A 115,343-nucleotide genomic window follows, 5' to 3' on the forward strand; every position below is an offset into this window, starting at 1 on the left:
GAGCAAACGGGGTAGTGGTAGTAACTACTAAGGCTGGAAAAGCCGGGAAAACTCATTACTCATTTGAGACCAAATTCGGTTTCAGTGAGAGATTGAAGGACAACAACTACACCATGATGAACTCTAGGGAGCTAATGAACTTCCAGAATCAGTTGGGGTACCTTGGGTTTAAACCAAGATCTCAGCAGGAAATGGACAGACTTGCTGCCTATGATCACAATTGGCAAAAAGATCTGTTGAAGCCTTCAAGCATCCAGTCTTACTTATTCAGTGCTCAGGGTGGATCCAGAGAAAGTACTTTCTATTACTCATTAGGATATGATTCTGACAATGGGATTATCAGAGATATAGACGGACTTAAGAGATACACAGGGAACTTCGGGTTTACCAATAAGTTAAGTGAAAAACTGAACGTTGGAATCAATCTTGGATTTCAGTACCAGGTTACGCAGAATTTTAGAGATCGAAACAATACTCAGAACCCATTTGGAGCAATGTATAAATATGCTCCATATGAACCGATTTATAACGCTGACGGAAGTTATAATCAGACAATGAGAGCTGGATCTAACGTTGTTGAGCAGATCAATACTTATAGATTAGATGATCAGAGACTGAGAATTCCGGTAACTCTATTCGCTGAATATAAAATTATTGATGGACTGAAATTTAAAACTAATTTCAATGGTCTTTATGATTGGTACATGGGAACTCAGTGGTTGAAAAAAGGGTCAAACCTTGATATTACTGTTAACAAAGTTCCAACAGGTTCATTGAATAAAAATTCATTCTACACATTTAATTATACTTGGAATAACTCCATTAATTATAAAAAGTCATTCGGAAGCCACAACTTTGATTTCTTAGGATTTATCGAATATAACGATAACTACAACGAAACAATGAATGGTGGGGCTTACGGTTTGAAGTCTCCTGTAATAAATGTTCCATCTATCACGACACCATCTGACAGAAATACATTTACCGGGGTTAAAGTAAGAAATACTTTGTTCAGTTTAGCAGGTATGTTAAACTACGACTATGAAGGTAGATATTTGGTTACAGGATCACTGAGAAGAGATGCTTCGTCAAGATTTGGTGCGAATAACCAAAGTGGTGTTTTCTGGTCTGCAAGTGCAGCTTGGAATATCGCGAAGGAAGACTTCATGAAAGGTGGTTTTATTAATGATTTAAAGCTTAGAGGATCTTACGGTACAACAGGTAATGATGGTACTTTACCGGATTATTATAATGTTAATAATATCAGTTATGGATTATATGGTCCTAATGGTACTTCATACCCTGGAACATCTTCACTAGGTAATTATATTATTGGTAACAGTAATCTGAAATGGGAATCTAACGCAATTACCAACTTAGGGGTAGATTTCACAATGTGGAACAGAAGAGTTCGTGGATCCGTAGAAGTATATAAGAATAAGAGAAAAGATTTCGTACAGCTTGTGCCTTTGGATAAACAAGAAGGAGGATACTATCAGTATATCAATGCAGGAGATATGTCTCAGAAAGGTCTTGAGGTTGAACTTAGTGTAGATGTAATCAAGCAGAAAGATTTCCAGTGGAATTTACATGCTAATATCTCTTTCCAGAAATCAGTTCTTGATAAGTTAGCAGATGGTCAGACTGAAAGAAACTTAGGGGATACTTATTTAAAAGTAGGAGAATCTCCTTATGTGTTCTATAATGTTAGATTTGCTGGAGTAGATCCAAGTAACGGAAAAGCATTATATTATGATAAAGCAGGTAATGTTACTGATGTTTACAGTGCTTCAAATGCTGTTCCTTTAACAGATAAATCTCCTTTCCCGAAGAGCTTTGGTGGATTCGGAACTACAGTTCAATACAAAGGGCTTGATTTCAGTGCTGATTTCGCATTCAAGCTAGGTGGATATACTTATAACAACATGTATGCTGCAGCTGTTGATCCAACTTTGGCTGTTGCAGGTAGAAATATGGCTCAGTCTGCTGCGCAGGTTTGGCAAAATCCAGGAGACACAGGAGTATTCCAGAAAGTTGACTCCAATGGGATGCGTGATTCCGATCAGTGGATTGAAAAATCAGATTATTTAAGATTAAGATCACTTACATTAGGATATACATTTGATAAAGCATTCCTTGGAGAAGGATCACCTATCAATAAGCTTAGAGCATATGTACAGGGACAGAATTTATTTACAGTAACTAAATTCCACGGAGAACCTGAAGTTTCTGTAGGATCTGCTGATTCAACATCACTATTTGTTCCTGGATCATACAATCTTTATACTTACCCTGCTGTAAGAACAATCCTGGTAGGATTGCAATTAGAATTTTAATATTGAATAGCTTTATGAAAAAGAATATAATAAAAATAAGTTTAGCTGCGTTAACTGCCTTTGTTTCGTTAACGTCTTGCGACAGAAATTTAGATCAAATCTCATCAATCAATGAAGATCAGGAGCAGGCGATGACGAGACCTGAGACCTTCAGACAGGCTATGGATGGTGCCTATACAGCTCTTAAAGGAGGTGGTTACTATACTAGTGATACAGGAAACCAACTTATCATGGGTGATCTTACCACGGATAACCTTGTTCGTACAACTACGGGAAGAAATACTAATTTTGCTGCATCAAATTTCGAATTTTCATCAGATAATTCACAGACAACAGGACTTTACAGTGCTGCTTATCTTGTCATCAGCAGAACTAACTTTGTTTTGAAATATATCAATAACGGTGTGTTATCTGGAACAGAGAAAGCGAACATGGAAGCTGAGGCAAGAGCGCTTAGAGCAATCGCCCATTTTGATATCGTAAGAGCATATTCACAAATTCCAACTCAATCTGCAGAAGCTAAAAACTCTATAGGGATTTATTATTCAGAAACATATGCTCCTTTAAATAATACATCATCCCGAAACCTGACAGTTGATCAGGTATATGATAAAATTATAGCAGATCTATTATTTGCTGTTGATAATATCACTCAGAATGATGTTGATAAAGGAAGATTAAGCAAAGCTGCTATATATGGATTATTATCAAGAGTAAACCTATATAAAGGTGACTATGCTAATACTATCAAATATGGTGAATTGGCATTAGGAATTTCACCAAGTATTACTCAAAAATCTAATTTCTACAAGATCTGGAAAGAAAAAGAAGGAGATATTAATGATGGAGTTTTATTCCAGGTATCGAATTCTGCAGCTGAGCAAAATACTGTAGGAGTTGCTTACAATCAATCTGTTCCAGCATTAAGATCAGAATTTGTTGTAGATTACGATTTATATACTGCTTATACATCTGATGACGTTAGAAAAGGGGCTTACTTTACTACGGGTACGTATAGTGGGCAAAAATACAACCATGTTACAAAATATGCAGGTATTACTGGTTTGCCATCTAATATAGTCCCGGTAAGATATTTAAGAGGAGCTGAAGTATTGCTAAACGTTGCAGAAGCTTATTACAGATCAGGTAATGGTGCACAAGCTCTTGTTTTATTAAACAAATTAAGAGCAGAAAGATATTCTTCATTTACTCCTGGTACAGAAACAGGACAGGCACTTTTAGATGCTGTATTGAAAGAAAGAAGACTGGAACTTGCATTTGAAAATGACAGATGGTACACATTGAAGAGATTAAACCTTCCGGTTCAGAGATCAGGTAAAGGAGATCTTTTTGACGGTACAGGTACACCTTCTGTAGCACAGACTCTTCCTGCTGGAAATTTCAAATGGCAATGGCCAATTCCTATTACTGCTATTCAGGCAAACCCGAATATTAAGCAGAACGACAAATATTAAGATTAAATTCTAATATATTTTTTAAGAAGAGTCCCAGAAATGGGGCTCTTTTTTTATAGGTATTGCAAATGGATTATCTCAGAATCATTCTGTCCTGATAACTTTTCGGGGTTACTCCTTCTAATTGCTTAAATACTCTCGTGAAATAATTGGTATCTGAAAACCCGGTCTGAAAAGCTGTTTCTTTGATGCTGATCTGGCTGGCAAGCAGTTCTTTTGCCTTGTTGATCCTCTCCTGTAAAATAAAATCATTTGGAGAAGTCCCCAGTTCGTCTTTGAACATTTTAAAGAAATTAGACTTGCTTACATACGCCAGCTTGGCAATACTGTCAATGGATAGTTTCTGGTGTAGATTTCGTTTAATATAATCTACTACAAAGCCTATTCTGGATTTATTCTTAACAATATTCTTTTCCACCATACCTCTTGCCTGGGTCTGCATCAGCCTGATCAGAAGTTCTTTCAATGCAAAATCGGCCATGATATCCTTTTGCGAATTATCATCCATGGCAATTCTCATAATATTATTGGTAGCTGAGGCCAAAGCTTTATTATTAAACAGAAAATATTCATCTAACTGAATATTCCACTGCGAAGTCTCATCCACTTTGGGAAGGTTATAGTTGAGATAATTAAGAGAATCCTCTATAAAATCAGGATTAAGGCTTAAAGAAATACATTGGGTAGGAGTTTCATCAGCTTCAGGAAAATCAATAACCATTGTTTCCCCCGGAGCCACAAGAATACTTTCGCCCGGATAATAATCAAAATAACTGGTCTTATTATCTAGTTTCATATGTTTCTTACCTCTCAGCATTGCTGTAAATGCAATATTCTCGAAATGAAGTTTTACGTCAAAAGCAGCCTTATGGGTCTCATAAATGCTGAATTCGCAATTGTTTAGATTGAATTTCGTCTGGTGTTCAACAAGACTCAATAGCTGGCTTTCCTTACGTAATTCAGGAGTATTTAATAAAATCTTACTATTGTTATTCATTTCTAAATTTTTTTGAAAAGGAGGTAACTCAAATATAGAAAATTTGACAGTACGTTGCTGTTAATAAAATACTAAAATTGAACCCTTTGCACTATTTTACACTTTTTTTATAGGATTGTGCTATATTCTTTTGAGCTTCTCACTGTAATTTGGCTTTATCGAAAAATAAAAACAAGACTAATATGAGCACTATTACAGAACCAAGATCAGCGACACTTTTAGAGCGTCCGGAGTTCAAAAGCAGATATGATAACTATATTGACGGGAAATTTACTCCACCCGTTAAAGGACAGTATTTTGATGTAGTTTCTCCCGTGGATGGGAAGAACTTTACCCAGGTTGCCCATTCCTCCAAAGAAGATTTGGAATTGGCTGTAGATGCCGCAGAAAAAGCATTCCGTACCTGGAAAAACACCTCATCTACAGAAAGAAGTATCATCCTTAATAAAATTGCCGACAGAATAGAGCAGAATCTGGAATACCTTGCTACCGTAGAAACCATAGATAACGGAAAAGCAGTGAGAGAAACACTGGCAGCGGATTTACCTTTGGCGATTGACCATTTCAGGTATTTTGCTTCTGTTATCCGTGCAGACGAAGGATCTCATAACGAACTGGATAAAGACACTGTATCTCTTATCGTTCATGAACCCCTTGGAGTAATTGCACAAATCATCCCATGGAATTTCCCGATCCTCATGGCTGTCTGGAAACTGGCTCCGGCATTGGCAGCTGGAAACTGTGTTGTTTTGAAACCCGCAGAAAGTACCCCCGTTTCCATCATGGTTTTGATGGAACTGATCGGAGACCTTTTACCAGCTGGAGTTATCAATATTGTGAACGGATTTGGAGCAGAACTTGGAAGAGCTTTGGTGACCAATCCGAAAGTAGCCAAAGCCGCATTTACAGGTTCTACCGCTACAGGACGTATGGTGATGCAGTACGCAACTGAAAACATCATTCCTGTGACATTGGAATTAGGAGGAAAATCACCGAATGTTTTTTTCAACTCTGTAATGGACGCCGATGATGAATTTTTAGATAAAGCGATAGAAGGAGCTGTTCTTTTTGCCCTTAACCAGGGAGAAATTTGTACATGCCCTTCAAGATTACTCGTTCAAGAAGATATTGCAGATGCCTTTATTGAAAAGGTAGTCGAAAGAGTAAAAGCCATCAAAGTAGGAAATCCACTGGACAAAACCGTGATGATGGGAGCGCAGGCTTCAAAGATTCAGAAAGATAAAATCCTTTCCTATATCCAGTTGGGAATAGAAGAAGGAGCGGAAGTTTTGGTAGGAGGAGATGTTAACCACCTTGGAGAAGATCTGGAAGACGGATACTACATTCAGCCCACAATTTTCAAGGGAAACAACAGAATGAGAATCTTCCAGGAAGAAATTTTCGGTCCGGTGCTGGCATTTACCACATTCAAAGATGAAGAAGACGCAGTGAAAATTGCCAATGATACCATCTATGGGCTTGGTGCAGGCGTTTGGACAAGGGATGCACACCAGCTGTACAATATTCCCCGTCAGATAGAAGCCGGAAGAGTATGGGTAAACCAATATCACTCTTATCCTGCAGGAGCACCTTTCGGAGGTTACAAACAATCAGGAATAGGAAGAGAAAATCATAAAATGATGCTTGATCATTACCGTCAAACCAAAAACATGCTGATTTCTTATAACAAGAATAAGTTAGGTTTCTTTTAATATTATTTAGGACGTGCCCGATTGCCTTGGCTTTTTCCAGGGCAAAACGGTCGGGCTATGCAGGGCTGCACTTCGTTTCGGTGCTCCATTTTATTCCGCACCGGCTCGTTCCTCGCCGCCCTTACTATCCCTCACGCAGGGAAATATCAGTCTTTTGATCTACATATTCTACATTATTATTGACTTATAAAGACAGTACAAAAATTGAGAACTGTCAATTTACCTCTGGTGATAAAAACTAATAACCCAAAATAACTCTATCAAAAAAATAAAATATGATCCCAAAAACAATGAAAGCGGCGGTAGTCCAAGGCTATGGCCAGCCTCTGAAAATTGAAGAAGTACCCGTAAGAGCACCCGGAAGATACGAAGTTCTTGTCAAAGTAATAGCCTGCGGGGTTTGTCATACAGACCTACATGCTGTAGATGGTGACTGGCCTGCAAAACCCAAGATGCCTCTTATTCCCGGACATGAAGGAGTAGGTATTGTGGTAGCCTGCGGACCTGAATCTTTTGTAAAAGAAGGTGATGCCGTAGGAGTTCCGTGGCTGTACAGTGCATGTGGATGCTGCGATTATTGTATCACAGGATGGGAAACCCTTTGTGAGGCCCAGAAAAACGGAGGCTATAGTGTAGATGGAGGTTTTGCAGAATACGTTATCGCAGACTCAAGATACGTAGGACATTTGAAGTCTGACGTTAATTTTTTGGAGATTGCTCCTATTTTATGCGCCGGAGTAACAGTTTATAAAGGATTGAAGGAAACAGAAACAAAACCTGGAGAATGGGTTGCCATTTCAGGAATTGGCGGGCTGGGACATGTAGCGGTTCAGTATGCCAAAGCAATGGGAATGCATGTAGCAGCCATTGATGTAGCAGATGACAAGCTGGAATTGGCAAAAAAATTAGGGGCAGATCTTGTAGTCAATGCGAAAAATACAGATCCCGGAGAATATTTGCATAAAGAAGTTGGCGGAATGCACGGTGCATTGATTACAGCTGTTTCTCCTATTGCCTTCAAACAGGGAATAGATGTTTTAAGACGAAAAGGAACCATTGCTCTGAATGGTCTTCCTCCCGGCTCTTTTGAACTTCCAATTTTTGAAACGGTTTTAAAAAGGATCACCGTGCGAGGTTCTATCGTAGGAACCCGAAAAGACATGCAGGAAGCATTGGATTTTGCCAATGAAGGATTGGTAAAAGCAACCGTTACTGCCGCAAAACTTGAAGATATCAATGATGTATTCGATAAGATGAAAAAAGGACAGATTGACGGCAGAATCGTTCTGGATATTGCCGGCTCAAATTAATTGATGATGTGTTGCTGATCCCGGCTGAATTTACCTGCCGGGATTTTTTATAACAATAAGGTTTCTAATAAGCTAAAATAAAAATAATGGAAGCAAAAATATCCAGACTTTCCGCAACAGAACAGGCACTTGAAGTGATCCGAAAACTGGAAGAACAATATGGACCTTTAATGTTTTATCAGGCAGGAGGATGCTGCGAAGGCACACAGCCGCAATGTTTTGAAAAGGGAGGATTTTTTCCCCGGATGAATGATGCAATGATCGGAACGATCAATGGATATGAGTTCTGGATAGACCGTGACCTTTTTGAATACTGGAAATATTCACATTTTACATTAGATGTTACAGATGGGTTCGGACCTGGTGGTTTCTCTCTGGAAACTCCCTTGGGTAAGACGTTTAAAGTTCATTACAGACTTTTCACTCCCGATGAATATGAAAACCTGGAGCCTGTAAAACGCAGTGAATAAAACCTTGGGTCTGAGATTGGTTTAAGGCTTTTGAGCAATATAAATAAGCTCTCTTTCAAATTCATATTTGCCTCTCGAAATTCCTCTTTTTAGGATAAAATATTGAGTGATTGCTATTACCGAAGCAACTACCGCGAACATAACGTCTTGTTTATCACCTGTTATATTGGCATATGTTATCACAAAGCAAAAACACAGAATGAAAATCCAGTTCAAGATCTGAAATCCTGATGGAAAAAATTCTACGGATACGGATGATGTGCCATTTTTATCAGAAATAGTTCCACGTAATACAGGATTACTTCTGTTCATATCAAATAGCCTTCCTCTTCTTTTGATTGTAAAACTGTTGACATCGATCATTCCCCGGTATTCAAACCGTGTAGGAATTGTAGTATCTTTTTCCAATGATATGAAAGCTGTATTGGTTTTATAAGTTACTTTCATTAATCTCTTTGTAAGTTCTGAACTGTTGATATTGAGATCAATAGTGAGGCTGTTGTAGAGGCCAATGCTTTTGAAAAATGAGTTCATGGGTTAATAGAAAAATAGTTAAATGCAATCAGACTTTCACAAACCGGTTGACAAACATGGCTGCCACTATATCTCCTACAGCATTCAATACTGTGGCTAAAGGATCTACCAAAGTCCCGATAATCATTACCGCTGGTATTGCTTCCTGAGGCAGTTTGTAAACAGAAATCATCAGCATTTCACCAATATATCCGCCATTAGGAATACCACCAGCCACAATGCTGACAAATACAGTGATTCCCAAAGCCAAAAGCAGGTTGGAAGGATCAAAGAAATCTTTTCCAATAATCAGAAATGCCACATAGATCTTAATGATTGAAGACATTGAAGATCCGTTTTTATGTAGAGTAGTCCCGATAGGAATCACCAGATTGGCAATAGAGTTAGGAATTCCGATTTTTGATGCTGCCTGTAAATTGGCAGGCATGGTTGCAAAACTGCTGCAGGTACTTATTGCGGTAAGAGTAGGGTAGATTGCGTTGGTCCAGAAACTTTTGACTCCTTTCTGCCCATTTGCCATAAAAGCATAAATAGAAAAGAATACAAGAAAATAAATAACACCTGCAATATAATAAAGACCCAGTGGCTTTGCGTAAAATCCAAAAAGTTGAGGTCCTAAAGTCGCTACCTGATAAGCAAAGTAAGCACCCAAACCAATGGGAGCCAGTTTCATGACCAATAAAAGAAGTTCTTTCATCACTTCATACCCTGAAACAATAAAAACCCTGAATGGCTGCCCTTTTTCACCTGTTTTTCTGGCCGCAAATCCTGTTAGAAATGCAAATACGAGAAGAGCAAGCATATTTCTTCTTGAGAAAAGCTCAGTAAATTCCCCTACTGTAAAGAAACTTACAATTCTATTGCCCCATGTATCATCATTAGCTGCTTCAGAAATAATTTCAGAACTCCCTGATACTCCTGAAACCGGGAAAAGATAGACGGCACAGATCGTAAAAACAGCTGCCGTAAGAATAAAGAATAAAAAGGTAAGAGACATCACAAGGATGATCTTTCCAAATTTAGACTGCTGCTCCAAAGAAGAGATAGAATTGGATACAGCAAAAAATACCAAAGGAACTACACTCACAAAAAGAAGATTAAGGAAAATATCCCCCAGAGGTTTTATATATTCCACAAAACCGGGAGCAACAATTCCAATGATGCTTCCAATAGTGATTCCCAAAAGTAAAAATATGATTCCGGAGTAGTTTTTCAGTACCTCTTTCATGTGGTGCTTTTTATCAAAGATAGGTTTATTTTTAACATTTTGTTATACAATTTTCAGACCTAAATTTCATAAATTTGGGTAAACCTCATTTCTATGGCTTATATAGATTACTATAAAATTTTAGGCGTAGATAAAAACGCAACACAGGATGATATCAAAAAGGCCTACCGGAAACAGGCCAGGAAACTTCATCCCGATCTGAACCCTGATGATAAGGAAGCAGAAAGACAGTTCAAAGAATTGAATGAAGCCAATGAAGTACTCAGCAATCCGGAAAACAGATCCAAATACGACAAGTATGGAGAACACTGGAAACACGGTGAAGAATACGAAAAGGCGCAACAGCAGCAGCAAAGACAATATCAACAGCAAAATAATTATGGCGGCGGGTTCTCCGGTGCTGATTTTGGTGATGGGGAAGACTTTTCAGATTTCTTCCAGAATATGTTCGGGGGAGCAGGCGGCGGATTTGGTAAAAGCTCACGAGGAAGAGCTTCCGGAAAATTCAAAGGACAGGATATCAAAGCAGAATTGAATCTGAATCTGAGAGATGCCGCGAAAACCCATCCGCAAACTTTTGATATTAATGGAAAGAAAGTCAGAATCACAATTCCGGCAGGAGTATATGACGGACAGCAGATCAAACTGAAAGGACATGGAAATCCGGGGGTCAATGGAGGTCCAAGCGGAGATCTATATATTACTTTTAATATCCCAGCCGATCCGAATTTTGAAAGAATCGGGGATGACCTGAAAACCAAGGTAACGATTGATTTGTATACCGCCGTTTTAGGTGGAGAAGTGAATGTAAATACTCTGGAAGGAAGTGTAAAACTTAAAGTAAAACCGGAAACCCAAACGGGAATCACCGTAAGGTTGAAGGGAAAAGGTTTTCCTGTCTATAAAAGGGAAGGAGAACATGGAGATCTTTTTGTAACCTATGAAGTGAAACTGCCTACCAACCTTACCGAGAAGCAGAAAGAACTTTTTGAACAACTTAAAAATTCCTAAGCTATGAGTGAAAGAATATCACGGGAAGAACTCGTAAGAATCTATAATATAGAAATCACTTTTTTTGATGAGCTTGTAGACTATGGGCTGCTGAATATACAGATTGAAGACAATATCCATTATCTGATGTATGATGATCTGCCCGATCTGGAAAAATTTGCCAATTGGTATTATGATCTCGAAGTCAATCTTCCCGGTCTTGAAGTGATTCACAATATGCTGAAAAAACTGGATGCACTGAACCGCAGAAACAGGGAGCTGATGAATAAACTTTCGGCAATAAGTGATCAATATGAAGATATTTAGTTTAGTTTTGTAGCTTTTTAAAGCAACTCTATAATTATGAATGAAGAAAAGGTGATTACACTAAAACCGGACAGAAAGATTTTTGAAGATATTTATTTTAGCGGTAATCAGGGAAGTCTGCTTTTTTCATCTACAACGAAAAGTAAAACCATTGCCACTATTGCTGCTGCAGTGATTGTTTTCATCGTTTTTCTTTTGAAAGATTATCTGAGCAAAGAAAGTAAAGGTATTTTATATTTTTTGAGTTTTATATTTTTGCTTTGCGCTGTTTTTCTGTCAGTAAGTGTCAATAAAGTTTCGAGATGGAAAAAACAGGTGAATCATTATTTAAATGTTCTGGAAAAATGTAAAGTATATGAAATCAGATTTGATCAGAATTTTTTCACTGTGAATATTGATGGGGAAAAAGAAACGAGTGAGTGGAAAGATTTTGAATATTTTGACAGCAATAATGAATTTATTTCCCTTGAAGGAAAATACAGCTATATGTTTCCCAGAAAAGCAATGAGTGAGAAAGAATACAGCATTCTTAAAAGTAAATTAAAGGAAAACATCAAGCAATAAAAATAAAAAAACGGAACAAAATTTTGTTCCGTTTTTTTTATGATCTGTAAAGTGGTTTATTACCCTTCTTTATTTTCTTCCAGCCAGCCCATTTCTTTCATCCATTCGTCATTGTAGATTTTTCCTACATATCTTGAACCATGGTCATGAAGTAAAACGACGATCACATCATCTTTAGTGAACTGATCTTTCATCTGAATCAAAGAAGCAATAGCACTTCCTGCAGAATATCCACAGAAAATTCCTTCTTCTTTAGCCAGTTTTCTTGCGTAGATGGCACCATCTTTATCCGTTACTTTTTCAAAATGATCAATCACAGACATATCATAATTCTCAGGAATGATATCTTCCCCGATACCTTCTGTAATATAAGTATAAGCATGGTCGTAGTGCAGTTCTCCAGTTTCGTGGAATTCTTTCAGAATAGAACCGTATGTATCCACTCCGATTACTTTGATGTTCGGATTTTTTTCTTTGAAGAAAGTTCCGCATCCTGTGATAGTACCTCCTGTTCCGGCTCCTACCACAAAGTGAGTCAGGTTTCCTTCAGTCTGTTCCCAGATCTCAGGAGCTGTAGATTCATAATGAGCCGCTCTGTTGGATAAGTTGTCATATTGGTTCACATACCATCCGTTCTCCGTTTCTTTTGCCAGTCTTTTGGAAACTGAATAATAAGAACGCGGGTCAGTAGGTTTTACATCGGTAGGGCAGACAATTACTTCAGCACCTACGGCACGAAGGATGTCACACTTTTCTTTTGACTGCTTGGAATTGGTTACAAAAATACATTTGTAGCCTTTGATGATCGCTGCTAATGCCAGTCCCATTCCTGTATTTCCGGAAGTCCCTTCAATAATGGTTCCTCCTGGTTTTAATCTGCCGTCTTTTTCGGCATCTTCTATCATTTTAAGAGCCATTCTGTCCTTTACTGAGTTTCCAGGATTGAAGGTCTCTACTTTTGCTAATACCAATGCCGGGAAATCTTCACCTAATACTTTGTTAAGCTTTACCAGCGGCGTGTTACCTATAGTTTCAAGGATATTTTTTGCGTATTTCATAAATGTTTTATATGCAGCGCAAAGATAAGGCTTTTAAAATTATCTGCGCTGTGGATAACATGTGGATAAGTTGTGGATAAAGTCAAAAACCCTTGAAAGACAACGAATAACTTTCAATTATCAATTATCAATTATCAATTATCAATTATCAATTTAGTTATACTTAATAACCTTCACAGGTGAGATCTTACTGATCAGGTAGCTCGGAATAATTAAGGCTAATCCTGAAATAAGAAGAATTCCCAATGAGATAGAAATAATTGCGATAGGATTAAGGTCTACCGGAACCGTACTTACATAATAGTTTTCAGGGTTAAGCTTTATGACTCCAAAGAATTTCTGGATTAGAATAAGTCCCAATCCGATAGCGTTTCCATATAAAAGTCCCGGAATCATAATAATCAGGGTATAATTGATGAAGGTAGCTCTTATCTGTGAATTGCTTGCGCCTAATGTTTTAAGAAGGCCAATAGAATTTGTTCTTTCAATAATAAGGATCAGAAGAACCATGATGATATTGATAACCACTACAATCAGCATGATGATGATGATTAAAGCAATGTTGGTATCAAAAATACTGATCCAGTCCGTGATCTGCGGGAATTTCTCAGTCGCTTTTTCAGCGTAGTTTTTATAGCCGATCAACTTTTCAATGCCGGGAAAATCTTTGTCGATATCATTTACATCCTTCAGGAAGATATCTATTCCACCAATTTCATCAGGTTTCATATCCTGAATTTTTCTTGCATGATTAATACCGCCAATAACAAATTGTTCGTCAATGAGCTTGATATCAGTTCTGTAAATTCCGATCACTCTGAATTTACGGTAAAGTGGTTTTTGATCAGCTTTTAAGAATACCGTAACAATACTGTCATTTACTTTAAGGTGAAGGTCATTGGCTACTTTTTGCGAAATAGCAACGTCATTGTTGAAGCCTTTTTCAGTAACTTTTGGAGTAGTACCGGCGATAAGGAATTTTTTAAATCGTAAACTGTCAAAATCTTTTCCGATCCCCTTAAATATAATTCCCGCAAAATTGTGTTCATTACGCATAATTCCGGTAACCGTCACATACTTCTGAGTGCTTTCCACATCCGGAAGTTCTTTTATTTTTGCAATATTGAGTCCCTGATTATCAAGTACGGAAGTATTATAAGAAGAATTTGAGCGCGTTGATCTTACGGTAATATGTCCGCTGAAATCTGCCAGCCTCTCTTTGATAGCTTTTTTTGAACCAAAACCGGTGGCCACAGTAATTAAGGAAACAATAATCCCCAATGCTACGGAAAGCCTGCCAATGAAGATGATAACCCTTGAAAGGTTATTTTTGTTATCTTTGGAAAATGCTATTTTTCTAGAGAAATATAAAGGAAATTTCAAGCTTATGAATTTAGATTTCAAAATTAAAAATTTACTTCTGATTTGCCTAATTTTTTTAGGAGTATTCAATCAATATTATTCTCAGACTCAAGTTCAATCGGATTTTAAAACCGGGGCAGACCAGCCTGAAATGTATTTACCACTCTTAAAAGATAAGACGATAGGAGTAGTAACCAACCAGACGGGTTTGATGAGTGACAAAACTCATCTGGTAGATTTTCTGGTAAAAAACGGAATAAAGATCAAGTCAATTTTTGCTCCGGAACATGGTTTCAGAGGAGATGCTGATGCGGGTGCAAAAGTGAAAAATGGTGTAGACATAAAAACAGGAATCCCGATTGTTTCGCTATATGGAAATAATAAAAAGCCAAAGCCGGAGCAGCTGGCTGGAATTGATATTGTTGTATTTGATATCCAGGATGTTGGGGTGAGATTCTATACCTATATTTCCACTCTGTCTTATCTGATGGAAGCAGGTGCTGAAAATAATGTTGAGATCATGGTATTGGATCGTCCCAATCCGCATGATGGATATACTGACGGACCTGTATTGAGGAAAAAATGGGCAAGTTTTGTAGGAATGCATGAAGTTCCTGTGGTTTACGGGCTTACAATAGGAGAGTATGGAAAAATGGTAAATGGAGAAAAATGGCTGAAAAATGGTGTTCAGGCTAAATATACCCTTATTCAGATGAAGAATTATCATAAAAAGCAACGCTATCCGATGCTAGATAAACCTTCTCCGAATTTACCGAATGATAAAGCAATCAATTTATATCCAAGTCTGTGTTTTTTTGAAGGTACTCAGGTTTCTGTAGGAAGAGGAACAGATCTTCCTTTCCAGATTTATGGTTCTCCATGGACGGAAAATCTTCCTTACCAGTTTACACCAAAGCCAAGCTATGGTGCTAAAGATCCATTCCTGAACGGAAAACTGTGTTATGGCGAAAACCTTTCAGAATATCCTAAAGACTTAAGAGAACTCAATCTTGAATGGGTCATCAAAGCATATCAGAATTATAAAAATCCACAGCAGGATTTCTTCCTTAAAAATCTTTGGTTTGATACCCTGTCCGGAACTGATAATTTCAGAAAACAGATCATTGATGGAAAATCAATTCAGGAAATTAAAAATTCCTGGAAAACAGATCTGGAAAGTTTCGAAAAGATCAGAACCCGGTATGTAGTATATGAAGATTAATTAATCAAAATTTTGAGGCGGATTTTTATCATTTTTGCCCTTATTTAATATAAAGAGCCCGATCGTTAATCCAACAACTCCTGCAAAAGCAGTTAATAAAGCTCTTTGCAATTTGTCAGGCAGATCATTTCCGATATAATTCATTAAAAAAAGGATCACAAAAGTGATCACTAAAATGATAATATGATTTTTTCCGAATAGCTTCATGGTCTTATTTTAATTTATAAGAAATCATTACTCCTCCTCTGTATGGGATGATTTCACCGCTTTTATTGAATTTTTCTGCACGATCATAACGTCTTCCTGTGGTACGGTCATATCCCTTATAAAATCCTTGTGATGTTCCGACTGTTCCGTAAATGTCAAGGTTCCATCGTTCAGATAACTGGAATTGATATCCTGCTGTAACCCCCAGCATAACAGAGAATCCTCTTTGATACAGATTAGAGTTGCGGAGAGTTTCTCCATTCCAGTTTTCAAAAGTATCGTCATTCCAGTAATTCCATTTTGAAGCATTGTAGGCCGCAAAACCTATGTTGGCTCCTACATACCAGTGCTTAAATGCTTCATTAAAATAGTATCTTCCTTCTGCAGATACAGAATAAAACTGTAATTCATGTCCTGAGAAAGACTTCCATGGTGAAATGAAAACATCTCCCTGCAGGGTATATTTTGGGCTGATTTGTTTTTCTATTCCCAGGTTTAAAATTCCTATCGGAGCAAATAAAGCATTTCCTTTTATGTATAAACTTTTATCCTGTCCTCCTTGTTCCTGTTCCTGAGCACTCAATGTAGTTGCTGACAGGAAAGCTAAAATGCCTGCTGCTAATAATTTATATTTCATCCGGTATGTAATATTTTATTTTATTTGCTTTAATAATTCATCTGCTAATTGAGAATCCTTATTGCCTTGAACTGCTATATTTTTAGACATTTCAGCATAGTTTTTTGCCATCTCTTTATTTCCTGTAAGATTATAAAGTTTGGCAAGAATATAAGTGTTTTCTGAAGTTTCACTTCTCATGACAGATTTTTCTGCCCATTCAGTAGCTTTCTTTAATGAAGATGGGTTCTTCACATGATCTGCAAATACCCATGCGGCTCTTAAAAGTTCATTAGGATCAAATAAATCAGAATTTTTATAATAGTCTAAAGCCGCTTTTTCATATTCAGGGAAATTACTGTTCTGCTCATAATAGCTCAGTTTGGTCTGATTCAGTTTTTTAAGAGCAGCTTCTTTTCCTACCAATGGTTCAGCCGTCTTTAAAAAATAGTCATCGTTAATCTTTTTGTTTTTATCATCAATAGACTGTTCTACTATTTTTCCTAATTTCAGCTGAGCATCAAACTCGTTGTAGGTTTCTTCAGGAAGAAATTTAATGATCTCTGCTTTTCTGGATGCGAAAACAGTATAATTGGTGTCTTCTGATGACTTTACGAAATAGAGAAGAAAGCCGATTTCATCTTTTGTAAGTTCCTCAGTTTTCTTTTTATTCTGAAAATATCTTTCGGAAGCCTTTTTGGCAAAGTCATAATCTGTGTTGGCGTTCAGCTTCATAATATTGGTCAGGAATTCCGGATCCTTATCACCACTGGCAAAACGATCTTTCAGTGACCCTTTTTTATTTCCTGGTGAATTGATATCCTGAGCCATAGCCACAAACATGCTCTCTTCCATATAACCGGTATTTCTGGAAACAAGTTCTCCTTCGCCGTTCAGGAAAAGATAAGTAGGATAGGAACGTACGCCAAATTTAGAAGCGATGTCTCTGCCTTCTCCTTTTTCCATATCAAATCTTGCATTGATGAAATTGGTATTGTAATAATCACTCACAGATTTCTGGGTGAAAACATTTTTCTCCATCATTTTACATGGACCACACCATGAAGCATATGCGTCAATAAAAACCAATTTCTTTTCTTTCTTGGCTTTGGCAATAATATCTTTGAATGGCAGCTCCTGAAACTGGATAGCTTCCTGAGCAGAAATAGCGATGGCACAAAAAATAGATATCCCGGAGATGATCTTCTTCATTTTCAAATAAGATTTGTAGGCGAAGATAATTAATTTTAAAAATATAGCATGCTGAATCTGTGGTCTGAACAACGATATTAACTAACTTTAAGACTTACACCTGCTTTTCTGCATTTCGGTTTGTGTATAAAATAAGAGTTGTTCTTTAGGTTTTTTCTTTAAAAAAGTAGTGAGAATTTAGCTTATTTCTTCTTCACTTTTTTATGCTCGTTACCCCATACTTCCAGATGATCCAAAACCGGAATCAGTTTTTTACCAATTTCTGTAAGCTCATATTCTACTTTTATGGGCACTTCTGCATATACTTTCTTGGTAATGAGCTCTTCCTGCTCCATTTTTTTCAACTGCAGGGTAAGCATTCTTTCAGAAATATTGTGGATTTTATCTTTCAGTTCAAAAAATCTTAGTTTCCCATGTTTAAGGTGGTAACAGATGGAAAGAATCCAGCGGCCGCTGATGAGATTCACAGCATATATTTCAGAACAGCTGTATTCCAGTGTTTTCTTATTTTCATTATTGGTGGATGATTCTTTAATACTCATACTTACATTTTTGTTCGTTCCAGACAATCATTTGTACACTTGGAAAGGAGGATGTTGATAGGTTAAATTTACAAATAAAAACAGGAAATATCCTGTCGGAAAGTGGTTTTATCACTCATGTAGAATAAAATATTTAGGATGATATGAATTTTAATAGAATTAACAGTAATTTAAAAAATAGCATTGAAAATGTTCCTTATTCGTTGGAAATTGATGAAAATTTATTTTTGAGTGCTCCGGAAATTATTCAACAGGAAAGAAACGAATTTACGAAAGCCCATCCTTTCAAAAAACCGGATCATATTACTATACGGGATATTTTTATACCAAGTTCAGAAGATGGATACGAGATAAGACTTCATGTTTATCAACCTGAAGGTTTCAACCGGGAAAGGGTTCTCCTTTACTTTCATGGAGGAGGGTATGTTTTCGGATTACCGGAGCAGGTGGATGACCAGATGTTTGAAATTTCAGATAGACTGAAAGCAATCATTATTTCCGTTGATTACAGGCTGGCTCCTCAATATCGGTTTTCTATTCCTGTTTTAGATGGTTTTGATGCTTTACAATGGATTATAAGACACGGTGAGTCAGAGCTGGGGATTAATTCTGATCGTATTACTATTTTCGGGGCAAGTGCAGGTGGGCATCTGGCAGCATCTGTAACCCAAATGGCAGCAGACCATCATATTAAAAATATAGAACATCAGTTCTTACTATATCCTGTGATTCACAACAGGCTGAATACTCCTTCAATGGAAGAGTTTACGGATATTCCATTATGGAATAAAAACTATGCAGAGACAGCGTGGCTGCATTTTCTGGGCGAAGAAAATAAAGATAAAAGCATTCAATATTCGGATCTTACGTGTTTCAATAATTTTTCCGGGTTACCGCAAACTACCATTGTTGCCTGTGAGTTGGATCCTTTAAGAGATGAAGATGTAGAATATGCTCAGCTCTTATATAAAGCAGGAGTGAAAACAGAATTATGGGTAATTCCCGGTGCGCTGCATGTATTCGATCTCTTTGATTCTCCTATGAAAGATGAATATAATGAGTTTCTTATGAACAGACTTTTCAAATAATGATGTATAAAATAAAAACAGATGAAATTACGAGATAAAAAACCAGCATTGATTCTTATTGATGTTCAAAAAGGATTTCTTGATGAGAGCTATTGGGGAGGAAACAGAAATAATAAAGAAGCAGAAAAATTAAGCGGAGAAATACTGGAAGCATGGAGAAGCTTGAGTTTGCCAATATTTCACATCCGACACAGCTCAACAAATCTTCAATCTAAACTGCATGAGTCTGATCCTGGATTTGAATTCAATGACCATGTCTTGCCACAAAATAATGAATCTATTATTACAAAAAATGTAAACAGTGCTTTTATTGGAACTGATTTGAAAGAAAAATTAGATTTTCAGAAATTAGATACACTGGTGGTTCTGGGAATTACGACCAATCATTGTGTTTCCACTACAGCAAGAATGGCGGGAAATTTTGGATTTGAAACCTATGTGATTTCTGATGCTACGGCAGCTTTTGACAGAGTAGGGATACATGGAGAAAAGTATGAAGCAGAATTGGTTCATCTCATGGCATTAGCCAATCTGAGTGAAGAATTTGCCACGATTATGAATACTGAAGAATTATTAAGAAAGTTGTAGAAAAAAAATCAGAATCTGAATACATTGAAACTGCCATCTTTTTGGTAGTTTTTTTATGTTTTTGAAATAAATAGCTGAAAATACATGTTTGGGTTCCCAAATAAACTGGTCCATTACCAGTTTCAAAGATATAAATAATTCACTTTACGGTACTGGAATCTTTGTTATACCTTTGCAAACGAATAATTTATATGTAGGAGAACAACAATTTAGAGAAACTTGACTATTAATTTTAAACACGCATTATCCCAAAAATCCATTTACATCGCTGTTCTGTCTGCCTGCCTGATTGCAGTGGCAGCATTTGCAGTTTTGAGTCTTTTGATCACAGAAGACAGCCGTAAAAATACCGATGATTTTGCAAAGAAAACTTTCTTTCGTAAATATGAATCCATAGAGCATGAATTCAGGAATATTGAGGATTATCAATATCTGCTTCGTGCATTGATTCAGAAAGATGGACTGAAGAATTACAAAGATTATTCTTTGGTTTTAAATGATTTAAACAAAAAAAGAAATCTGCTGCCTTACAGCTGGTATTATTACGAAAATACAGCTTCCGGAAAAACAGAAAGTAATAATCCATTATCCGATATTTTCAAAAAAACAGGTCATCAAGAGAAAACTATTGTTTTAAAAAATAACGGGCCCGGGCATTTCAGGGATCTTTTGATCACTAAAAAAGACAGTATGTATTGGGTGAGCTATGATTCTCTGGTACTGCCTGATAAAAACAAGCTCTATTATGGCTCTACCGTAAGCCTTGATGATCTTCATCAATACTTTATCAATGTAGACAAAAGCTCCAATACCTACGCTTATGTTTTTACTAAAGAAGGAATTTGTATTACCCATCCTGAGAAGAAATACATCGGAAAGAATATTTTTGATTTTACAGATATTAAGCCTAAAGATACATTATCTGGTATAACTGAAGCGGGGTATACTAAAGGAACAGCTGTTTCGGAATATCTTGGGGTTGAGGTAACCCGTTTCATAAAGCCATTAAAAACAGATAATTTTGATGGATATACCGTGGTGAACCATGTTAATTTCATTATTGATGAAAATATCAGCAAGATAAAAACCTACACGGTCTATATTTTTCTCGCAGCTTTATTCCTTATTGTCACTGTTTTTATTTTATTTCAGCGATCTGCAAATCTGGCTTATCAGGAAAAAGAAAAAATACAGTCTGAAAAGAATTTACTGTTAGTAGAAAACGAAAAGATGCACAAAGCAGAAGTGATCAACCAGCTTCAGCAGCTTAAGAATAACATTAATCCACACTTTCTTTTTAATTCTCTGAACTCTCTTTATATGCTGATTGGTATCAATAAAGAAAATGCACAGAAGTTTACCATGAATCTGTCTAAGATTTACAGGTATCTTATAGTTCCTCCGAAAGAGAATATAGTTCCTGTTTCGCAGGAAATCAAATTTATACAGCAGTATATGGAACTTCTGAAAAGCAGGTTTGATGAAGAGATGAAGTTTGAACTGATTATTAATGCTCCGGAAAGTCTGGAAAAAAGAATTCCGTATTTATCCCTTCAGATTGTAACGGAAAATGCCACCAAACATAATATTGCAACGATAGATCAGCCTCTGGAAATTATCATTATTGTGGATGAGGAAGGTATCACTGTAAAGAATACCTGGCAGCCAAAAAGTGAACCGGTGCAGGGTGAGAAATTCGGAATTGATTATTTGAATCAAATTTATGAGTATTTTAAAAATAATCTTCTTCATATTTCTGTAGATGGTGAATATTTCATATGTTTTTTGCCTTTATTGAAGTGAAAATAAAAATCCATTCACTCCCGAAAAATCACCATTCACTCCCTAATATTATATATATGATTCGCGATACCTATAGCTTTGCTTACTGAAACTAAGATATTTACTATTTGGAATGAATCGGACTATTTTAATGAAGAATTACAGGCTGGCACTGTATCTTGGCCTTGCTATGGCTTCACCAATGGCAATAGCACAGAAAAAAGATAAAGATACGGTAAAGGTCAACAAAGAAAAAACGGATAAGACAGAAACTTCTTCCTCCAAGAAAACAAAAAAAATTGAAGATCTGATTAAAAAAGGAACCTATAAAAAAGGACTTTTTAATACGATTCAGGTAAAAACGGATATTTATTTTGAAATTCCTGACAGCTTGATGGGACGTCAGTTTTTGGTGGTGAACAAACTCTCTCAGGTACCCATGCAGGTGAATGAGGCAGGTTTGAACAAAGGAATGAATTATGAAAATAAGGTCATCTCTTTTCATCGTGATCCCGTAGCGAAAAAAGTATGGGTAAAAACGGTGGTTCCTAAAGTATCATCCCCAAAAAATGATGCCATTACAAAATCTGTGAAAGACAACTTTTCAGAATCTGTAATTGAAGTCTTTGATATTGAAGCACAAAACAGTGATTCTACAGCCGTAGCTATTAAAGTCAATAAAGTTTTTGATGGTAATCAAAAGAGCTTCAATGATGTTTTAGCGAATGTAGGATTGGGAGGATCTGTGAAATCAAGTCTTTCTTATATAGAAGGTGTGAAAACTTTTCCTAAGAACCTTGTGGTGAAGTCTCAATTGTCTACTTCTGTAAATGAAGGTGGGGTAGATCTGCCGGTAACTCTTGGTGTTACCACGAATCTTGTGCTTCTTTCTAAAATACCGATGAAACCGAGAGTTGCAGATTCAAGAGTAGGATTTTTCTCCGAAAAGCACTGGTCGTTTAATGACAACCAGCAGAAAATGGATGAAAAGTTTTTCATTACCAAATGGAATCTTGAACCCAAAGATGAAGATAAAGAAAAATATTTAAGAGGTGAGCTGGTAGAACCTAAGAAACCGATCGTTTATTATATCGATCCGGCTACCCCAAAACAATGGCGTGAGAAAATCATTGCCGGAGTACATGACTGGCAGGCGGCGTTTGAGCAGGCAGGATTCAAAAATGCAGTGATTGCGAAAATGCCGGATGAAAAAGATGAAGATTTTGATATTGATGATGTAAGATATTCTGTGATTACTTACGCCGCTTCGCCAAAGTCAAATGCAATGGGACCCTCTGTAGTAGATCCAAGAAGTGGAGAAATTATCGAGGCAGATATTATCTGGTGGCACAATGTAATGACTTCTCTTCATGATTGGATGAGAATTCAGACAGGGCCTATCGACCCGAAAGCGAGAGGAAATAAATTCAGTGATGAGCACATGGGTGAGGCAATACGTTTTGTTTCATCTCATGAGGTAGGGCACACTTTCGGACTGAAGCACAATATGGGAGCATCATTTGCCTTCCCTGTAGAGTCGCTTCGTTCAAAAGAATTTACAGACAAAATGGGTGGTACAGCACCTTCCATTATGGATTATGCACGTTACAATTATGTAGCTCAACCCGAAGATGGGGTTACAGCCATCACTCCGAAAATTGGTCTTTACGACAAATATGCTATAGATTGGGGTTACCGTTGGTATCCTGATGAATTTGTTGAGAAAAAAGCACTGAGAAACTTAATTGAAAAACATGAGGATGATCCGATGTATTTCTATGGTGAGCAGCAGAGCTACCTGGAAACTATCGATCCGCGTTCGCAGTCTGAAGATTTAGGAGATGATGCGATGAAAGCCAGCGAGTATGGGATGAAAAACCTGAAAGTGGTTGTCAACAATCTTTTAAAATGGACGTATGAAGATGGTAAAGAATATACGGATGCCGGGAAACTGTATATGGGAGCTATCGGACAATGGGATCTGTATACAGGTCATGTGATGGCAAATGTTGGAGGAATTTATCTGAATAATACGGTTTTTGGCAATAAAAAGAAAGCTTACGAAGCCGTTCCTGCTGAAATACAGACAAGAGCTGTTGATTATCTTGTTAAAAATGCGATCAACCTTCCGGAATGGTTATTCTTTAATCCGATTACAGAAAAAACATACCCGGTTAAAGATTCACCAATGGGGCCATTCGAGCAGACACCGTATACCATGGCAAGAGGAATGCAGTATGCGAATATCTATTCCCTGTTTATGGATGACCGATTGTTGAGGTTACTTGAAAATGAGCTGAAACATCAGATGTCTGGTTCAAAAGAAGAAATCTACACCGTTGAGAAATTATTTGATCAGGTAAGAACGGCCATTTTTAGCAAAAAAGGAAGCCTGACGATGCTTGAAAAAATGACTCAGAAAAACTATGTAGATGCCCTGATTGTTTCGGTGAATAAATTATTTGAAAAAACAGCGGTAAAAGGATTGAAAGTCGATGATAATCTGAACATCCCGACCATCTGTAATTTCCATGAAGATGATCATGGTCTTAGGAATATTAATTATTCATCCATGAAAAGAGTATCTGAAGTCACTACTTACAAAAGGGCGGAACTTCAGAAGGTTCTGGACTTACTGAACAGAACAAGATACAGAGGTGATGATGCTTCCAGAGCGCATTACACAGATTTAATCATTCGTATAGAAGAGGCTTTAAACAAATAAACGGCAATGAAAAAAACTCTAATACTTTTACCTCTTTTGGCTGCTAATATAGCAATGGCCCAGCAAAAGAAAACCATCACCGGAAAAATAGAAGACGGAAATACTTCTCAGGTTATTACCGGTGCATCTATAAAAATTGAGACGCAATCTGTCTCTACAAAAACGGAATTAGAAGGAATTATTGAAAGTGTATCAGTAGGTACAGTGACCGATAAGGACGGAAAATTTATATTGGAAATTCCTGCTGATACCAAATCTGTATCAGTAAGCTATCCGGGTTACGAATCCCGAGTAATTCAGTTGAATGAAGGGCAGACTAGCTATACAATAAGGCTGACTTCTGAAGTTACAGACAAAAATAAAATCCAGGAAGTAATCATCACCGGTTACCAGAAAATTGAAAAACGTAAGCAGACCTCAGCGGTTTCTACAGTGAAAATGGATAACATCACTCAGGCTGGTGTTGCCAGTGTAGACCAGATGCTGGCAGGGCAGATTGCAGGTGTGGCAGTAACTCCTGAAACCGGAGCTCCGGGGAGTCCTGCAAAGATTAGAATCAGAGGTACAGCTTCTCTTTCCGGTCCTCAGGATCCGCTATGGGTAATTGACGGCCTTCCATTAGAAGGAAATGATGTTCCCAATTTTACCGATAAGGACAATATTGACCAGCTTCAGAACTTCTCTATCGCAGGATTGAACCCTAACGATATTGAAGATATTACGATCCTTAAAGATGCAGCAGCAACCGCAATTTACGGGGCAAGAGCGGCAAATGGAGTAATTTCCATTACTACGAAAAAAGGTAAGAAAGGAAGTTTAAAACTGAACTTCTCAGCAGATACTTTCGTTACTTCACGTCCTGATTTTGGGAAACTAAATCTTTTAAACGCTTCCGAAAAAGTAGATCTGGAATTGATGCTTGCCAAGCGTGCAGATCTTACTTACCGTGCAGATAAAGGGGAAGTGATGAGAATTCTGACTCAGAACAGCCAGCTTGATGCTTTCAGAAACGGTGGTTTTGATGCGCTGAATTCATTCACACGCCAACAAATAAATAGTTTAAGAAACAACAATACAGATTGGGGTAAACTGTTATACAGAAATGCCATCAACAAACAATACGGATTAAGTGTTTCCGGAGGAAGTGACCGTGCAGATTACTATTTCTCCCTGGGATACTATGATGAAGAAGGAACAACTATCGGTACGGGTTTTAAGCGTTATAACCTTACTTTAAAAAACAATTACAAATTAAGCGATAAGTTAAATGCAGGAATCTCTATTTTCGGAACACAGAGTGAGCGTGAATCTTTTGTAACGGATGCTGATGCTTCCATCAACCCTGTTAATTATTCCAGAAACGCTAATCCTTACATGAAGCCTTTCAATGCAGACGGAAGCTATAATTACGATAAAGATATAGATGGTTTTGAGGATCGTTATATTCCTTTCAATTTCCTTGAAGAAAGAGAAAATACAAACTATTCTTTGAAAAATAACTCTTTGAAAGCGATTTTAGATTTAGAATATAAAGCTTCAAAAAGTTTAAGATTTACCTCTCAGTTAGGTCTTCAGTATGATACCAATAAAACAGAGAAATTTGCTGCGGAGAATACATACTTCACCAGAAAAATGAAAGAAAATACCCGTTATTATAAAGATGGTAAATACAATTACTTTCTACCGGCGGGTGCTGTAAAACAAAACTGGGATAACGATTTCTTTCAGTACAACTGGAAATTACAGGCTGCATATAGCACGAAAATCAATTCCAAGCACGAGATTGATTTGATGGCAGGAACGGAAATCCGTAAAACAGAAGATAATACTACTATTACCAGAGCTTTCGGATACGATCCAAAAACAAGAAGAGCCACGGCAATCGTTTTCCCGAATTCAGGTTTTGCAGCAGATAAAAGATATGAAACCTACCGTGAGGCAGCTCCTATAGAGAATGCTTATGCTTCTATGTTTGCTACAGCATCTTATACCTACGATCAGAAATATACATTCTTCGGAAGTGTGAGATATGACGGTACCAACCTTTTCGGGGTGAATAAAAAATATAAATACCTTCCAATATGGGCGGTTTCAGGATCATGGCTGGTGACGAAGGAAGACTTCATGAAAAATATTGCTGCGGTGTCTAACCTTAGACTAAGAGCATCTTATGGTCTTCAGGGAAATATCGACAGAAACACATCGCCATTCTTTATTGGTGAATACAATGATGCAACGATTCTTCCAGGTGTAAAAGAAGGAGTTATCAATGTTATCAGCCCTCCAAACGATAAATTGAGATGGGAAAAAACAACCAACAGCAACGTTGGTCTTGATTTAGGATTGTTCAACAACCGTGTAAGCCTTACCGCTGATGTTTACAGCAGAAAAGGAACGGATATGATCAGTATGAAAGAAACTCCTCTTGAAACAGGATTCGAATATACAATGATGAACTGGGGAAGTTTGACCAATAAAGGTTTTGAACTGGCATTGTCTACCAGAAACATTAATCATGATAATTTCAAGTGGACAACTACCATCAACTTTGCTCACAACAAGAGTAGAGTACTGAGTGAGCAGCCTCGTGACAATGCTTTCCTTCCTTCAAGAGAAGGTCTGCCTGTAAATGCTGTTTTTGCATTAAAAACCGCAGGAATGGACGAGCATGGAAACCCATTGTTTTGGAAAGGAGACCAAAAGATTTCAGCAGTAGAATTCTTTAAATTATATGATGTGTATGCAGATTTCCTTCCAGGGCAGCTTGTAGATACTAAACTTTCAAACGCTGAGCTTAGAAGCCTGTTTACCTATGTAGGAGACAGAGATCCGAAGTTTACCGGAGGGATTATCAATACATTTAAAGTAAGTAATTTTGACCTTACCATCTCTGCAACATTCAACCTGAAGCAGACGGTAATGAGAACGCCTTCTTACCGGGGGATGGATCTGGATAGAGGAAGAAATTATACAAGAGACATCTATGAAGCTGGAGGTTCGCTTCCGGGAATTACAAGTCCTGATATGGATGCTAATCCGGACGGATGGATGGCGAACAAGTGGTTTGCCGGAAACCGTTCAAGTGCATACAATTTACTTGATATATGGGCGAAAGAGATCAGCTACATAAGAATAAGCAGTATTCGTTTAGGGTATACACTGCCTAAAGAATTTACCAATCCTATGGGGATTTCCAGTCTGAGACTAAGCGTTGAAGGGCGTAACCTGTTTGTATTCAGCAACGGATATAACGGATATTTTGATCCGGAAACGTATGGTAATATTTATGCACAGCCTATCACCAAGTCGGTGACCGTAGGATTTAATGTTTCTTTTTAAAACTTGAGAAAAATGAGAAAAATTACAACAATCATAGCGCTTATAGCAATCAGTCTTATCAATATCGGATGCGACAGGTTTTTAGATATTCAGCCGGAAGGGAAAATTATTCCTGTTACCTCTGAAGATTATAGAAAAGTACTGACATCAGCCTATTCAAAATATCCCGTTCACAAATCATTGGTAGCCCTTCGTACTGACGAGACAAATCTTGATGACAATGGAGTAGATTTTATTTCTTATCGTGAAATTGCGATGTGGAAGGATTCAAACTATGATTCTACATCTGCAGAACTTCCTTGGTTAAGCTTTTATACCGTAAACTTCTATCTGAACCAGATCATCAACGAAGGAAGCAAAACAATGCAGGATTCTCCTGAAAAGAATCAGATTTTAGCAGAAGCGTATGCTTTGCGTGCTTACCTGTATTTTGATTTGGTGAATTTATATGGAAAACCTTACAACAGTGCAACAGCTTCTACAGACAAGGGAGTTCCTATCAATCTTGAAATTGATCTGGAAGAGGTATTGAAGCCATCTTCTGTACAAGAAGTTTACAACCAGGTTCATGCAGATATTAAAAAAGCTGAAGGTCTGATGGTAGAACAAACGCAGGCATTGGGAGTAAACTACAGATTCTCAAAGACAGCATTGCTGGCTTTTGAAGCAAGAACAGCTTTGTATGAAGGAGACTGGAATAAAGCTTTAAACTATGCAGATCAGGTACTGGCAGTAAAAGGTGATTTGAGCAATTTGAATACAGTAAATACTCCGCCTAATCATTATGCTTCCCCGGAATCTATCATGGCGCTGGACAATACCTGGGATAACTCTATAAAGGTCTTATCTTTTGCATCTCCGGAATTGATTTCTTCATACAATACTCCTGCCGATAAAAGGTTTGGCATGTATTTTGAAAAAAATGGTAGTAAGTATAAAGTTATTAAAGGAGGAAGCTTAGAGTTCAAAGTGTCTTTCAGAACAGCAGAGCAGTACTTTATAAAATCTGAAGCATTATTAAAGCTAAACAAACTGGCAGAGGCTAAAGAAACACTTCTGAAAGTATTAAAAAACAGATACACTCCGGATGGATATACTTCAGTTCAAAATGCAGTAAACTCAATGGATTCTACAGCATTTATGAACTTTATCCTGGATGAACGATTCAGAGAATTTGCTTTAGAAGGACAGAGATGGTTCGACTTAAGAAGAGCAAATCAGAAAAAAATAAGCCACACCATTAGTGGCAAGGAATATATTCTTCAGCAGAATGATCCGCGATATACCATTGAATATCCAATGAGCGCGAAGAAGAATAACCCTAATCTATAGAACTTCATATCAAATTCAATACAGATGAAACCGCTTGAACTTAATTGTTTCAGCGGTTTTTTTGTACTTTTGCATCGTTATGAAAATTGCCATTATAGAAGATGAACTGCTGGCTGTGAATTATCTGAAAAATCTTTTAGATGCACAGAGCATAGTCCCTGTTACAGAGACTGTTATTCTTCGTTCCAAAAAGCAGGCAATTGATTTTTTTGAGAAAGATTCGGCAGATCTTATCTTTATGGATATCCATCTTGGTGATGGAATGAGCCTTGAAATCTTCGAGCATGTAGAGCTTTTCACCCCGATTATCTTCATTACTGCATTTGATGAATATGCCATGAGAGTCTTCAGGCATTTTACTATTGATTACCTTCTGAAACCTTTTGAAGAAGAGGATTTGCATAATGCTTTACAAAAGTTTATTTCTATACGTAACAATTTTGATCCGGAACCGGTGCTTAAATCAATTTCCTCACTGCGCCAGGCAGAAGATGAGCTGATGAAACGTTTTATGGTGAGAGAAGGCAATAAGCTTAAATCAATTGACGAGCGTAACACTGCGTATTTTTTTGCTTCCGGTAAATACTTTTTCCTTACTACAAAAGATCATCAGACCTATATCTATGATGATACCATTAAAGATATTATTCAGAAGCTCAACCCGGATATTTTTTTTAAAATAAACCGCAAGTTTATCATTAACAAAGAGTCTGTTTCCGAAATTATCAAACATTCCAGTCAGAAAGTAGAACTTAGGCTTTCTCCGGAGCCGGAAGTGAATGCTGAGGTTTTTATCAGTAAAACACAGATTGCAGAATGTCTCAGCTGGCTGAACAGGTAAAACCGGATAGACGTATACTTAGGAGAATCAATGAATTGATTCCCATCTTTGCTTCCTTTAAAATTTAGCTTTAAAATAATAAGTCCTTTGTGTTAATTTTTCTTTTAACTGGTAAAGTATAATAACAAAAAAACCTCTAAAATAAATTAGAGGTTTTGAAGTGGTTTCTCCAGGAATTTATTTTTTTTAATTTCAATTATTTAAAATAGGAATATTGGGTTTACCTGTTATGGTAAAACCAATCATTTTTTTAATTAGAGATATTAAACGTGATTACTGTTTAGTAAAAATCAAATCTTTTGTCTCTGGTAGGTAAATGGTAGTATCCAAAGTAGAAGGACATTTACTTTCTGTGGTTGTAATATCATTTGGACGATATTCCCAGGAAAGTTGTGTAGTATTAACTTTTTTAAGTATTATTTTACCCCATCCAACATGACAGTTTGTACCAGCATAGTTAAATAATGCCTTAGTTCCATTTTCTGTAACCCATTGACTGTGAATTGTGTGTAATAAATCATCCTGAAATACTTTATTTTTAGTATCTTGGAGAATTACCCCCAATGAATTTTTAACAATGTAGCGTATGGTGAGAGCATCTATATAAATTTGTTTATCTCCAAAATCAAATAACTTATCATTTTCTTTAGAAATATAGAGAGTTATTTGATTTTCATTATATGAAGTTGAGTATGTGCCTGTAAAGGATTGAAATTCATTATTTGTATCTTTTAAGTGTGATAAATTAGGAATATCATCTATTGACGTTAATAATGGAAATATCTGTTGAGCTTTACAAGATATAATATTCAACATTGTTAGGACAAAAGCTATTTTATATATTGTTTTCATATTTCATCATTGGGAAAAAGACTGCCATTAAGACAGTCTCTATCATTATTGTTTTGTAAATATTAAATCTTTTGTCTCTGGTAGATATATGGTTGTATCCAAAGTGGAGGGACATTTACTTTCTGTTGTTGTAATATCATCAGGTCTATATTCCCAAGAAATTTGAGTAGAATTTATTTTTTTCAGATAAACATCTCCCCATCCAACATGACAATTTGTACCTGTATAAATAAACTCCAAGGCATTTTTTGCAGGTCTCATTTTAAAACTATAAAATTCAATGTCTGAGCTATTATTTTGTGTGTCTTGTAAAATTGTTCCTGAAGAATTTTTAACAACGTACTTTACTATTAAAGCGTCCATATAATAGTTTTTTTGAGTACTTTTCTCTAATTTATTTTCTTGTTTAGAAATAAACAATGTGATTTCTTTACCATCGAAACTGCCTTTGTAAGTGCCTATGTAAGGTGTTAATTCATTATTTATATCTTTTACATATGCCCCATTGGGAATGTTAGCGAATGGAGTATTTAAAGGGAGAGTTTGTGCGGAACATAATAATATGTTAATCATTAAACATATCATTAAAATTTTTAAATATATTGTTTTCATATTTCATCATTGTGAAAAAGACTGCCATTAAGACAGTCTCTATAATTATTGTTTTGTAAATATTAAATCTTTTGTTTCTGGAAGATAAATGGTAGTATCTAAAGTGGAAGGGCATTTGCTTTCTGTTGTTGTAATATCATTTGGGCGATATTCCCAAGAAATTTGAGTTACATTAACTTTTTTTAATATTATTTTACCCCATCCAACATGGCAGTTTGTACCAGAATAAACAAAAATTATTTCATTTTTAGTAGGTTTTGTTCCAATACTATACAATTCTATCTTAGATGAAGTATCATTTTGTGTGTCTTGTAAGATATTTCCAGATGAGTTTTTGACAATATATTTTACGATTAAAGCATCCATATAATAATTCTTTTGAGCACTCTGTTCTAGTTTGTCTTCCTGTTTTGTTATAAAAAGCATAATTTCTTTTCCATTAAAATTTGTCTTATAAGTTCCTACATAGGGAGTTAATTCATTGTTTAAATCTTTTAGATAAGAGTTTTGTGGAATTTCTTCATAATCTGAATTTAAAGGAAATGTTTGTTGTGCTTTGCAAGATATAAGACTTAAAAATAAGATTAGAATTACTGCTATTTTGTTATATATTGTTTTCATATTTAAATTTATATTTTGATTAGTATTAAGGACAAGGAGTTGTTATAATCGAACCAGAACTATCTTGTGTTACATTATATACTGTTCCGTTAGACTCTACACGTTGAAGGAGTACTTTGTTGTCAAGTCCCATATTTGTCAAAGTATCAAAAAACAATTTTTCTAATCCTTTTTCATTCAAATCACCTGAACTGTTACTGTAAGTATTTCCACTAATGCTTGTATTGGTTAATTTAGCCTCTTTTTTTTGATAATCTATTAAGAATTGCTTCATTTTCGTAGGTGAATATACAAAATTTCCTAATTCTGTCCCTGTTCCTGCATAGCGTATTACATAGTTTATATATTTTACACCATCAGGGCAAATAGTAGTAGGACAAGATTCTGCTGCTATCATCCCAAAATAAGCATTTCCCACACCATCATTTACACTTTGTGCTGCCGCAAATCCAAATAAGGTATCCACGATATCAGGAGGTGAAACCATATGTATTCCCGTAGCTGTATGATTATGGTATCCTCCATAGCCATCGGTTGTATCATTAAATACTACTTGATGCGCTGAGTTTACATCTGCTGGTACCACTGTTCCGTCTTTTTTCTCCTTAAAACCAATTTCTCCTGTGTTTGTATTGCTGAGAGTTTGCTGTGCCTGTGCTTTTACATTGGTAATGCCTTGTTGCACATTGGGTCTATTAAGCATTGTGCTGGTTTTTTCACATGGTGTTGCAAGATATTCATTATAAAAATCCTGCCATTTAATATCGGGGTTTAATACCAAATATTCAAAAGCCCAGTTCAGAAAGTATTGATTATTCATTTCAGAAGCTTCAGGATTGCTATTGGCTTTCACGTACCATGCATTTAATCCTGTTAGACGTTCTGTGATAAAAGATTTACTTTTTATAGTAATCCCTTTTTCTTTAAAATAAAAAAAAGAATAGTAAAATAAATCTGGATTAGTTACTCTTAATTGATTTAACGTATCTCCTAATGATTGAAAATAATTGGCTACATTGGTGTAGTGAACATAATTTGGGTCAAGCGGGTCTTCGGTTTCATAATACTGATACCCTAAAGAAACAAACGGAAGAGTGTTATAATACCCTCCTAAATCAATAACTCCGCCTGTTCCGATTTGTCCTAGTCCTCCGTCACCTGTTCCTCCGCCAGTACTACCACCACCTGTTTGCGAGCAGGTCTCTTCTATGGATAATATCATTGGAGCAGGTGCGCCACCTACTGTACAGGTATTGTCGCTTCCAGTTTGATGTATCCCTGCTGAACACCAGCCCGTTTCCCATGTGATTTTATAGCAACCTACAACATCGGTCTGAACTCTTGACGTAGTATTGATATTTAATTTGTCAATATCATAAATATATATCTTTGACTTGATATCTGTTATTTCTCCTGAAATGAATTTCTGTTGTTGTTCTTTGGTCAAATCATATTGTATCAAAACCCCAGAAAAAGTGTGGTCTGCATTTTCCTTAACAACCAGGTTTTCTGTTTTACGGCTAAGGTAGGTTCTGGATACAGGGAAAGTATAGGTTTTTACTCCGTTACTTTCAACTAATAAAGCCTGATTTGTTCCGATGATAGCTCCGTCTAAAATATCATTCTGAGCAGATTTCCCACCAATACCAACATTCGCTTTATATCTGAATTTAGATTTTACCTGTGAGAGCACCTTTAATAGTGGCTTTTCAGTGTTAATCTGCTCTTTGTTGAGGACGGAAACCTTGTATTTTTGTTCTCCTGCCTTTTCATCGTTTAGAAAATTTTCACTCCGACATGAATGTAAAAGGATTGTTAAGATTATCAGTAATGATAACCACGAGATAAATTTATTTTTCATTATTTGTATAATATTTAAAAGTTACTTAGTTTTTGGTGACAAAGATATAAAAATCATTAAATCACTCAATAATTCAAATGATTTGTTGTTTAATAATACAAATATATATTGTTAAAGCGACAGAACTTGTCGTTTTATTGTTAAGATTTAGCTGTCAATAGAACTTACGAAAAAGTAATTAATTTAATAATTTATATGCTTGTTAGATTTGAACTAGTAGCCCAAAAACTGAAAAAATATTTTAACAAAGAAACAGATTGGAGGTAATCTTTATAATATATAACAACAAAAAAACCTCTAAAATAAATTAGAGGTTTTGAAGTGGTTTCTCCAGGAATCGAACCAGGGACACATGGATTTTCAATCCATTGCTCTACCAACTGAGCTAAGAAACCATTTATGTTTTCGTTTATTACTTCGTTGTTTTAAAGTGATGCAAAAGTATAACATTTTATAATACCGCGCAAGTTTTTTGATTTATTTTTTTGAGGAAATCTTTTACTATAGCTCGTTTTAGGTTCCAATGCTTTGTTCATCAGTGGTTTTGTTCATCTTATTTTTTTCATTTTTTTATGATTTTTATTTTTTCATGTCCTTCTGTCCCTATTTTTTCAATTCTGAAATTGATTTTCTGTTCTAAAATTGCTGTTCTTCTTTACGATTTATCTGAAGATATTGTTTTGTTGATGAATTTAGAAATTTTAATCCCTGTTTTAAATATCTTAAACAAGCAAAAAAATACTGCGATTTTAAAGAGCTGTAAATGTCAAACAACTGATTTGTAGGATGTAATTTGCCTAACAAGTGTTAGTCGTATTATTACGACACTTTTTAAAATTTAATAATAAAACTTATTTACGTTTTGTAATTACATCTATATTTGGTGATATAGAAAAACAAATCATAAAATATTAACCATTAAAATTTACAAATCATGGCAGAAAGAAATTCAAGAGGAATTTTAAAATTCAACAACGGTGAAGGACAAAAGTTATTAAAGCTTAACTACAGCGTATCAAGATCTACAGACGTATCAGGACGTGTAGCATCAGATCCTTCCAATGCTCTTATTAAAATCACGGTAGAAGCTACTGAAAAATCAGACATTCTTGAAAGTTTATTGAACGGAAAATATAAGCCTACAGTAGGTGAGATCACTTTCAATAAATCTCACGAAGAAGGAACTTTAACAACACTGAAGTGGAATAACGGTTATGTAATTCAGCATGAAGTAGATTTCGATGCTGTAGATGAGAACAGTATGTACATCAGTTTTGTGGTAAGTGCAGAACAGATAGACCTTGGAACTTCTTCTTATTTCGGAGCTTGGCCTTCTTAATAGTATTCAGAATTTAAACGATCAGGCAGAATGGCACACCGGTTCAAGGGATGTTGTTCTGCCTTTTTTAACCTTATAGAACAGCTGTTTATTTTAAATAAAAAGTTCTGAAAAAAACACCTAATCACTATGAATAAAAATGCCTCGAATTCTGATAAGATTTCTGAGAATCATATTCCCGGAATCAACCGTGTGGTAAAGCTGGATATTGTGATTGAAGGCAAAATTATCAAACACTTCAAGCATTTCCGTTTACAGCAAAGTGTCAGAAGACATCACAATTTTGAACTTATTCTGGCCCATGATTCCCTTGGAGAAGCCCAAAACCATACCCTGGAACAAGCGCGCCAGTTTTTGGGAAAGAGGATTACGATTGTCTTTAAATACAAAGATTACGAAAGTGAAAGCCCTGAAAGAACTTTTGTAGGGGTCATTACCAAAGCCGCGTTCAGCCAGGAAAAAATGAGTTTGGGAAATATTGTACTCAGAGGTTATAGCCCAACCATTCTCATGGATGCTGCTCCCCATACTCAAAGTTTTGGAGGAGATCAGGCTGTTAATACAGGAATCATTGCCAATAAAATATGTAAAGAAGCACTGGGGTCAGAGAAATTTGATTTCAGAGTAGATACTCAGAATAAAAGCTATATCAATTATAGTGCACAATATAACGAAACCCATTACAATTATCTTGCAAGAACTGCAGAAGCGTATGGGGAACAGTTTTATTATGATGGTGAAGTCCTTCATTTCGGAAAACTTCCACCCTCAGAAAAACCGATTCGTCTCGTATACGGAAGCAATGCAAGCGATGTTCAGGTAGAACTGAATGCTGTACATACCAATCCTCAGTTTTTTGGATATAACAGCAGCAGCCATACTAAAATGGAAGGCTCTGAAAATAATATCAGACATTTAGGGGAAATACCTTCCAAAGCATATGAGCTGAACAACAATATCTTTAAAACCCGTTCACTCTCTCCGGCGCCCATCAATGCCAATATGTTTGTGGATGTGAGCGATTCTCAGAAAAGTGCTGCCGGAAGCGCCGCTGTAGAAGTATTTACTGTTTCAGGAAATACAACCGTTCCATTTTTATATCCTGGCTGTCTTGCAGATATAGAAATGCGGAAGCCGGATACCAGCCAGACTTCTTATTTTACAAAACTTACGATTACCGAAGTTTCTCACGAAGTAAATGCCCGGGGGTATTACACAGGAAGCTTTGAAGCTATTGCTGAAGGGACAGGCTTTATGCCAAAACCTGAATTTATAGAACCTAAAGCAGAACCACAGGTTGCCACCGTTATTTCCAATACAGACCCACTTAATCAGGGAAGAATACAGGTGAGATTTGACTGGCAGAAAAATCCTGATACAACTCATTTTATCAGAATGATGAGTCCGGATGCAGGTGGTACAGATGTTATTACTCAAAATAGGGGTTTTGTAGCAATACCCGAAGTAGGAGATCAGGTAATGGTAGGATTTGAATACCATCATCCCGATTTTCCGTTTGCGATGGGAGGGATGTTCCATGGGCAGGTTGCATTGGGAGGAAGCATCAATAACCATCTTAAATCTATTCAGACAAGGAGTGGTAATAAAGTGATCTTTAACGATCAGGAAGGAAGTATTTTCATTGAAGATCCAAGCGGAAATACTTATTTAATGGATGGAAAAGGAAATATTATCGTTAATGCTCCCAAAAATATAACCTTCACTGCCGGGGAAAATGTGCAGATTAATGCAGGTAAAAATATCATTGCTTCAGCGCAGAGAAATGTCAATATTATGGCCGGTGAAGATATCACGGAAACAGCCAATGATGATTACAATCTGACAGCAAGTAATATTATTGAAACGGCTGAAGCCGGCAGAAAATCTACAGCTAAAAATATTACGGAAAATATGGAAGCTGGCTCTTATATCAGTACAAAAGAGGCCATTAATGTAGAGAGCGCCAAAGAAGTGCTTATCAACAGTGGTAAACAGGTAAAAATGCAGTAATATGGCGGGCGAAGGCGGAAATATCGTAAGAAATGTCTTTGGGAAGTCCTACAAGGAAGCTGAACATATTATGAAAGATGCTTCCAAAGGAACTCTGGATTTTAAATCTCCTCAAGAAAACACTTTTTATGGGAAAAAAGGAGGGAAGAAATTTGACGAATATCAGGCGAAAAAAGACAATACATTACTGGTTGTAAAGGTAGAAGGCCCCTTAGATGATAACGGAGGGAAAATTGATAAACCTAAAGAAGGCGTAAAATATTGGTTCAAAGCAACCTTTAACAGATCTGCAACGAAAAGTGAGTATAAAAAGCTTCAATGGCAGGAGAAAATAAATGGAATTTCTATTCCTTTCTTTTTCGATTATTCTTCGATCACCGGAAATACGGAGACAATACAGGTGAAGCTTCCCTGTTATGATATGCGGGTTTACGCCTATTTTAAAACTCCAATTGACAAGGTGAGTGTGGAAGTCAAAATAACCAATCCATTACCTCTTTACATTGACAGGTTTAAAATTAAAGGAAAAGACAGGAAAGGAGTGAATATGGCGGATGATATGTGCTATGGTCTGGGTGTTTCCAATCAATACCCTTCAAGATATACGCTTCAGGATGTAGAAAGCAAAGGCGTTTGGATCAAGTCGGAGATAAGAGATAAGACTGATGAAGAACTATGGGCTGGGTTCAAGCTCATGGTAGGAACCCTTTTTTCAGTCGGCGAACTGGAAACTGTCGCTTTTGATATGATTGAAAAATTTAAAAGAAGCGAAGGTGGTGAATATACCAATCCTGTGCTTACAAAACATGTATTGCAGCATCCTTCAAACCAACGATTCTGCTTAAGCATGGAAGATGAAATTGCTGACAGAATTAAGAAAAACTATGGAAGTGTAGCCTCTATTGAAGATGATGAAATCCATTTTACAGATGATGAGATCGGAAAGTTTGGAAAAAGAGGATGGGGACATCCGCAGTTTTCAACGATGAAAGACACCTTCATGGGAGGTCTTACCATTTGTATGAATGATACATGGGCCTATGAGGTACAGCTTACAAAATTCAATAAATCAGGCAATGGCACTTACGATGCTACGTATAAAGTTGTTTTATATGACCACTTTGGATTGGATATGCCGGATATAGAAAAGAAATATTACTATCTGCTTGGTTTCAGATATTGGTTTATTCTGCAGCATATCAGAGGGTACAAACCTTTTATCACTAAAGTTGAATTTGAGAAAACCTTTAAAGAAAGTATTACAATTGGCAAAGCTGAACGCCAAAGTAAAAGAAGAGCTCAAAAAGAAAAAGAAGATCATCTTCGCAATATGGGAAGGAGAAGGCCGGGAGAATATTAAGAACGAATAACCATTACAACTACAGGTATTATTATACATATAAAAATGAAGTATTTACAATCTATAAGAATTATTGCCATTATATATTTTCTGTTGATAGCTATGAGCTGTGATAGGAAAAAGAATGACTTTATTCCTCTTGAACATATGACTTTTACCAATGCTTATTATAAAAATGCAGTCAAGATTTCATACTATATTCTCATAGATAATCCGGAACCTAACGAAAGTATACTGAAGAAAGATATTATAAGGTACGTAGAAAACAGATTGAAAAGTAATAAATCTCTTACACAACGCGAAATCTCTTCACTCAACTTTGTTTTTTATAGAAAAACGGATAATACCTCATATTTTATAACGAACAAGGAAAGTGCAGGTGAGTTGCTGGGTGAAGAAATATCTCATTACCAGCAAGATTATATAGCCAATTATCTGGTAAGTAAATGTGGGCGAGGTACAGTTGAGAAAATATACCTCTACAACCTGCCGGAAGAGATTATATCAGATAAAAACTGTGCAGAATAAGCTGCTTTATTTCATTAAATAACACTCAAAACCCGTATGGTAGAAACAAGAGTAAAACCTTTTCAGAAATATACTTCAGGAACCCATGATTATCACGTGGAGAATGCTCTTGAAATACAATTTGGAGAAGTAAAAGGGTTTTATTCATCTTTTAGAATTACACTTCAGGAGAAAGAGAATGAAGATCATACAAAAAACTGGATGATAAATAAGGTAGATGATTCTTCTTTTCCATCTGAAAATAAATTTATGGAAATCCTGTATATCCTGGAACAGAGCTCTTATCCGCTGGAAATAAAAGTGGATGAAAAAGGAAGTTTACTGGGCGCAGCAGACCATCAGAAAAATATAGAAAACTGGAAACTTAAAACGGCAGTGCTTCAGGGAAAATACCAGAATGCTGAGGTATTCAGAAACCAATACCTGTCTGCGTTGGAAGATGAAGCTGTCTTTTATAAAAACAAACTGAAAGAACCCTTCTGGAATCTATTGTTATTCGCCCCTTACTATGTAGATAACGGAGGTGAAAACCAAGAATCCATTGTATGGAATATCAAAGGAATTGGCGATATAGAATGTTCCGGAGTCATCAATGCAGAACAAAGAGACTATGGTTTTAATGCATTTTTTATTTCCGAAATCAAAGTTCCAAACAACATACAGGAAGAATTAGATAAGAAATACCTGTATCATGCGGGACAGTATCAGGTAAAATTAAGCATAGAAATGGAATACAACTCCCGTAAAAAACAGTATTCCAAAAAGAAAGCTGACTTTATATTGTCAGATGGAGAAAAAACAGTATACCGGGAAACGATCACAATGACTTAATCTTTATGAACAAATGACATGGCGGATAAAGGATACATCATTATAGAAGGAGCCACTGCGTACTGCAGCAGCTCGGTAACCAACAATTCCAATGGAACCGCCGTTCCGATGGAAGTAAAAAGCCAGAAAAAAAAACTGGGCAAAAACAAATATTTTGCACAGAATAAACCTGTAGCAACTTACCTTGATGATAAAGCCGACAGTTTTGGTGGTGGCAACGGATTTGGAAACTGCAAAGGTTCAGATGGAAAAACCTATCCTTGTAAAGGCAAATGCAGCATTAAATATAAAGACTATTATGAAAACGTAGAATTCAACAAGAGTATGAAAATACTTTTGGATGCATCTACCGGAAATTGTCCTGGGTATGGTGTTCCCGGAACTATTGCTTTTGCAACTACCGGCCAGGCTAATAATGTTTCCCAGATTGAAGTTAAAGAAGCGGATGAGTTTTCTGTAGCCAATACTTCACCACAATGGCCATCATCTGCTGCGTCTGAAGCAAGCATTTCAGTATCATCAATCTCGATGATAAGACCAATACCAGCAGATAAGCTTACCGAAAATTATTACTATATCAAAGGGATGAACGGACCTTTATTTCCTATAACAAATCCTTTTGGTGGTGATAATCTTGATTTGAAGGCGCAATTTAAAGGCGATGAGAAAAAAATTATCTGGGCCCTTTTCAAAGGAGAAGGAACCAAAGATAAAGTGAAGACATTTATCGGATTGGGGAGCAATTTCAGTCAATCTATGAGTAAAATATTTGACAGTCTTGCAGAAGGGAAGTACAGACTCGAAGCATATGGTAAAAAAGCTGGGGATGCTAAATGTTCTATTAATGTAGAAGTCGTTCAGGATTTTGTTAAAAAAATTGTCAGCCCCGGATCTTCAACCTTAATTAAAATCCCTCTACCTGTATCTATTGAACGAAAACTCAGCAGTGCAGCCGATCAGTCAAAAATACTGAACAGAGGTTTCTTTATGCCCGTGAATAGCGTTCAATGGACCGTGAAACAAGGAACTACAGTGCTCTATAGCAGTTATTCAGAAGTCTCTTCTCCCCATCTTGTGGATGTAACAGGGATTGGTGATCGTATATTTCTAACTTTTAAAAATGAAGGAAAATATACTGTAGAAGCATTTACAGACCCCACAGATCCCAAACCGCAGTCTATAGAAGTTAAAATAGAAAACAGCCTTGGGGTAATGGGAGTGAAAGGAGAGCGTGGTTTAGTAAGATTCAGTGATATCATCAAGGTACAGGCTTCCAAATTCAATGTCAATTATATGCCTTCCGGGACCTCAGTATATTGGTATCTTAAAAAAGAAGGAATTGGAAGAGTGGCTTTATTTGAAAACTCACCTTCTTTCAAGACAGGTGCCATCAGTAAAAAAGTAGCTGAATTGCTGTATAATGATGCAAAACTGGGCAGTGATCAGTATTTCGGAAAATATATACTGGAAGCCTATGCCAGTCCGGTTGGAGAAGGAAAGCAGCCCGGATTTTCCGGATCAGACTGTTTTAATTTTGAGGTGATCCAAAATGTAATTGATAAATTCACCCTTCCCGCCACCAATATTCCAAAAGGAACCAAAATAAAATATACAGCCACAGCAAGAATTGCAACACTGGCTGGCAATGAAGCTATAAAAATAGAAGTTCCGGATAAGGTGACCAATAACGGGGACGGAACCATTACATTTAATGATCTCGGAGAATATACCATTTCTGCCTATTTAACCGGAGATTATACCGATGGGAAGAAAATTGAAGCGAAAGTAAAAGTCTCAGAACCTACCATAAAAAGAGCGCTCTGGGCCTATGGAACAGGAGTGAAACGTACTGAAACTGGTTTTGGAGAGGAGACGTATGGCTTTCTTGAAATTGATGGCCTTCAGAACCAGGCTTTAAAAGTAAAAGTATGGGTAAAGGGTGAAGGAGATGATTTCTACAAAGAGAAAGATAAATATATGCTGGAGGAAAAAACCGTTACCCTTAACAATGAAGGTAAGGCTTCCTTCCTTATTACCACCAATGATGATTATAAGAAAAAACTGGCGGCAGCTATTCCAAAAACAACGGAAAATCCGAACCCATCTTACCGCCTGGTATTTACAATAGAACTTCAGGCAAGCTCATCTGCAGATATTGTTCTTCCCGGAAATATTACCATTTTGGGAACACGTCCAGTAGTTATAGACAATACTACTACCTACCTTGAAGTTCTGGATTCAAATGAAGAACTGATAATCACTTCCGAACAGAAAATTGTTTCTATCATGTTCTCCACAGAAAACGGTAAAGATATTCAGCGGGAACAGACTTTCTATGGTAAAACCCATAAACTTTGGGTACATACCGTCAATATGACAGAAGAAGTTCTGAAGATTGACGTTTTAAAGGAGATTCCTAAAGAAGGATTAAATGAAAAAGACCATATAACCTATACCCACGAGAGCAAACAAAGCTACAACGAAGAAAAAACAGGAAAAGACGGTTTGCTCGAAGTTTCTTTCACAGCCAAAGAAGAATGGAAAAATCCACCAAAAAACTTTGATTACTACATAGCACAGGTTTCCCGGCAAGTGCAAGATCCTACCGATCCTAAAAAGAAAGTCTGGAAAATAGAAAAAAGCCAGTTTACAATCAATAGTACGCTTCCTGCTGATCTGGTTCGGACGGAGGATATGGAAAAACTGGGGATTCATGCTAAAAAGAAAGATGGAACTGCGTTTATTCAACAGGAAATGCTGGAACTAAGGAAACAGTTTATTTTCTATGAAAACGGGTGTCTTAAAGTTTCTCAAAAGGAAACACCCGAAGCTATTGATAATGATGTAGTGCCCATAGTGGTTGAAATGGCAGAAGTGAGAAAACAGAAAACATGTTATTGTAATCGTGGTTTTACAGATAAAGAAATGGAAGACCTCATTAAAACAATGACAGGAGGCACGGAAATTTGGAAAGGAATAAAAGAAAGCTGTGATATTACTGATAAAACTATTAAGAGCTTAACTGCTGAGGTTAATGCTATGTTCGCCAGCAATGGAATTAATCGATGTATGCAGAAAATATCATTTCTGGCAAACGTATCAGAAGAAACCGGCTTTTTTGTACAGAGTAAGGAAGAAGAGAGTAAACATTTATCAAGTGTAAGTAAATATAAAGGACGTGGTATACTTCAGATTACAGGAACAGCTGATGAAAAGGGATACTATAGTAATCCGGGACCCTATAAGAATTATGGAAAAGATAAATATGCTGATGAAAATAAATTTTTGGGTGATAATGCTGATCTTATTTCCAAAGATCTTCATAATGCCGTTGATGTGGGAGGTTGGATTTTTAATTTTAAAAAAGTCCCTTTATGGGAGCTTGACCCCAAAAAAACATATTCTAAAGAATTGACAGAAACCTTTGCATGGAAACGTACATATTTTAGTAAAGGATTAGGAAAAAGTCTTACAGAACTTGGAACTCTAATGGAAGAAGAAGAGGAGAAATATTTTTTCTTACAAGGGAAAATTTTAAATGGATATTCTCCTGAACATAGATTAGAAAAGCCACCAATAGGATGGGAAGGTCGTAAAAAGGCTTTAGGGAAATTAAAAACATGGTTTAAATACGATAAGAAAGTCTGCGATGGAGAAGTGGTAATGCCAAACCTTGAAGGAAGAGCACCATGGATGGGCCTGGTTTGGAAAGAAGAAGCGAAGAATCTGGCTGAAACCGGAACCAATAAAGAAATCCAGAAGTTTTTTGATGGAACTCCTTATGAAAATGCAATGAAAAATGGTACAGAGAATGAAACAACTATTGCATGGTGTGCGGCTTTTGTCAACTGGATTATGAAACATTACGGGTACGAAGGAGTTACTACTGATAAAGGGTATGATGCAGTAAGGGCCTTAAAATGGGCAAAATGGGAAGAAGGAAAAGACCTGAAAAAACCTGTTTACGGAGCAATTGCTGTGAAAACAAGAACAGGAGGCGGGCATGTAGGATTTGTTGCTGGGAAAAAAGGAAATAAAGTCGTTATTTTAGGAGGTAATCAATCACAAAAATTGTATTGTGTAGCTTATGAAATTTCTGATTATTATGCCTATGTAGTCCCAACAAATTACGAAATTACAGACGCAGATTATAATTTACCGGAATATAAAGGAAATCCTGGTGCAAAAGGATCTGAACTTTAAATAAAAAAGAAAATGAAACATAGAATATTAATGAGTCTGCTTGTTATCTCTTCAGTTCTGGTGTCATGCCAGGATAAAAAAGGCGATAATCATAATGTTAATGTGATTGATGTTAAAGAAAGTTCGGCAGGTTTGCAGTTTAATCAAGATGTTAATACTATGCTAAAAAAACAGTTAGAATATGGAAAACCTTCTTTTGATAATCCATACCAGTATTCTGAAAAAGATTTGGAAGTAACAGCTCCTATATTAAGCCAGTTGCTCTTGGATAACGGTTATAAAACCATCGGCAATGAAGAATTTAATAACAAAGTAAAGCAGATATTTAACCGGATTATTGATAAAAACTCAGCCAGTAAATTTCTGTATATTAACTTTATTGATAAGTGTGATAAGGGATTAAACTACACTCCAAATAATGCAGAAAATAATGGAATGTTTGTTGTTAAAAACCAAAATTTTATTACTGATCTTTATCCGTTGCCCGCAATTATTGATTATCAGAAAGCATACACTGAGACGGCTCAGGAAGAAAATTCAGCTTCAAAAACCTATAAAGATGCAAACGGAAATGAAGTGAAGAAATATTTATGGAAAGATACTTCCAATCTGAAGGAGCAGAGAAAGAAAAATATACAAACATTAATTGCGCGCAACCTCTATCTGTTTAATGATAATAAAGCTCAATACAAATGGCTTACCCTTAATGATTCATATTTTATGGATGCTTTAGTAAAAACATTTGGATATACACAAGATCCTGATTTATTGAGATGGGTTGTTGAAAGATCAAAATTTGATAAAAAAGATCCGTCAGATTATGGTAAACTATTCTGGATTAAAGACTGTGACGAAAGTGTAAGACTTCATGCCAATACCTTTAAAGTATTGCAAAAACTCTATCTTCCTAATGATTCCTCTGAAAACAGATTTATTCTGGATAATATTAAATCTTATTTAGAATATCTGGAGAATAATGATAATCCTGAATCAAAAGTTTTGACAGAAACTGAAAAAGTAAAAATAATGGCTAATCTGGCTTATTTTGCTGAGCAATATAAGTACAATCCTTCTTATAATGACGGAACAAAAATGATGGGTAGATTGCGTTTCTTTTTGGGTAATAGCTCCAGAGATATTTTACAGAAAAATAATTATTTCAATCTTCCAAAATTTAAAGAATGGTGGGACAATGCAGACTATGATGAATATTTCGTAGAAGAATGTGAATACAATGGAACATGCGGTCCAGACAATCAACCTATGAATATTACAGAATGGAGAAAACAGCATCCTAAAAAATAATATTGAAAGCACAGTTAAATCTAACTGTGCTTTTATTTTAAAAACACAACAATGATAAAGAAGATTATAATTTCTCTGACTATCTTAATATTGAATGAATTGTATTCACAAAATACATCGTTGAATATAAAAAACTCTTTTCTGCCTGTTCTTAAGTCACAGCTTTCAGCTGGAGCAACTGAAAAAAATGATACGGATTACCCAACCTATAAGTTTACATTAAAAGATATAGAAGCTACTGAATCTATTATAGCAAAAGAATTAGAAGATAATGGATATAAGAAACCAGATGCAGAAGAATTCATCAAGAAAATTAATACAATCTTCAAAAGGGTAATTGATCCTAAATCAGAATCTAAGTACTTACATATCAATTTTGAAGATAAATGTTCGAAAGACTTGAAATTGTATAAAAATTCAAACAGTATTGATGTAAATCCATACAGCACTTATATTTTTAAGAATGGACTTTTCATTTCAGATTTATACAGTATTCCTGAAGTACTGGATTATACCAAAAGCTCTGAATTATCTAGATTTGAAAGTGATGCAGAGAATAATAATCGTATAAAAGATGTGAAAATATTTTATTGGAAAGATATGACTGGTTTAAAAGAACAAAGAAAAACAAATGTTCAGAGAATCATCGCCAGAAATATGTATTTGTTCAATGATAATAAGACATATATCATCTGGTTGGTAACTCATGATAAAAACTTTATAAAGTTATTGGTTAAAAATTTTGGTTATGATAGAGAGCCTAAGTTTAATGAAATGCTTATTAATGAATATATCCAACTTAAAGATCAATATAAAATAGGAGAGCTTATCTTCGCTAAAAACTGCAATAAAGAATTAGAAATACGGAATGGAATATTGCAGAGTTTGGCTGATAGCTATCAAAGGAGTTCAAATCCTAAAGATTTATTTGGATTAATGGAGTTCTGTTCAAAACTATTAGAGACAGATGAATACGATAATTATTCTGAAAAAGAGAAAATTAAAATGGTAGCTTATCTGGCAAATACCTATGATTTTCTCTTCAAAAAGAATCATAGGAATCAGGAGGGTTGGGATCCGCGATGGAATATTTTAGGAGCATATTTTGAAGATGATTCAAGAAGTAAAATTAAATGGTCCCAGCTAAAAGAAGAAATGCAAAAGAATAATTACTATAATTTATCTAATTTAAAAGAAGTCATGGCCTATGCCGAAGGATTTGATAGCGTAGGTGCCCCGGATTAATTTATAAAAATAAATGTGTCTTGACAATGGACAAAATAAAAAGCCAGTTCTTAAAGTATTTAGGAACTGGCTGATTATTTTAAATGATAATTTTAAGGAAGCGTTGAAAAATCGATATTAGGAGCTTGCGAAGGTGCTGTAACAGAAAACTGTGTGCCGGGTGCAACAGTTGTATTAAAAAATCCTCCATTTTGTAAAAAGAAAGCATTGCCGGCCGCTCCTCCCATTGCATCTATTCTTTGTTTTGCATTATAGGTGTTATCTACACTAAACTTTGCTCCCGAAACAGCAATCCAGCTTCCGTTTGAAGTTCTTACCCACTGATTTTTAAATTCTGCTTTTCTGCCCTGATATCCATTTTCAGGATTGAAATTTTCAACGAAGCTATAGAAGCTTTTAAGATAAGTACTGGTTTGAGGTCTTTTCCAGCTGGCGATCAGTTTCCATGTTGTTGTATCAGGTGATAAAAACCAGGCTGTAAAATCTGTTTTCCCGGTTCCGTCCGGTTCGCCTTTTAATAAGAATTTATAGGTTTGTCCTGCACTCCAGTTGTATTTATAATAGCTTTGTCCACCAGAACCCTCATTACCAAATTCTCCAATTGTTACTCCAGCACCTGCTCTGTTCAGAATAATTTTATGGTCAGGAGGAATATTATTCGGATCATCAGTATCAAATGGGCTCCACACAGAGAATAAAATTCTTCTTTCTGTGTCAGAATTCACCTGCATTCCAAAATAGCCTGCACTAAAACCATTAGCCATAAAATAAGAACCAATTTTATCTTCTCCTGCAGGAACTGTTACTTCGTTGTAATAATAGCTGACATTATTGGTAGTTGGAATTACATAGTTCAGGTGGCAGGAAGGTCCTCTGCGCGACCAATAATAGTAAGAAGGATCATTACTGTAAACATTGGTGCCTGTAGAAGCTGTACCGCTGAAAGTCACATCACTTACATCTGCAAAGTAACCACCGGTTTTAGAGACGCCCTGAAGATCAACTTTTACATAACCCGGCGTGGTAACGGTAAAATCTCCAACAGAGTAATCTTTATACCCTGATCCCGTTAAAGTAACATTTTTGGATGTGCTGCCTATGGTTATTTTTACAACGCTTGTACCCGAAGGAACAGAAGCTTTTAGCCCGATGTTTAATGTTCCTGTATTACTTACTCTGAAATAAGTGCTGATAACAGTTGAGGAGTTGGTCCAGTTACCTAAATTGGAGGAAGTGATCACTTCGCTGGCTCCCGAAGGTTTTACTGTAAAAAAAGAATTCCCGGCAACAGGTACATTGAAGGACAATGCGTTCTTTAATGCTGAGACATTTTTTTGTGCAGCAGCAGTGTCCTCTGTTACCATAGGTGTTTCTGCACAGGATTGAAAAACAAGCAGAGCGACACCCAGAAAAGTATCGGCAAATAATTTTATTCTCATAATAGTATTTGTAATTTGGTTTACAATACTAAATTAAGTTTTACCGATCAAATAAAAAATTAATTCCCATCTTTTTGATTAATTTTTATTTTTTTGAACAGATTCGTTGTCTAAAAGTATAATAGGTTTAAATCATCGTTTTTCAATATTCTTGGGAAATATTAGGAGGAAAAGAGAGGTATATAAAAACAAAAAAACCTCTAAACTGAATTAGAGGTTTTCAAGTGGTTTCTCCAGGAATCGAACCAGGGACACATGGATTTTCAATCCATTGCTCTACCAACTGAGCTAAGAAACCATTTATGTTTTTGTTTATTACTTCGTTGTTTTAAAGTGATGCAAAAGTAGTAAGTTTTAGTATACAAAGCAAGTATTCATCGTACTTTTTTTGAATAAAGTTAAAAACTTACTGATTATCAGCCGGATTATTTTCCTGCTCCTTTCTGATCTGCTCACTCATCTCTTCCAATACCGGTTTGATCGTGTTTTCCGGAAGATCACTGATTCGGATATACATCAATCCGTCTATCGCATCATTGAAGTTCGGATCTACGTTGAATGCAATTACTTTTGCATTTTGCTTGATGTATTTTTTGATCAGAACAGGCAGTCTCAATTCAGGCTCAAGATCATCAATAATTTTGTCCAGTTTATTAAGATCAGATTCCATTTCCTCAAAGAAAATATTTTTATCCCTGTCACGAAGCTTTACCTTATATTCATTCCTTGGAGTGATATATTGTGCTACTGCAGAATCAAAATAATTGGAACGCATAAATTCAATCATCAGAGATTTTGAAAATTCCGAAAATTTATTCGAAATACTCACACCGCCCATAAGGAATTTATGATCAGGATTTCTCAGGCATACATGTACAATCCCTCTCCATAAAAGGAAGAGTGGAAGCGGTTTTTGCTGATATTCCTGGCAGATATAAGCACGGCCCATTTCAATTACCTTTTTAAAGAAAGGGTGGATGTCCTGTTCAAACTCAAATAAAGAGCTTGTATAGAAGCCTTTGATGCCATATTTCTTCATGACCTCTCTACCTAATGCCATTCTGTAAGCACCCGCCAGTTTTTTCTCACCATTGTCCCAAAGGAAAAGATGATGGTAATGCTTATCATATTCATCAAGGTCAAACGGAAGATTACTTCCTTCACCTACCGCACGGAAAGTAAGCTCTCTCTGGCGTCCGATTTCCCTCATAATAGAAGGGATTTCCTCGTAAGTGGTAAAGTAGATTTCGTAATTTCCGTTACTGAACAGCATTTTATCAGTTCCTCTCAATTTATCAACATCTTTAATGATGTCTTCCAGAGGTGTTTCATCAATGATATTCTGAACAATATTTTCTTCTTTCAATAAAGGAAACTTCACAGATAAATTCTGAAGATTGATGCTTTGAGCAAGAGATTTTCTTTTTTCATAGTAAGATTTCATCATATAAACCTTACGTTTCAGAAACTCTCCCAATTCCTCAATTGTTTCCATGTCATCCATTGCCTTTACAGTGATTGGGCGCCCGATTCTGATTCTGATAGGTTTTTCTCTGTCATTCATCATTTCTGCGGGAAGCATCAAAGTCTGTAAATTCGGATGAAGCTTAGCCACCTGATAAAAAAGACGGCTGTTCTTAGCATGGAAATACATAGGAACTACCGGCACTTTAGCCATCCTTATAAGCTTAAGTGCCGTTTTTTCCCATTCCTTATCTAAAATTTCTCCGTAAGGATTGTTCTTGTTGGAAACTTCTCCTGCAGGGAAAATGCCTACACAGCCTCCGTTTTGTAAATGCTTGAGTGTTTCACGCATTCCTGAAGAGCTGCTGTAAGCTTCTTTTCTGTTTTCAAAAGGATTTACAGCGATTACAAACGGTTCCATTGGTTTGATCTTTTCCAAAAGGAAATTTCCCATTACCTTGAAATCCGGGCGAACCTCTGATAAGACCTTGCACATCAAAATTCCGTCAATTGCACCCAGCGGGTGGTTTGAAACCAGAATAAACGGTCCCGTTTTCGGAATCTTTGCCAGATCTTCTTCAAAAGCTACATAGCTTAGGTTTCTTTCTCTTACAAATGAGTCGAAAAAGTCTTTGCCTTCCTTATCTTTTAGTTTGTCGTATAATTTATTTACTTCGTTTATTTTAGCAATGCTCATCACAGCAGATGCTACCGGATTCTTGAGGAACCCAAGTTTACTTAAGCCGGAAGCTTTGATCAGATCGTTTTTCGAAATTAAACTCATGTGTGTTTAGTCGCAATTAATATTATTGTGTTACCATTTGAAGAGTATTCTTGGAAATTTGTTCCAATAATACATTTTTTTCATGGTAAAATTTATCAATGTGATCCATCTTCGCATTTCTTACTGTGAATAAAGATACATTTTTAATTGCTTCGGTTTTAAAAATTTTTTGAAGCTCCTGATTGAGTTCATCTATATGATTAAATTTATCTTCCAGGCACAATGCCAGTGAGATAGCAGAATTCTGCATCAGAGAAACCTTGATCTTATATTTAGACAGATATCCAAAAATTAAGCTCATATGGTCTTCTGCAATAAAAGAAAAATCTCTTGTTGATATTTTCAGAAGATCCTGATTTTCTTTTAGAATATAAGATTCTTCCTGTTGGTTTTTGTCGGAAGCACCTACTTTGGTTCCTTCTTTAGTAGGATCTACGAAAGATTTTACATAAAAAGGAATACTTTTTTGCTGTAATGGCTGTAATGTTTTCGGGTGAATAACGCTTGCTCCGTAATAAGCCATTTCAATCGCTTCTTCATAAGAGATGTTGGAAAGAAGAGAGACGTCATTGAATTTTCTTGGATCTCCTGTCATTACTCCCGGTACATCTTTCCAGATCGTCATCGCTTCAGCATTTAAGCAATAAGCAAAAATAGCAGCAGAATAGTCTGAACCTTCTCTTCCTAATGTTACCGTAAAATTGTTTTCGTCAGAACCAATGAATCCCTGGGTTACATAGCAGATCTCAGGATTCAGATTAGAAATAAATTCTTCAGTTCTCACCCAATCCACCGTACCTTCTCTATATGAATTATCCGTTTTCACATAATCTCTGGCATCAAGCCATTGATTGGTAAATTGAATTTCATTCAGATATTCACTCAGGATTTTCGTGGAAATCATTTCTCCGCAGCTTACTACCTGATCGTAAACAAAGTTGTAGTTGGGAGATTTATTTCTTCTTAAAAAAGAATCAATATCATCGAAAAAGAGATTGATTTCTGCAAAAACCGCATGATTTTCAGGAAAAAGACCTTCCGCAATCTCCATGTGTTTTCGTTTTATCTTTTCAATCTCAGTTTGATAGTTATCTTTTTTGAAATAAAGTTCTACAACTTTTTCCAACTCGTTTGTCGTCTTGCCCATTGCTGATATCACCAGCAAACATTTGGCAAATCCCTGGCTTTTTAGAACCATAGACACGTTTTTCACACTTTCGGCATCTTTTACAGATGCTCCACCAAACTTGAAAATTTTCATTAAATTGTTAAAAATAAAATTGTTAGATAAAAAATTACATGAGTTTTTTACGGACGTCAAAATTATAAATTTACAACGAGATATGAAATAGCCTGACCCGGAGATCGAATTAAGATTTCCTTAAAATCAACAATTAATGAAATAATTTGAATTTTTCCAGTCTCTGATATAACAAATCCGGAGACATTATTTTTAATAACCGCACTGTGTTGTGCTTGATTTTATTTGTATCATATTGGAATACAGTTAATAAGCTCTTTTGTAATTAAATTTTCTTAATGCGATAAATTTTCCGAAATTTGGGCAAAACGTAAAAAGAAAAATATGTCAAATCAACCATTACAGACTTTAGGAGAATTTCTTATAGATAAACAGGACGATTTTCAATATTCTACAGGTGAATTTTCTCGTCTTCTGAGCGCAATAAGATTGGCTTCGAAAGTGGTAAACAGAGAAGTAAATAAAGCCGGAATTGTAGATATTACAGGAGCTGCCGGAAAGCAGAATATTCAGGGTGAAGAACAGCAGAAATTGGATGTGATTGCGAATGAAATTTTTATTACGGCTTTGTCTCAAAGAGAGGTTGTTTGCGGTATTGCGTCTGAGGAAAATGATGATTTTATTGATATTAAATGTGGTGAAAATGGACATTTAAGTAAATATGTTGTATTGATTGATCCTTTAGACGGATCTTCCAATATTGATGTAAATGTTTCAGTAGGAACTATTTTCTCTATCTACAGAAGAGTTACTGAACCTGGAACTCCTGTACAGCTGGAAGACTTTTTACAGAAAGGAATCAATCAGATTGCAGCGGGATATGTTATTTACGGTTCTTCTACAATGATTGTTTATACAACAGGAAACGGAGTAAACGGATTTACGTTAGATCCTTCTCTAGGAACATATTATCTTTCTCATCCTAACATGACTTTCCCGAAAACAGGTAAAATTTATTCTATCAACGAAGGAAATTATATCAAATTTCCTCAGGGAGTAAAAAATTACCTTAAATATTGCCAGATGGAAGAAGGAGATCGTCCTTATACTTCAAGATATATCGGTTCTTTAGTAGCAGATTTTCATAGAAATATGCTGAAAGGAGGAATTTATATCTATCCTTCTTACTCACAGGCTCCAAATGGTAAATTAAGACTGTTATATGAATGTAATCCTATGGCATTCCTTGCAGAACAGGCAGGAGCAAAAGCAACTGACGGGTTTAGAAGAATTCTTGAAATAGAACCTACAGAACTTCACCAGAGAATTCCGTTCTTCTGTGGAAGTATAGACATGGTAGAGAAAGCAGAAGAATTCATGCGTATCGACAGTGTAAAATAAATGGACGCAAATTATTTACAATATTTATTACAATTTAAACGCCCGAGTGGAACATCTCGCGGCGTTTTGCTTGATAAGGAAACCTTCATCCTCACTATTTCGAAAAACGGAAGAAAAGGAGTAGGAGAATGTGCTATTTTCAGAGGACTGAGTTTTGATGACAGAGCCGACTATGAAGAAAAACTGAAATGGCTTTGCGAAAATATCAATCAGGATGCATCTTTTTTGGAAGAAGAACTGAAAGAGTTTCCATCCATCTGGTTTGGGTATGAACAGGCTGTCCAGAACCTGAAACATGGTGATAGTATATATTTTCCAAGCGAATTCACTGAAGGTAAATCAGCGATTACCATCAACGGCCTGATCTGGATGGGAGAAGTTGGGTACATGGAAGAACAGATTCAGGAGAAACTGGAAAAAGGATTTCATTGTATTAAATTAAAAATCGGGGTCGATTGGGAATCTGAGCATATTATTCTCCAGAAATTAAGAGAGAAATTTTCTAAAGATCAGCTGGAGCTTCGTGTGGATGCCAATGGAGGATTCAGCAAAGAAGAGGCCGTTACTGTTTTACAGCAATTGGCAGATCTTCATATTCATTCCATTGAACAGCCTATCAAAGCCGGAAACTGGGATGATATGGCAGAATTGTGTGCAAAAACTCCCACTCCGATAGCTTTGGACGAAGAACTGATTGGAATTATTGATCCTGAAAAAAAGAAAAAACTTTTAGAAAAAATACAGCCGCAATATATTATTTTGAAACCTGCATTGGTAGGAGGTTTTTCCGGTTCGGATGAATGGATTTCTCTTGCAGAGACTCTAAATATAGGTTGGTGGATCACTTCAGCTTTGGAAAGCAATATTGGATTGAATGCCATTGCCCAATATACATTTACCAAAAAAAATCCAATGCCTCAAGGTTTAGGCACTGGAGCTTTATTTGTAAATAATTTTGAATCCGATCTAGAACTCAGAAATGAGCTGCTATGGTTCAAAAAATATAACTGAAAAGTTAATTAACATAATGGTGGAGGTGAATCCGGGCATGTGGTCTGGCCGCAATAGTCAGGCCCCCATGATCTGCAGCACATCGCAACCGGATTCCAGCTGTTACATCCAAGTGGCGGTCTTCCTCCTTTGATCGTTTTTAATTCTCCTCTTTTGATTTTCTTTAGATTTTTCATGATATTAATTTTATTTGATTGATAAGTAAATGTCGAAAACTTTTTTCAATTATACAACAAGTGGGGAATTATTTAATAATATTTAACAATTCCTCTGAAATATTTGTATAGTATTGAATATGAATTGGATTGATTTCTGTTTTTCTACAAGTAATCCCTTCCTGTTCAGAATATTTAAAATGTTTTTAATCCGGTCTGTAGGAAAAACCTGGTAGTAGTGGATCGAATACTTTGTTGATTTAGAGGTTGTTACACAATTAAATCACATCTTTTACGAAAATAGCTTTCTTTATATAGTTTAATATATCAGAAAACCTTTTTTTAATCTGTCCCATAATTAAAAATTGTAATTCCCTAATGTATGAATTAGCAATCATTATGCCATACTGCTGCATCGGGCTAATTTTAACATAAAGTTCTTTTTTTAAGAATTATTTTAATTACTTATTAAGAAATAATTGTGAAAATGTTTTCGTTATCCCTAGTTCGGTTGGTGATAAGATTTCTGTCTATTCCGTTTAAAGTCTGAAAAATATCGGTCTGTACCTGCGAGCTGGAGAGGTATCCCCAGTGGTTTCCCACTTCATATTTGAAACTGTTCAGAAGGTCATCTTTTACAAATGTACAGTCGATAATAGAAACAATATCTTTGTAATCACTAATATCACTTGGTCCGTTTTTACCAAGTCTTGGGGTAAGAATATTTTTTGTAAACTGAGAAATTCCCAAAACCGCGTCCTGTCTGTTCAGGTAAATAGAAATTCGGTTGGCGAGTAATGGCAGTTTATTATAAGAATCTTCAGAATCTTCAAATACTTTATAGCTGACATCCGCATTCAGCAGTAAAACCTGATCGATAACACGGAGTATATTTTCCCTTTTAAGACTATATAACATGCTTTGAAGTACTCTGTTTCCCAGGGAATGAGCCATAAGATGAATTCTTTGATTGCAGGGTGCAAGATCCCGGTTGGAAAAGATGTCTTTTAAAAATTGGGTGTAGAAATAAAACAATCTCATCAGAGATGTCCCGGAATTGATACTGGAAGCCTTATCATCAAAATAACTCAATGGAATAATACTTCCTGAGGCGGGCCAGCTTACGAATAAAATATGCTCTACAGGAGATGCCGGATTATCAATGAATATTTTCTTAAGATCAAGAATAGCCTTTAATTCATCATCAAAATCATACAGATAACCGTGGATGAATATCAGGACATCACTTCTATCTTTAGTGGAAGACATGTTTTTGTACAGTTCATAGAACATTCTTTGAGTTCCACCGAGATTATTGGCTGTAAGAGGAGATTTTTTAATTCCTTTTTCACTCAGAAGAACATCCAAAACTTCTTCATAACCCTGTTTTTCAGGTTCGGAGAAAAACTTATAGTTTAAGATATTCCTGTTGGTGTAATCTTTTTTCTTTTTGGCTTGAGCTGTGGGTTCTTTGTAGTTGTCAAAATCACATTTGGCGATCCTGAAATTGGGAATTGAATATTCATCATTGGAAAAAGAATCTACTCTTTCACCTTTATGACGAACGATCTTCCGGTTACTTAAGATATAAACGGCCATGATTGTTAATTGGTTAAATGGTTTTAGCTTTCCGAAATTAATGAAAATTACTGAAATACAAAGGATAAGGCTTTTAAATTATCACTTTTACAAACGCTTATTTTTCCGTAACTTTGTGAAACTTTTTTTGCTAAAAAATAAAAGCTACTTTAATGGAAGAAGAAAAAAAATCACTCAATTTTATTGAGCAAATTATAGAAGATGATATGGCAAACGGTCTGAAAAGAGATCAGATCCGTTTCCGTTTTCCACCTGAACCCAATGGTTATCTGCATGTAGGGCACACAAAAGCTATCTGCATCAACTTCGGTTTGGGTGAAAAATACAATGCTCCTGTAAACCTTCGTTTTGACGATACGAACCCTGAGAAAGAAGAGCAGGAATTCGTAGATTCTATTATGAAAGACGTTGAATGGTTAGGTTTCAAATGGGATAAAGTTTTGTACGCATCTGATTACTTCCAGCAGCTTTACGATTGGGCAGTTCAGTTAATTAAAGAAGGAAAAGCTTATGTAGATGAGCAACCGTCTGAAGTGATTACTGAGCAAAGAAAAAATCCTTCAGAACCGGGAATTGAATCTCCATACAGAAACCGCCCCGTTGAAGAATCATTAGATTTATTCGAAAGGATGAAAAACGGAGAATTTGAAAGTGGTTCAATGTCTCTTCGTGCAAAAATCGATATGGTTTCGCCAAACATGAATATGCGTGACCCTGTGATGTACAGAATTTTGAACAAACCTCACCACAGAACAGGTACTGCATGGAAAATCTATCCGATGTACGACTGGGCTCATGGTGAATCCGATTATATTGAACAAATTTCACACTCGCTTTGTTCTTTGGAGTTTGAAAATCACAGACCTTTATACAACTGGTATTTAGATCAGGTTTATGAAGAAGGAAGGGTTAAAAACAAGCAGAGAGAATTTGCGAGAATGAACGTTTCCTATATGATTACTTCCAAAAGAAAGCTTCAGAGATTGGTAGCAGAAGGGGTGGTAACCGGATGGGATGATCCTAGAATGCCTACTATTTCAGGGATGAGAAGAAAAGGATTTACTCCAACTTCCATCAGAAACTTTATTGATAAAGTAGGGGTTGCGAAAAGAGAAAATCTTATCGAAATTCAATTGCTGGACTTCTGTGTACGTGAAGATCTTAATAAGGTCGCAAAACGTGTAATGGCTGTTGTGGATCCTGTAAAATTAGTGATCGAAAACTATCCTGAAGACAAAGAAGAATGGTTAGAGACTGAAAATAATCCAGAGCAGGAAAATGCGGGAACAAGAGAAGTTCCTTTCTCAAGAGAATTATATATTGAGCGTGAAGACTTCAAAGAAGAAGCTAACAATAAATTCTTCAGACTGAAATTAGGCGGAGAAGTTCGTTTGAAATCAGCTTATATCATCAAAGCTGAAAGAGTAGAGAAAGATGAGAATGGAGAGATCACGACCATCTATGCTACTTACGATGAAAAGAGTAAATCCGGAAGCGGAACAGAAGAAAGTTTAAGAAAAGTAAAAGGAACTCTACACTGGGTATCTGCTAAACATGCAATTCCTGTAGAAGTAAGAATCTACAATCAACTGTTTACAGTAGAACAACCTGATGCTGAGAAAGATGTTGATTTCCTAAACTTCATCAACCCTGAATCTATGGCTACCGTGAAAGGTTTTGTTGAGCCAAGCCTTAAAGATGTTGCTGTGGGTGAGCCTCTTCAGTTCCAGAGAATAGGATATTTTACAAAAGATCAGGATTCTACAGATGAAACTATGGTATTTAACCGTACAGTAACACTGAAAGATTCTTTTAAACCTTAATAATTGTAAGGAACAGATAATAAAAAGAGCAGGACTTAATCCAAGTCCTGCTCTTTTATTGGTACATAATATCATCACAAACTGAAGGAGCAGCAATCTTATGTTGGATTTTTGCTAGTTTATATTTTCTAACAAATTCACTATCCCTTCACCCCTTTGACCCATTCCTGGAATCTGCCTACCTGTTCCATGATGAAAGATTCGTGTTCTTCTTTCTCTTCAGGACGGTTGACCAGAATATGTTCAAAATAAGTTCCTTTTAATACTTTTCTTATAATACCTTCTCCTAAGAAAGGTTTGTAGTCATTTAGAGCCTGGGTAGCTTTCAGTAAATGTCGGATATCATACTGTAACGGATTGATGTCCGGAACCTGTTTGTTAAGATTCAGAAGTTTGTAAACGGCTATTCTTGCTGTTCTCACAGAACTTTCCATAGTGAATACAACATCATTATTGGTCTCTACAAACTGTCCTACAAGACCTAAGTTGGTACATCCTTCAGGAACTACTCTCGGACGGTCTCCCTGCGCTCTCGGCATAAACATAGAAGTGATATAAGGCATAAATGCTGTACGTACAATTGTATTTTCTAACACGTTATCCAGCTGATCTGTTATTCCTAAGTGATAACATAGCTCGGAAAGAATCTCATTTCCGGTACATTGAGGCATTGTTTTTTTGATATAATTACCTTCTTTATCCATCAGTAAGGCATATACCCATACCACCAATATATCATCCGGCTGGGTTGGGAAGTGAGGCTGTCTGTTGCAGGTAAAACTCATTACCCAGTTAGAGTCTGTAATCGTAATGATTCCTCCTGTAGCAGTTCTTCCGGAATAAGGATCATTCACACACATTTCTTTCAGTTTCTCGGTAAATGCGGAAGGACGGCACGTTAAAGTCGCAGATTCCCATGAAGATTTTTCAATGTGACTACAGAATTTTTCAGGTTTCCCGAAAACTTCAGATTTCGCAGCAAGATTTTTCCACAGTTTCCAGCCTGCGCTTTGTCCTGCACTGCTGTTGTCTATAGTAACTTCAGGAACGGTATTGTTGTCTCCGTAAAAAGTACTTTCTGTCATAGATCCGGTTGTCACAATAACATAATCATCTTTACCAATCGGTATTCTTACTTCCTCTCCGTTTTGTTCAGTAATAATTCCTTCTACTGTTTTTCCTTCTGTATTGATATGGATGTCAAGATCTTTTACCAAAGTATTAAACTGGATTTGCACTCCTTTTTCAACCAGGAAGTTTTTTAATGGAGTTACATAGGTATCATACTGGTTGTATTTAGGAAACACAAGACATGAAAAGTCTTTCATTCCGTCAATCGCATGAAGGAATCTGTGCATATAAAGTTTCAGTTCCAGTAAGCTGTGCCAGTTTTCAAAGGCAAACATAGAACGCCAGAAGAACCAGAAATTACTGTTCAGGAAGGATTCTGCAAAATAATCTTCAATCGTAAGATCATCAAGCTCTTCTTTTTTCTTCAACAGCAGTTTTACAATGGCCAGCTGATCCTTTTTCTCAAGTCCGAATTTGCTGAAATCCTTGATCTGTCCCTGGTTATGAATTAACCTTGCTTTAGAATAATTCGGGTCGTTGTCATTAATAAGACGGTATTCATCCAGTACACTGTAAGGTGCAGGCAATTCCAGAGCGGGAATATCCTGGAACATATCCCACAGATTTTCATAGGTCATGTCCATTTCCCTTCCCCCACGGATAATATAGCCGTCTTTTGCATTACCGGCGCCATCCAGAGATCCGCCTTCAACATTTAGCTGATCGAGGAAAATAATGTTTTTGCCCGGAACACGTCCGTCACGGATGAAATAGTAAGCTGCCGACATTCCGGCAATTCCGCTTCCTACAATATAGATTTTACTGTTTTCATAAGACTGTAAAGGAATTCCTTTATTACGTTGATAATTTCCGATCTGGTCGGAGAAAGGCATTGTTTTTTCAGGAGTGTTAATCTGAACTTCTTTACTTGAATCCGGTTCGTGGTTTACTTTTCCAAACTGGTCAGAGGCATTTAAAACGTTGTCGAATTTTGAATTGATCGTACTCATCTTTTATTGTTTTTAATTAACAGTATAAAGGTACCTCTATTCAAAAAGCGATATATATCCCCAATTTCAGAATTATTATCCCCAAATTCTCATGACTGAATATTTTCTTTATTTCTATACTCTGAAGGAGAGAGGGCAGTATGTTTTTTGAAAAAACGTCCGAACGCAGAAGCTGAATTAAACTGAAGTTCAAATGCGATCTCTGAAATTGTAATATCAGAATTCCCAAGCATGACGTAAGCTTCTTTCAGCAATGTTTCATCAATAACCTCATGAGGTGTTTTTCCACTTGATTTTTTAATAATTTCTATAAGATATTTATTAGAAACATGCAGCTGATCCGCATAAAACTGAACCGTTCTCTCCTGTCGGATATTTTCCCTGATCAGTTTACTGAATTTCAGATAAAGGTCTTTTTTTCCATCCTCTTTTCCCGGAGTTGAAGAATTCTCCTGTTCCATAATCTCAGCGGTTTCCAACAGCAGATTGAAAATAATGGTCCGGATAATCTCTTCTGTAAATTTACCCTGCTTCTTCGATTTTTTTTCAAGATAATCCAGAAGGTTCTGGAGTAATGAAGAATTTTTTGAAGTGGTTTTTATAATACTGTAAGACCCTTTGGAGAACAGATTCATTTTTTCAATGATAAAGGGATTGGAAATATTTTTAATCAGAAAATTTTTGTCAAAAAACAGCAGTTTCATAGTGAAGTCGTCACTGGTCTTTCCAAACTTTACAATAGTGGAAGGGGCAGCCATAAGAAAACTGTGTGCATCTACTTTATATTTCTGACGGTCTATCTCAATATTGATTTCTCCTGCAGTACAGATGCATAGCGCATAATAATCCATTCTGAAAGGAGCTTCAGGAAACTCAAAAATAGGTTTTCCGGAAGAAATATAGTAAGATTGCCGGCAGTCAATACTGTAAAAGGATAGCGTATCATGTAAATTTTCATAGGTTACCATTCTTACGTATTGGTTAAATTTTTATTGTGTTTTTAAGTGGTTTTAGTTTAAAACTTCTGTTGCTACTGCAATTTACGGTTTTTATAAAAGCTTTTAAGTTTTATGTAGTAAAAAAAACTTTTTTAGGATATGGCAGGTAGTCTGTTTTTATGGAGGTTATTTATAAAAAAAGGTCTAAATAAAGGCTTTTGGGTTATTTTTATCTAATTTTGCACTTTCAAATTTCCCCAAAATATTATTGTGAGACTAATTAACGTATATACAAGTTCTTTTAAAGGGCTCTCGCAGGAGAGTTGGATGCTGGCGTTGGTAATGCTCATCAACAGGGCTGGTTCTATGGTACTTCCGTTTCTGGGAGTTTACATGACTAATCATTTACATTTCAGTATTGAAAATTCAGGAATTGTACTGAGCTTTTTTGGAATTGGTTCGGTGATCGGATCATGGCTGGGAGGGATGATTACTGATAAAATAGGGGAATATAGGGTACAAAGTCTGAGCTTACTCCTCAGTGTTCCTTTATTTTGTTTAATTCCGCTTTTCACAACGGAAGCAGGATTGGCAGGAATTATTCTGGCTCAAAGTATTGTAAGTGAAACTTTTCGTCCGGCAAACTCAGTGGCGATTACCAAATATGCAAAACCTGAAAATATCACCAGAGCCTTTTCGCTGAACCGTATGGCTGTAAATCTTGGATTTTCTATTGGGCCCGCATTAGGAGGTATTTTATCTGCTATTTCATATGAATTTCTGTTTTTCAGTAATGCACTGGCTGCTTTGCTGGCAGGGCTGATGTATATCTGGTTTTTTAAAGACCGTGCAAGATTAGCTAAACAGCAGGCAAAAAAGGTAAAAGAAGCCATTGTTATTAAAAAAGAAAGTTCTCCATATCGGGATGGTAAATTTTTGATTTACTGTATATTCTGTATGCTATTTTCAATATGTTTTTTCCAGTTGTTCAGTACGCTGACCATATTTTATAAAGATACGGCACATATGAGTCAGCAAAATATCGGATATATTCTCGGATATAGCGGTTTTCTGATTGTATTGCTTGAAATGGGACTGGTACAGATTGCGGAGAAGTATTTTACTTTAGCTTTTACCATGCTTATCGGAACTTTCCTTTGTGGAATTTCTTATGTAATGCTGGCTTTCGATTATAGTATGATTACTCTTGTGCTCTCTATGACATTACTTTGTGTGGGAGAAATATGGACACTGCCTTTTATGTCAACCATTACAGCATTGCGTTCAGGAGAGAATAATAAAGGTGCTTATATGGGATTGAATGGAATGTCATTCTCCATTGCATTTATCGTTACTCCTTATATCGGAACACTGATTGCCGAGAAATTAGGATTTAATACATTATGGATTGGAACAGGAGTACTGGCAACGGCTATTGCTATCGGTTTTTACTTTATCATTCCATGGATGCTTGAGGATAAGAATAAAGCGGAAGGAGAAATGATGTAAGTATTGAGTCAGTTTAAAAAATAAAGCTTCGGGCAATTTCTACGAAATTGCCCGAAGCTTTTGTTATATATGAGTTGTTTACTATTTAGATCTCGAAAGAATAGTATTGACAATCATACTGGCATGAATTCTTGAGTTTTCAATAAACCAGAGATGAGTATCTTTTCCTCCACACACCACTCCTGCAAGATAAAGGTTCGGAACATTGGTTTCCATCGTTTCAGGATTATAGAATGGATTCAGGCAGTCTCCGTTGAGTTCAATACCTGAGTTTCTCAGAAAATTAAAATCAGGAAGATACCCCGTCATGGCCAGCACAAAATCATTATCAATTTCGTGAATTTCTCCTTTCTCATCTTTAAAAACAACCGTGTTTTCTTTAATCTCGATCATTTCAGCATTAAAATGAGCCTTAATACTGCCTTCTGCAATTCTGTTTTCTATATCCGGTTTTACCCAGTATTTTACACTTTTGGAAATTTCGGAATGAAGAACAATCATGGTTACTTCAGCTCCTTTTCTATAAGTTTCCAAAGCTGCATCTACCGCAGAATTACTTGATCCTACAACTACAATTTTCTGTTTTGCATAAGGATAAGGTTCGGTATAATAATGCTTGACCTTTGGAAGGTTTTCGCCGGGAATATTCATAAGGTTGGGGATATCATAAAATCCGGTAGCAATCACCAGGTTTTTGGCGAGATAAGTTGCTTTGCTTGTTTTTATCTCAAATAGCTCATTGTTTTTGGAAACACCCAGCACTTTTTCGTACAGATTAATGTTAAGATTTTTTTGTCTGGCAATTCCCTGATAATATTCCAGCGCTTCTTGTCTTCCCGGTTTGGGAGCAGTTGAAATAAATGGAATTTCGTCAATTTCCAGTTTTTCCGCAGTGGAGAAAAAACGCATATATAAAGGATAATTGTAAAGAGAGTTCACAATGGTTCCTTTTTCTATGATTAAATGGCTAAGATTATTTTTTTTTGCTTCAAGGGCACAGTTCAAACCGATGGGGCCGGCCCCGATAATGAGAATATCGAACATTTCCATCTAACAAATGTACGATGTAATTTTTAAAATGAGAAGCTATAACCTATCAACTCTCATAGTCTTTATCTCTTTATATCATTTACCGCTTGGCATCAGTTTTGGTGTTTTTAATGAATTGCAAAATTAAAGATATGAGAAAATTACTTATTCCATTGGTTGTTTTAAGTTTTGTTGTAGCCTGTAAGAAAGAGGCTGGAAAACCCGTTCCCAATATGATAGATTCCATCGCACAAAATAAAACAGACAGTGCGGGTACCGTTCAGAATATTGTGAATAAAGAAGCAGTTTTGAAGCAGACCAATGATGAAGTTTTGAAAGCTCTGAAAAATAAAGATTATACCAGTTTTGCATCCTTGATCCACCCTGAAAAAGGAATTCGTTTTTCGATGTATGCTTTTGTGGATATAAAAGGAGACAAGCATTTTTCTAAAGCAGATTTTGAAAAATATCAGCCTACCAAAACGTTGTTTACCTGGGGAGCACATGACGGCTCTGGAGATCCTTATAAGGCAACGGTTAATGATTATCTTGGTAAATGGGTTTTTTCTAAAGACTTTACCGCATCTCAATATTCACTGAATAAATTCATTGGCGGAGGTAATTCTCTGAATAATTTAAAGGAAATTTATCCTAAAGATGACTTCACCGAAAACTACATCAAAGGAACCGAAAAAAATGGCGAAATGGATTGGAAAACACTCCGTTTTGTATTTGAAGAATTTCAGGGGAAATATTATCTGATTGCTGTGGTAAATGACCAATGGACAATTTAAAAGTTAGAAGTTAGAAGTTGAAGTGGCATGTAAACTTCCAGCTTCCAGCCTCTAACTTCCTTTCTTTATATTATAAAATTTCAGTCAGTTGACGGGTTAGGTTTTTTCTTGAGAACTGTTCAATATGCTGAGTGTTTTCGAGAAGATTTCCGTTTTTCCAAAGGATAAATTTTTCAAGAATAAACTTCTTGACGGTTTCTGTATCCTGATAGCTGAAATGTTTTCCTGCCTGGGTTTCATCCAGAATTTTCGCTACATCAGCTTTATCCGGACCGAATGACAGAATCTGTTTTCCTGAAGCCAGATATTCAAATATTTTTCCGGGAATTATTCCTTTTGAAGATTCATTCGGGAAATTGGTAATGAGAAGCAAATCTGAGTTCTGCATTTCCTCCACAGCTTTTCCGTGTGCAAGATATCCAAGGTTCTGGATATGATTTTTCAGGCTTGAATTTTCGATAGACTGCAGGATTTTATCATCTATTCTTCCTACAAATTTCAATTTAAAATCAGTTGCAAATTCAATATTTTCCTTAACCAGTTCATCAAGTGCTTTCCAAAGATTTTCAGGATTTCTGAGTTGCTCCAAAACACCGATATAACTTAGAGTAAATGCACTGCTCATTTGCCCTGTTACACTTTTATCAGAATCACTTTCATCAAATCCGTTCGTAATGCAAACCGCATTGGCTCCTGCTTTCCGGAAGTTTTCTGCATCGGTATAACTTGTAGCCAGAGTGATATCCGCATTTTTAAATACAGCACCTTCAAGCTGACGGTGTTTTTTATCTGAACTTTTGGTTAGTTTCAGATGTTTGTAATAGGAAATTTCTGTCCATGGATCACGGAAATCGGCAATCCATTTCAGATCAGGTATTTTATTTTTAAGTCCTAAACCAATCAGATGAAGCGAGTGGGGTGGACCAGAGGTTACAATCGTATCTATTTTATTTTCTTTCAGGTATTTTTCCAGAAACTTAACGGAAGGTTTTACCCAAAAAACTCTGGCATCAGGAATAAAAAAGTTACCTCTTACCCAGATCGAAAGTTTGGATTTCCAGCTTTGATTTTTTCCTACATCAAACTGCCCTGCTTTAAATTTTTTATTGCTTTTATTCAGTTTTTCAGCCAATTGATAAGGTTCCCAGATCCTGGTTTTTACCATCTCAATATTTTCAGGAACATCTTTCATCAGCGTTTCGTCCAGCAAAGGATAGCTTGGATTTTCCGGAGTATAAATGATAGGTTTCCATCCGAAATCCGGCAGATATTTTGCAAACTTCAGCCATCTTTGAACACCAGGACCTCCCGCAGGAGGCCAGTAATAGGTGATAATCAATATTTTCTTCTGTTCCATTTTTTAATTTCTATGTCATTCTGAATGAAGCGGAGCGCAGTGAAGAATCTCACTCTATATCTTCATTGAGAAATTTCCAATCTGGATTGAATTCTTTAATTAAGTTTTCTTTCTTTTGTCTGGTCCAGCCTTTTATTTGTTTCTCTCTATTTATTGCTGTCTCAATGTCACCAAAATGTTCAAAATATATTAAATAAAAACATTTGTATTTTGAAGTGAAACTCTTTTCAATAGCTTCTGGATTTTTATGCCAGTATAATCTGTTCTTCAAATCGTTGGTAACTCCTGTATACAATACTGTCTTTATTTTATTAGTCAGTATATAGACATAGTAATTATGAGTACCTAACGTTTTCATTTGAGATTCTTCATTACGCTTCGCTTCATTCAGAATGACATTGTGCAATATTTTTTAAACTGTTTGTTCAGCCAAAATTTCTTTTTTCTTGTTTTTATTCATCCAGAAAATTCCAAATGCTGACAACAGGATGAATAAACCGAATGACAGCAGAGAAAGCCATTTTCCTTTTTCAATTACTTCAGGCTCAAATACCATTCTGATATGGTGGCTTCCTGCCGGTACATGCACTGCACGAAGCAAGTAATCTGCTTTCACATAAGGAACCTCTTTCTCATCTACCAGAACTTTCCATCCGTGAGGATAATAAACTTCGGAGAATACTGCTAATTGAGGCGTCTTCGACTGAGATTTAAATTCAAGTTCGTTCGGCTGGTATTTCGTAAGATTGATAAATGCTGTGGAGTCAGCCTGAACTAGTTTGTTATCAAAATATGATTTATCGGATGATGCAATAACTGCTGTTTTCTTGTTGTCAATAGTCCCGATGGATTTAATTTCCTGATTAGGAGTATTTACAAACTTTAAATCACTTACAAACCATGCATTTCCGTTGGCTTTTGGATTAGGAACAACCTGTGGCTGCTCAGGTCCTCCGAAAACCATATACTTGGCATTTAATAAGTTTAAAATATTAGGTGTTTTTACACTGTCTACATTATTGATGTATTCATTCAGAACATCATCATATCTTCTTAGTTTTACTGCGTGGTAACCACCAATTGATGCTTTAAAATAAGAGGTATTGGTTTCACTTGTCACACCCAGCGTCTGGTTGTAAATTCTGTAGTGTGTCTTGTCTTTTTCAGCAATTGTTTCCAATGTTTTGTTGATATTGACATTGGATAAAATGGATTCCAGATTGGGATTTCCCTGAACTTTTTCAGCCAGCAGATCTGAACTTTCTGTTTGGAAAGGATTTTCAGCAAAGATTTTATCTACGTAGTTTTCGTCATTCAGATAACGTTTGTTTACAGTCCACAGATCAAATAAACTTACAATTCCAATTATTACCAAAGCAATATTCTGATTAAGCTTTTTCTTTAAAGTTAAGAATAACGCTGCTGCAGTAATGGCTACATAAATGAACGCTTTTATAGCATCTATTCTGAACAGTTTATATCTTTCATCTACAAGATAATCCAGTAGGAAGGGAGGGAAGTAAGTCTTTTCGCCTTCTGTAGAAAAACCTAGTAATGATTTTCCGAAGATCAGAAGAATTAATAAAAATCCTAAAGTTCCACCTCCAACATACATAAGGATTTTCTGCTTATATTCTTCAGTAAGTTTTTCATCTGTGAAGAATCTGTATAATCCCAGAATGGCAATTAGAGGGAATAATAATTCCACTACAACCAAAATTGAAGAAGGTGCTCTGAATTTATTATAAAACGGAACATAATCGATAAAGAAGTCAGATAATGGCATAAAGTTGCTTCCCCAAGCCAGTAAAATAGTCAGGATAGAAGCGCCTAAGATCCAGTAACGGTATTTTTTTCCGGCAAAGAAGAATCCTAATAAAGCAAGGAAACATACAATGGCTCCCTGATAAGCAGGTCCTGAAGTCCCCGGCTGATCTCCCCAGTACGTCATTCCGCTGAAGCCTTTAGAGATTCTGTCCATTTCCGCCTGTGAACCTACATTTTCCTGAACCAGTTCCTGAACTCTGTTCATCATTTCTTTTCCTTCCGGTTCCTGACTTCCGCCACCCATCAATCTTGGAATGAAAAGGTTTAAAGTTTCAAGCTGTCCATAGCTCCACATCAGCATACTTTCTTTATCCATTCCGGATTTTCCTGAAGTATGGCTGTCGTTATCTAAGATCTGTTTTCCACGAACTGTTTCTTTTACATATTCAGAATTAGCCATGATTCTTTGTGAATTCATTCCAACTCCGATGATGCATGATGCTGCAATAATTCCTGATGAAATAAGGAAATGCTTCATCGGTGTTTTTTTCTGTATTGCTCTGATCAGTTCAGATAAGAATAAAAATCCTAGTGCAAGGAACAGATAATACGTCATCTGCGGGTGATTGGCTGCGATCTGAAGCCCCATAAAAAGGGTAGTAACAATGAATCCCCAGATGTATTGTTTTCTGATATAAACCAGTAAAATTCCGGCTAACAGCGGTGCAAAATACTCAATGGTGTTTACTTTACCATTGTGCCCGGCTGCAATAATGATATAAAAATAGGTGGAAAGTCCGAAGAAAGTAGCTCCTAAAAGCGCATACTTCCAGTTTCTGGCTACTACCATTCCCAAAAGGAAAAAACCTGCAAACAGAAGAAAAAGATAATTGACAGGTCTTGGCAGGAAATTCAGATTGCTGTCGATTTTCTTGATGATATCCCCTTTAAACTGGCTTCCCATCTGATAAGTCGGCATTCCTCCAAACATGGAGTCACTCCAATAGGTTTCATTTCCGGTATTCGCTCTATAGTCGAGCAGTTCTTTCGCTCCTCCTCTGTATTGCACAATATCGTGCTGGAAAAGTTGTTTTCCTGTTAATACAGGGGTGGAATATAAAAATGCTAAAACTATAAATACTACTAATGAAGCTGCAATATAAATGAAGTTTTTATTTTTTGCCATGCTGGTTATTATCTTTTATTTCTTGGAATGTTTACCTTTTGTCCTTACTCTCTTTTACCTCTTCATAGTCTACAGTTTCTGCATCCCATTTAAGGTTCTGTTTGTTATTCTTATTCGAGTTGTGTATGTCCTGCTGCCCGTTGTTTTGATTATTGTTATTAAAACGGTAACTATAAAATGTCTTAAAAAAAATCCTTTTCAGGATATTCCAGACAAAGAAAATAATAATGGCAGTGAGTACTAACTCAAGAATGTACTTCATAATGTTAAAATTTAAAGTTCAGGGTTTACTCTTTAAAGGGTAAACCCTGAATGCATTTAATTCAGTTATTTAGCAGATGGGTTTACCATTACCGAAGAATTGGAAACGCTCTTCATAGACTGAGACTGTTTTCCATCTGAAATGGTTTCTATCTGCGTCGTTTTTACGTTGATATTCTGATTGGTAATCCATCCTGTGCTTTCGTCAAACTTAATGGTTCCGTTCTGAACCAGTTCACTGCTCAGGCTGTGTGTAATTGGTCCCTGAGCTTTCTTTTCAGTTTTCTTAGGAATACCTCCGCTTACCGCAATTTCTGCAGCTCCGTTTCCTAAGCTTTTCATTACATAATTGGAGGTTACTTTTACAGCCCCGCTAGCGTCTGCATTTTCGGAAGTAGACCATTTTTCACCAATTTTAACTCCTTTTTTAGGAATAATCATCAGGTTTTTATGGAATTGGTCTTTTAATACCTTTTCATTGAATGATTCTTTAAGGCTTGCTACAACACTTGCCTTTTGATTGGCATCTTTGATAAGAGTTCCCACTGCATTGGAAACTTTTGTATAAACAGCATCAAATCCTGTGATAGAGATTACGTTACCTTTTGTATCCATTTTCATGGCAAGTTTGTTTCCGGTAAGTGCTTTGTTTACATTCCAGATCATTTTAAGATCATCTTCTTTAGGAAGAGCAAGCTTGGTATCTACCACTACTGTTTTTCCCTGTGCAGATTGAGAATTTCTTTTCGCTACAAGATTAAGGGTCATTTCGTATACATCCCCTTTAATATCATTAACGACGAAGTTCATTTCATCCGTAGATTCGCTGGTTGCAGTGATGGATTTTCCCTGAGGATCCGTCATTGTTTTTACATCTCTCTGATAAGTGGTAAGAGGATACGTTTTCCCTTTTTCAAGTTTAAAAGTCTGTTTAATAACTCCTGCAGAATCTTTGATAGCCGGATTTTCTGCAACTTTTGCTACAGAATCAGCAGGAACTTCTACGGTTACCGTTTTCCCTGTTTTAGGATCTACTTTCGTTATTTTTGCTGTTTCTTTTTTACAAGATACAAGAGCTATCGATGATATAAGCGCAAGCGCTGCAATGTTCTTCATTTGATTTTTAACTTTATTTTTTACTACTATTTCTTAATATATTGTCTGCAATATCATACAATTTCCCTTGGGATTCCCCATCTGATTCATTGGATAATATAACCACTCCCATGTTTTTTGACGGATGTACCTGAAGCACGCTTGAAAAACCAAATGTACCTCCTGTATGAAAAACCATTTGAGTTCCGTCTTCATTGGTATGCAATCTCCAGTACAGTCCGATTGCATCTCCTTCATTTTTTACAAGAGGAGTATGTGATCTTTTTACATAGGTATTGTTTTCATCCAAATGATACTGTATGTATTTCACCAGATCTCCTGTTGTAGAGAGAATCCCGCCTGCAGGAGCCATAATGGTTGTGAAGTTTCTGGGCATTACCTTTCCTTTTTCATTATAGCGAGTCAATAGCTGTGCAGAATTCGTACCAATAATGGTCTGGCTCATTTTCAGAGGTTTTGTAATATACTCTGAAAGTAAGTCTTCATAGCTTTTATGATACACTTTTTCCAGGATATCTCCGGCAATCTGCGTACCCACATTGGAATATTTATAATCTGTTCCGGGTACAAAATCTATTTTTGCCTGATGAAGATCTTCATAAAACTTCTTTTTTGAGTAGTTTTTATAAAAATCAGCTAATGCCATGGCAACAGAGTCCATTGGTTTTTTGAATGTTTCAGACTGATCTGGTAAGAATTGAGGTAATCCTGATGAATGATTGGTAAGATTATCGATTGTTATCGGGTGCTTTTCAAATTCAAGATTAGGAAAATTCCCGTCAAGATATTTCCGGATATCATCATCCATTTTAATCTTACCATCTGTTAAGGCATGAGCCAGAAGTGTTCCGGTAAATGTCTTACTGATGGATGCGATCTCGTAAACGCTTTTAGAGGTCGGAAGTTCTGATTTTCCGATTTCCGTTGTTCCATAATTATAAAAATAACTTTTACCATCTTTAAAAACACCTATCGAAAGTCCTACACGTGCAGGATTCTGCATATAAGTGAGTGCTTCCTTCTGAACTATTTTATCAAGCTCAGTGGTAAGGTGATTGTCGGTTGCAATATTTTTTGTCTGTGCACCTAATGCAAATGGGACAAAAAATAATGGTAAAAGCGATTTTATTTTCATGTTTAAGGATTTGGTATAGCAGTCATTTTCTGTCTCACCGCTTCATACAAAATCGCTCCACATGCTACAGAAACATTCAGAGACTGTGTTTTTCCTTCAATAGGAAGCTTTATTTTTTCGTCAGCATGGTGAAGGACTTCTTTAGAAATTCCGGTTTCTTCGTTCCCCATAACAATAGCACATGGCTCTGTAAGGTTGACATCATAAATTAATTTCTGAGCTTTTTCACTGGCAGCATACACCGAAATTCCGCTTTGCTGAAGGAAATCCACAGCATGAGCCAGATTATTTTCTTTACATATTTTAATATTGTAAATGGCACCTGCAGAGGTTTTTATAGCATCAGAATTAATAGGAGCAGCGCCCTTTTCCGGAATGATTATAGCATCAACCCCTACACATTCTGCCGTTCTGCAGATTGCACCAAAGTTTCTTACATCGGTAAGTCTGTCCAGAATCAAAAGAAAAGGCGTTTTTCCCTGTTCAAATAACTGTGGAACAATATCCTCCACTTTATGAAACGGTACATCCGAAATAAAAGCAACCACACCCTGGTGATTTTTTCTTGTAAAACGGTTCAGTTTTTCAACCGGAACATAATTGGGACGGATTTTATTTTTCGCTAAAATTGCTTTTAGTTCAGCATAAATAGGACCTTGAAGTGCATTCTGCACAAAGACCTTGTCAATCGTTTTTCCCGCTTCAATTGCTTCAATCACGGGACGCAGCCCGAAAATAAAATCGTCTTTCATTGAAATTTATTATATAGTTATAGAGTGAATTGTCAATTGTGAATTTTACGCTGTAAGTCAATTGTTATGTGTATATATTCACATTTGACCATTGACTTGCGCAGCAAGATTCACTATCTTCCTTTCTCTCCTAAAATTGCTCTTTTCTGTGCCATCACATATCCGTAGTGAAGGCTTTCATGCATATTGTTGAAGATGATGGCATCCTGGATGCTTTTCAGATCCATTCCGAAACTTGTTGTGTAAGGAGTGTAGTCTGAGAAGAAATCACTGTCATAATCCTTCATTAAAATCTTTGAAGTTTCCGTAAGTAAAAATTCTAAATCTTCCACTTCCGACTTCTGGACATTTAAATTCGGTAAAGTACCTTTTTTGTAAGTTTCGATCCAATATTTGTCAATACGGAAAGGATTTCCGCTTAAGTAATAGTGCAAAAGCTGCTGTGTAGCAACAGTATGGGCAATATTCCAGTACATATTATTGTTGAAACCATCCGGAATCAGAATCAGATCTTCATGAGATGTGTTCTGAAGGATGTCTAAAAGGTTCTTTCTTACCTGTCTGTGCGCTTGAAAATGATAATTCATTTTGCAAAATTTTTAATCACCAAAAATAGTTTAATAAACTGGAAATGACAATTTTTTTGGGTAAAGGATTGAAGTTAAAATTTTTTAACTATTCAGAAAAAGGATAGATTAAGGTTGTTTTTCCAGGAGATTTTATTGTTATTATGATGTTTTTAAGTTTATTGTTACAAAACATATAAGGTATATATTTACATAAAGCCTTCCTAAAAAATAGGAAGGCGTTATTGTTCTGTTTGCTGTATAATTTTTACAGTCAGCTTTATTTTTTGAGGATTTTATGTTTAAATGTGGTTCCATCCTTTAGAACGATATTTAAAAAATAAATTCCAGTGCTGTATGGGGAAAGATCTATTTTATTCTCATTATAAGTTTCTATAAGTTTTCTTCCTTCTGCATTGAAGAGACTTATTGAGGTTACATCTGTTTTTGATTGTATGTGTACAAAGTCAGAAGTAGGATTAGGGTATATGTTTACATCTACTGTTTTGATGTCTTTTACATTTAAAACCGCATTGCTTTTACCCTGCATATAAACTGATAACATAATATATCCCTGCTGTTGGTTGAAAACTGCTGTTGGTATCGTATGTTTCAAAGTGTGATTACCGGCAGTTAAATTGGGTAATGTAAATTCTCTGATGGGAACAGAATTTCCGGGACACCAGTTATTCCATGAAGTCCAATCTGCGAAAGTTTTAGGAGTGGCTCCATATATTCCATTTCCCTGGGTGTTATATACCCGGTATGGTTCACATGAAATTCCTCCCGGAGTGTAAGTGAGAACCTGTGCGTCATCTATATAGGTGTAGTTTTGTCTTCTTATATATTCTTCACCGCCACTGTTGGCACCATGAGGGGTAGATATTACAAAAAAACGGGCGTTAGTCACAGGGTTTGGGAGATTGAAAGTTACAATTCTAACAGTTTCTCCCGTAACATCGGTACTATTATAGTTGTTAAGTTTATTATAGCTTAATATAGGTACGAGACTGTTGGTGTCTACAGGAGTTGCTCCTGTATCCGTTGAGAAAAAAGTAAGGGTTCCGGAAAAAACATCAATTCTGCCTGAGCAGCCGGAAACCTGAGTTTGAGGAACACCAAAAACATCCAGTTCCATATATAAATCATAAGTGTTTCGTAATGCTGTATCATGAAAAACACTGTAAAGATTACTTACATCATAAGTATAAGGAACTTCTAAAGGAGTACTGTTTTTATTCATGAACGGTGTAATATACCTTCCGATTTCAATTCTTTTGACATTCGGATCATTAATCGTATAAGTAGATTGATTTTTAGGAACCATCGCCAGAAAGATTTCTCCCAGGCGATCATAATTGTCACACAATGCAGCTATTGTTACCCGCATCGCGATCTTAGCTTTGAAAGCGTCTAGTTCAGCATCAGTAAGCTTTCTTGTATATCTGGCATTATTAAGCCTGATTAAACCGGTAGGTACAGGGTCGGATACTGTAGTTGCATAACCATTATAATAGACTGCATCTAAAATCAGATTCGTCATCGTAGTCTGAGATAAAACAAGATTGGTAATGAAAAAACTTGAAAAAAATAGTTTTTTATACATGTTGTTGATATTTTGTGTAAAATTATTAAATATTTATTATTTTATTGTTTTATTTGTTTTTTATTTTGCTTTTTGTTTTATTTTGTTGTTAAATATTTAATTATTTTAATTTTTATTGTGTTTTTGTTTGAATTATTTCTTTGTATTTGGGTTTATGATTGATTTTTTTTTAATTGCTGTAAATTTGGAATTTTGTTGTTAAATTTGCATGTTTTTATATGATAATATTATTAATAATGAAAAGAATTTTACTTTTAATTTTGTTTTTTGTAGTGATTGGAGTGCGGGCTCAGATCAATATCAATATTGGAGCAGTGAATGTAGGCACAGCACCTGTAAGCAGTTTTTTCTCTTACTCCTATGTGCAGCAGATTTATCCTAAACAGGAAATAAATGCCAATGCTGCGGGCAATATTACAGGTCTTACATTTTATGTAGATCCTTCTTCAACCCTTACAGAATCATCAAACTGGACTGTTTACCTTGGTCATACCTCCAAAACGGCATTTTCTTCCGGTACAGACTGGATTCCTGCCGCACAGCTGACACAAGTATTTACAGGAACTGTAACCAGGAATAATAATAAAGTTCAGGTTGTTTTTACCACCCCTTTTGCATATAATAATGTTGATAATCTGGTTGTTGCTGCAAAAGAGAATTCTCCTAATATTGATATTAATAATTTTGATGAAGCCTTCCATGTCTATTCTCATATTTCCAATTCAACCCTTTATTATAAAGGAGATCGTAGTGTAGTAGATATTTCTGCTCCACCGGGTGGAATAAGAGCGGACTATAAATCTGCAATTACAATCTCAGGACTTACATCCAGTGCCGGCCCTGCCTGCCCTTTCATTATGTATCCTGTAAATAATACCCAAAATGTTTCCTTGTCTCCTAATATCACCTGGTTGCCTGTCTCCGGAGCAGATTCTTACAAAGTTTCAATAGGAACAAGTCCGGGAAGTGCTAATGTTGTTAATCAGCAGGTTGTATCCGGAACTGCCTTTTCACCTTCGTTTGCTCTTGCTATAGGAACGACTTACTATTTGAAAATAACGGCTGTTTCTGCTAATGTTGAATCCTCAGGATGTTCAGAATTTATGTTTAAAACAGTTCCTGCAATACCTGCTAATGATGCATGTTCAGGTGCTTTCCTTGCCTCCGTGTTTCCTTACAGCTATACTCAGGATGATGCTGTCTCTACCACTAATAATTCAGGGAATATAAGTGTCTGCACGAGCAATGGCGATACGGGAATGAATGACGGTACATGGTTCAAAATGGCTGGAGACGGAAGTCAATATACTGTAAAAGTAACTATGCCTTCCGGAAGCAGCTTTGACCCTCAAATTGGAGTGTATAGCGGAAGCTGCAGTAATCTGGCATGTTCAGGTACAGTAGATAGCGGTGGAGGTGGTACCGCAGAAACGCTTACTATTACTACTGTGTCAGGGACTGATTATTTTATAAATGTTGGAGCTTATGATGATACAACGGATGCTCCTGAAAATACTTTCACGATTACAATAACCAAACTTTAAAATATTTGAGGTTTAGATTTTGAACAAAAATTGAGATGATAAATTAAAAGTGTTGCAGAAGTATTTTGCAGCACTTTTTTATATGAATAATGATAAAAAAAGAACGGTGAATATGTGAAAATTACCCGGATCTATGGATTTCTTTATAGGCAAGAAATTCAACATTATAGCCTTAAATATTGCGTTAATCCCGGAATATTTAACAAACTTTAACTCAAAAATGGCATTTATTGTGTTGATTAATGCAAGTATTTATCAGAAATTTACCACTTATTTTAAATCAAGCTATGTCAGAGATATATCAAGCTGAAGATATCCGCCAATTGACGGAAAAAGTAAAAGAAAAAAATTATTTATTTACTCTTCTGAGACAGGAAATCAACAAAGTTATTATTGGGCAGGATTACATGGTAGACCGTCTTTTGGTAGGGCTTTTGGGAAATGGTCACGTTCTTTTGGAAGGGGTGCCGGGATTGGCCAAAACTCTTGCCATAAAAACCTTGGCAGATGCTGTTCATGGTGAGTTTTCAAGAATTCAGTTTACTCCGGATTTGCTTCCTGCAGATGTCGTGGGAACCATGATTTACAATATCAAAGACAATGATTTTTCTATAAAAAAAGGTCCTGTATTCGCAAACTTTGTGTTGGCGGATGAGATCAACCGTGCGCCGGCAAAAGTACAGTCGGCTCTTTTGGAGGTAATGCAGGAAAAGCAGGTGACAATTGGTGATGAAACCATGAAGCTTCCAAAACCGTTCCTGGTATTGGCAACCCAAAACCCGATTGATCAGGAAGGGACTTATTTGCTGCCTGAAGCACAGAGTGACCGTTTTATGCTGAAATGTACCATAGATTACCCTTCTTTTGAAGATGAAAGACAGGTAATGAGAATGGTTTCCACTTCACATCAGCCGTCTGTGAAACCAGTGATTTCCCTTCAGGATATTGTAGATGCAAAAGAATTGATCAACCAGATTTATCTGGATGAGAAAATTGAAAAATATATTCTGGATATGGTGTTTGCAACGCGTTATCCGGAAAATTACGGTCTTTCTGAACTTAAAAATTATATCAGCTTTGGGGCTTCTCCAAGAGCATCCATTAACCTTGCTATCGCTTCAAGAGCCTATGCGTTCTTAAAAGGAAGAGCATTCGTTATTCCTGAAGATGTAAAAGCATTGGCAAAAGATGTATTGAGACACAGAATAGGTTTGACTTTCGAGGCAGAAGCGGAAGAAGTTTCATCAGAAGAAATTGTTAATAGAATTTTAGCAAAAATCCAGGCACCATAATGAGTGAGGTAACAATAAGAAAGGCTGTTCTGGAAGATTGTGCTTCCATGCTGGATTTAATCAAAGAACTGGCAGAATATGAAAAAGCGCTGCATGAAGTAACGGTGACGCTGGATGAATTTATTCAGGATGGTTTTGGAAATTCTCCGGTTTGGGGTGCTTTTGTCGCAGAATTTGAAGGCGAAATCGTTGGAATATCGCTGTATTACGACAGATATTCAACATGGAAAGGAAGAAGATTGTATCTTGAAGATCTTGTTGTGACAGAAAGGCTGAGAGGAAAGCAGATCGGAAAAATGTTGTTTGATGCAACATTGGAATATGGAAAATCCAATAACTATAGCGGAATGGTATTCCAGGTATTGAACTGGAATGAGCCAGCCATTAACTTTTATAAAAAATACAGTCCGAAGTTTGATAATGAATGGTTGAATGTATCCATTGAGTTAAAAGATTAACCCGAAACCCGAATCTCGCAACTCAACATTAAACTTTGAATTTTAAACCTTGAACCTTGAACCTTGAATTCGTCTATGCAGATAAAAGATATTGTAAAAAAAGTAAAGCAGATTGAAATCCGTACCAGAAAGAAGACGGAGGCTGCTTTGATGGGGCAATATCACAGTGCTTTTAAAGGGCAGGGGATGACTTTCTCTGAAGTTCGTCCTTACCAATTTGGAGATGAGATCAGAAGAATCGACTGGAATAAAACGGCAAGATTCCGTGAGCCATTTGTAAAAGTAATGGAGGAAGAAAGGGAGTTGACGATGATGATTCTTGTTGATATTTCCGCTTCCATGGATTACGGTACGAAAGTTCAGCTGAAAAGAGAATATGTAGCCGAAATAGCAGCGAGTTTAGGATTTTCAGCTGCCGGAAACAATGATAAAGTAGGATTGATCCTGTTTGCGGATAAAGTATATAAAGTAATTCCTCCTCAAAAAGGAAGAAAACATATTCTTTCCATCATTAGTAATATTCTGACCGCAGATTATGTTCCTGCAGAATCTAAAATAGATAAAGCGATGGAGTATATGATGGGGATTTTCAAAAGGAAATCGCTGGTTTTTCTGTTTTCAGACTTTGAAGATGAATATGATTCCAAAATGCTGAGAGTGGCTTCAAAGAAACATCAGCTGTTGGGAATGAGGATTTTTGATGAAAAAGATAATGAAATTCCTGACGTAGGATATGCTCTTCTGCACGATGTGGAGACAGGAAAGGAGATATGGGCCAATACTTCCAGTGCAAGATGGCGGTATACCTTTGCAGAAGCTCAAAAACAAAAGCTGAGAGCTTTGGAAGAAGATTTTGCCAGCAGTTCTGCAAGTTTTATGAACATCAATACCGGCTCAGATTATTCAAAATTGTTGTATAATTATTTTCAGAAAAAATAACACCGGGTTCAGCCCGTAACTAAAAACATGAGGCACTTGCCTTTATTATTTTAACATTGAGAAAAATACTTTTAATATTATCTTTTCTGATCTGTGCGAATGCTTTTTCACAGATATTATCTTCTAACGTAGAAAAGAAAACCCTCGCTCTTGGGGAAACCAATCATATCACCATAAAGATTGATAACCTTAATGAGCAGCAGGTAACTTCCGCTCCGAAAAATGAACTGCTTCCTTTTCACTTTGAAGAAATTAAAGACAGCATCGGGCAGACTGCCAATTCCTATGAAAGAAAAATTGAATTTGCTGTTTTTGATGAAGGAAAATTCACCATTCCGGAACTGGAATTCAAAGTAGGGGATAAAGTACTTAAAACCATTCCTTATGAAATAGATGTCATTAATACTGCTCAAAAAGCAGATCAGATCAATGATATCATGAAGAATAAGCAGGTGAAACTGGAAGCTAAAGATTATTGGGAACTTTATAAGTTTTATATTCTGGCAGCATTGGCAGGTATTGCTATAATCATTGCAATTATTATGATTGTAAAATGGGGGAGGAAATCAAAAAGTTCTCCTGTTGTGGCAACCAATCAGACGTTGAAAGAACTTGACTCTCTTAAAAAGAAAAAATATATTGAAGGTGGAAACTTCCGTTCATTCTACGTTGAACTGATCGATATTTCCAGAACATTCATTACCAAACAATACCATCTTCCTGCAGATGTTCTTCTTACAGATGACCTTATTGATGTCATGAAAAAGAACAATACAATTTCGCAGGACAATGAAAAAATAATAGAAGATGTATTCCTGAGAGGAGATCTGGTGAAATTTGCCAAAACCTTTCCTGATCAGAATACAATGGAGACTGATTTTGCCAATATCAGAGATTTTGTGAAAAGATCATCCAAAGATTTAGAATTCGAAAACTTAAGAAAGGATGTTTAATTTTGAGTTTTACAGCCCGTGGTTTTTATTGCTTTTTCTGCTGTTTATCCCGCTTTTTATTAAAGATGCCGGAAGACGGAAAAGAAAAGGTATAAAAGTGCCTACCGTAAAAAATATGGATCACAGCGATGGAATCCGGGGCGTGCTTTTTTTGCTGAAAATTTCGAAGTATATCATTCTTACTGCTTTGATCATTGCTATGGCCAGACCGAGAACGTTTACGATTTCTCAGGACAGGGATGATACAAAGGGAGTAGATATTATGCTGTCTATTGACGTTTCTTTAAGTATGCTTGCAAAAGATCTGAACCCCGACAGAATTACAGCATTGAAAGATATCGCTGTGAAATTTGTCCAGAAACGTCCCAATGACAGAATAGGAGTTGTAGCCTATGCTGCTGAAGCTTTCACGAAAGTTCCTGTGACCTCAGACCATCAGGTGGTTATTGATGAAATTAAAAACCTGAACTCTGCAGGCCTTGAACCAGGTACAGCCATTGGAGAAGGTCTTTCCGTGGCAGTGAATCATTTGGTTAAAAGCAAAGCTAAAAGTAAGGTGGTCATCCTGATGACGGATGGGGTAAGCAATATTCAGAATGCTATTCCTCCGCAGGTTGCTGCTGAACTGGCAAAAAATAATAATATAAAGGTATATGCAATCGGAATCGGGACCAATGGGTATGCTCTGATGCCGACATCACAGGACATTTTTGGAGATCTTATCTTTACGGAAACCGAAGTGACCATTGATGAAAATACCTTGAAAGAAATTGCACAGACTACGGGAGGGAAATACTTCAGAGCAACCTCAAACAGTAGTCTTGAAGAAGTATATGACGAGATCAACCAACTGGAAAAATCTGATGTGAAAGTTTCCAAACTGTACAATTATGAAGAATATTTCAAGATATTTCTTTGGATTGCTTTAGGAATGTTGGTATTTGACGCATTGTTGAGATGGGTGTTTTATAAAATTTTAAGCTGATGAGTTGGTCTTTAGGAAATTATTGGTATTTATTTTTACTGTTGCTTCTGCCGCTGTTAGCTTCCTTTTTGATCCGTTTTTTAAAATGGCGAAACAAGAAAAGAGAAATTTTTGCAGCCAGCCAGTTTCATGATAACTTATTTGAGAAGAGATCAGGATTTACGAAGTTTTTTCCTGCATTATATTTATTAGGAACATTGTTTCTGATATTTTCCATCATTGATCTTTTGAATGGTTCAGAAGAGGTGAAAAGTACTCAGAAGCTGAACAATGTAATCTTCATGCTGGATGTATCCAACTCTATGAATGCTGAGGATATAGACCCAAGCCGTCTTACAGAAGCTAAAAACCTGATGACAGCCACGATGAAGAAAATGAATAATGATAAGGTAGGTATCGTCATCTTTGCAGGGCACGCAATGTCTATCATGCCTCTTACCACAGATTATAATTCTGCAGAGACTTATATCAGCGGGATTGAAACCAATTCTATGCAGATTCAGGGAACAGATTTTCTGAAAGGGATGCAGGCTGCCGTAGATAAATTTAAAAATGTAAGCAAAGGATCCAGAAAAGTAATCCTGATGAGTGATGGTGAAGATAACGAAGGAAATGATAATGCTGCGATAAGACTGGCCAATAAAGAAGGGATAAGCATTACTTCCGTAGGAATCGGGACAGATGAAGGAGCTCCGGTTCCGGAATATGTATTTGGACAGCTGATGGGGTACAAAACAGATGTAAACGGAGGTACAGTTATTTCAAAGAGACAGACTGAAGCCTTAAAGAAAATGGCGGAATCTACAGACGGAACTTATATTGACGGTAATAATATCAATGAAGCTCCGGATAGAATTGTGGATGCAGTCAATAAAAAGTCCGCAGGTGCTGAAACCATGGTGAAATCACAGAATGCTATTCATTATTATCAATATTTCCTTGGAGTATCTATTCTGTTTTTCTTTTTAATTTATATTTTTAATCCTAAAAAGGATTTTAATGTGTAGATTTCCTCTTTATATAGAAGAAATTCTACAAGTACTTTAACCGAATTTTAACAAATAAAACTCTGTTTCTTAACATATAAAGGAATAATTTTGCAAGTGATGAATACTAAAATCATATTTTTATCGTTTATTGTTGTCATCTCATTCTCAGGCTTGTTGTTTGGGCAGGAAAGCTACAGGAATTTAGTTCATGAAGGCAATCAGAAATTTGACGGTAAAGATTATGACGGAGCCTCTTCAAAATATATGGAAGCCATAAAATCCAATGATAAAGATTTTACTGCACATTATAATATGGGGAACGCACTCTATAAAAGTAAAAAATACGAAGAGGCAAAGACGGAGTTTGAAAAAGCAGAAAAACTTTCACAAACACTTCCTGATAAAACTGCCGCTCTTCATAATTTAGGGAATGCTTATATGCAGATGAATCAGCCGGAAAAAGCTGCTGATTTTTATAAAAAAGCTTTAAAGCAGGATCCCTACAGTGAGGTAACCAGAAAAAATTATGAGATTGCCAAGCTGAAAGAGAAAGAAAAAGAACAACAAAAAAACCAGGAGAATAACTCAGGAAAAGGCGGCGGCGGAAATGATCAGAACAAAGGTGACGATCAGAAAGGCGACAAAGACAAAAAACAGGATCAGGGAAATGGCCCGCAAAACGAAGGTAAAAGCGACCAAGGTGATAATCCTAAGCAGAATCAGAATAATGAAGGCAGAATGCCTAAAAATCTTGAAAATGCGATCTTAGATAAAATAAACGAAAAAGAAAAAGAAACCGCCAGAAGAATTTTAAACAAAAATTCTTATTCGATGCCTGAAAGCAACGAGAAAGATTGGTGATGCAGCACAAATTGATTTACATATTGCTTACCCTCGCATCCGTAATTACTTACGGACAGGTAAATCTTACTCTGGATGCTGATAAATCTGAGTATGGAGGGAAAGATATTGTAAACCTTACCATTGTTCTTGAACTTAACGGAAGTGACCTTGTACAGCAGACCGGTTTCCAGCTTCCGGATCTTTCAAAATTTAATATCATAGGAAGCGGATCTGTTACCAATACCGTAATTGATCCTGCTACAAACACTTTAATTACCCAAAAAGTATCCAGAATTGCCCTTGAACCCAAGAAAAAAGGGAAAATAAAAATAGGCTCAGTTCTGGTTACGGTAAACAACAGAATCTATAAAACAGAACCTTTCGACGTCAATATCCGTGATATTGTTGACAGAAGATCATTAGCTGCCAATACATTCAATGATGTCTATCTGAATATGGAAATTGATGACCGGGAAGTCTATCAGGATCAGCCTACAGTAGCTGTTCTTAGAGTATACTCAAGAAATATGGATAACCTGAGAAAGGTGAAGAATATCCATCTTCCGCAGCAGGATAATATCAACGTACATGCTATCAATTTTGATAAATCTGAGATAGATCCGTCAGGATATGGAAACATGCCTTCGCAGGTTTTGGCCATGTTTATGGTATTTCCTAATGAAGCCGGATATGTGGAAGTTCCCGGGGTGTCAGCTTCTGTAAGTACCTATTCCAATAAAACCAAGATTGTTTCCAATAAAGTAAAAATTAATGTAAGGAAGCTTCCTGAAGGAGCGCCGGAGTGTTTTAAAAATGCTGTCGGAAACTTTAATGTCAACGTATATAATGCTTCCAAAGAAAAACCGGAAGCCAAGAAACCCCTGAATGTTGTAGTAAAGGTTTCAGGTGAAGGAAATTTACCGGACATGGAACTTCCTAAAATTGCTGCATCTCCGGACTATGAAGTTTTTCCTCCGAAAATTACCTCTAAAGTTTCTCCGGGAGCTGCAGGAATGAAGGGTGAGATTCTGGCTAATTATGTCATTATTCCCAAAAAATCTGGGGCAATCTCTATTAAAACTGAACAATTTGCTTTCTTTAATCCTGAAAACAAAGAATATGTAGATCTGGGACAAAAAACACTTGATCTGAATGCTTTTTCTCACGATCAGATCCTGGAAGCCCGTTCTACGGTAGAAAAGGTAAATGAGTATACCAATAACCTTCTGGAGACGGTAAATACTCCGGTTTTAAAAACAACTTCGTTTAAAGTAAAAGAAAAAAGTAAATTCCATTGGAATATACTTTTAACGAATATTGCCATTCTGATCAGTTTATTTGTTGCTTATCTGTTATTTAAAAATTGGCAAAAAAAACGTACATTAGTTAGGGAAACTGCACCGTCAAAACCCTTAGGTTCAGTGGCTGAAACAGAAAAAGAGATCAGAGAATTGTTGAAAACAGATATCAATGATTACTTTGGATACCTGGAAAATCTTAAAGATAACGGTGAGTACGAAAAGTTCTTTACGACACTGGAGGAATTGGATCAGGAAGTGAGAAGTCAGTATTTCCAAGGCTCTGCAGTAGAGTTTAAGACTTTTCTTGAAAAACACAAAGGCGCTTCAGTTGCAGAAGACTACAACAAATTGCAGCAGAGAGTTCAGATGGAGAAATATAATCCTGTGAAATCTGCTGATGCACTTGAAGAACTTTTGAAAACAATTGTTAATTTGTATTCACAAATTAGCAAATAGTCAGTTTATTTTCATATTTTTGCGAAATTTTTAATTACAAAGAGATGGAAATTCTTGATGGTTTCTCTTTTAAAGAGGTCGTTACCAGCTTTATGGTTCTTTTTGCCGTTATCGATATTATCGGCTCAGTTCCCATTATAGTAAGTCTTCAGCAGAAGTTTGGACAGATTGAGGCCGGAAGGGCAGCACTTACTGCCGGTGCTATTATGATTGTTTTCCTTTTCGTAGGAAATAAGATCCTTAAGCTTATTGGAGTAGACGTAAATTCTTTTGCCATTGCCGGTGCTTTTGTGATTTTTGTCATAGCCCTGGAAATGATTTTAGGAATTGAAATTAATAAAACAACCGAAGCAAAGGCCGCATCTATTGTACCCATCGCATTTCCGCTGGTTGCAGGAGCTGGAACTTTAACCACAGCACTGTCTCTGAGAGCTGAATTTCATGATATTAATATTATCTTCGGAATTATTCTTAATACAATTTTCGTATATTTGGTGCTGAAATCAGCGAAATGGTTGGAGAGAAAAATCGGGGATGCTACTTTAATGATCCTTCAGAAAGTTTTCGGAATTATCCTTTTGGCAATTTCAATTAAATTATTCACCGCAAATTTTGCCCAGCTGGTGCAGAATTATATTAATTTTTAAGAGTCATGAAGAAGTTTTATAAAGTATTTTTAGTACTGTTTATTGTATTCATCGCCATCAATCTTTATGCGATCAACTGGCAGACAACAGATATCTTAGGAGATGAAGATAACGTTAGGTTTGCATTCTCAGCCGGAGCAGCTGCAATAGGTCTTATCCTGCTTTTTGTAATGGATACCTGGAGCAGAATCGGTGTAAAGAAATAAATTGAATATTTCATTATAGATATAGCCTCTTTCTTTGGAAGGAGGTTTTTGTTTTATATTAGGTAGCAGAGGTTAGGTTATAGGTGGCGGGTAGCAGGTAGTAGGGAATTGTTGTCATTAGATTTCAATACTGTTTTTTGGATCAATAGGAGCGGGCTTTAGTCCGTTTAAATAGAATAAAATTCAATTGGCTTTAGCCAAAACTTAATTAAGTTTTAAAATTATATTTTTCAACAAATTCTCTATACTCTTCAGTAAAACTCTTTTTCTGATGATGCTTTTCCTGATTTTTAATATAATGTCTTACAGATTCTATCATAGACTCGGAAACAGACACAGCAAAATATTCATCCTGCCATGAAAATTTTCCTTTTACAAGATCATTCTTATTAATCCAATGGGATGACTCTCCCTTTATTAATTGTACAATTTTTTCAATATTCTGATTTGATCCCAGAGAAATAAGGCAGTGGCAATGGTCTGAATATCCATTAATCATATCTAAAAATATTCCTTTTTCTGTAGCATATTCTTTGATATGTTTCCAAACCTTAAGACGTAGGTCAAATGTATTGAGAAAAGGATCTCTGTTTCTTGTAGAAAAGACAAGATGAATGTAAATTTTGATAAAAGCCATTTGTGTTGTTTTATCAAAAGTAATGTTTTTTATTTTTAATAAGTTTTGGCTAAAGCCAATGGAATGGTATATAATGTGAAAACGGGCTAAAGCCCGTTCCTATTGATTTTTACATGTTGAAATTAATTTGAGAAAGAAATAATCAAATAATCAAAAAATTAACAGAGATTATTCTATTCAATAGAAATGGGCTTTAGCCCATTTAAATAAATGACAAAAATTCCAACGGCTTTAGCCAAAACATAATTCCAACGCAATATCCGCAAAATTTTTATATAAATAATATTGAGATCGTTCGCAAAGGCATCAGCAAAGAAAATATACTCAACATCTCTGTGAGAATCTGTGAAATATTTGGTTAAATAGAATTTCCTGCACCCCACTCACAGTACCTTCTGCCTAATAAGATTGATCATCTAAGAAATCACCAGGTTTTTCAATATAGCCTCAGATTTCAGTTCCGTTTCCGTCCATTCTTTTTCAGGATTGCTTTGCGCTGTAACTCCACCTCCTGCAAAAATATGTACAGCATCTTTATAAAGTCTTGCACAACGCAGATTCACAAAGTACAGAATACTCTCTTCGGTTTCGATTTTAATATATCCGGCATAGAATTCACGTGGAAATTTTTCGTATTTACGAATGTTTTCATTACAGAAATCTTTAGGAATTCCACAGACAGCCGGAGTGGGGTGCAGATCCTGAATGAGCTTATCAAGATCCTCGGGTTTGATTGTAGTTTTAAAATCCGTTCTTAGATGTTTTATATTACCGGAAATATGATCGTAGGTTTCCGATTGATTTACATTGTTAGAATAATTTTTAAGAATATCCTGAATATAAGTTGTGACAGGTTTTTGTTCTTCAATTTCCTTTTCAGACCATTCTTCAGATACCGGAAGAGTACCTGCTAAAGCCATCGTTTCAAACTGATGGGTAGATTTATTGAATTTCCCTAATAGCTCGGAAAAAGCACCCATCCAGGCATTTTCGCCGTCATTAAAAAGATACCTGAAAGCATTTGGGTAAGATTCGCAGAGGTTTTTAAAGCTCGCTTTATAATTGATTGTATTAAAATCCGTAAAGATCTTTCTTCTTGAATAAACAATTTTGGGAAGATTGTTTTCTTTGATTACTTCAATCACTTCCTGTAATGTTTGACAATATTCTTCCTTTGTTTCAGCAGCAGTATTTGTTGAATCATTAATCAAATCTTCGTTTGAGATTAAAGTATGAGCAAATTCTTCAGAATTAACTTCAACAATATTTCCATGGAAGCTGATCTGCTCTGAACCATTGTAGGAATAAAAATTGACTGCATTTTTTCTATTTTTTTCATCGGCAGACAGTAGTCTTTCGTCGAAAGGAAGTTTGAAATAAATCATGAGCTATGAAGGAATTTTGAAAATCAATGACCGGAAATTCTATTGGGAGTTCCCGGAGTAATTTTCCTTTCTGCAAAGGTATTACTAGTCTTAAAGATGTCAAAATAAAAAGAGCTTAAATTTATTTTAAGCTCTTTATTTTTTTTATGTTGTGACACTTATCTGTTAATGATATTATTAGTCATCGTAGTATGATTGATTAAAACCCCTTTTTCGTCACGGATTTCAATTTCTGAAACATGCATGGTTTTTCCTTTTCTGATAAAACGTGCTGTAGCGGTTACAATTCCGTCCTTTTTGCTTCTTAAATGATTGGAATTGATATTGGTTCCTACTCCGTAATATTTTTCACCATCGATAAATATATTGGACAGGCTTGACCCTAAGGTTTCAGCCAAAACACAGCTTGCTCCTCCGTGCATGATCCCAAACGGCTGATGCGTTCTTGGAAGAACCGGCATCGTGGCAGTAAGGGTTTCATTTTCCAGATCAATATCTATGAATTTTATTTCAAGAGTTTTTGCAAGCGTTACATCGCCCCAGTTATTGATGAATGCTAATATTTCTTCTTTTGTCTGACCTTTCATTTCTTATAATTGATAAATGATGATTGATTTTGTTTTCTACTTATTCTCCCATAATATTAGGATTCCAGTTGGCAGGGACTTTAGGAACAATGTCATTTTTGATATAATAGTCCTGAATTTCCTGCATGATTTCTGAAAAAGGGACGGATGCTATTCTTTCATACGGAATGGTATAACCCAGATAAACAATATTTCTTTTGAAATCACCTGCGGCCAGTACGATGGGAACTTTTGCGGCTAATGCCATATGATAGAATCCTTTTCTCCATTTCGGAACCCAGCTTCTGGTTCCTTCCGGGGTAATAACAAGACTGAAATCTTCTTTAGCAAACTGTTTGGCTACGAAATTAACCAGATCATTTTTCTGGCTTCTGTCGATCCCGATACCTCCAAGTCCTTTTACAATGCTTCCGTACCAGGCTTTGGTGTGGGCATCTTTAATAATGATTTTTAAAGGCTTTTCCAGGGACCAATAGGCGAAATTTCCTAAAATATATTCCATATTATGGGTGTGCGGTGCTACCACAAGGATACACCTGTTCAGGTTGTTGACATCGCCCTGCAGAACGACTTTCCAGCCTAATATTTTTAACATTGCTTTGCCTATCAGCTTTTTCATAGATTTCTTGAATTAAAAACAAAAAAGTATAACCAAATTTTGGTTATACTTTACAAATATATTGAAATATTATCGCTCTTAAAACAAACCGCTAATTAAATCTACGATTTTCATTACGAATTCCATTGCAAATTGTATCATGATAAGGTTGCGTTTTTGGTTGATTGGTTATTAAATTTTAGCTCTACGAAATTAAAACTTTTTTTTTACATAAGAAACTAAATATAGCTTTATTTTCACTTTTCTGAGAGAAGAAGGGTGTGAATTTCAAACGGTTGCCATCCACCCACACCTTCTAACCACTCTCTGAAGTTAATTATTTAGTTTGTATGGAAATTTCGTTTTTTCCGTCTTTGATCTTGATGTCCATATCTTTATTTGATTTTTTGATATTGGACACTGCAGAATCAATTACTTTCTTTGCCTGGTTGTTCGGAACTTTTTTACCATTTACGATGATACTGTCCTTATCATCAGAGTTGTACTCAATACTGGAACCGTTTACCGTGATTTTATTTTTTTCAATTCTTACACTGTTGTTATCTTCATCACTGTCCTGTTCATCGTCATTGATACCGTCTCCATCTAAGTCACCATCCATGTGGATATGGTTTTTATTCATTGAAATAACCACTGCTTTTTGCGGAACTACAAGTTCATAGTCAAGGCTATAGTCTCTGAATCTGTGCTCGTATGGATATTTGATATAGTTTGGAAGGAGTATTTTATTGTTTACAACTTCTACTGGAACTGTCAGCTGAATTGGGAAATTGTATCCTTTTCCTTCTTTTTTAATGATCAGATAAGGTGTTTTAATATCTGGCTTTCTTGTTACATCTACTGAGATATAATCTTCTTCGAAAACTGTTCTTTTGTCAGAATAAATATCATTATTGTAAGCTTTAAAATTCTGAGGGATGTTGATTTGCTTTACATCTACATACACTGTATCTGAAATAGTATTGATGGCTACATTCTCTACATCTTCCTTACTTCCTCTGTAGATCATGTCTTTCTTAGCCATGCTTATTCCAAAATAAGTTCCCAGTCCGATCAGAAGAAGGAATAAACCTCCTACTACCCATCCGATGTTTCTCAGTTTTGTTTTTGGAGAGAATATTTTAATACTTAATAAGCTGAAAAGGATTGCCGGAATTAAGCTTCCGATGACCATCATGGCTGCCAATACTTTATCAAGCCCCTGGTCATCCATATAGAATCTGATTTCATTGGCACCAGGAAAGTCTGTATCCATCCCGAAAAGACCGAATAATACAAATACTCCGATAATGCTTCCTACAGCCATCAATACGAAGAATCCTCCTACGATATACTTGAATACATTCCAAACTCCGCTTCCTGCGTTGTTGATGTAAGGCTTGTTTTCGTTGTATATTTCTCCGACCCTCTGAGTAGATTCATTGGCAAACTGAACCAATTTATTAGACTCATTCTTAAGATTGTCGAAGTTCATAGGCTTTCCCTGCATTTTCAGGAAATCTGCCGCTGTTTCAGCTTTTGGAAGTACAATCCAAAGGATTACATATAAAAGACCGATCAATGAAGAAGAGATTGCAGCAGTGAAAATTCCTAAGACGAAAATTCCCAGCCAGATGGCTCTCATGGTAGTAATATCCATTCCTACATATTGAGCTAAACCTGCGCAAACACCTGCTACTTTTTGTTTTTCCGGATCACGGAACAGTTGTTTCTTATCGGTATAATTGTTTCCTGAATAGTTCTTTCTGGTAGATGTTTTTTCAGAAAAATAAGCCTCTTCCTGTTCTTCAATTTTTTCCGGGCTTCCGATCTGTGCGATTACCTTTTCTACATCGGTATCGTTGATCACTTCGCGTTTTCCCAGAGAATCTTTGAATATCTCCACCATTCTTATTTCTATGTCATGCATTACCTCATCTGCCTCAGAAGCATCCAGTGAGCTTCTCAGTGCGTTCAGGTAATCGCTGAGCTTTATATATGCGTGTTCTTCTATTGTAAAAGAAAAACCTGCGAGTCCTATTGAGAGTGTCTTGTTCATAGCTTTGTTTTTTAATTTTGTTGAGTGATGTGGTTTACTGAGGCTGTCAGCTCATTCCATGTGTTTTGAAGTTCATCCAGGAAAAGTTTTCCTTTTTCTGTGATCTGATAATATTTTCTGGGTGGCCCTCCTGTAGATTCTTCCCATCTGTAAGAGAGAAACTCTCCGTTTTTAAGTCTTGTAAGAAGAGGGTAGAGGGTTCCTTCCACTACATCCAGTTTTCCTTTTTTCAGTTCGTCAATTAGATCAGAAACATACATTTCGCGATTATTGATGAGACTTAGAATACAGAATTCCAGAATTCCTTTTCGCATTTGCGCTTTGGTATTTTCGGTATTCATCTTTGATAAGTTTTGTTAATTAGTTATATAATTTTCGAAGTTCGGAACCTAGCTAGTTGTACCTATTTCGATTTTACATTACAAAGATATGTAAATAAAATGGTATTATGCAATACAAAGTAGTGGAATTTTTAAAATAAATAATGTAAAATATTGATAATCAATTGAATAATTTTTATTGAGAATTTTAAGAAAATGAATTTAAGTGAAAAATAGTTGAAAAGTTGTTAAAATTTTTGATGTGATTGAGAAAAATATTCAGAAACAATTCAGATTACCCATTACTAATTGCTCATTATTCATTAATTATTTTATTGCTCACTATTTCATCTAGCCCCGATAGCAGCGGTTACCCCACAGCAGATTGGCTTCTGGGTGGTGCGAGGAGTATGAGCGTATAGCGGGAAACAGCTTCTATCATTAAAGACTCTTTTATTTAATGGTTGTTAATTTGCTTCAGATCCTTACAGATAATAAGGCCGGGATTTTGAGATCGGTATTATGATTCGTATTTTTGTTAGGAAAAAAAACACCTAAATCTATTTACTATTACCATGAATTTATTAAATACGTATAGGCATTTATCGGCTTTTGTTTTACTTGGGCCTGCATGTTTCGGACAATATCAGTTTGAAGTAAAAAATGTATCAAATAAATATAACGCAATCATCCATATAGAAAATTGTAATGATGGCCAATGTGGGGGAAAAGGAACGGTAGAATTGTTTGACAATAATAACAGCAAGGTACAGAGTTTTGTTTCTGATAATCTTGTTTTAAATCCGGAACAGGGACAAAAATTGATTCCGGGGAAACTGATTCCTCTGACAAATGACCAGCGTTCAGTAATTATAGATGATTTTAATTTTGACGGAACCGAAGATATAGCGATAAGGAACGGAAATATGGGAAATTACAGTTCGGCTTCTTATGATGTGTATGTATTCAACAGTACAAGAATGGCATTTGTAAAAAGTGAAGAACTTACAGATCTGGGCTCAAGCGGCTTTGATTTTTTTGAAACAGATGCCAAACGCAAACGTCTTATTTCCTATGGTAAATCCGGATGCTGCAGGGTTTTCACAACAGAATATGCCGTTATTCCGAATAAAGGACTGGACAGGGTGCTTGAAAAAGAGGAAGATATGACCAATGAGGATCAGGTAAGGGTAGTAACCAAAGAAAAGATCAATAATAAATGGATTACCAAAACAAAGGTATATCCGGCAGATCAATATAACAGAAATAAAAAGTAAGATGAAAATTCAGAAAGAAATCGACTTTATCCTGGCAGTGGACGCCTTGAAAAATGTACAGAGAAGAAATTATAATGCTGATGATTCCCGAAGAGAGAACACAGCAGAACACTCCTGGCAGATTATTATTCTGGCTCAGGTTCTTTTTCCGTATGCTAAAAACCGCGCGGATATTGATCTGTTGAGAGTAATAAGAATGCTTTCTATTCATGATCTGGTAGAAATAGAAGCTGGTGATACTTTTATTTTTGATGAAAAAGCAATGGTAGGAAAGTTTGAGAGAGAGAAAGCATCTGCCCAAAAGATTTTCGGAATCCTGGACGAACCTTTGCGTACAGAGTTTTTCAATCTGTGGCTTGAGTTTGAAGAGGAAAAAACTCCTGATGCTATTTTTGCCTGTGGGATTGACAGAATTATGCCGTTTATCTTAAATTCTCATACTTCAGGAAAAAGCTGGACAGAAGCCGGAGTAACAGAAAGACAAATCCGAAATATGCTTGAAAATGCCATCAATAGAGCTTCGGACGAAATGGGAGAGGCTTTTGAACTGCTGTTGAACAGAAGTCTGGAAACGGAAAAAGTGGTGAAATAAAATGTAAAGAACATAGAATAAGCTTCGGGCGGCCTCTGGCCGCCCGAAGCTTTATTATTTATAGTATCTGGATTGGTTTCTTGAATTCATCAATCGCTACAAAAGTAAAATCACCCACAATGGCTTTTTCTCTTTCGTAGGAATACATCTGCTCGGTATAGATCTCAACATTTACTTTCATACTGGTTTTTCCCACGTAGGAAACTTTCCCGATCAGTTCTACAATAGTTCCGGCAGGAATAGGTTTTTTGAAATCGATCTTGTCACTGCTCACCGTTACCACTCTTTTTCTGGCAAATCGGGTGGCTGTAATAAAAGCTACTTCGTCCATCAGCTGCATGGCCGTACCACCAAAAAGGGTATCGTAATGATTGGTTGTGTTAGGGAAAACCGCTTTAAAGATTCTGGTTTCGGATGCTTCAATTCTTTCTTCTGTAGTCATATATCATTATTAATTAAAGCGAAATGAAAACGATATTAAAACAACAGAATAATGACAGGAACTTAGAGAACCCCTGAAACAATCCATCAGATCAATACAACTTCAAATCGCGAAAGTTATTTGTTTAAAGAAATAGGCAGGTCTCCTGACTTGTAACATCTTTTATCTCCTTCCCATGCCTCGCACAGTGGATCTTTGATAAAGATTTCAGTTACTTACAGTTGCGCGACAGTCCGTGATTTTCACACGGTTCCCTTTTAATCTGCAGTGATGCAGAACCAATTTCTGTGATGAATAAGCGTTAAAACTTTTCGGGTGCAAAAATAATGAATTTATTCCGGATTATGGTAAATAATCTGGCTGATTACTCTCCCTTTCTTGATCGTCCACAGTGTGGTGTATCTGTTTTCTCCTGAACCGTTTATCATGTATAAGAAAATATTGTCGGTATCCAGGGAGGTTACACCAATGTTCTCAAAATCCATTGTAGGCTGGAACATGTTTTTGATGGCTTCTCTTACAAAGACAGAACCTCTTCCGGGTTGTTGTACCCTGATCGATTTGATTTCAGTCATTCCTTCAGGAAGATCATTTCCGATTCCCCAGGGCTTTACTTTATCGATAGTCAGAAGTTTTCCTTCAGCATCTTTTTCCTTCTTACGATAGCCGGCGTTGGAAGGGTAGATATCAATTACTACTTTGCTTCTTTGGGCAGTAGGGACTTTCGGATCAGAATTATCTGTGAAAATAAGTGATTTTCCGTTTTTAGATTTGGAAGGAGTGTAGGCCGGAAGCTGATCTATATAAGCAATACGTTCTTTATTGACCATTCCTTCTTTATCAAGTGTTTCATGCCGTACAAACGGTTTATCATCATCCTGTTTTTCAGGATATTTGATCCAGATCCATTCTGTTTCTCCGGGAGCAGGTTTTACATAAACAAATACATCTCCTTTACGCATACGGATCTTGTCTACAATTTTCCTGTAATTGTCTTTATGAACCCGTACATTGGCATATCCTTCTTCAGCTTTTACCACTCCGAAAGGAACTTTATTCTGTCCTTTTACAAGGGCTAAAGAAAAAATACTCAAGGCCGATATATAGAATGCTTTGTTTATGAAAGTCATTATGAAATTTTTTTGATCCCCAAATATATAAATTAAATGCTTTTCGGAAGATAATTATACTGATGCAGTTCTTTAAAATCTTGTATTTGTTTCAAACAATGATAAGAAATAGGTTTTGACAGTGATATTCTCTTGAATGGATATGTTTTTTACTTGTATGATTTAAAAGTATTAAAAAAATACAATAATATGTAGTATAAATATCAGGTATGTTCTATAAAATCCCTATTTTTCAAGAGAATTTAAAAACTAATAAACATGACAAAAAAACTACTTTATGTATTCTCTTTTATTTTGGGGATTTCCAGCTTTCAGGCAGAAAACAAAATAGAAGCAGGATCAGAATCTTTATTTTACTGTGATACGAACGTTCCCACCGGTGTTCAGATGTCTGCTATAACCCTTACCTCCGGAACTGTTACATGGACTGCTGATCCGGATACCCCGAATAATTTTATCAGATACAGATTACCCGGAACTACTACCTGGATGGTAGCTACTCCTACACCGGGGCAAAATTCATTTACTATTACGAATCTGCAGCCTTGTACAGTTTATGAAGTGCAGGTAGCAAAAATATGCACTACTCAGGGAATGTGGTCAAACCCTATATTTTTTACAACAACACTGAATTACTGTTCTAGTGCCTCTACAGATACAAGTATGATGCATATTTCCAACGTTACAGTAACTTCTTCCGGGATAGCATCTCCAATGATAAGCGATTCCGGCTCTTCCAATTACACAGATTACAGAAGTGATCTGAGCCGTAGGGTAAAGTTTTATATCGGAAGTACAGGAAATAAACTTTCAGTAACCAATACCTGGACCGGTACTCCGGGTACGACAACTGTAACAGCATGGATAGATCTTAATGCCAACGGAATTTTTGAATCTACAGAAAGAGTTATGGTAGCAAATAATATCACTCAGGCTGCTCCGGCAGTTTCTGTTTTTACGATTCCAAGTCTGGCAGCGTTGACAACTTGTGGAGTAACCATGAGGGTTGTTACAAATCAAACAATGCCTGCAGATGCCTGTAGCACATTTACCTACGGAGAAGTTGAAGATTATGGCGTGGACTTGATAAATTTAACACTAGGAGTGGAAGAATCGGCGAAGTCTGTAAAACCGGAAATTTATCCTAATCCGGCATCTGATATTTTAAATATCTCCGGAATTTCAGAAGCTACCAATTATGAAATTTATAATGTTCTGGGGCAGAAAGCAGGTGAAGGAAAAGTTTCTGATCATAAAGTAAACCTTAGTCATTTATCCGAAGGAATTTATTTTATTCAATTGAAAGATAAAAACAGTGCAATCCGGTTAAAATTCATTAAGAAATAAAAATAAAAAAGAGAGAGTACCTTTTTGGTGCTCTCTCTTAGTATTTGCGTAAATGAGTTCATTCTTTAACTAATTTAAGATTAATTAAATTCTCTCAAGTTCATCCGCATTAATCGTTGTCTTGAAGGTTCCATAGTTGACAATTACCTTGTTTCTGGAAATCTTTTCAATGGTTCCCACACTGGTACTTCCCGTAATACGAACACGCTGTCCGATTTTCATCCAAATAGCACGGTCACTTTTACGCTGTTCTTCCAGTTTTTCATTGGTTTCTGCAATTTTTTCAATCACTTCCTCCTTTTTCAACTGTTGCGTAATTTTTCTCTTAACAACCTGCAGACGTTTTGTTTCATCCTTATCATGACCTAATTTCCTGAATTTCTCCTGCTCAAGAAGTTTTACAAAGTCTTTTACAACATCCTTCCTGGATTTTCCCTTTGTATAGCTGTCGATGAACGTTTCAATCTTATTCCCGAACTGAAGCTTACGGTGTTCCTCTTCATATAATTTCTGGAAATTGAACAGTTTCTGCTGAAGCTGGTCATTCAGTTTCTGAAGATTGTCACGCTTGTCTTCTACAGACTCTTTTCTTTCTGCAAGATCGGATTTCAGTTTTTCAACTTCAAATTTCTCCTGCTGCAGCTTTACAATAGTCTTGTCGAGGTTAACGATATCGTGCTCCACCTTTTTCTTGGCAGAATGAATTATAAATCTTGGAATTTTATTTTTTTCTGCAACTTCAAAAGTAAATGAACTTCCTGCCTGGCCTACTTCCAGTTTATACATCGGCTCCAGTGTTTCTTCATTGAAGAGCATTGCTGCATTCTGGGCGTTGGGAAGCTGTTCTATCACCAGTTTAATGTTGGTGTAGTGAGTCGTGATAATGGCGAAACTCTTTTTATCATAGAAAAACTCCATGAAACTCTCTGCCAGAGCACCTCCCAATTCCGGATCAGAGCCAGTACCAAATTCATCAATCAATAGAAGTGTATTGGCATCAGCCTCACGGATGATTCCGGACATTTTCTTCAATCTTGATGAATAGGTTGACAGGTGGTTTTCAATGGATTGGTTATCACCAATATCAGTCATTATCTTCTCAAAGAAAAACATTTCAGATTTGGGATGAACCGGAACCAGAATACCACTCTGAATCATCAGCTGTAATAGTCCTACCGTTTTCAGGGTAATTGATTTTCCACCGGCATTAGGCCCGGAAATACAAATGATTCTGTTATGTTCCGTTAAAGCAAGAGTCTGAGGGTGAATCGTTTTATTCTCTACTTTATTTCTCAGCCATAATAAGGGATGGTAGGCATCTTTAAGTTTCAATGTCTTGTGACGGTTGATCTTTGGAAGAATTCCGTTCACTAAATCGGCAAACTTGGCTTTTGCTCTTGTAAGATCAAGATCAAAAATATAAACCTGATATCTCCATAGCTGAGGTTGAAACTCTGCCAGTTCTGCGGTAAGCTGTCGGAGAACTTTGTCGATTTCCTTTTTCTCTTCCTCTTCACTTTCACGAAGCTTGAAGTAATGCTTTACAACACTGTCCGGCTGAATGTAAGTAATGGAACCTGTTTTGGAAATTCCAAGCGTTCTTCCGGGTACTCTTTTTTTGAATCCTGATTTTACGGCCAAAACCCTTTGGTCATCAATAATGGTTTCCCGTATGTCATCCAAAAAGTCACTCTGTCCGTACGTGGTAAGGGCGCGGTTGAAATTTTCCTGTATCGCTTTTTTAGCAAGCTGAATTTCAGTTCTTATACCTTTCAAAGCTGGAGAAGCTTCATTTTTTACCTCACCAAAACGGTTAAAAACCTTATCTACTTTATCAATGATCTCTTTTCTGAATTCCAGTACAGAAACCTCTTCTAATAAAGTTGGGAATGTTTCCGGCATGGTAGGGAAGAACTTCTGCAGTTTTCCGATCTGTTCCGTGATGGTTTTTATTTTGATGAAAGCAGCATTTTCCAAACGGTAGTTTTCAATCAGCATCAATTTCAGCTCACTTTCAATATCTTCATATTCATCAAACGGAATCGCATTTGAACTTTCAAAACTCGACAGATATTCCGACGTTTTTTTTAACGAAAGTTCCGCCTCGTCTATTTCCATTGGGCGAAGTTGAAGAATTTTTTCTCTTGTTTTCGGAGAATACGCAAATGGGGAGATTTCCGCGAGCAATTGCGGAAACTCTAATTCGTCTAAATCTTCTTTATCTATATACACAGTGCAAATTTAGTGAGAATTTTGATTATTACGTATATCTGAGAGATTTACAGAATAAATTAACTTTGAATTGATGAGTATTTTGAGCTACTGCAATAAAATAAAGAAAGGAAATGAAAAGAAGCTTTTGTTTTCAGACCCAGTTTCAAAAGCGTTATAGTTATTGTTAAAATGAAAAAAGTTTGAATGGATAGTGCTTATAGCGTATATTTATTGCACTAATTAAATTATAACCATGAAAAATGTACTGCTTGCTCTTCTTTTCCTTTCGGTAGGAGCTCAGGTTCAGGCCCAAATTCAAAATAAAGAGATTGAAAAAGTTGAGAAAAAACCTAATAGCAGAAAAACCAAAAAAACTGGCAATAAAAAGCCTTCAGTCAAAGAATTAAAAAATAAAGTAGACTATCATCATAAAAAAGCTGATCCTTATAAAATAGAACAGAAAAAAAGCAGTGATAAAAATGAGTCTATTGTCATTTATGAAAGAAGCTATTCTGTAAAATACGGGGTGTATTTATTTATGAATACAGACAAGAATGAGTTTTCTGAAACTTTGGCATTAAGAGGCTTATGAAATAATTAAAGTAACAATACACCATTACTTATTCTATCTGATCAATGAAACTGGAAACCACAAGGTTGATTTTAAAAGGAATCAATGAAAATAATACAGAAGATATTTTAAAAATCCGAAGCAATCCGGAGGTCAATAAATTTGTGAAAAGGGTGTCACCCAAGACAAACTATGATGCTCTTCAATTTATTTTAACGATTAAGCAAAGGGTTCAAAATAATCAAACTGTATATTGGGGAATTTCTCTAAAAGATCAGCTGAATCTTATTGGAACGATCTGTCTTTGGAATTTTTCTGAAGACCGGAAAACCGCAGAAGTTGGTTATGAATTGCTGCCGGAATATCACAGGCAGGGAATCATGTCTGAAGCATTGAAAGCAGTTTTAAATTTTGGGTTTGATGAACTGCATTTACAGGAAATTGTAGCAATAACAAATACATTCAATGAAAATTCAAAAGGACTTCTTATAAAGCATGATTTTATTCTGTTGGAGGGAAAGAAAGATGAAGGTTTTCCGGATAACATTATTTTTAGCTTAAAAAGACTGCCCGGTAATGAGGAAATATAAAATCTAAGTGGTTTTTTCTATCTTTATCACCGATTGAAATTATATATGAAAAATGAAATAAAATCTTTAACGGGACTTAGAGGGGTTGTTGCATTATGGGTAGCTTTTTTTCATTTTAGTTTTTTTAGGAATGAATTCATTCAGGATATAGTAGGGAAGGGATATGTAGCAGTTGATATCTTTTTCGTACTAAGTGCTTTTTTATTGACTGTTTCTTATGCAGGAAAATTTAAAGAACTGAATTATAAACCAATAGAGGTTTTTTATAAAAAAAGAATTAATAGAATTTATCCTGTATACATTATATCAGTCATTTTTATTATTTTGTTTTTAGAGAAAAGTACTATCACCGGATTCTTTATAAATGCCACTTTATTACAATGTTTTTTTAATCCTGATTATCTGCTGAATGTTGTTTACTGGTCACTCAGTACAGAATGGGTTTGCTATCTGATTTTTCCTTTTATGCTGTGGCTTGTTCTGTATTATAAGATAAGAAGTGAAATTTTAATTATTGCAAGTGTCGTTTTGAGATTTGTGCTTCCCTATTTACCCGGCCACTTGTACATAGGTTCTGAACATCCTATGGAAGTAGGAGAATCACCAAGATATCTTGATCTTCCTTATGGCCTTGTTTCTTTATTAAGAACAGTTTCTTCTTATTTTCTTGGAATTGGAGTTGCTCTTTTGCCACAATTTAAAATGAAAAAAGAAAACCTTATTATTTATATCATTCTTATATTGTTTGTATCCATGTTGTTTGTGGAAAAAGGATTGTTGTTTATTCCTTTATTATCGGCATTTATGATAAAATATCTCTATGAAGGAAAGCAAAACTATGTAAAAACATTTTTAGAAACCAAAGCAGTGTATTTCCTGGGAAATATCTCTTATTCATTATATATTATCCATTATATGGTGAAGGAGCAGGATTTCGCTATTGTAAATAATTATCATCTTAATAATCTGTTGTTAATATCTCTTTCAATATTGCTGTCCTATTTTTCTTATATGCTGATTGAAAGAAAACTGAAGATATTTAAAGTATAATATAGACTCTTATTTTAATATTATTATTTTTGCAGTATGACGTGGACAGAAATTTTAGCACCTATAAAGAGTACAGAATACTTTACAACCCTTTGGGAGAAAGTAAAGAATGAATATGCAACGACTAAAGTTTTTCCACCGAAAAATCAGATTTTCAGAGCGCTGGAGTTGACAGCTTTTGATGATGTTGAAGTCGTTATTATTGGTCAGGATCCTTACCATAATGATTTTCAGGCAAATGGTTTGTGTTTTTCTGTTTCTGAACAGGTTGCCGCACCGCCATCATTGAAGAATATTTTTATTGAGTTAAAAGATGATTTAGGAGTGGTAAGAACTTCCAAAGAACTGGATGATTGGGGAAGGCAAGGGGTTTTGCTTTTGAATGCAACGTTAACGGTTCGTGCTCATTCTCCCAATTCCCATAAAGATCTGGGTTGGGAAAAATTTACCAACTTTATCATTAAAGAAATTTCAGACAAAAAAGAGAACGTAGTGTTTGTTTTGTGGGGCGCTTTTGCACAAAAAAAAGCCGAACTCATAGATCCGGCTAAGCATTTTATCCTGAAATCGGCACACCCTTCACCATTTTCCGTGTACAGAGGTTTTTTTGGAAGCAAGCCTTTCTCAAAAATTAATGAATATCTTGTTTCCAAAGGCAAGAAGCCTATTTCTTGGTAGAATCTGTTGACGGATCCACCTTTTTTATTGTAATCCCGATTTTATACTTTCCTGACAGTGCTTTTGCGCCATCCTGTGATTTTGGGGTTGGGGTAACATCTTGTAGAGTAAGAATATATCCATTGAATTCCGCCGACTGGTGGTAATTTCTTCCCGGATAATCTGCGCTGGCCAGGTTCAGAATCATTGGTCGTGTAGAAGTTCCCATGACTTCCACCTGAGCAAGAGCAACGCCGGCCCAGATACAATTGGCTCCTTCAGGACAGCGGCTGTCTTCAGAAACCCCTTTGAATGTCACATTCATCTGGTATTCTCTTAAGAACTTATTTTCTCCTTCACTCAGGTATAGAATGCCATCCTGTTGATTACTTGTGCTCGTAGTTTTTGTACTTGCTGGCATTTCAGTAGCTTTTGTGTTCATCTTAGATTTCTTTTGGGCATCGCATCCGGTTAATGCAAATATTCCCAGACTGAGTATGATAACTTTATGGAACATAGTTTCTTATTTTAATTAAATAACATTAAACATATTAAGAAGTACTACCAAAAACATTGCCACTCCCACCACAAAACTGAATCCGGTTCCATAAATAAATCCAATCAGTGCTCCTTTGGTAGATTGTAAGGCTTTATTCATATCCTTACTGTCATGAAGTAATTCCCCAATAAATACACCCGCAAACATCCCGATAAGGAAGCCTAAGGGAATCGGAATAAATATACCAACAATAGTCCCTATAACAGACCCGATGCTTCCCCAACGCGTACCTCCGTATTTTCTGTTGGTTTTTGCAGGAATGACATAACTTAATACCACAGATGCTATAGTAAGAATCCCGAAAGCCCAGATATAGATCATAGGAAGGTCAGCATCCGTCCCGAATTTGTAGATCAGAAGCCCGCAGATGCTTAATAAAAGTCCTGGCAAAACAGGGAGAAATGTTCCCAATATTCCTATAAACAGGAGAATAAGGCAGAAAATATTAATAATTGTAGTATCCATTCTTTAAAATATAGATGCAATATAAAAAAAGTGGCCTTATAAAAGACCACCTTGAGAACTGAGTTATAAAATTTTATTACAAATTTAAGATTACGTATTCCAGAATCGGTCCTGTTTTACCGATATTTCCACTTGCGTGGTTATGGAATGTAGTATAGTAGATATTTCCGCTGCTGGAATTTCCGGAGCAAGGTCCCATGGTATCTCCATGTGCCTGATGCGCATTCCATGCATTCTGATTGATGGTAATGGTGATATTATTTCCGCTTGCTGTATGATGGCAGATCGTGATGTGATTATTGTTTAAAGATGTTCCTACAGGAGTTTGCGGAGCGGAAGGGTTCGTATAATGTCCTGTTCTTATCATCAGTGGCTCGTTGCCTTTCTGTACAAGAACATCCCAGAATGCAGGATCATAGTTTTGAATTTTCTCCCATGAACCCATATCATAGTCAATGTCTAATGTATTAAATCCTAATGCAGTTGCCAATGCAGGATTTGAAACACTGCAACCGGTATAGGCACCTGAAGCTCCAATGTCTTTCAGGCAAAGAAGGTTATCATTGATAAAACCTCCGGGAGCATTACAGCTTGCAGTATTTGTATTCCCACCTACCAGATAAGCCGAAGCCCAGTCTGAGCTGTAAAGACTTCCGCCATTGCTTACAAAAGTAGAAAGATTAGAATATACATTATTGTCATTGCTTGGCGATGAGGTTCCTGTTTGGGCATAAGTACGGGATCCGCAGTTCAGGAAAATAATATCATACTGGGAAATAGTATTGATATTTTTTAAGTCCTGATAAGTAATTTCAGTGGCGGCATATCCAAGAGAGCTTATGATCGCTTCAATTTCATCATAACTTCCTTTTATGTAAGCCATTTTTGCGATTTGATCCAACTTTGAATCCGTTGCGGCTACAGTAACCGTTTCATTCTTTTTAATCGTAACCGGAACCTCGGATCTGAAATTTTTACCGTCACCGGTCTGAATGTGAAGTGTTGTACTGCCTTCAGGAGCTGTTAAACTGAAGCTGCCATCAGCACCGGAATACGTATGGTAGATATTGCTCTGGCCGTCGGTAGTGAATACAAGTGCTCCTCCAATTGGTTTGGTGCCATTTTTTGCAAATACTCTGCCTTCCACTTTTCCCGTGGAAACTACTTTAGTAGGATTTTCTTCAGGAGTAACAGAGTCGTCTCCTTTACAATTAACTAGAAGCACAAGGCTGCATAGCATAATCAACAAGTAATTTTGTTTCATATTTATTTGATTTTGATGGGGTTAGTTTTAATCAAATTTAATAATTTTTTAATATTAAAACGTTAAAATTGTAATTATTTTTAATATTATTTATCTTATTTGAGTTTTTATGGTTAATTTTTCATTTATAGTTAAGGGTTTTAGAAGATTTGATATTTTATAACTTTATTCAAAAAAAGATTTTTACTAAATATTTTCCGAGGAATACTCTTTGGGATGAAAATTGATTGGGAATAGTAAAATCATGATTCTTAATTTCATAAATTTGCTGTAATGAATGACCAGTTACAAGAAACTAAAAACTTTATACAGGAGCTGAGCGAACAGCTTTACATTTATATTACCCAGATTTCACCTTCCGGACTGGACTGGGTTTTCCATATTATTGTAAAATTAAGCTTACTTCTCGTTCTGTTTTTTATCACTGATTTTGTTTTTAAATTCATCATTAATTCTGTCTTCAGGTTATTTCATAATGAACAGAAATTTCCCATCTTAAAGTCTGTTTATCAGGCCAAAATCACCAACTCTGTAGCCCATTTTGCAGCTTTGATTGCTGTTGCCGGCATACAGGGCTCCATATTTCCGGAAAACGCGTTACCAAAAACAACCATTTTTATTATACGGTGTCTCAATCTGGGATTGGTATTGATGTTGGCGGGGATGTTATACAGATCACTGACTGCTTTTAGAAATTATTTCAGCATCAAGCAGGACTTCTACAAGATTATGGCGCTTAATGCCATTTCAGAAACGGTAAAGATTTTAGGACTTTTTATATTTACCGTAGTAGGACTCTGTGTCATTTTTGGGATCAAAGGAACCACTATTGTAGGAAGTCTTGGGGCAATTACGGCGGTGCTGGTATTGGTTTTCCGAGATACGATTTTGGGATTTGTAACAGGACTTCACGTTGCGACTTCTAAAAACCTGAAGGTAGGAGACTGGGTAAGCATTCCCAAGTATACTATTGAAGGAAATATTACGGAAATCAATCTTTTAACTACCAAGATCACCAACTTTGATAAAACAGTTTCCACTATTCCTACTTATGACTTGATGACCACAGAAATCAAGAATATGCAGGTGATGTCTGAATCCAATACAAGGAGAATAAAAAAATCAATCTACTTTAATATCAATTCTTTTAAATTTCTGACAGACGAAGATGTAGAGCGTTTAAAGGAGATCAACCTTATTTCAGATTACCTTGAAGAAAGAGCCTCTGAGATTAAAAAAGAAAAAGAAAGCCTTGAACATAATGATAAGGTCGTAAATGGAAGGCAGCTTACCAATATCGGTGTTTTCAGATATTATGCTCAAAAATATATTGAAAATGATCCGGACGTAGACAAAAACGGAACCCGTATGGTGCGTCAGCTGGACATTACTCCACAAGGATTGCCTCTTGAAGTGTATTGTTTTGCCAATGATTCCAAATGGGAGCGTTTTGAGCAGATCCAGGCCGATATTTTTGACCATTTATTGGTGGCATCCAAAGAATTTGAGCTTCAGGTGATGCAGGTAAGCATTAAAGTGTAGAAAAGCTGAAAGGCGGAAAAGGGAAGCTGGAAGTTTCAGCAACTTTTAAACAAATTTTAAATTAAACTTTTAAATGATAATGAATGTAGAAGACCAAAAGAAGTACAAAGTCTGGATTTACTTCCAGCCCCATGCTTCCAGCTTCTAACATCTTATATCTAACATCTAAAATAAAAAATGACAAAACTAAGCGTAAACATTAATAAAATTGCGACGATAAGAAATGCAAGAGGAGGTGAAACCCCAAGTGTTACAGAAGCTGCTGTAAAAATTCAGGAATTCGGAGGGCAGGGAATTACCATCCACCCAAGACCTGATGAAAGGCATATCACAAGAAAAGATGTCTATGATCTGAAGCCGTTTGTTACGACTGAGTTTAATATTGAAGGAAATCCACATCAGAGTTTTATCGATATGGTATTGGAGGTGAAGCCGGAGCAGGTAACTTTAGTGCCGGATGCCGATGATGCAATTACGTCCAACGCGGGTTGGGATACCAAAAAGCATCTCGATTTCCTTACAGAGATTATCGCAGAATTTAAAAACGCAGGAATCCGTACTTCCGTTTTTCTTGATCCTTTGCCGGAATTGGTAGAATATGCTGCTAAAACAGGGGCGGACAGAATAGAACTGTATACGGAAGCTTACGCAAAAAATTATCTGATCAATAAAGAACAGGCTATAAAACCTTATTATGACACCGCAGTTGAGGCTACCAATTTCGGATTGGGAATCAATGCAGGTCATGATCTAAGCTTAGAAAACCTTAAATATTTTGCAGACACCATTCCCAACCTGCTGGAAGTATCTATCGGGCATGCTTTGATTTCTGAAGCACTTTATATGGGATTGGAAAATACAGTTCAGGCTTATCTGAAGAGACTGGCAAAATGGTAATGAATAAGAAACTAGAAGTTAGAAATGAGTGAAACTTTATTTTCTATCTCTTATGTTATCTAACTTCTAAGTTCTCATATCTAACATCTAAAAAATATGGAAATTTTAAACTCAAAAATATTCGGCGAAAATTCAACTCATACGCCACTTCTTGTATTTCACGGATTATTTGGAATGCTTGACAACTGGGGAAGCTTCGGAAAAGACCTGGGAGAATATCTTCCTGTACATCTGATCGACCTTAGAAACCATGGCAGAAGCTTTCATTCAGAAAGTATGTCTCATGATGATCTGGCAGATGATATTGCCCGTTATATGGATCATTATGGAATTCAGAAAGCTCATGTTTTAGGACATTCTTTAGGAGGTAAAGCAGTGATGCAGTTTGCTATAAAATACCCTGAACGTGTTGAAAAACTGATTGTTGTCGATATTTCACCTAAGGCATATCCACCACATCATCAGGGAATTATCAAGGCATTGGAAACCGTTGATTTTAATACGGTTACTTCAAGAAATGAAGTGGAAGCAGTTCTGAACCAATATATTCCGGAAAGATCTACGGTACAGTTTTTAACGAAAAACCTGTATTGGGATGACAATAAAAAACTAGGCTGGAGATTCAACCTTAAAACATTATCCGAAAAATATACTGAATTTGTATCCAATGCCATTAAATTCGGAGTTTTTGAAGGTGAGACATTGTTTATAGCAGGAGCAAAATCCAATTATATTCTGCCTCAGGATGAATTTGGGATCAGGCAGCAATTTCCTAAAGCTAAAGTTGTTACGGTAAAAAATGCAGGACACTGGGTTCAGGCAGAAAATCCGGTTGATTTCGCAAATGTTGTGAAGGAGTTTCTGGGATTAAATTAATATTATACTTTGATTTTCAATATTATGTTAAAATTTTATTAAAATGTAATATTATTTCTCCATGATTTGAATTTTTTGTACTTTGGATTTCCAAAACGATAAAAATATTAACTTATGGAAAACAAAAATTCAAAAAAGAAGCCATTTTTCGCGACATTCTTAGAAAAACAGGTTAAAGACCCTGAAACAGTAAAAGGAGGAGGTATTACTTCTGTACTGGCAGACCAGATTACTACATCCCTTCAGGACCAGATCACTACTCCTCTTAAGGATAATGTTACTAAGCCTGATAATGATAATGTAACGATGAAATATCCTTCTGACGGAGATGAGGATGTTTTAGATGTGTAAGAATATACATACAGCTTAAGCTTAATTATATATCAAACCAAAACTAAACATTATGAAAAACCAAAACTCAAAGAAGAAGCCATTTTTCGCATCATTCTTAGAAAAACAGGTTAAAGATCCTGAAACAGTAAAAGGAGGAACTGATATGTCAATTCCTGAAAGAGATGTAATTACAAAACCGGCAATTGACGTTGTAACCTCTCCGAAAGATGATATGATGCACACGCTGAAATATCCATCTGACGGTGATGATGATACAATCACTATTCCACTATAATAAGTAGAATATAATAAAAATAGTAGGGGAAACTTAAACATTAAGTTTCCCTTTTTAATAAAAACCGGCAAATGATTCTCTGCATCACCCATTCACAGGATTTTTACAATATCGATATCTTTTTCGAATACCTGACCTCCAAAAATATTCCTTATTTCAGACTGAATTCTGACCGCCTGAATCACCTTCAGAAAATCAGCATTCAAGAAAATTCATTTGAATTGACTGATGAATCCGGAAATACCATCCATTCTGATGCAATCAAAGGAGTATGGCACAGAAAAGCATGGAGAATCAGCACTCCTGAAGAATTGGATCAGGATTATGAAAAAATATTCCTGAACGAATATGGAAGTCTGCGCTACAACCTGATGACTGCCTTAGAGCATATTCCGTGGATCAATCCTTATGAAAATGAAAAAAAAGTTGATGGCAATAAGATATTTCAGCTGAAAATTGCAGAAAGAAATAACTTAACGATCCCTAAAACTATTTTTTCCAACGATGAAGAGAAAATAACGAATTTTTTCCATCAATACTGTCAGGGAAAAGCAATTGCTAAGCTTCATGGAGTAACGGCGAAAACAATGTCGGGTGAAAACATGATTTCCACTACAATTATTGAAGAGGAATCACTTGAAAACCTTTCAGACATTGCATACTGCCCGATGATTTTTCAACCTTATATTGAAAAAGAATACGAATTGAGAATTGTCTATGTAGACGGTGATTTCTTCACAGGAAAGATCAATAACAGTGAAAATGCGGACTGGAGAGTAGCACACGAAGGCTATTTCTGGTCAGCGTATGAACTTCCGGAGCCTGTAAAAGCCAATCTCACTTCCATGATGCATGAAATGGGACTTTATATAGGAGCTATCGATATGATCAAAGGAAGAGACGGAGCGTATTATTTCCTTGAAGTCAATCCACAAGGAGAGTGGGGAATGCTGCAAAAAGAGCTGGGATTTCCCATTGCAGAAAGAATTGCCGATAATCTTATCAAAAGAATCAATTTCCATGAATAAAATTTTAATTATAACCCATACCGCAGATAATTTTTCTATTGAAAAAGTAACAGAATACATCGAGAAAAATAACTGTGAAGTCATTCGCTTTGATGTTGACGTTTATCCTTTACAAAATAAGCTTTCCACCATTTTTCAGGATGGAGAATGGGTAAGTTTTCTTGAAACACCTGGAGCAAAACATCGTTTGGACGATATTTCAGCTATCTGGTACAGAAGAGCTTACAATATCGGAAAAGGCCTAAAAGAAGAAATGGACTCTAAGTTTTACGGTGCAGCAATGGGCGAAATCAGAAATACCCTTTTCGGTTTCTTTGAATCTGTAGATGCGTATTCTTTAGGAAAACCAAGTATTTACAGAAGACTGGACAGCAAAGAAGAACAATTGAAAATTGCAGATAAATTAGGACTGACCATTCCGGCAACCTGCCTTACCAATAATCCTGATGAAGCCAGAAAATTTATTCTGAAACATCAAAATGTAGTGGCAAAAATGCAAACAGGTTTTGCGATCTATGAAGACGGTGTGGAAAGTGTAGTCTTTACAAATGTTGTCAGTGAAAATAAGCTGGAAGAACTGGATTTATTATTGTACTGTCCGATGCAGTTTCAACAGATGATTCAGAAGAAAAAAGAACTTCGTATTACCATTGTGGGAAGAGATGTTTATGCATTTGAAATAGATTCCCAGCAATCCGAAGATGCCAAAGTAGACTGGAGAAAAGACGGAATCAATCTGATTGATAAATGGAGCAGAACAGAACTTCCGGCAGACGTAGAAGCAAAATTGCTTGAACTTCTTGATATTTATAATGTAGATTACGGCGCAATCGACATGATAGTTTCCCCCGAAGACGAATACTACTTCATCGAGATCAATGCCGCCGGAGAATTCTTCTGGCTGGATAATCTTACAGAAGGAAACCTAATTTCAAGGAGTATTGCAGACGTTCTTTGCGATAAAGCTCCAAGAAGAAATAATGAGGTAATGGCTTAAGAACAAAGCATTTTTAATCATAAAAGTCCTGAAAGTTGTACATTCTTTCAGGACTTTTAAATATAATGATCTATTGCAGTTGGAATTTTTCCGGTTTGTTGATTTCCGAGTGATAATATTGGTTAAATAAAGTTGAATTATGCTTTAAAAATCGCAAATTTGCAGAAGCAGTTTTTCTAAGGAATTTTTGCCGGATCCGGAAGAATTGCCGGATAGAAAATATTGTTATATTTTAGTCAGCAATCAAGTAAAATAATTAATGATTTTTGTAACGGGTGCTACCGGAATTCTGGGAAGAATAATTGTACTGGAACTTCTTAAAAGAGGTGAAAATGTACGTGCTTCCAAAAGACCGGGCAGCAATTTAAACGAAGTAAAGCATTCATACAGCTTTTATACGGAGAATCCTGACGATTTTTTCAACAAAATCGAATGGGTAAACGTTGATTTTGATGACCTCGATTCTTTGAAAACTGCACTGCAAGGTGTAGATGAGGTGTATCATTGTGCTGCAAAAGTAAGTTTCCATCCCAAAGATGAAAAAGAAATGTACCGTACAAATATTAAAGGTACAGAAAACCTCCTGTTTGCCTGCGAAGGATCAGACATTAAAAAATTTCTCCATGTAAGTTCTGTTGCCGTTCTTGATAATTACAATGAAAAAGGAGAACTGGATGAAGAATCTGATTTTAATCCAAAGCTGGAACACTCAGCGTATGCAATTTCCAAACATTTATCCGAAATGGAAGTATGGAGAGCCTCAGCAGAAGGTCTTAATACTATCATTATCAATCCGGGAATGATCGTAGGAAGCGGAAACTGGAATCAAAGCAGTGGCGAACTTTTCTCTACTTTTGAGGACAATAGTTTTACCTTTTCCGGCGGTTCTGCTTACGTTGATGTAAGAGATGTGGCCAATACAGCAATCGGGCTGATGGAAAATAATCTTTTCGGAGAACGTTTTATCATTGTTGCTGAAAATAACAGATATGCTGATCTCGCAAAACAGGTAAGAACCCGTCTTGGGCTTAAAGATGCCAGGATTCTTTCACAATCTGTATTAAATATCGGAAGAGTAGCCAGCACCCTTTTCGGATGGCTTATTCCTAAACTGAAAATGGTTACCAAATCAAATATTGAAGCCATTTCTTCATTCAATACCATTTCCAATCACAAAGTCAAAGAAAAACTGAACTATCAGTTTATTCCTGTAAAAGAAAGTATCGACTTTCACCTGAATAATTATATTAACGACAAAAAGCTGAAGAAATGAATCTTGCAGAGGCAATTATCCTTAAAAATGTAGAAAAACATCCTATAAAAGCGGCTATTGGATTTAAAAAGAAAGATGCAGCCTGGAAAGAGCTGAGCTGGAAAAAATTCAGTGAGGTTATTTTTAAAACAGCCAATGCCCTAAAGGAAGCTGGAGTTCAGGAGAATGACAGAGTCGCTATTTATTCAGATAACTCGTCCGAATGGATGATCGTTGACCTGGCTTCCATGGCCATCGGTGCTGTTACGGTACCTATTTATTCAACCAATAATGCTGAGCAGGCAGAACATATCATTAACGATTCCGGAGCTAAAGCTGTTTTAGTGGGAAATCAGATGCAGTATGATGCCTGTCTTGAGTTTTTACATAAAGAAGAAAACAATCTTGAAACCATTATTGTTTCTAAAAAAGCAGTGTGGATCAAGAAAGAATTCAATAGTTTTTATCTTGAAGATTTTATTGCTAAAGCTTCACCGGAACTGGAGATCTGTAAGAAGGAAAATGATGATACAGCCACATTAATCTATACTTCAGGAACTACCGGAATTCCAAAAGGAGTAATGTTAACTCACGGGAACTTTATCAAAGCATTTGATTCTCATTTTGAATTTTTTAAGTTTAAAAACTTTGAAGAAGAGCTTTCACTGGCATTCTTACCATTGAGCCATGTTTTTGAGAGAAGCTGGAGTTTACTTTGTCTGTATGGCGGTGCCCGTGTTTATTTTCTGGAAGATCCTAAAAATGTAGCCAAAGCACTGGAAGAAGTAAAACCTACTGCTATGTGCGCCGTACCGAGGTTTTTCCAGAAAGTATATGCCGGAGTTCTTGAAAAAGCTGAAGAAGGTTCATCACTGAAGAAGAAAATATTTGACTGGGCGCTTAAAACCGGATGGGAAACTGCAGAATTAAGAAGAATTGAAAAGCCTATTCCTTTTGGATTAAAATTCAAAGAAGCCGTTGCAGATAGATTGGTTTTCAGTAAGATAAAAGAAAAAATGGGCGGCAGACTGTGGTTCTTACCTTGTGGTGGAGCATCATTGTCACCAGAAGTTACCCGTTTCTTTGAATCAGTGGGAATCCATGTAACTGTAGGATACGGATTAACGGAAACTACCGCAACATTGACGCTTTTCCCTTTAACACATTTTGAACATGGTACCAGCGGAAAGCCATTGCCGGGAGTAGAAATGCGTATCGGAGAAAACGATGAAATTCAAGCGAGAGGAAACGGAATCATGAAAGGCTATTACAATAAACCTGAAGAAACGCAGAAAGTGTTCACAGAAGACGGTTGGTTTAAAACCGGTGATGCAGGAAAGTTTGATGATAAAGGAAACCTGATTATCACAGACAGAATCAAAGATCTGATGAAGACTTCCAATGGAAAATATATCGCTCCACAGCAGATAGAAAACCTTTTGACCAACAATAATTTTATCCAGCAGATTATGCTGATTGCAGAAGGAAGACAGTTTGTTTCAGCATTGATTGTTCCTAATTTTGAATTTTTACAGGATTACATTAAGAAAAATAATATTCCTTTTACCAACTGGGAAGATGCTGTAAAAAATGAAAAGATAATCAATCTTTATAAAGAAAGAATTAAAGAATTGCAGGATCACCTGGCAGACTATGAAAAAGTGAAGAAATTCACTTTGATGCCGGCAGAATTTGACATCAATACAGGAGAAATTACTCCGACTTTAAAGGTCAAAAGAAATGTGGTGATCAAAAAATATGCAGATATTATAGAGAAGATGTATTAAAAATTTTGACCTCCTTTTCACGTCAAATACAAATGAAGGTGTGAAAATCCCTCTCTTTTGGAGGGGGCGAAAATTCAAAGAATTTTTGACGGGGTGGTTTAAAATAATGACTTAAATTAAACTATGACGACACAAGATTTTATAGGAAAAGAAAATTTCACCATTCATACCCAAACGGTTTCAGAAAGCTGTCCGTCTAATATTGCCCTGATTAAATATTGGGGGAAATATGCTGATCAGATTCCTGCCAATCCAAGTATCAGTTACACTTTAAACCATTGTAAAACCAATACTTCAATGGAATTTATTGCAAACGAAGCTTTTTCAGTAAAGACCTTTCTGGCTGGTAATGAAGAAGTGAAATTTGCTGAAAAAATTGAGAAATATTTCAAAAATATAGAACAGTATCTTCCCTGGATTTTAAAAGGGAAATATATCATCAGAACAGAGAATACATTTCCGCACAGCTCAGGGATTGCAAGTTCAGCTTCAGGATTTGGAGCTATTGCAAAATGTCTGATGGCATTGGATGCTTCATTTACAGGAAAAACTTCTGAAGAAGAATCTTTAAGAAAAGCTTCATTTTTAGCACGATTAGGAAGTGGAAGCGCTTGCCGAAGTCTATACAACGGACTTGTGGTGTGGGGAAAAACTGATGAGGTAGAAGGGAGCTCAGATTTATTTGGGGTACAGTTTCCGAATGCTGAAGTTCATGAGGTATTCAGAAATTTTAACGATTGGGTTTTATTGATCCATGAAGGACAGAAAAGTGTTTCTTCAACGGTAGGACACGGTCTGATGAATACGAATCCTTATGCTGAAAGGAGATTTCAGGAAGCAAGAGAGAACTTTGTTCCCATGAAAGAAATCCTGAAAAACGGTGACATGGAAAGCTTTATCAAATTAGTAGAGCATGAAGCACTTACGTTGCATGCAATGATGATGATGAGTGATCCTGCTTTTATCCTGATGAAAACAGGTACTTTGGAAGTCATCAACAAGATCTGGGATTTCAGAAGAGAAACAGGATTGCCTTTATTCTTTACGCTGGATGCAGGAGCTAATGTTCACCTTCTATTCCCGGGCAATGGTTCTGAAGAACAGATTAAAACCTTCATCGAAGCTGAATTATTACAGCATACTCAGAAAAATGGGGTAGTGAAGGATATTATGAAATTCTAAAATTAAAAATATTCAATAGGAGTGGGCATTAGCCCACTTTTTTATTAATCCTCAGTAACCACAGTTTCACGTTCGCCATCTTCTTTCTTTCCTTCCTCTATCATGATTTCAGCTTCTGCTTTCTCTTCGGATGTCGCTGTTTCAATCAATTCCTCCTGTTCATCGTTGTGATGATCTATGAAAAACTTGCAGTATACCGGAAGGTGGTCTGAACCAAAATTTTCCAATGTCTTCAGTTGCTTAATAAAGATATCTTCACTATGAAACATCAGATCGATGGGAAATCTTAAAAGACGGTATTTCGCATGGAAGGTAGAAACAAAAGAATGTCCGATCCTGGGATCTATCAGATGACTTGTTTTTCTGAAAAGTACAGACGATCTTGACCATGCAACATTATTGAAGTCTCCCACTACAATAACAGGTTTTTTAATATCCTTTACACATTTGGCAGTACTTAAAAGATCGCCATCTCTTTCCTTTGAAGTTTCCTCTTCCGTAGGACTTGGCGGAGGTGGATGAACCCCGAAGAAAACAAAAGAAAAGCCATCAGCAGTTTGCATATGTACCTCAATACTCGGGATATCATCAGCTACAAAATAATGAGTCTTTGCTTCTTTGATTTCAATTCTGGAATAGAAATGCATTCCGTAGGTGTTTTCAAGAGTCACTTTATGCTGGAAGCCATATTCTTTTTCTAAAGGTATCATTGCTTTTTCCCAATCCCCATTGCTTTCCATAGTCATGAAAAAATCAGGGTTATGCTTTTTAACAAGCCCGATGAATTTCTCATATTCTTTATTGAACTGATAAACATTGGCAGAAATAAAATGCAGTTTATCGGAAGATTTGTGGCGTTGTCTGTGTTTTTTTACAGGATAAAAACGGGTGTATTTGATGAGGGTATGGCTGTGATGAACAAACAAAACCAGCAGAAGTCCCTGATAATACCATAAATATTCCTTAGAATCAGTAAAAAAGCCTAATAGAAAAGTGAAAAATATAAGGTAAGTAACCTGTATTTTAGCAAATTCCGGAACCCTGAATACCCAGTGAGAATGCTGAATTTTTGGCAGTATTGTCATGACCAGAAGAAGTATGGCCAAAGTCAGATAAATAATCCACATATAAAAAGCTCTGAAATAATTTTGACCACAATTTAAGGAAAATGAATTTTAAAATTTGTTAATCAATTTAAATTTTATTTTATCTATTTTTAAATATATAAATCTATACTATGAATAAAATAATTGTATTTCTTGTTCTTATAAGTATTTCAAGCTTCGGTCAGCAGAATAAAGATATTGAAAAACCTATCCGTAACCTGTTCCTTGGCATGAAAAATGCAGATTCTGAGCTTGTAAAATCAGCTTTTGCAGAGAATGCAGTGCTGCAGACCATTACTAAAGATGGGACTGTGAAAAGTGACAGCATACAGGATTTCGTTGCTTCGGTTTCAAAATTTACAAAAGGAGATCTGGATGAAAGAATCATAGTAGAAGCTGTTCATAAAGACGGAAATCTGGCAAGTGTATTTACTCCTTATTCTTTTTATTTAAAAGGAAAATTATCACATTGCGGTGCTAATAGTTTTCAGCTGGTAAAGCAGAATAATGAATGGAAAATCCAGTATATTATTGACACAAGAAGAAAGGATAACTGTAAAGAAATACAATAATGAAGTTCAATTGAAAATTAGTTTAAAAATAAAATGAAGATTCACCATATTGCAATCATATGTTCAGATTACACCGTTTCAAAGAAATTTTATACAGAAATTTTAGATCTGAATATCATCCGGGAAGTATATCGCGAAGAAAGACAGTCTTATAAACTTGATCTGGCTATCGGGGATCATTATGTGATTGAGTTGTTTTCTTTTCCCAATCCTCCACAACGGCCGTCACGACCTGAAGCATGTGGTTTAAGACATCTTGCTTTTTCAGTAGAAAATGTTACAGAAAAAAGAAATGAGTTAATCGGAAAAGGATTGAATTGCGAAGAAATCCGCATAGACGAATTCACCGGAAAAGAGTTTTTCTTTACCCAGGATCCCGATCAACTGCCGTTAGAGTTTTATGAAATGTAAAAATTAGTGGGCGTAGCCTGCAAAGAAACTTACTGCCATAATCGCTAAAACAATAGAAGAAATGACTACATATACGTAGTCTTTTTCTTTTAAATACCCTATTAAAGCGAAAACAATCCTCATCAAAGGGGTGAAGATCAACAGAAGAATTCCCAGCTGAATAATAGCCATTCCTTCTCCTTTACACAGAGAATCCCAGAAATGTCCCCATACTTTTTCAGAAGAAGTACCTACTACAAGGCTTGTATATTTTTCAGGCATTTTAAAGCCCTCAAAAAATAACTTGATAAAACCAATCAGAGAGGTTGCCACAGAAAGAATAACACCCAGCCTCAGAAGGTTTCCTACGGAGCGGTTCAGATCTACATCTGTAAAATTCTTTCTCATTATCTGAAACTTTTGTTGATACCGTTATACATCATGTAAATTGACAGAATGGTAATTACAATGGCAAAAAATACTTTTAATTTTTTTGTCTTTGATACCATCAGCGTTTTTGAGCCGATAAAACTTCCGATAACAACTCCAATTAAAACCGGAGCCACAATCACAGGAATAATTTCTCCTCTCTGGAAATAGATCAGTGCACTGGCTACAGCCGTTACCCCAATCATAAAGTTACTCGTTGTTGTAGATACCTTGAAAGGCAGTTTCATCATATTGTCCATTGCCAATACCTTCAATGCTCCGGAACCTATTCCTAAAAGTCCGGACATTGCACCTGCAAACATCATCATCAAAAATCCAGGAACTGTATTTCTGGCAGAATAGCTTTTCAATACTCCTTTATCAGGGAATGTTCCGTATAATTTCAGCTTCTCTTCCAGACTTCCTTTTACCAAAGGTTCCTGATGATCAGGTTTACCCTTAAGGTTTAAAATAACTGTTAAAAGAAGAATACTAGCGAAAATAATTCCGATCGTATTTGGGTTAAGCATCCCAGAAACCAAGGCACCCACAATAGCTCCTGCTGTGGTGGCAATTTCGAGAAACATCCCGATTCTCATATTGGTAAAGCCTTCTTTAACGAAAGCTACGGCCGCACCGGAAGAGGTCCCGATCACAGAAATGAGTGAAGCACCGATAGCATAATGCATTGGAACGCCGAAT

General features: G+C 36.2%; 104 protein-coding genes, 2 tRNA genes and 1 riboswitch (2 of these 107 running past the window's edge). Of the genes, 59 read left to right on the forward strand and 47 right to left on the reverse strand.

Translation table 11 applies throughout. The annotated features are described in order from the left end of the window. Window positions 1-2,336, forward strand: the 3' portion of a protein-coding gene (locus tag ACLMCG_RS08815) for a SusC/RagA family TonB-linked outer membrane protein (protein ID WP_413960590.1). Its footprint begins 460 nt before the window's first position; the window shows 2,336 of its 2,796 coding nt (coding positions 461-2,796); its start codon lies off the left edge, out of view; its stop codon occupies window positions 2,334-2,336. 14 nt (window positions 2,337-2,350) lie between these two features. Continuing rightward, window positions 2,351-3,811, forward strand: a complete 1,461-nt coding sequence (locus tag ACLMCG_RS08820; protein WP_413960589.1) for a RagB/SusD family nutrient uptake outer membrane protein — start codon at window positions 2,351-2,353, stop codon at window positions 3,809-3,811. A 73-nt stretch (window positions 3,812-3,884) separates the two neighbouring features. Here the strand turns inward: ACLMCG_RS08820 and ACLMCG_RS08825 are convergent, their stop codons facing one another. Beyond that, window positions 3,885-4,808: an AraC family transcriptional regulator gene (locus ACLMCG_RS08825; RefSeq protein WP_223599256.1), complete on the reverse strand. Its 924-nt coding sequence runs from the start codon at window positions 4,806-4,808 to the stop codon at window positions 3,885-3,887. A 182-nt stretch (window positions 4,809-4,990) separates the two neighbouring features. Here ACLMCG_RS08825 and ACLMCG_RS08830 point away from each other — a divergent pair, with 182 nt between their 5' ends. The 3 genes from ACLMCG_RS08830 to ACLMCG_RS08840 all read left to right on the forward strand — a co-directional run bounded on the left by ACLMCG_RS08830 (window position 4,991) and on the right by ACLMCG_RS08840 (window position 8,300). Then, the gene (locus tag ACLMCG_RS08830) at window positions 4,991-6,520 is read left to right on the forward strand and encodes an aldehyde dehydrogenase family protein (RefSeq protein ID WP_413960588.1); all 1,530 of its coding nucleotides are present in this window, start codon (window positions 4,991-4,993) and stop codon (window positions 6,518-6,520) included. A 275-nt stretch (window positions 6,521-6,795) separates the two neighbouring features. Continuing rightward, window positions 6,796-7,830 carry an alcohol dehydrogenase AdhP gene (gene adhP, locus ACLMCG_RS08835; RefSeq protein WP_223599258.1) on the forward strand — a complete coding sequence of 345 codons (1,035 nt, stop codon included), beginning with the start codon at window positions 6,796-6,798 and terminating at the stop codon, window positions 7,828-7,830. Between the two features lie 86 nt (window positions 7,831-7,916). Beyond that, window positions 7,917-8,300: a DUF779 domain-containing protein gene (locus tag ACLMCG_RS08840; protein WP_413960587.1), complete on the forward strand. Its 384-nt coding sequence runs from the start codon at window positions 7,917-7,919 to the stop codon at window positions 8,298-8,300. A gap of 21 nt (window positions 8,301-8,321) precedes the next feature. Here the strand turns inward: ACLMCG_RS08840 and ACLMCG_RS08845 are convergent, their stop codons facing one another. Together ACLMCG_RS08845 and ACLMCG_RS08850 are read right to left on the reverse strand one after the other, a co-directional pair. Beyond that, window positions 8,322-8,834: a hypothetical protein gene (locus tag ACLMCG_RS08845; protein ID WP_413960586.1), complete on the reverse strand. Its 513-nt coding sequence runs from the start codon at window positions 8,832-8,834 to the stop codon at window positions 8,322-8,324. Window positions 8,835-8,862: 28 nt separating this feature from the next. Further along, window positions 8,863-10,062 carry a dicarboxylate/amino acid:cation symporter gene (locus tag ACLMCG_RS08850; RefSeq protein WP_413960585.1) on the reverse strand — a complete coding sequence of 400 codons (1,200 nt, stop codon included), beginning with the start codon at window positions 10,060-10,062 and terminating at the stop codon, window positions 8,863-8,865. Between the two features lie 93 nt (window positions 10,063-10,155). On the opposite strand from ACLMCG_RS08850, the gene ACLMCG_RS08855 reads away from it, so the two are divergent. From ACLMCG_RS08855 to ACLMCG_RS08865, 3 genes are read left to right on the forward strand one after another with little or no spacing between them, the layout of a single operon-like run. Further along, on the forward strand, window positions 10,156-11,073 hold the full coding sequence (locus ACLMCG_RS08855) for a DnaJ C-terminal domain-containing protein (protein WP_413960584.1): 918 nt from the start codon (window positions 10,156-10,158) through the stop codon (window positions 11,071-11,073). Between the two features lie 3 nt (window positions 11,074-11,076). Further along, window positions 11,077-11,379: a chaperone modulator CbpM gene (locus ACLMCG_RS08860; RefSeq protein WP_213280285.1), complete on the forward strand. Its 303-nt coding sequence runs from the start codon at window positions 11,077-11,079 to the stop codon at window positions 11,377-11,379. 36 nt (window positions 11,380-11,415) lie between these two features. Beyond that, on the forward strand, window positions 11,416-11,943 hold the full coding sequence (locus ACLMCG_RS08865; RefSeq protein ID WP_413960583.1) for a hypothetical protein: 528 nt from the start codon (window positions 11,416-11,418) through the stop codon (window positions 11,941-11,943). A 59-nt stretch (window positions 11,944-12,002) separates the two neighbouring features. On the opposite strand, the gene ACLMCG_RS08870 is transcribed toward ACLMCG_RS08865, so the two are convergent. Both ACLMCG_RS08870 and ACLMCG_RS08875 read right to left on the reverse strand, forming a co-directional pair. After that, window positions 12,003-13,001: a PLP-dependent cysteine synthase family protein gene (locus ACLMCG_RS08870; RefSeq protein ID WP_047387369.1), complete on the reverse strand. Its 999-nt coding sequence runs from the start codon at window positions 12,999-13,001 to the stop codon at window positions 12,003-12,005. 153 nt (window positions 13,002-13,154) lie between these two features. Further along, complete coding sequence (locus ACLMCG_RS08875) at window positions 13,155-14,384, reverse strand: ABC transporter permease (RefSeq protein ID WP_413960582.1); 1,230 nt, start codon at window positions 14,382-14,384, stop codon at window positions 13,155-13,157. A 4-nt stretch (window positions 14,385-14,388) separates the two neighbouring features. On the opposite strand from ACLMCG_RS08875, the gene ACLMCG_RS08880 reads away from it, so the two are divergent. Beyond that, on the forward strand, window positions 14,389-15,585 hold the full coding sequence (locus ACLMCG_RS08880; RefSeq protein ID WP_413960581.1) for an exo-beta-N-acetylmuramidase NamZ domain-containing protein: 1,197 nt from the start codon (window positions 14,389-14,391) through the stop codon (window positions 15,583-15,585). On the opposite strand, the gene ACLMCG_RS08885 is transcribed toward ACLMCG_RS08880, so the two are convergent. From ACLMCG_RS08885 to ACLMCG_RS08900, 4 genes are all read right to left on the reverse strand, one after another. Further along, complete coding sequence (locus tag ACLMCG_RS08885; RefSeq protein WP_318846965.1) at window positions 15,586-15,792, reverse strand: hypothetical protein; 207 nt, start codon at window positions 15,790-15,792, stop codon at window positions 15,586-15,588. Window positions 15,793-15,796: 4 nt separating this feature from the next. Continuing rightward, a complete protein-coding gene (locus tag ACLMCG_RS08890) occupies window positions 15,797-16,429 on the reverse strand; it encodes a DUF3575 domain-containing protein (protein ID WP_413960580.1) in 633 nt (210 codons plus the stop codon). A gap of 15 nt (window positions 16,430-16,444) precedes the next feature. Beyond that, window positions 16,445-17,620, reverse strand: coding sequence for a thioredoxin family protein (locus ACLMCG_RS08895; RefSeq protein ID WP_413960579.1), 1,176 nt, complete (start codon window positions 17,618-17,620; stop codon window positions 16,445-16,447). 182 nt (window positions 17,621-17,802) lie between these two features. Continuing rightward, on the reverse strand, window positions 17,803-18,162 hold the full coding sequence (locus ACLMCG_RS08900) for a winged helix-turn-helix transcriptional regulator (RefSeq protein WP_223599267.1): 360 nt from the start codon (window positions 18,160-18,162) through the stop codon (window positions 17,803-17,805). Window positions 18,163-18,305: 143 nt separating this feature from the next. Between ACLMCG_RS08900 and ACLMCG_RS08905 the strand changes: the two genes are divergently transcribed. From ACLMCG_RS08905 to ACLMCG_RS08935, 7 genes are all read left to right on the forward strand, one after another. Beyond that, window positions 18,306-19,250 carry an alpha/beta hydrolase gene (locus ACLMCG_RS08905; protein ID WP_413960578.1) on the forward strand — a complete coding sequence of 315 codons (945 nt, stop codon included), beginning with the start codon at window positions 18,306-18,308 and terminating at the stop codon, window positions 19,248-19,250. A 21-nt stretch (window positions 19,251-19,271) separates the two neighbouring features. Continuing rightward, complete coding sequence (locus tag ACLMCG_RS08910) at window positions 19,272-19,838, forward strand: cysteine hydrolase family protein (protein ID WP_413960577.1); 567 nt, start codon at window positions 19,272-19,274, stop codon at window positions 19,836-19,838. Window positions 19,839-20,057: 219 nt separating this feature from the next. Next, window positions 20,058-21,641, forward strand: coding sequence for a histidine kinase (locus ACLMCG_RS08915; RefSeq protein ID WP_413960576.1), 1,584 nt, complete (start codon window positions 20,058-20,060; stop codon window positions 21,639-21,641). Between the two features lie 130 nt (window positions 21,642-21,771). Next, the gene (locus tag ACLMCG_RS08920) at window positions 21,772-24,345 is read left to right on the forward strand and encodes a zinc-dependent metalloprotease (RefSeq protein WP_413960632.1); all 2,574 of its coding nucleotides are present in this window, start codon (window positions 21,772-21,774) and stop codon (window positions 24,343-24,345) included. Window positions 24,346-24,351: 6 nt separating this feature from the next. Next, window positions 24,352-27,684 carry a SusC/RagA family TonB-linked outer membrane protein gene (locus tag ACLMCG_RS08925; RefSeq protein WP_223599271.1) on the forward strand — a complete coding sequence of 1,111 codons (3,333 nt, stop codon included), beginning with the start codon at window positions 24,352-24,354 and terminating at the stop codon, window positions 27,682-27,684. Window positions 27,685-27,696: 12 nt separating this feature from the next. Next, entirely contained in the window at window positions 27,697-29,016 is a 1,320-nt protein-coding gene (locus ACLMCG_RS08930) for a RagB/SusD family nutrient uptake outer membrane protein (RefSeq protein ID WP_413960575.1), read from the forward strand. Between the two features lie 79 nt (window positions 29,017-29,095). After that, on the forward strand, window positions 29,096-29,857 hold the full coding sequence (locus tag ACLMCG_RS08935) for a LytR/AlgR family response regulator transcription factor (protein WP_413960574.1): 762 nt from the start codon (window positions 29,096-29,098) through the stop codon (window positions 29,855-29,857). Between the two features lie 273 nt (window positions 29,858-30,130). On the opposite strand, the gene ACLMCG_RS08940 is transcribed toward ACLMCG_RS08935, so the two are convergent. The 5 genes from ACLMCG_RS08940 to ACLMCG_RS08960 all read right to left on the reverse strand — a co-directional run bounded on the left by ACLMCG_RS08940 (window position 30,131) and on the right by ACLMCG_RS08960 (window position 34,198). After that, entirely contained in the window at window positions 30,131-30,709 is a 579-nt protein-coding gene (locus ACLMCG_RS08940) for a hypothetical protein (RefSeq protein WP_413960573.1), read from the reverse strand. A gap of 45 nt (window positions 30,710-30,754) precedes the next feature. Next, a complete protein-coding gene (locus tag ACLMCG_RS08945; protein WP_413960572.1) occupies window positions 30,755-31,321 on the reverse strand; it encodes a DUF6705 family protein in 567 nt (188 codons plus the stop codon). 45 nt (window positions 31,322-31,366) lie between these two features. Next, entirely contained in the window at window positions 31,367-31,942 is a 576-nt protein-coding gene (locus tag ACLMCG_RS08950; RefSeq protein ID WP_413960571.1) for a DUF6705 family protein, read from the reverse strand. 25 nt (window positions 31,943-31,967) lie between these two features. Beyond that, complete coding sequence (locus ACLMCG_RS08955; RefSeq protein ID WP_413960570.1) at window positions 31,968-33,803, reverse strand: hypothetical protein; 1,836 nt, start codon at window positions 33,801-33,803, stop codon at window positions 31,968-31,970. A gap of 322 nt (window positions 33,804-34,125) precedes the next feature. Then, a tRNA-Phe gene (locus tag ACLMCG_RS08960) sits at window positions 34,126-34,198 on the reverse strand. A gap of 539 nt (window positions 34,199-34,737) precedes the next feature. On the opposite strand from ACLMCG_RS08960, the gene tssD reads away from it, so the two are divergent. The 8 genes from tssD (at window position 34,738) to ACLMCG_RS09000 (ending at window position 46,624) form a co-directional block, all read left to right on the forward strand. Then, window positions 34,738-35,142 carry a type VI secretion system tube protein TssD gene (tssD, locus tag ACLMCG_RS08965; protein ID WP_223599274.1) on the forward strand — a complete coding sequence of 135 codons (405 nt, stop codon included), beginning with the start codon at window positions 34,738-34,740 and terminating at the stop codon, window positions 35,140-35,142. 129 nt (window positions 35,143-35,271) lie between these two features. Further along, window positions 35,272-37,152: a type VI secretion system Vgr family protein gene (locus ACLMCG_RS08970; RefSeq protein WP_413960569.1), complete on the forward strand. Its 1,881-nt coding sequence runs from the start codon at window positions 35,272-35,274 to the stop codon at window positions 37,150-37,152. 1 nt (window position 37,153) lies between these two features. Continuing rightward, window positions 37,154-38,512, forward strand: a complete 1,359-nt coding sequence (locus ACLMCG_RS08975; protein ID WP_413960568.1) for a DUF3289 family protein — start codon at window positions 37,154-37,156, stop codon at window positions 38,510-38,512. Between the two features lie 45 nt (window positions 38,513-38,557). Beyond that, window positions 38,558-39,040: a hypothetical protein gene (locus tag ACLMCG_RS08980; protein WP_413960567.1), complete on the forward strand. Its 483-nt coding sequence runs from the start codon at window positions 38,558-38,560 to the stop codon at window positions 39,038-39,040. Window positions 39,041-39,076: 36 nt separating this feature from the next. Then, window positions 39,077-39,871 carry a hypothetical protein gene (locus tag ACLMCG_RS08985; RefSeq protein WP_413960566.1) on the forward strand — a complete coding sequence of 265 codons (795 nt, stop codon included), beginning with the start codon at window positions 39,077-39,079 and terminating at the stop codon, window positions 39,869-39,871. Window positions 39,872-39,889: 18 nt separating this feature from the next. Next, window positions 39,890-44,074: a TIGR02594 family protein gene (locus ACLMCG_RS08990; protein WP_413960565.1), complete on the forward strand. Its 4,185-nt coding sequence runs from the start codon at window positions 39,890-39,892 to the stop codon at window positions 44,072-44,074. A gap of 12 nt (window positions 44,075-44,086) precedes the next feature. Beyond that, window positions 44,087-45,379: a hypothetical protein gene (locus ACLMCG_RS08995; RefSeq protein ID WP_413960564.1), complete on the forward strand. Its 1,293-nt coding sequence runs from the start codon at window positions 44,087-44,089 to the stop codon at window positions 45,377-45,379. 51 nt (window positions 45,380-45,430) lie between these two features. Continuing rightward, window positions 45,431-46,624, forward strand: coding sequence for a hypothetical protein (locus ACLMCG_RS09000; protein ID WP_413960563.1), 1,194 nt, complete (start codon window positions 45,431-45,433; stop codon window positions 46,622-46,624). 92 nt (window positions 46,625-46,716) lie between these two features. On the opposite strand, the gene ACLMCG_RS09005 is transcribed toward ACLMCG_RS09000, so the two are convergent. The 4 genes from ACLMCG_RS09005 to ACLMCG_RS09020 form a co-directional block, all read right to left on the reverse strand. Further along, window positions 46,717-48,063, reverse strand: coding sequence for a DUF3472 domain-containing protein (locus ACLMCG_RS09005; RefSeq protein WP_413960562.1), 1,347 nt, complete (start codon window positions 48,061-48,063; stop codon window positions 46,717-46,719). A gap of 225 nt (window positions 48,064-48,288) precedes the next feature. After that, window positions 48,289-48,361 (reverse strand) — tRNA-Phe (locus tag ACLMCG_RS09010). 108 nt (window positions 48,362-48,469) lie between these two features. Continuing rightward, window positions 48,470-50,311 carry a lysophospholipid acyltransferase family protein gene (locus ACLMCG_RS09015; protein WP_142718592.1) on the reverse strand — a complete coding sequence of 614 codons (1,842 nt, stop codon included), beginning with the start codon at window positions 50,309-50,311 and terminating at the stop codon, window positions 48,470-48,472. 22 nt (window positions 50,312-50,333) lie between these two features. Continuing rightward, window positions 50,334-51,572, reverse strand: coding sequence for an aspartate kinase (locus tag ACLMCG_RS09020; RefSeq protein WP_223599282.1), 1,239 nt, complete (start codon window positions 51,570-51,572; stop codon window positions 50,334-50,336). A 324-nt stretch (window positions 51,573-51,896) separates the two neighbouring features. On the opposite strand from ACLMCG_RS09020, the gene fbp reads away from it, so the two are divergent. Both fbp and menC read left to right on the forward strand, forming a co-directional pair. After that, a complete protein-coding gene (gene fbp / locus ACLMCG_RS09025) occupies window positions 51,897-52,913 on the forward strand; it encodes a class 1 fructose-bisphosphatase (RefSeq protein ID WP_413960561.1) in 1,017 nt (338 codons plus the stop codon). Next, entirely contained in the window at window positions 52,914-53,924 is a 1,011-nt protein-coding gene (menC, locus tag ACLMCG_RS09030) for an o-succinylbenzoate synthase (RefSeq protein ID WP_413960560.1), read from the forward strand. An 8-nt stretch (window positions 53,925-53,932) separates the two neighbouring features. Here menC and ACLMCG_RS09035 read toward each other — a convergent pair whose 3' ends face one another. Both ACLMCG_RS09035 and ACLMCG_RS09040 read right to left on the reverse strand, forming a co-directional pair. Continuing rightward, window positions 53,933-54,100, reverse strand: a complete 168-nt coding sequence (locus tag ACLMCG_RS09035) for a bacteriocin-like protein (RefSeq protein ID WP_156118473.1) — start codon at window positions 54,098-54,100, stop codon at window positions 53,933-53,935. Between the two features lie 447 nt (window positions 54,101-54,547). Continuing rightward, entirely contained in the window at window positions 54,548-55,678 is a 1,131-nt protein-coding gene (locus ACLMCG_RS09040; RefSeq protein WP_413960559.1) for an alpha/beta hydrolase, read from the reverse strand. 152 nt (window positions 55,679-55,830) lie between these two features. Between ACLMCG_RS09040 and ACLMCG_RS09045 the strand changes: the two genes are divergently transcribed. After that, window positions 55,831-57,501: a glutamine--tRNA ligase/YqeY domain fusion protein gene (locus ACLMCG_RS09045; protein ID WP_223599285.1), complete on the forward strand. Its 1,671-nt coding sequence runs from the start codon at window positions 55,831-55,833 to the stop codon at window positions 57,499-57,501. Between the two features lie 140 nt (window positions 57,502-57,641). Here ACLMCG_RS09045 and ACLMCG_RS09050 read toward each other — a convergent pair whose 3' ends face one another. Beyond that, window positions 57,642-59,582 (reverse strand): oleate hydratase, encoded by a 1,941-nt coding sequence (locus ACLMCG_RS09050; RefSeq protein ID WP_413960558.1) that lies wholly within the window; start codon window positions 59,580-59,582, stop codon window positions 57,642-57,644. An 89-nt stretch (window positions 59,583-59,671) separates the two neighbouring features. Beyond that, the gene (locus tag ACLMCG_RS09055) at window positions 59,672-60,550 is read right to left on the reverse strand and encodes a helix-turn-helix domain-containing protein (protein ID WP_413960557.1); all 879 of its coding nucleotides are present in this window, start codon (window positions 60,548-60,550) and stop codon (window positions 59,672-59,674) included. A 297-nt stretch (window positions 60,551-60,847) separates the two neighbouring features. Between ACLMCG_RS09055 and ACLMCG_RS09060 the strand changes: the two genes are divergently transcribed. Then, the gene (locus tag ACLMCG_RS09060) at window positions 60,848-62,029 is read left to right on the forward strand and encodes an MFS transporter (RefSeq protein WP_413960631.1); all 1,182 of its coding nucleotides are present in this window, start codon (window positions 60,848-60,850) and stop codon (window positions 62,027-62,029) included. A gap of 81 nt (window positions 62,030-62,110) precedes the next feature. On the opposite strand, the gene ACLMCG_RS09065 is transcribed toward ACLMCG_RS09060, so the two are convergent. Then, window positions 62,111-63,079 (reverse strand): YpdA family putative bacillithiol disulfide reductase, encoded by a 969-nt coding sequence (locus ACLMCG_RS09065; RefSeq protein ID WP_413960556.1) that lies wholly within the window; start codon window positions 63,077-63,079, stop codon window positions 62,111-62,113. 131 nt (window positions 63,080-63,210) lie between these two features. Here ACLMCG_RS09065 and ACLMCG_RS09070 point away from each other — a divergent pair, with 131 nt between their 5' ends. Next, window positions 63,211-63,852, forward strand: a complete 642-nt coding sequence (locus ACLMCG_RS09070) for a hypothetical protein (protein ID WP_413960555.1) — start codon at window positions 63,211-63,213, stop codon at window positions 63,850-63,852. Between the two features lie 70 nt (window positions 63,853-63,922). On the opposite strand, the gene ACLMCG_RS09075 is transcribed toward ACLMCG_RS09070, so the two are convergent. From ACLMCG_RS09075 to ACLMCG_RS09115, 9 genes are all read right to left on the reverse strand, one after another. Then, complete coding sequence (locus ACLMCG_RS09075) at window positions 63,923-65,209, reverse strand: glycosyl transferase family 1 (RefSeq protein ID WP_413960554.1); 1,287 nt, start codon at window positions 65,207-65,209, stop codon at window positions 63,923-63,925. Window positions 65,210-65,258: 49 nt separating this feature from the next. Further along, window positions 65,259-65,567: a GIY-YIG nuclease family protein gene (locus ACLMCG_RS09080; RefSeq protein ID WP_223599291.1), complete on the reverse strand. Its 309-nt coding sequence runs from the start codon at window positions 65,565-65,567 to the stop codon at window positions 65,259-65,261. 54 nt (window positions 65,568-65,621) lie between these two features. Continuing rightward, a complete protein-coding gene (locus ACLMCG_RS09085) occupies window positions 65,622-68,162 on the reverse strand; it encodes a YfhO family protein (RefSeq protein ID WP_413960553.1) in 2,541 nt (846 codons plus the stop codon). Window positions 68,163-68,193: 31 nt separating this feature from the next. Further along, window positions 68,194-68,424, reverse strand: a complete 231-nt coding sequence (locus ACLMCG_RS09090; RefSeq protein ID WP_309421883.1) for a hypothetical protein — start codon at window positions 68,422-68,424, stop codon at window positions 68,194-68,196. 65 nt (window positions 68,425-68,489) lie between these two features. Then, complete coding sequence (locus ACLMCG_RS09095; protein ID WP_413960552.1) at window positions 68,490-69,539, reverse strand: DUF6263 family protein; 1,050 nt, start codon at window positions 69,537-69,539, stop codon at window positions 68,490-68,492. Window positions 69,540-69,552: 13 nt separating this feature from the next. Continuing rightward, window positions 69,553-70,674, reverse strand: a complete 1,122-nt coding sequence (locus ACLMCG_RS09100; RefSeq protein WP_413960551.1) for a serine hydrolase domain-containing protein — start codon at window positions 70,672-70,674, stop codon at window positions 69,553-69,555. Window positions 70,675-70,676: 2 nt separating this feature from the next. After that, window positions 70,677-71,426 carry a 23S rRNA (guanosine(2251)-2'-O)-methyltransferase RlmB gene (gene rlmB, locus ACLMCG_RS09105; protein ID WP_077418341.1) on the reverse strand — a complete coding sequence of 250 codons (750 nt, stop codon included), beginning with the start codon at window positions 71,424-71,426 and terminating at the stop codon, window positions 70,677-70,679. 113 nt (window positions 71,427-71,539) lie between these two features. Next, window positions 71,540-72,013, reverse strand: coding sequence for a DinB family protein (locus tag ACLMCG_RS09110; RefSeq protein ID WP_413960550.1), 474 nt, complete (start codon window positions 72,011-72,013; stop codon window positions 71,540-71,542). A 259-nt stretch (window positions 72,014-72,272) separates the two neighbouring features. Beyond that, window positions 72,273-73,598: a peptide-N-glycosidase F-related protein gene (locus ACLMCG_RS09115; protein WP_413960549.1), complete on the reverse strand. Its 1,326-nt coding sequence runs from the start codon at window positions 73,596-73,598 to the stop codon at window positions 72,273-72,275. A gap of 236 nt (window positions 73,599-73,834) precedes the next feature. Here ACLMCG_RS09115 and ACLMCG_RS09120 point away from each other — a divergent pair, with 236 nt between their 5' ends. The 11 genes from ACLMCG_RS09120 to ACLMCG_RS09170 all read left to right on the forward strand — a co-directional run bounded on the left by ACLMCG_RS09120 (window position 73,835) and on the right by ACLMCG_RS09170 (window position 84,211). After that, on the forward strand, window positions 73,835-75,142 hold the full coding sequence (locus ACLMCG_RS09120; protein WP_413960548.1) for a hypothetical protein: 1,308 nt from the start codon (window positions 73,835-73,837) through the stop codon (window positions 75,140-75,142). Window positions 75,143-75,429: 287 nt separating this feature from the next. Beyond that, on the forward strand, window positions 75,430-76,434 hold the full coding sequence (locus ACLMCG_RS09125) for an AAA family ATPase (RefSeq protein ID WP_413960547.1): 1,005 nt from the start codon (window positions 75,430-75,432) through the stop codon (window positions 76,432-76,434). Next, window positions 76,434-76,892 carry a GNAT family N-acetyltransferase gene (locus tag ACLMCG_RS09130; RefSeq protein WP_223599297.1) on the forward strand — a complete coding sequence of 153 codons (459 nt, stop codon included), beginning with the start codon at window positions 76,434-76,436 and terminating at the stop codon, window positions 76,890-76,892. Before ACLMCG_RS09125 ends, ACLMCG_RS09130 begins: the two co-directional genes overlap by 1 nt. A 75-nt stretch (window positions 76,893-76,967) precedes the next feature. Then, on the forward strand, window positions 76,968-77,831 hold the full coding sequence (locus ACLMCG_RS09135; RefSeq protein ID WP_047421113.1) for a DUF58 domain-containing protein: 864 nt from the start codon (window positions 76,968-76,970) through the stop codon (window positions 77,829-77,831). A gap of 56 nt (window positions 77,832-77,887) precedes the next feature. Further along, entirely contained in the window at window positions 77,888-78,784 is an 897-nt protein-coding gene (locus ACLMCG_RS09140) for a BatD family protein (RefSeq protein ID WP_052186255.1), read from the forward strand. Then, entirely contained in the window at window positions 78,777-79,769 is a 993-nt protein-coding gene (locus ACLMCG_RS09145) for a VWA domain-containing protein (RefSeq protein ID WP_223599299.1), read from the forward strand. The genes ACLMCG_RS09140 and ACLMCG_RS09145 overlap by 8 nt, the downstream gene beginning before the upstream one ends. Then, entirely contained in the window at window positions 79,769-80,776 is a 1,008-nt protein-coding gene (locus tag ACLMCG_RS09150; RefSeq protein ID WP_413960546.1) for a vWA domain-containing protein, read from the forward strand. The genes ACLMCG_RS09145 and ACLMCG_RS09150 overlap by 1 nt, the downstream gene beginning before the upstream one ends. A gap of 99 nt (window positions 80,777-80,875) precedes the next feature. Further along, window positions 80,876-81,619 carry a tetratricopeptide repeat protein gene (locus ACLMCG_RS09155; protein WP_052186256.1) on the forward strand — a complete coding sequence of 248 codons (744 nt, stop codon included), beginning with the start codon at window positions 80,876-80,878 and terminating at the stop codon, window positions 81,617-81,619. Further along, entirely contained in the window at window positions 81,619-83,358 is a 1,740-nt protein-coding gene (locus tag ACLMCG_RS09160; RefSeq protein WP_413960545.1) for a BatD family protein, read from the forward strand. Before ACLMCG_RS09155 ends, ACLMCG_RS09160 begins: the two co-directional genes overlap by 1 nt. A 44-nt stretch (window positions 83,359-83,402) precedes the next feature. After that, window positions 83,403-84,005, forward strand: a complete 603-nt coding sequence (locus tag ACLMCG_RS09165; protein WP_047421122.1) for a MarC family protein — start codon at window positions 83,403-83,405, stop codon at window positions 84,003-84,005. A gap of 5 nt (window positions 84,006-84,010) precedes the next feature. Continuing rightward, entirely contained in the window at window positions 84,011-84,211 is a 201-nt protein-coding gene (locus ACLMCG_RS09170) for a hypothetical protein (protein ID WP_223599303.1), read from the forward strand. 208 nt (window positions 84,212-84,419) lie between these two features. On the opposite strand, the gene tnpA is transcribed toward ACLMCG_RS09170, so the two are convergent. The 6 genes from tnpA to ACLMCG_RS09200 form a co-directional block, all read right to left on the reverse strand. Further along, window positions 84,420-84,848 (reverse strand): IS200/IS605 family transposase, encoded by a 429-nt coding sequence (gene tnpA, locus ACLMCG_RS09175; protein ID WP_413960544.1) that lies wholly within the window; start codon window positions 84,846-84,848, stop codon window positions 84,420-84,422. A 416-nt stretch (window positions 84,849-85,264) separates the two neighbouring features. Next, on the reverse strand, window positions 85,265-86,233 hold the full coding sequence (locus tag ACLMCG_RS09180; RefSeq protein WP_413960543.1) for a chorismate-binding protein: 969 nt from the start codon (window positions 86,231-86,233) through the stop codon (window positions 85,265-85,267). A 158-nt stretch (window positions 86,234-86,391) separates the two neighbouring features. Beyond that, complete coding sequence (locus ACLMCG_RS09185) at window positions 86,392-86,820, reverse strand: PaaI family thioesterase (protein ID WP_047378514.1); 429 nt, start codon at window positions 86,818-86,820, stop codon at window positions 86,392-86,394. 40 nt (window positions 86,821-86,860) lie between these two features. Beyond that, window positions 86,861-87,439, reverse strand: coding sequence for a 1-acyl-sn-glycerol-3-phosphate acyltransferase (locus ACLMCG_RS09190; RefSeq protein WP_309421897.1), 579 nt, complete (start codon window positions 87,437-87,439; stop codon window positions 86,861-86,863). Between the two features lie 316 nt (window positions 87,440-87,755). Then, entirely contained in the window at window positions 87,756-89,477 is a 1,722-nt protein-coding gene (locus ACLMCG_RS09195; protein WP_413960542.1) for a PspC domain-containing protein, read from the reverse strand. 11 nt (window positions 89,478-89,488) lie between these two features. Further along, window positions 89,489-89,818, reverse strand: a complete 330-nt coding sequence (locus ACLMCG_RS09200; RefSeq protein ID WP_047421133.1) for a PadR family transcriptional regulator — start codon at window positions 89,816-89,818, stop codon at window positions 89,489-89,491. Between the two features lie 554 nt (window positions 89,819-90,372). Between ACLMCG_RS09200 and ACLMCG_RS09205 the strand changes: the two genes are divergently transcribed. Further along, the gene (locus ACLMCG_RS09205) at window positions 90,373-91,074 is read left to right on the forward strand and encodes an XAC2610-related protein (protein ID WP_413960541.1); all 702 of its coding nucleotides are present in this window, start codon (window positions 90,373-90,375) and stop codon (window positions 91,072-91,074) included. A gap of 1 nt (window position 91,075) precedes the next feature. Further along, complete coding sequence (locus ACLMCG_RS09210) at window positions 91,076-91,666, forward strand: HD domain-containing protein (protein WP_142718617.1); 591 nt, start codon at window positions 91,076-91,078, stop codon at window positions 91,664-91,666. Between the two features lie 58 nt (window positions 91,667-91,724). Here the strand turns inward: ACLMCG_RS09210 and ACLMCG_RS09215 are convergent, their stop codons facing one another. Beyond that, window positions 91,725-92,108 (reverse strand): acyl-CoA thioesterase, encoded by a 384-nt coding sequence (locus ACLMCG_RS09215; RefSeq protein ID WP_002977578.1) that lies wholly within the window; start codon window positions 92,106-92,108, stop codon window positions 91,725-91,727. A gap of 117 nt (window positions 92,109-92,225) precedes the next feature. Beyond that, a riboswitch (cobalamin riboswitch) is annotated at window positions 92,226-92,406 on the reverse strand. Between the two features lie 34 nt (window positions 92,407-92,440). Next, entirely contained in the window at window positions 92,441-93,238 is a 798-nt protein-coding gene (locus tag ACLMCG_RS09220) for a hypothetical protein (protein WP_413960540.1), read from the reverse strand. A 258-nt stretch (window positions 93,239-93,496) separates the two neighbouring features. Between ACLMCG_RS09220 and ACLMCG_RS09225 the strand changes: the two genes are divergently transcribed. Further along, complete coding sequence (locus tag ACLMCG_RS09225) at window positions 93,497-94,585, forward strand: GEVED domain-containing protein (protein ID WP_413960539.1); 1,089 nt, start codon at window positions 93,497-93,499, stop codon at window positions 94,583-94,585. Between the two features lie 84 nt (window positions 94,586-94,669). On the opposite strand, the gene ACLMCG_RS09230 is transcribed toward ACLMCG_RS09225, so the two are convergent. Beyond that, window positions 94,670-96,817, reverse strand: a complete 2,148-nt coding sequence (locus tag ACLMCG_RS09230; protein ID WP_047421141.1) for an endonuclease MutS2 — start codon at window positions 96,815-96,817, stop codon at window positions 94,670-94,672. Window positions 96,818-97,052: 235 nt separating this feature from the next. On the opposite strand from ACLMCG_RS09230, the gene ACLMCG_RS09235 reads away from it, so the two are divergent. From ACLMCG_RS09235 to ACLMCG_RS09250, 4 genes are read left to right on the forward strand one after another with little or no spacing between them, the layout of a single operon-like run. Beyond that, window positions 97,053-97,391 carry a hypothetical protein gene (locus ACLMCG_RS09235; protein ID WP_413960538.1) on the forward strand — a complete coding sequence of 113 codons (339 nt, stop codon included), beginning with the start codon at window positions 97,053-97,055 and terminating at the stop codon, window positions 97,389-97,391. 44 nt (window positions 97,392-97,435) lie between these two features. Further along, window positions 97,436-97,960 carry a GNAT family N-acetyltransferase gene (locus tag ACLMCG_RS09240; RefSeq protein WP_413960537.1) on the forward strand — a complete coding sequence of 175 codons (525 nt, stop codon included), beginning with the start codon at window positions 97,436-97,438 and terminating at the stop codon, window positions 97,958-97,960. Between the two features lie 45 nt (window positions 97,961-98,005). Then, a complete protein-coding gene (locus ACLMCG_RS09245) occupies window positions 98,006-99,010 on the forward strand; it encodes an acyltransferase family protein (RefSeq protein ID WP_413960536.1) in 1,005 nt (334 codons plus the stop codon). Window positions 99,011-99,046: 36 nt separating this feature from the next. Next, entirely contained in the window at window positions 99,047-99,688 is a 642-nt protein-coding gene (locus tag ACLMCG_RS09250; protein ID WP_149833116.1) for a uracil-DNA glycosylase, read from the forward strand. Here ACLMCG_RS09250 and ACLMCG_RS09255 read toward each other — a convergent pair. From ACLMCG_RS09255 to ACLMCG_RS09265, 3 genes are all read right to left on the reverse strand, one after another. Next, window positions 99,675-100,184 (reverse strand): hypothetical protein, encoded by a 510-nt coding sequence (locus ACLMCG_RS09255; RefSeq protein WP_413960535.1) that lies wholly within the window; start codon window positions 100,182-100,184, stop codon window positions 99,675-99,677. The genes ACLMCG_RS09250 and ACLMCG_RS09255 overlap by 14 nt on opposite strands. Window positions 100,185-100,199: 15 nt before the next feature. Continuing rightward, entirely contained in the window at window positions 100,200-100,691 is a 492-nt protein-coding gene (locus ACLMCG_RS09260; RefSeq protein ID WP_213280233.1) for a DUF456 domain-containing protein, read from the reverse strand. A gap of 76 nt (window positions 100,692-100,767) precedes the next feature. Continuing rightward, window positions 100,768-101,955, reverse strand: coding sequence for a carboxypeptidase-like regulatory domain-containing protein (locus tag ACLMCG_RS09265; RefSeq protein WP_413960534.1), 1,188 nt, complete (start codon window positions 101,953-101,955; stop codon window positions 100,768-100,770). Window positions 101,956-102,228: 273 nt separating this feature from the next. Between ACLMCG_RS09265 and ACLMCG_RS09270 the strand changes: the two genes are divergently transcribed. From ACLMCG_RS09270 to ACLMCG_RS09315, 10 genes are all read left to right on the forward strand, one after another. Beyond that, on the forward strand, window positions 102,229-103,497 hold the full coding sequence (locus tag ACLMCG_RS09270) for a mechanosensitive ion channel family protein (protein WP_223599315.1): 1,269 nt from the start codon (window positions 102,229-102,231) through the stop codon (window positions 103,495-103,497). A 177-nt stretch (window positions 103,498-103,674) separates the two neighbouring features. Then, window positions 103,675-104,394 (forward strand): pyridoxine 5'-phosphate synthase, encoded by a 720-nt coding sequence (locus tag ACLMCG_RS09275; protein ID WP_413960533.1) that lies wholly within the window; start codon window positions 103,675-103,677, stop codon window positions 104,392-104,394. Window positions 104,395-104,490: 96 nt separating this feature from the next. Further along, entirely contained in the window at window positions 104,491-105,270 is a 780-nt protein-coding gene (locus ACLMCG_RS09280; protein ID WP_142718625.1) for an alpha/beta fold hydrolase, read from the forward strand. A 114-nt stretch (window positions 105,271-105,384) separates the two neighbouring features. After that, window positions 105,385-105,621, forward strand: coding sequence for a microviridin/marinostatin family tricyclic proteinase inhibitor (locus ACLMCG_RS09285; RefSeq protein ID WP_047421157.1), 237 nt, complete (start codon window positions 105,385-105,387; stop codon window positions 105,619-105,621). Between the two features lie 52 nt (window positions 105,622-105,673). Continuing rightward, window positions 105,674-105,898: a microviridin/marinostatin family tricyclic proteinase inhibitor gene (locus ACLMCG_RS09290; RefSeq protein WP_223599316.1), complete on the forward strand. Its 225-nt coding sequence runs from the start codon at window positions 105,674-105,676 to the stop codon at window positions 105,896-105,898. A gap of 71 nt (window positions 105,899-105,969) precedes the next feature. Beyond that, window positions 105,970-106,926, forward strand: a complete 957-nt coding sequence (locus tag ACLMCG_RS09295; RefSeq protein ID WP_413960532.1) for an MvdC family ATP-grasp ribosomal peptide maturase — start codon at window positions 105,970-105,972, stop codon at window positions 106,924-106,926. Next, window positions 106,919-107,923, forward strand: coding sequence for an MvdD family ATP-grasp ribosomal peptide maturase (locus tag ACLMCG_RS09300; RefSeq protein ID WP_413960531.1), 1,005 nt, complete (start codon window positions 106,919-106,921; stop codon window positions 107,921-107,923). Before ACLMCG_RS09295 ends, ACLMCG_RS09300 begins: the two co-directional genes overlap by 8 nt. 259 nt (window positions 107,924-108,182) lie before the next feature. Continuing rightward, on the forward strand, window positions 108,183-109,196 hold the full coding sequence (locus ACLMCG_RS09305; RefSeq protein ID WP_413960530.1) for an NAD-dependent epimerase/dehydratase family protein: 1,014 nt from the start codon (window positions 108,183-108,185) through the stop codon (window positions 109,194-109,196). After that, complete coding sequence (locus tag ACLMCG_RS09310; RefSeq protein ID WP_413960529.1) at window positions 109,193-110,962, forward strand: AMP-dependent synthetase/ligase; 1,770 nt, start codon at window positions 109,193-109,195, stop codon at window positions 110,960-110,962. The genes ACLMCG_RS09305 and ACLMCG_RS09310 overlap by 4 nt, the downstream gene beginning before the upstream one ends. Before the next feature lie 123 nt (window positions 110,963-111,085). Further along, on the forward strand, window positions 111,086-112,144 hold the full coding sequence (locus ACLMCG_RS09315) for a diphosphomevalonate/mevalonate 3,5-bisphosphate decarboxylase family protein (protein WP_413960528.1): 1,059 nt from the start codon (window positions 111,086-111,088) through the stop codon (window positions 112,142-112,144). A gap of 44 nt (window positions 112,145-112,188) precedes the next feature. Here ACLMCG_RS09315 and ACLMCG_RS09320 read toward each other — a convergent pair whose 3' ends face one another. Continuing rightward, on the reverse strand, window positions 112,189-113,229 hold the full coding sequence (locus tag ACLMCG_RS09320; RefSeq protein WP_413960527.1) for an endonuclease/exonuclease/phosphatase family protein: 1,041 nt from the start codon (window positions 113,227-113,229) through the stop codon (window positions 112,189-112,191). Window positions 113,230-113,381: 152 nt separating this feature from the next. Between ACLMCG_RS09320 and ACLMCG_RS09325 the strand changes: the two genes are divergently transcribed. Beyond that, the gene (locus ACLMCG_RS09325; RefSeq protein ID WP_413960526.1) at window positions 113,382-113,822 is read left to right on the forward strand and encodes a nuclear transport factor 2 family protein; all 441 of its coding nucleotides are present in this window, start codon (window positions 113,382-113,384) and stop codon (window positions 113,820-113,822) included. Between the two features lie 33 nt (window positions 113,823-113,855). After that, a complete protein-coding gene (locus ACLMCG_RS09330; RefSeq protein WP_413960525.1) occupies window positions 113,856-114,233 on the forward strand; it encodes a VOC family protein in 378 nt (125 codons plus the stop codon). Window positions 114,234-114,236: 3 nt separating this feature from the next. Here ACLMCG_RS09330 and ACLMCG_RS09335 read toward each other — a convergent pair whose 3' ends face one another. Continuing rightward, window positions 114,237-114,620 (reverse strand): DUF1634 domain-containing protein, encoded by a 384-nt coding sequence (locus ACLMCG_RS09335; protein WP_223599325.1) that lies wholly within the window; start codon window positions 114,618-114,620, stop codon window positions 114,237-114,239. Beyond that, window positions 114,620-115,343, reverse strand: partial view of a sulfite exporter TauE/SafE family protein gene (locus tag ACLMCG_RS09340; RefSeq protein WP_089690192.1) — the 3' portion only. The gene runs 107 nt beyond the window's last position; the window shows 724 of its 831 coding nt (coding positions 108-831); its start codon lies off the right edge, out of view; its stop codon occupies window positions 114,620-114,622. The genes ACLMCG_RS09335 and ACLMCG_RS09340 overlap by 1 nt, the downstream gene beginning before the upstream one ends.

It is taken from the genome of Chryseobacterium sp. S90 (genome assembly GCF_047444895.1).
Lineage (GTDB): Bacteria > Bacteroidota > Bacteroidia > Flavobacteriales > Weeksellaceae > Chryseobacterium.

Coding starts and splice junctions, on each gene's coding strand:
- ACLMCG_RS09290 (WP_223599316.1), top strand. CDS start 105,674: ATGAAAAACCAAAACTCAAAGAAGAAGCCATTTTTCGCATCATTCTTA.
- ACLMCG_RS09110 (WP_413960550.1), bottom strand. CDS start 72,013: ATGAATTATCATTTTCAAGCGCACAGACAGGTAAGAAAGAACCTTTTA.
- ACLMCG_RS08845 (WP_413960586.1), bottom strand. CDS start 8,834: ATGAACTCATTTTTCAAAAGCATTGGCCTCTACAACAGCCTCACTATT.
- ACLMCG_RS09145 (WP_223599299.1), top strand. CDS start 78,777: ATGTTTAATTTTGAGTTTTACAGCCCGTGGTTTTTATTGCTTTTTCTG.
- ACLMCG_RS09280 (WP_142718625.1), top strand. CDS start 104,491: ATGGAAATTTTAAACTCAAAAATATTCGGCGAAAATTCAACTCATACG.
- ACLMCG_RS09135 (WP_047421113.1), top strand. CDS start 76,968: ATGCAGATAAAAGATATTGTAAAAAAAGTAAAGCAGATTGAAATCCGT.
- ACLMCG_RS09000 (WP_413960563.1), top strand. CDS start 45,431: ATGATAAAGAAGATTATAATTTCTCTGACTATCTTAATATTGAATGAA.
- ACLMCG_RS09300 (WP_413960531.1), top strand. CDS start 106,919: ATGAATAAAATTTTAATTATAACCCATACCGCAGATAATTTTTCTATT.
- ACLMCG_RS09055 (WP_413960557.1), bottom strand. CDS start 60,550: ATGGTAACCTATGAAAATTTACATGATACGCTATCCTTTTACAGTATT.
- ACLMCG_RS08990 (WP_413960565.1), top strand. CDS start 39,890: ATGGCGGATAAAGGATACATCATTATAGAAGGAGCCACTGCGTACTGC.
- ACLMCG_RS09320 (WP_413960527.1), bottom strand. CDS start 113,229: ATGACAATACTGCCAAAAATTCAGCATTCTCACTGGGTATTCAGGGTT.
- ACLMCG_RS08895 (WP_413960579.1), bottom strand. CDS start 17,620: ATGAAGAAGATCATCTCCGGGATATCTATTTTTTGTGCCATCGCTATT.
- ACLMCG_RS08850 (WP_413960585.1), bottom strand. CDS start 10,062: ATGAAAGAGGTACTGAAAAACTACTCCGGAATCATATTTTTACTTTTG.
- ACLMCG_RS08930 (WP_413960575.1), top strand. CDS start 27,697: ATGAGAAAAATTACAACAATCATAGCGCTTATAGCAATCAGTCTTATC.
- ACLMCG_RS08980 (WP_413960567.1), top strand. CDS start 38,558: ATGAAGTATTTACAATCTATAAGAATTATTGCCATTATATATTTTCTG.
- ACLMCG_RS09165 (WP_047421122.1), top strand. CDS start 83,403: ATGGAAATTCTTGATGGTTTCTCTTTTAAAGAGGTCGTTACCAGCTTT.
- ACLMCG_RS08945 (WP_413960572.1), bottom strand. CDS start 31,321: ATGAAAACAATATATTTAAAAATTTTAATGATATGTTTAATGATTAAC.
- ACLMCG_RS09285 (WP_047421157.1), top strand. CDS start 105,385: ATGGAAAACAAAAATTCAAAAAAGAAGCCATTTTTCGCGACATTCTTA.
- ACLMCG_RS08940 (WP_413960573.1), bottom strand. CDS start 30,709: ATGAAAACAATATATAAAATAGCTTTTGTCCTAACAATGTTGAATATT.
- ACLMCG_RS09305 (WP_413960530.1), top strand. CDS start 108,183: ATGATTTTTGTAACGGGTGCTACCGGAATTCTGGGAAGAATAATTGTA.
- ACLMCG_RS09070 (WP_413960555.1), top strand. CDS start 63,211: ATGAGAAAATTACTTATTCCATTGGTTGTTTTAAGTTTTGTTGTAGCC.
- ACLMCG_RS08885 (WP_318846965.1), bottom strand. CDS start 15,792: ATGAAGCTATTCGGAAAAAATCATATTATCATTTTAGTGATCACTTTT.
- ACLMCG_RS09015 (WP_142718592.1), bottom strand. CDS start 50,311: ATGAGTTTAATTTCGAAAAACGATCTGATCAAAGCTTCCGGCTTAAGT.
- ACLMCG_RS09040 (WP_413960559.1), bottom strand. CDS start 55,678: ATGGCCGTTTATATCTTAAGTAACCGGAAGATCGTTCGTCATAAAGGT.
- ACLMCG_RS09050 (WP_413960558.1), bottom strand. CDS start 59,582: ATGAGTACGATCAATTCAAAATTCGACAACGTTTTAAATGCCTCTGAC.
- ACLMCG_RS09155 (WP_052186256.1), top strand. CDS start 80,876: ATGAATACTAAAATCATATTTTTATCGTTTATTGTTGTCATCTCATTC.
- ACLMCG_RS08865 (WP_413960583.1), top strand. CDS start 11,416: ATGAATGAAGAAAAGGTGATTACACTAAAACCGGACAGAAAGATTTTT.
- ACLMCG_RS08820 (WP_413960589.1), top strand. CDS start 2,351: ATGAAAAAGAATATAATAAAAATAAGTTTAGCTGCGTTAACTGCCTTT.
- ACLMCG_RS08880 (WP_413960581.1), top strand. CDS start 14,389: ATGAATTTAGATTTCAAAATTAAAAATTTACTTCTGATTTGCCTAATT.
- ACLMCG_RS08935 (WP_413960574.1), top strand. CDS start 29,096: ATGAAAATTGCCATTATAGAAGATGAACTGCTGGCTGTGAATTATCTG.
- ACLMCG_RS09065 (WP_413960556.1), bottom strand. CDS start 63,079: ATGGAAATGTTCGATATTCTCATTATCGGGGCCGGCCCCATCGGTTTG.
- menC (WP_413960560.1), top strand. CDS start 52,914: ATGGACGCAAATTATTTACAATATTTATTACAATTTAAACGCCCGAGT.
- ACLMCG_RS09240 (WP_413960537.1), top strand. CDS start 97,436: ATGAAACTGGAAACCACAAGGTTGATTTTAAAAGGAATCAATGAAAAT.
- ACLMCG_RS08900 (WP_223599267.1), bottom strand. CDS start 18,162: ATGAGTATTAAAGAATCATCCACCAATAATGAAAATAAGAAAACACTG.
- ACLMCG_RS09150 (WP_413960546.1), top strand. CDS start 79,769: ATGAGTTGGTCTTTAGGAAATTATTGGTATTTATTTTTACTGTTGCTT.
- ACLMCG_RS09315 (WP_413960528.1), top strand. CDS start 111,086: ATGACGACACAAGATTTTATAGGAAAAGAAAATTTCACCATTCATACC.
- tssD (WP_223599274.1), top strand. CDS start 34,738: ATGGCAGAAAGAAATTCAAGAGGAATTTTAAAATTCAACAACGGTGAA.
- ACLMCG_RS09195 (WP_413960542.1), bottom strand. CDS start 89,477: ATGAACAAGACACTCTCAATAGGACTCGCAGGTTTTTCTTTTACAATA.
- ACLMCG_RS09005 (WP_413960562.1), bottom strand. CDS start 48,063: ATGAGAATAAAATTATTTGCCGATACTTTTCTGGGTGTCGCTCTGCTT.
- ACLMCG_RS09325 (WP_413960526.1), top strand. CDS start 113,382: ATGAATAAAATAATTGTATTTCTTGTTCTTATAAGTATTTCAAGCTTC.
- ACLMCG_RS08825 (WP_223599256.1), bottom strand. CDS start 4,808: ATGAATAACAATAGTAAGATTTTATTAAATACTCCTGAATTACGTAAG.
- ACLMCG_RS09265 (WP_413960534.1), bottom strand. CDS start 101,955: ATGAAACAAAATTACTTGTTGATTATGCTATGCAGCCTTGTGCTTCTA.
- ACLMCG_RS09225 (WP_413960539.1), top strand. CDS start 93,497: ATGACAAAAAAACTACTTTATGTATTCTCTTTTATTTTGGGGATTTCC.
- ACLMCG_RS09190 (WP_309421897.1), bottom strand. CDS start 87,439: ATGAAAAAGCTGATAGGCAAAGCAATGTTAAAAATATTAGGCTGGAAA.
- ACLMCG_RS08860 (WP_213280285.1), top strand. CDS start 11,077: ATGAGTGAAAGAATATCACGGGAAGAACTCGTAAGAATCTATAATATA.
- ACLMCG_RS08970 (WP_413960569.1), top strand. CDS start 35,272: ATGAATAAAAATGCCTCGAATTCTGATAAGATTTCTGAGAATCATATT.
- adhP (WP_223599258.1), top strand. CDS start 6,796: ATGATCCCAAAAACAATGAAAGCGGCGGTAGTCCAAGGCTATGGCCAG.
- ACLMCG_RS08985 (WP_413960566.1), top strand. CDS start 39,077: ATGGTAGAAACAAGAGTAAAACCTTTTCAGAAATATACTTCAGGAACC.
- ACLMCG_RS09245 (WP_413960536.1), top strand. CDS start 98,006: ATGAAAAATGAAATAAAATCTTTAACGGGACTTAGAGGGGTTGTTGCA.
- ACLMCG_RS09045 (WP_223599285.1), top strand. CDS start 55,831: ATGGAAGAAGAAAAAAAATCACTCAATTTTATTGAGCAAATTATAGAA.
- ACLMCG_RS09020 (WP_223599282.1), bottom strand. CDS start 51,572: ATGAAAATTTTCAAGTTTGGTGGAGCATCTGTAAAAGATGCCGAAAGT.
- ACLMCG_RS09205 (WP_413960541.1), top strand. CDS start 90,373: ATGAATTTATTAAATACGTATAGGCATTTATCGGCTTTTGTTTTACTT.
- ACLMCG_RS09255 (WP_413960535.1), bottom strand. CDS start 100,184: ATGTTCCATAAAGTTATCATACTCAGTCTGGGAATATTTGCATTAACC.
- ACLMCG_RS09035 (WP_156118473.1), bottom strand. CDS start 54,100: ATGAAAAATCTAAAGAAAATCAAAAGAGGAGAATTAAAAACGATCAAA.
- ACLMCG_RS09270 (WP_223599315.1), top strand. CDS start 102,229: ATGAATGACCAGTTACAAGAAACTAAAAACTTTATACAGGAGCTGAGC.
- ACLMCG_RS09125 (WP_413960547.1), top strand. CDS start 75,430: ATGTCAGAGATATATCAAGCTGAAGATATCCGCCAATTGACGGAAAAA.
- ACLMCG_RS09160 (WP_413960545.1), top strand. CDS start 81,619: ATGCAGCACAAATTGATTTACATATTGCTTACCCTCGCATCCGTAATT.
- ACLMCG_RS09200 (WP_047421133.1), bottom strand. CDS start 89,818: ATGAATACCGAAAATACCAAAGCGCAAATGCGAAAAGGAATTCTGGAA.
- ACLMCG_RS09330 (WP_413960525.1), top strand. CDS start 113,856: ATGAAGATTCACCATATTGCAATCATATGTTCAGATTACACCGTTTCA.
- ACLMCG_RS08925 (WP_223599271.1), top strand. CDS start 24,352: ATGAAAAAAACTCTAATACTTTTACCTCTTTTGGCTGCTAATATAGCA.
- ACLMCG_RS09085 (WP_413960553.1), bottom strand. CDS start 68,162: ATGGCAAAAAATAAAAACTTCATTTATATTGCAGCTTCATTAGTAGTA.
- ACLMCG_RS08890 (WP_413960580.1), bottom strand. CDS start 16,429: ATGAAATATAAATTATTAGCAGCAGGCATTTTAGCTTTCCTGTCAGCA.
- ACLMCG_RS09075 (WP_413960554.1), bottom strand. CDS start 65,209: ATGGAACAGAAGAAAATATTGATTATCACCTATTACTGGCCTCCTGCG.
- ACLMCG_RS08855 (WP_413960584.1), top strand. CDS start 10,156: ATGGCTTATATAGATTACTATAAAATTTTAGGCGTAGATAAAAACGCA.
- ACLMCG_RS08870 (WP_047387369.1), bottom strand. CDS start 13,001: ATGAAATACGCAAAAAATATCCTTGAAACTATAGGTAACACGCCGCTG.
- ACLMCG_RS08830 (WP_413960588.1), top strand. CDS start 4,991: ATGAGCACTATTACAGAACCAAGATCAGCGACACTTTTAGAGCGTCCG.
- ACLMCG_RS09275 (WP_413960533.1), top strand. CDS start 103,675: ATGACAAAACTAAGCGTAAACATTAATAAAATTGCGACGATAAGAAAT.
- ACLMCG_RS08910 (WP_413960577.1), top strand. CDS start 19,272: ATGAAATTACGAGATAAAAAACCAGCATTGATTCTTATTGATGTTCAA.
- ACLMCG_RS09130 (WP_223599297.1), top strand. CDS start 76,434: ATGAGTGAGGTAACAATAAGAAAGGCTGTTCTGGAAGATTGTGCTTCC.
- ACLMCG_RS09220 (WP_413960540.1), bottom strand. CDS start 93,238: ATGACTTTCATAAACAAAGCATTCTATATATCGGCCTTGAGTATTTTT.
- ACLMCG_RS09235 (WP_413960538.1), top strand. CDS start 97,053: ATGAAAAATGTACTGCTTGCTCTTCTTTTCCTTTCGGTAGGAGCTCAG.
- ACLMCG_RS09250 (WP_149833116.1), top strand. CDS start 99,047: ATGACGTGGACAGAAATTTTAGCACCTATAAAGAGTACAGAATACTTT.
- ACLMCG_RS08950 (WP_413960571.1), bottom strand. CDS start 31,942: ATGAAAACAATATATAACAAAATAGCAGTAATTCTAATCTTATTTTTA.
- ACLMCG_RS08995 (WP_413960564.1), top strand. CDS start 44,087: ATGAAACATAGAATATTAATGAGTCTGCTTGTTATCTCTTCAGTTCTG.
- ACLMCG_RS08975 (WP_413960568.1), top strand. CDS start 37,154: ATGGCGGGCGAAGGCGGAAATATCGTAAGAAATGTCTTTGGGAAGTCC.
- ACLMCG_RS09120 (WP_413960548.1), top strand. CDS start 73,835: ATGAAAAGAATTTTACTTTTAATTTTGTTTTTTGTAGTGATTGGAGTG.
- ACLMCG_RS09310 (WP_413960529.1), top strand. CDS start 109,193: ATGAATCTTGCAGAGGCAATTATCCTTAAAAATGTAGAAAAACATCCT.
- ACLMCG_RS09095 (WP_413960552.1), bottom strand. CDS start 69,539: ATGAAGAACATTGCAGCGCTTGCGCTTATATCATCGATAGCTCTTGTA.
- ACLMCG_RS08920 (WP_413960632.1), top strand. CDS start 21,772: ATGAAGAATTACAGGCTGGCACTGTATCTTGGCCTTGCTATGGCTTCA.
- tnpA (WP_413960544.1), bottom strand. CDS start 84,848: ATGGCTTTTATCAAAATTTACATTCATCTTGTCTTTTCTACAAGAAAC.
- ACLMCG_RS09295 (WP_413960532.1), top strand. CDS start 105,970: ATGATTCTCTGCATCACCCATTCACAGGATTTTTACAATATCGATATC.
- ACLMCG_RS09170 (WP_223599303.1), top strand. CDS start 84,011: ATGAAGAAGTTTTATAAAGTATTTTTAGTACTGTTTATTGTATTCATC.
- ACLMCG_RS09115 (WP_413960549.1), bottom strand. CDS start 73,598: ATGTATAAAAAACTATTTTTTTCAAGTTTTTTCATTACCAATCTTGTT.
- ACLMCG_RS09100 (WP_413960551.1), bottom strand. CDS start 70,674: ATGAAAATAAAATCGCTTTTACCATTATTTTTTGTCCCATTTGCATTA.
- ACLMCG_RS08840 (WP_413960587.1), top strand. CDS start 7,917: ATGGAAGCAAAAATATCCAGACTTTCCGCAACAGAACAGGCACTTGAA.
- ACLMCG_RS09180 (WP_413960543.1), bottom strand. CDS start 86,233: ATGATTTATTTCAAACTTCCTTTCGACGAAAGACTACTGTCTGCCGAT.
- ACLMCG_RS08905 (WP_413960578.1), top strand. CDS start 18,306: ATGAATTTTAATAGAATTAACAGTAATTTAAAAAATAGCATTGAAAAT.
- fbp (WP_413960561.1), top strand. CDS start 51,897: ATGTCAAATCAACCATTACAGACTTTAGGAGAATTTCTTATAGATAAA.
- ACLMCG_RS08955 (WP_413960570.1), bottom strand. CDS start 33,803: ATGAAAAATAAATTTATCTCGTGGTTATCATTACTGATAATCTTAACA.
- rlmB (WP_077418341.1), bottom strand. CDS start 71,426: ATGAAAGACGATTTTATTTTCGGGCTGCGTCCCGTGATTGAAGCAATT.
- ACLMCG_RS09060 (WP_413960631.1), top strand. CDS start 60,848: ATGCTGGCGTTGGTAATGCTCATCAACAGGGCTGGTTCTATGGTACTT.
- ACLMCG_RS09335 (WP_223599325.1), bottom strand. CDS start 114,620: ATGAGAAAGAATTTTACAGATGTAGATCTGAACCGCTCCGTAGGAAAC.
- ACLMCG_RS09210 (WP_142718617.1), top strand. CDS start 91,076: ATGAAAATTCAGAAAGAAATCGACTTTATCCTGGCAGTGGACGCCTTG.
- ACLMCG_RS09185 (WP_047378514.1), bottom strand. CDS start 86,820: ATGAAAGGTCAGACAAAAGAAGAAATATTAGCATTCATCAATAACTGG.
- ACLMCG_RS09215 (WP_002977578.1), bottom strand. CDS start 92,108: ATGACTACAGAAGAAAGAATTGAAGCATCCGAAACCAGAATCTTTAAA.
- ACLMCG_RS09080 (WP_223599291.1), bottom strand. CDS start 65,567: ATGAAAACGTTAGGTACTCATAATTACTATGTCTATATACTGACTAAT.
- ACLMCG_RS09090 (WP_309421883.1), bottom strand. CDS start 68,424: ATGAAGTACATTCTTGAGTTAGTACTCACTGCCATTATTATTTTCTTT.
- ACLMCG_RS09260 (WP_213280233.1), bottom strand. CDS start 100,691: ATGGATACTACAATTATTAATATTTTCTGCCTTATTCTCCTGTTTATA.